We start from the raw sequence: 104,791 nt of genomic DNA on the forward strand, positions 1-104,791 counted from the left end.
ACCAGCACCCGGAATTTGTCTCCCAGATCCCCATAGCTGTTCGGAAACTTGTTGGTGTAGAGCAGTGCCACAATGCCTTCTTCGGGGTCTACCCAATAGGTGGTGCCGAAAATGCCTCCCCAATCATAAGTGCCTTCGGAAACAGGCATTTTGGCAGCGCTTTTTTCAGTAGCAATGCCAAAGCCCAACCCGAATTTACTGTCTCCCCTGTCTACTTCTCCAATCTGGTTGGTAGTCATGAGGCGTACGGTAGCCGGGCTTAACAGCCGGCGCCCATTATACTCTCCGTTGTTTAGCAGCATCTGTAAGAACACAGCGTAATCATGAATGGTAGAAGACAGGCCAGCGCCTCCGGAGAAATAAGAGCCATCCACTTTTGGAAAATCAGGATTTTGCCCCCCTCTGGCAGAAACAGGCTGTAGTTTTTTATTCTCTCCTTCGGTGTACAGTTTTACCAGGCGATCATGTTTTTCTGCAGGTAAATAAAACCAGGTATCTTTCATGCCGAGGGGCTCAAAAATGCGTGCTCTGAAGAACTGATCCAGTGGCTGTCCGGAAACAACTTCAATAAGATAACCCAGTACGTCAGTGTTCAAACCATAGGTGAAACGTTCTCCCGGCTGGTGGAAAAGTGGCTGCTTTGCAAGTGCAGTCATGGCGTCTGCAAGTTTGTTGTTAGGAGTACCAATACCGCTCGGGATGTTGTATTTGGCATAGATGGCTGTTGCCTCAGGGCCTCCAATGGAGGGGTAGCTGATGCCGGAAGTATGCGTGAGCAGGTCACGGATCGTGATTTCCCTTTTCGCCGGTACCGTAGTGTAAGTGGTGTCCTGCTTATTGAAGGAATCTAATACCTGTGGGTTCCGGAAAGCAGGAATGTATTTGGAGATAGGGTCGTCTAGCAGGAATTTTCCTTCTTCATACAGCATCATGACACCTACGCTGGTAATCGCTTTGGTCTGAGAGGCAATACGGAAAATGTCGTCGCGCTTCAGGTTGTCTTTTGCCTCTACGTCGCTATGCCCCACACTTTTATAGTATACAATTTTACCATTGCGGGCAATCATCCCAACAGCGCCCGGAATGTAGTTCTTGTCGACATACTCCTGTAGTACCCGATCCAGGCGTTGCAGGCGTTCAGCACTCATTCCTGCTTTTTCAGGTTTCGCCTCCTGTAGAGCAGCTGTCGTAGACTTCTGGGCAAACGTGAAGCTGAAGCACAGGCAAAGCAAAAATGTAAAGGTAATTTTATGTAACATATAGCTGCTTTTAATTAATATCTGAGGAGTAAGTTAAGAAAATTCAGTCCATGTTTTATGCTTGTATACTGCTTTTTCAGACTTCTGTGATTTTCCGGTTGTTTAATGCCATACATGGTTTAACAGGAGCAGCATATTATTCTGATAAATCACTTACCTGGCGATGCGGTTCCACATACACCTGTAAAAAAGGCTTATCAGGCTTTCAGGATCTTTGTGAAGTATTCTTCGATGGCCTCTGTGTTCAGCGATGATGTCCTGAAGCCGATATGTCCATCCGGGCGGATGATGAAAATGGCTTCTTTCTTCACGCCATAGGCACGGGCAAAGGCTTTGTTTTCTGAGTAGGTTCTGATAACCTGCACCTGTACCGGAAGCTGGACACGGTGTGTGAGGTGGTAACATACATCCTGTACAGCTGAAAATTCAGGGCGGGGCGTGGCAAGTAACAAAGTAAAGCTGCGGAGGCTAAAAAGGCTGTATATACTGCATTGTTTTCCGTTCGATATCACCTGTACATAGGGTGCCCTGTCGCCAGCCTGGGGCGCTTTACTGCTAAACCCATCTGATGCATCCTGTTTACTTAAAGAGCTGAATCTATATTTTATAGCAATTTGTGATATACGCCTGAACGCGCGTTTGCGAAGCCATTTTACTTTTACCACAGCATTGAACGCAGCTGGAAAAATGTGAAGCCGGAAAGTATTCATGAAAGGGCCTCGCTGAATCAGGAATTGAAAAAAGCGGTCGGTCGTGTGGATGAGGTTTTGAGCGATGACATGGCGTTCCTCGTGGTAAGTGTCGAGCAGGTGAGGGGTTGCCTGCCCTTTTAGCACCAGCGCCAGCTTCCAGGCCAGGTTATAAGCATCCTGTATCCCTGTGTTCATTCCCTGGCCACCGGCAGGGCTATGCACATGTGCTGCATCACCTGCCAGAAAAAGCCTGCCTTTGCTGAACGTACGGCTGTGGCGCGCATGGATTTTAAACACAGAAAGCCAGTCAGTGTTTTTAAGGTTCACTTTTACATGGGGGTTGGCATCTACAATCCGCTGCATGTCCTTCTCTGTAAGTTTTTCGTCTTCTTCTTTCCGGACCGCATCGTTCATGAAATTGAAAATCCTGTATTTGTGCTTCTCGCTGAAGGGGAAAAAGCCGGAGATATAGCCGGGCGCGAATGAGAAATAGATGCTATCATGCGAGAGTTGCCAGTCAATCTCGCTGTCGGAGAGGTAGAAGGTAGGGGAGAAGGTCTTTCCCTCAAAAGAAAAGCCGCCTTCTCTACGCACAGTGCTGCCAGCTCCGTCGCAGCCGATCACATAGTTAAACCGTAGCTTTTTCTCTTCTCCGGATGGAGCCCTGATGTAGGCGTTAACACCGTCCTTTTGTTCCTCTAACTGCGTCAGTTCATGCTCCCACAGTACCTCCTGGTTGTGTTTTGACAAAGCTTCTGCCATTAGCTGCTCCGTCTTGTTCTGTGCAAGTATAAGCAGGTAGGGGAATGGCGTTTCATTTGGTACCAAGCCTTCCAGGTTAAAAGTAACAGCTTTTTTCCCTTTCGACAGGAAGCTGAGCATTAGCTTAATGCTACCTAAATCCACAGCCTTTTCTGCTATACCTAACTGATCAAATATTTCCAATGACCGCGCCTGAACGGCGAAGGCCTTTGACTCGCGGGAAGGGTGAGCGTTCTTGTCAATTACGAGAAAGGGAATGTCCATTCTTGTCAGAAGATTCGCCAGCGTAAGCCCTGTAGGACCTGCCCCGGTTATTAGTACAGAAGTGTCTTGTAGCCCAGCCATAATTTTTTAACTGTATCGGTTAGAGAAGGTTGTAAGCCTTTATCAGGCATCTTTTACACCTGGTGTACCATTAACTGTAACAAGAAGCTGTTATACCTGACCTCTTTCCCCTCAAATTCGTAGCTTTGTCTTTAACCGATTCCGGAGATAGAAACAGAGCAGATGAATCACCCGAACACACCTTTGGCCGAGCGCATGCGGCCGCACAGCCTGGATCAGTACTATGGCCAAAAGCACCTTGTTGGCCCTACAGGCATTTTACGTCGTTACATTGAGGGGGGTGTTATCCCGAGCATGATCCTGTGGGGACCTCCCGGTGTTGGTAAAACCACGCTGGCCAACATCATTGCCAACCAAATGAAAGTGCCCTTTGTGGCGCTGAGTGCTATCAACTCCGGTGTAAAGGACATACGGGAAGTTATAGAACAGGCCAAGAAACGGCAGGGTACCGTGCTGTTCATCGATGAGATACACCGCTTTAATAAGTCGCAGCAGGATGCGCTGCTGGGGGCGGTGGAAAAAGGAACCGTTACCCTGGTTGGCGCTACGACCGAAAACCCTTCTTTCGAAGTAATTTCGGCTTTGCTGTCCCGGTGCCAGGTATACATCCTCAAGCACCTGACGAAGGACGAACTGATAGAACTGGTGGATAAGGCACTGGAACAGGATGAGTGGTTGCGCCACCGTAAGGTGCGGGTAGAGGAGTATGAGGCCCTGCTGACCATATCAGGTGGTGATGCCCGAAAGCTGCTGAACCTGCTGGAGATAGTGGCAGAAGGTGTGAAAGACGAAGAAGTGGTGGTGCGAAATGAACTGGTAAAGCAGGTGGCGCAGCAGAACATCGTGATGTACGACAAGTCCGGGGAGATGCACTACGACCTGGTTTCAGCCTATATAAAATCTATCCGGGGCTCTGACCCGAATGCGGCTGTTTACTGGCTGGCCCGCATGATTGAAGGGGGCGAAGACCCGAAGTTCATCGCCCGCCGCCTGCTGATTGCCGCTTCTGAAGACATTGGACTGGCCAACTCCAACGCCTTGCTCATGGCTACCTCCTGCTTTCAGGCGGTGCAGATGATCGGCTATCCGGAGGCAGAGATTATTCTTTCGCAGTGCACCGTTTACCTGGCTACCTCCCCTAAGAGTAACGCGTCGTATAAGGCCATAAAGAATGCGCGTGCATTGGTACAGCAAACCGGTAACCTGCCAGTGCCGCTGCACATCCGCAACGCGCCTACCAAACTGATGAAAGAGATTGGCTACGGCAACAACTATAAATATGCGCACGATTACGAAGGCAATTTTGTGCAGCAGGAGTTTATGCCGCAGGAGCTTAGCAGTACCGCCTTCTACCAACCCGGCCAGAACGGCCGCGAAAACGACATGCGCAAGCAACTGCAGGCGCAGTGGGGCAAAAAGTATGGATATTGAGAGTTAGAATGTTATAAAGTTAGAAGGTTAAAAAGTTAAATAGATCTGGAGTTTAGGTGGTGAAAAGTCTACTTGTTAAAAGGCTGCAGTTGTACTGATTTTTAACAGGATAGGTTTGGAATCTGATGATTCTATTCTTCCATATCAACTTTCTAAATCTCTAACTTTTTAATTTTCTAACTTATAAAAACTTTCTAACTCCCAACGTTTGTCTATAAAAATGTCGAGTTGGTCGAGAAGGTTAACACTAGATAAACAATTTGCCCTATTTTTGTATATAACTATAGAGGGGCGTTTACAGCCCCTCCAAAACGTACTATTATTAACCCAGATACGACATGTTAAATTTCCTGAAATATGTGCTGGCTACTATTGTTGGCTTGCTCGTATTCTTTTTTATCTCCATTCTGTTGCTGTTTGCCATTGCCGCCGCTTCAGCCTCTTCTGATGAAGTAACGGTAGCCGAGAATTCTGTGCTGGAGCTAAAGCTGGACAAGCCTATAATGGAGCGTGACCCGGAGAATCCTTTTGCTGAACTTGGCTTTTCCTTCGGCTCTCTCTCCAGTTCAGATGGTCTGGATCAAATCAAAGCCGCCATCCGCCGTGCCAAAACCGACGACAATGTGAAAGGTATCTTCCTGAACATGATTTTCGTGGATGCCGGTATGGCGAAGCTGGAGGAAATCCGAAATGAGTTGATTGACTTTAAAGAGTCTGGCAAGTTTGTGGTTTCTTACACCGATGTTTCTACTGAGAAAGCATACTACCTTTCTTCCGTAGCTGATAAAATCTACCTGAACCCAATGGGCACGATTGAATTCAACGGCATGAGTTCTGAGATGTTCTTCTTTAAAAGAATGCTGGACAAGCTGAATATAGAGGCCCAAATCTTTAAGGTGGGTACCTATAAAAGCGCTGTAGAACCTTTCTTTTTAGAGGAAGCCAGCGATGCCAACCGGGAGCAGCTAAACTCTTTCCTGAACTCAATTAACAACTATCAGCTACAGAACATAGCTGAGGCACGCGGTGTGGAGGTAGCAGAATTGAAGAACGTACAGGACAACCTGCTGGTGCGTGACCCTGCCGATGCCAAAGAATATAAACTCATTACCGATATCGGATACTTTGATGAGGCTATCAGCTATATGAAAAGTAATATGGGGATGGCTGAGGATGACAAGCTGGAACTGGTGCAGCTGTCTAAATACAAAAAGGTAAAAGATAATGTAGAGGTAAGTACTTCCAGAAACAGGATTGCTGTTGTCTATGCCGAAGGCGATATTGTGGACGGCGAAGGAGATGAAGGCAACATTGGTAGCCGACGCTTTACTGATGCCCTGCGCAAAGCCCGAATGGATGAGAATGTGAAGGCAGTAGTGCTGCGCATCAGCTCTCCGGGTGGTAGTGCCCTGGCATCAGATGTTATCTGGCGCGAGATACAGCTTACCAAAAAGGAGAAGCCGGTGATAGCCTCTATGTCTGATTACGCTGCCTCTGGCGGTTACTACCTTGCCATGGGCTGCGACACGATTGTGGCGCACCCGAATACCATAACAGGTAGTATTGGCGTATTTGGTGTGATTCCGAACATACAGGGCTTCCTGAACGAGAAGTTAGGCATTACCGTGGACCATGTAAGTACTGGTAATTTCTCTGAACAGCCAACCATTACACGGCCGATGACGGAGCAGGAGAAGGAGATCGTGCAGAACCAAATCGACCAGATTTACGAAACCTTTACGAGCAAAGCCGCCCAGGGCCGTGGCATGAACCAGGACCAGCTGAAAGAGTACGCATCTGGCCGGGTATGGTCTGGTGTAGAGGCAGAGCAGCGCAACCTTATAGATGTGTATGGTGGTCTGGAAACTGCCATTGCCATCGCTGCTAAAAAAGCCAATATAGAAGACGATTACCGGCTCAAAGCAATGCCTGAGCGTAAGTCTTTCTTCAATAACCTCTTCAGTGATTTTGGTGCGCAAACCAAAGAGCAGTCTATCAAAGCCGAGCTTGGTGAGTTGTACCCTTACTACAAATTGTATAAGAAAGTAGGTGACATGCAGGGAGCACAGGCCAGAATGCCTTACGACCTGACTCTTCAATAAGTCAGAAGAAACCTTGTGCTATAACAAAAAGCCGCTGCCAGATTCCCTCTGGTAGCGGCTTTTGTTTTAAAGCCCGCCTATTTTTTGCAAATTTACTGCAAAAGCAATACCAATTAGCAGCCTTTCGCAAGCCACCTTTTTTGACTGCGGATGCAGCTAATTGAAATTGAATTCGTTCATACACTCACTCAGGTTTTGTCTTTCTTTATTTAATTTTTCAAAATCAAAAACATATGATGCAGCTCTTACAGGAATCCACTTCTTATATACAAAGTAAATCAGAGGGTTTTGTGCCTGAATTCGGGATTATACTTGGCACTGGTTTAGGTGCACTGGTGAACGAAGTAGAAGTTTACCATACTTTGTCTTATGCTGATATTCCAAACTTTCCGGTGTCTACAGTAGAGAGCCATTCAGGTAAATTGATTTTAGGTTTGCTGGCAGGAAAGAGGGTGGTGGTGATGCAGGGGCGCTTTCACTACTATGAAGGGTATACAATGGAGCAGTTGGTTTTTCCTGTGCGCGTGATGAAGCTGCTGGGAGTAAAGAAACTGTTTGTATCTAACGCCGCAGGTGGTCTTAACCCACGCTTTAACACCAGCGACCTGATGGTGATTACGGACCACATTAACCTGCTGCCAGGCAATCCCCTAATCGGCAAGAATATAGATGAGCTGGGCCCCCGCTTCCCGGATATGAGCGAAGTGTATGACGAAGACATGATACGCGAAGCCATGGTGATTGCAGAAGATGCTGACTTCGACCTGAGCGAAGGAGTATATGCCAGTGCGCCGGGCCCCATGCTGGAGACGAAAGCAGAATACCGTTACCTGAGCATTATTGGGGCTGATGCTGTAGGAATGTCTACTGTGCCCGAGGTTATCGCGGCTCGCCATATGGGTATGCCAGTATTCGCTATTTCCGTAATTACGGATATGTGCACTCCAGACAGAATTAAAAAAGTGGTGCTAGCCGATATCCTGGAGGCTGCAGCCATAGCCGAACCTCGTTTGACCATGCTTATCCGGGAGCTGGTGAAGAGAAGTTAGAAAGTTTAGGAGTTAGAGGGGTAGAGAGTTAAACTGAAAGAGGTAAAAACAGTCTGTTCGACTGTTTTTACCTCTTTCAGTTTAACTTTTTATTTGTACAAGCGAGTCTGGAGACTCGTACCCACTGAACGTCACGGGATAGATTCCCGCGCCAGTCCGGGAGCGGTTGTAACACTCCTGCAGGGGCAAGCAGTATACCTTAACTCTCTAACTCTCTAACTCTCTAACTCTCTAACTCTCTAACTCTCTAACTCTACTGCCTTTCTCTGAACCGGAACGTGATACCCCAACTGCCTCTGAATATCATGTCTACTTCTGAGCCTATGTTTGTGAGTAACGCTGCTTCTGTATGAAAGCCAAACTGCTTCTTTTCAAAAGGGAAGACGCTTAATCCTACTGGTAGTAATACGCCACTAAACTCACCCAATCGTAAGCCTAGTCCGGCATCCAGGTAGTAGTCTTCTTTCCGGATAATTTTATAGGGAACAACCACTTCAGCGCTCATGTCTTCAGTGAAAACATCTGTGCTAAGCCTAAACTCAGGCGTCCATTTGCTGAACTCGTAGCCGACTGCTAGAAAGGGCAGGTTTGATTGGTGATAAGAAACGTTTATCTGGCTAAAGCCTTCCTTTGCTATGAATAGTGAGGTAAGCAGCACAAGCAGGAATATCCTTTTCTTCATGTGGGGGTATCAATAATATTTTTAGCATTCACAGCACAAAAAGGGCCGGCAAACAGGTAACACTGCTACAGAAAAAGCCAGGCGGAGCATTCCTGTCACAGTGAAGGATGCAGGTATTTAGAAACAGGAAAACCTTTCAAATTACGCCAGCGCGTTGAGGGCACTATGCATTCATCCCATAGGTAAGCAGGTTCCTTCCCTTTACTATGAAGATAACATAAATATATAGATATAATTTATATTATAGAATTACTGCCCCCTTAAAATCTCTGCTTGATAACGTCTTACTTTATGACAATCGTTTTGCGTTCTAACGCTAGGTTGGTGAAGATGCCGAGGCCACCCTGCACCGATGACCTGATTCTTGATGGCTGGGCAAAAGGGTTGCCGTTGGCATCCTTGGCATTGTCCGTAGAAGAGAGGAAGTCGTAGTACTGTTTTTCGATGTGGAACAGCGTAACAATAAGGTTACTATCCCGCTCATACCTATAGTTGGAACCATATGTTATCAGTTTGCCATTATTCAACTTGTCAGAACTGAACAGTTCTCTGTCTGAGTCATGGTTCAGGCTGTCGCGGTGCGTCATGTAGCGGTAATAGTTTTCTTTGTCGGGGTCATCCTGGAAAGTTGTCAGCAGCAGTGCTTCATCCTCATCATTAAATCGCCACTCGACCGTATCTATCGGCACTGACGGTAAAACGGTGGTAAAACCAGTTACTTTACGGCCTTTTCCGTCTGTTACTTCCAGGCCATAGATATCGCCTGGTTTCCCATTCATGATTTCTTCTGAACTATGCGTGTACAGGAACCCTGTACGATTATCCAGCCTCGGCTTATAGGTAAGATTAATGCGACGACCATTGTGGGTGATAACTACCTCCGCGTCTGGTACAAGGGGGGGAGTTGGAGCATCGAAATAGCTGGCGCTCTCCTGCACGGCTATGCGGTAGGGCTTGCCAGGCTCCAGGTAACCCTCTACCACCAGTTGCGGGTTATATGTTGGCAAGTCTATGCTGATGTCTTTATCCATGTCACAGCCATAGAAAGCAGCGATGAACGGCAGCAGGAAAAATAGGGTGTGCTTTAACTTCATTTAAATCTAAAATTATACGTAATTGACGGCACAAGCGGGAAAAGCGCTACCTGCTTTGCCTTGAAACCTAAGGTCTCTCTTCTTTCTTCGTCTCTTACCTGCTCAAAATATATAAAGTATGGATTACGGCGGTTGTACACATTGTACACGCTAAAGGTCAGGTCTGATTCACCCCGCTTCGGTTTCAGTTTTAACACAGCGCTTAAGTCCAGGCGGTGGTAAGGGGCCAGCCTGAAAGAGTTCCGATCTTCGTAAATCGGAATCACGTTGGGGTCCTCACCTTCCACATCCTGGAAAACAAAACGTGCCACCGGAATAGAATAAGCGTTGCCCGTGCCGAATACAAAGGCTCCTGTCACGCTCAGGCGCTTGTTGAGCTGGTGCAGCACCACTAGGCTGATATCGTGGCGTCGGTCGTAACGTGTCGGAAACCACCGTCCCTCATTGATGTCTTCCAGATCGTTTTCGCTGTCAAACTTCCTGTACGTCCAGGAGAGGGTGTATCCCAGCCATCCGGTCGTTTTGCCTTTGATTTTCTCCAGGTAGATTTCGTTGCCGTAGCTCTTGCCTATACCAAAGAGAAATTCATCCTGCAGGTTATCGTTCACGAAAAGGTTCGCACCATCACGGAAGTCCAGTTGGTTCGTCATCCACTTATAGTACACCTCGTTGGTTATCATATACTTGCCCCTGCCAAATAGCTTGTTAAGGCCTACTGCTACCTGTTGGGAGCGTTGCGGTTCTACACCCTCCGTAGACGGGTACCAGATATCTGTGGGCAAAGATGCCCCTGAGTTAGACACCAGGTGTACGTACTGCTTCATGCTGGCAAAGCTGGCTTTCAGAGAGGTGCTTTCGCTTAAGTTGTATTTAGCGGCAGCGCGTGGCTCCAGGGCAGTATAGGTTTTGCCGCCGCTGTTAAAGCCTGAAAACCGTAGCCCATAATTCAGCGACAACTGCGCGCTTACCTGGTAATCATCAGAGGCATACACTCCGAATTCTGTGCCTGAAAGGTTAGTACCTGTACTGATAGACTGGGTACTATCGCCAGACTCAAAGTTAAGGCGGCCGATGGTAAAATGATGGCTGGTAGCCATTGCACCAAACTTAATGCTATGCCCGCCCTTCACAAAGAGGTCAAAATCTGTTTTAAAAGTATAGTCCTGTACAGCAGAAGTTAGTTTTGCACTGAAAACGTCGATGGAATTGTTAATGCTATACCGGTAACCGGTGCTGTAGATAGAGGTGGTGGCGTACAAGCTGTTGTTAAATTTATGCCTCCAGCGAAGGGTGCCCATTGTGTTGCCCCAGTTAAAGTCAAATTTGAATCTGTCGTCGTTAAAGCCGAAGATGTCGCGGCCGAGGTAGCCGCTCAACGTCAGTTCATCGTTTTTGCCTACTTTATAGGTTAGCTTGCCATTCAGGTCGTAGAAATAGTAGTCTGGAATGGGGTCGTAATCTGCATTGCCTTCACTTAAACGGTTTATTTGCCGCGTAAAAATATCCACATACGTCCGCCGGGCCGACACTGTAAAATTGAGTTTATCTTTAATGATAGGGCCGTCTACTGTAAGGCGCGAGGCGATTAGGCCAATGCCACCTGTTGCTCCAATACGTTCATTGTTACCCTCGTTCAGTTTTACATCCATTACAGAAGATAGACGGCCTCCGTATTGAGAGGGAAACCCGCCTTTGTAGAGGTCCACACTCTTTACAGCATCAGGATTAAACACGCTGAAAAAGCCGAACAGGTGAGAAGGATTGTAGATAAGGGCGTCATCCACCAGCACCAGGTTCTGGTCTGGCCCCCCGCCACGCACATACATGCCGGAAGTGCCCTCGCCACCGGACTGTACACCGGGTTTTAGCTGTAGCGTCTTTACAAGGTCTACCTCCCCAAATAGTGCCGGCAGAAGTTTAGCCTCGCGTGAGGAAAGAGATTCCACGCTCATGCGGGTATCGTTCAGCTTCTGGCGCAGGCTGTTTGCCTCTACCTGCACCTCTTTCAGTTCCGTTTTAGCAGGGTCTAAGGTAAAGTTTATGCGTTGTTGCGCTCCGCCTGTAACACGGGTGCTACGCGAAAAGCTGCTATAGCCGATATAAGTCGCCTGTAAGTTATGCTCACCTTCGGGCAGGCTGAGTGTATAAAAACCTTCTTCGTTTGTGCTGGTACCAAGACCAAGTGCCGGAACGGATACGGTGGCTCCTATCAGTGGCTCGCCATTGTTGGCGTCACGTACAAAGCCGCGCACCTGAAAGCTCTGAGCGAGGACAGGTACTGTAAAGAGCAGTAAGAAAAAAATACTATAAAGGTGATAAAAGCGCATCAGGAAGCGATGGTTATACTTGTGTAGCTGTAATATTCATTAACGGAATACAGAATAAATAATTTTAGTTTAAGTACAGATTTAACCCATAAAAGTTACAAATGGTTTGTCTGTGAGATTAAATTATTTGAAGGTAAATAAAAGAAGCCGCACTATTGGTGCGGCTTTTGGTAAAATAATAAAACAGTAGGGTATTTAAAACCTAGGAACATAATGAAAATTATCCTTCACTGATTATGTGCGGCTGCCGCTAAGCTAATGTTTGGCCCGCCCGCCCGGCTTGTTAAGGAGGGCTTTGGGAGCAAAATTTTTCATAGGTTTATTTTATACTAATGGCGTTGTTTGTTGTGGCAGCAAATAGGTTCAGACTTCATTGTTCAACCAGGCTGCCCGAAGTGCTTTTTGCTCAGGTGTCGCGGTAGGGTCTGGCTCCAGCACGTGCAGCGACTGACGCTCGCGGGAAATCGCCCTGCCTCTCAGCTTCTTTTTCCTGATTTTGCCGCTGGAGTTTTCACGTCCAACCGTTATCGTTATTCTTTCGCCGGGTTGTACCTGCTGTAGTTGCTCTCCTATTACCTCCCGTATGTTCAGAGGAGTTATCTCGGTGCCGTTCAGTGCCAGTAACTGATCCCCTTCCCTAAAGCCCATTTCCTGTCCGAAGGCATCCATTTCATCTGTCTCAGCTATTATAATTTTATTCGCCTCCTCATCAAAGCCGGGTGTGAAATCGCCGTATGAGATGATCTGCTGTGTAGCTGTTGGCTCATACCGGATGCCAACCTTCCGGAACGTTTCATCCAGGGGGAGGGGCTCAGCGCCTTCTACATACCTGCTGAAGAACTCCCTGATTTCCGGGTACGTAAGCGCTGCAATCTTATCAAACAGCTCCTCATCCTTGAAAGCGTTCTCTTTACCATAGGTCTTGGCCAGGTCCAGCATCAGGTTGCGCAGGCCATACGTGCCTCCTGACAGCTCCCGCAGTCTTACATCCAGTACCAGGCCAATAAGTGCTCCTTTCTGATACACGTTGCCGTACTGGTCCTCGTACTCCTCCAGTACGTTTGCACTCATCTCCGTGAAAGGCAGGGTGTCGTTATAATAAGCTCTGGAAGTAACAATGTTCTCGCGCACCTTCTGAAGGTATTCGTTCAGGTCGATGAGGTCTTCGTAGACCTGAACATGTGAGGCAAAGTATTCTGTTACTCCTTCATACAGCCACAGGTGCTTCGACATTTGAGGGTTGATGAAGTCGAAGTTGCCGATTTCCTCAGAATGGATGCTGAGAGGCGTCACGATATGGAAGAACTCATGTGCGGCCACATCCCGGATGGTACTGCTAAACTGCTCCTCCGGCATCTCTGGCAGAAAGTATACCGAAGAATAAGAATGCTCCAGTGCACCATACGAGCCGGATTTCCCGACACGCTCGGGCACGTAAATCAGGAAAGCATATTTATCCACTGGCAGAGTGCCTCCTAAGTAGCTGCGCTGTGCCTCCAGAATACTCTTTACATTGGCTGCGATGGGCTCGGAAGTTACCCTGCCGGAAGGGGAATAGACGGATACCAGTACTTCTGTATCGCCAAGTTCCAGCACCGTCGTGTCCGGGCGGTTATACATCAGCGGCGAATCTGCCAGTTCCATGTAGTTTGGCAAGAGGTAATGATCAGAGGTGTCGGTAGAGACCACAGCCTGCAGCGAGGTAGAGCCATAGAAGTCTTCCGGCTTTGTGATGTTCAGTTGGTAAGGCACCTGCTTCATGCCTTCAAAGTAACCTACAAAGCCAAATGGGTTCAGCAGGAAATTCTGATTCTCTTCAATGTTGGTTCCGCCCGGCTCAAAAAGTACTTCTTCACGCCGCTGTGCATCAAAAGTATCGTCTACCCAATACGTGATGCGATCCAGGTCAGAGGCATTGCTGATCTGCCAGCGGTTTGTATCCAGTTGCGTTACAGCAAGCGTGTCTCCGGTTATGTTATAGGCTTTTAAATCTGTTACAAACCGGCCAAAGTCCGAAACAGAGTAAGTGCCCGGCACAATCTTCGGCATAATATAAATAATTTCGCTCTGGTTGATAGGAGGGGCCTGCAGGCTCACCGGTACCTTGTCGTCTCTTACTTCTGTCAGATCTATCCTTACAGTATACCTGTTGGTTACGGTGTCTTGCTGCTGGGCATATCCTGAAAAAAAAAGGCCTAAACTGAATAGGAAGAGTAGTGGTGTTTTTAGGGTCATGTGTTAGATTTTTCGAATAACAGATGGTTCGTTTACAGGCAGCTTTGTATGTTGCTCTTTCCGTGTACGTGCTATATACGCATCCAGTGACAGTGGGCCTGCTCCATTAAACAAAAAGAAAAAGCCTAAGGCTATGAGTTGTGCCGCAGGATAGTACTGCGGGAAAGACTGCCCTATATGGGCAATAAAGATAGCTGCTGTAAAATTGATGATAAAAAGGACCCCTACAAGGCGAACAGCGCCTCCTATAAGCAACAGAATGCCACAGATAAACTGCACATAAACAGAGAGGTGGGCTGCTATTAGCGGGTAAGGCACACCGTGCAGCTGTAGAAAGTCTCTGAACTCCATCATTCTGGCCCAGCTGAAAACATTGTCCTGCACGCCATATATAATAAACACACCGATTGCGAACCTCAGGAAAAGCACACCATAGGCACTGTGGCGTCGGAAGAAGGAGAAAACGCTTGCATCCATAGGTGCGGGTATTAATATGTCTGGCGTATTTATCTCAGAGCTGCATCCGTCGTTTTTGAGGCAGCATGTAAAGCTTTACTGTGAATATAACTGTATGAAGTATTAATAAATTGTTTATTCGACAATCAGGCGGTTTTCATAGATGAAGATTGCCTCATCGTAGCCAGGCACGCTGCTTCTTATGATCAGTACCGGATTGTTATAGATGTGGTAAATGCTCATGTTGGTTCACAGCAAGTTGATTCCCTTCCGGCATACACAGCATCCTTTTGATATCTGCATAATAAAAGGAAAATCTGCTGATAAGCGGGAAAGCAGCTTCAGAGTCAGCTTTTATAAGGTTCCTTTGCTCTGACAGACAGCGCAGCAGTTTGATACTCTCCTGATCCGATGCGCTTTTATGCTCATACTGACTTCTCTCAACATCAGTTTTGGAAATGGTATGCTGGCGGCTTTCGCAGTCAGTGGGGGACTGGTCCTGCACAGCAATTTCTTCTCCTATGAAAAGATCGATTACAGTACTAGCCGCTGGTAACGGAACAGTCAGGCTGATAGCACTGACAGCCAGCGAGGTTAAGAAAACGGCAGGTGTATTTTTCATAGCTTTTTTTATTTTTAAAGATGTGATCCAGGGTGATAAGGTTGCTTCAGGAGAGTAAAAAAATATTTTGGCAGCTTTAAAAAAGAACAAACAATCTAAACTGACGCCTATTCTGTTCGCAGGGCCAGTACCGGGTCTGACATTGCGGCGCGGGCAGCCTTAAAGCTAACCGTACAGATGGCCAGCGCCAGGGCGACTAAGCCGGAAAGAACAAAAATCCAGATGTTGATGGGGGTGCGGTAAGCAAAGTCCTGCAGCCATTGTTGCATACCGTACCAAGCAATGGGGCAGGCCAGCAAAATAGACAGCAGCACCAGCAAGGCAAAATCCTTCGTCAGCAGCACCACGATTTGCGAAATAGATGAACCCAATACTTTTCTTATACCAATTTCGCGGGTGCGCTGCTCTGCCATAAAGGAGGCAAGGCCAAACAACCCCATGCAGGCGATGAAGATAGTAAGCCGCGCGAAATACCCAAATATGGCCAGCATTTTCTCCTCAGCCCGGTACTGCTCGTTAAAACTTTCATCCAGAAAGAAGTACTCCAGCGGATGAGACGGAGCCAGGCGCTGCCAGGTAGCCTCTATATGCGCCATGGTCTCTCTGATGTTGCCAGGTGACATGCGGGCCATGTTCCGGAAGAAGATGAGAAAGTAATTCTTGAGCATGATGCTAAATCTAAACTATTGAATACACATATTTTTGCATGGCAGCAGCTAACTTCAGACCTTTAGTGGCTACTAATCCTGCAGCACGGTAACACTCCCAAGACCACCGGCAACGGAGATGTTAATGGTGTGCCTGCTTTTGCCCAGCGCGGCATTAACATAGGAATTGCCTTCTTTTTGTAGGCCAGCCATCTCTCTGCTTCCGAGGCCACTGCTTTTTATGCGCGCGCCAGTGCCTTTAGGGATTCTGATGGTTACATCGCCTATACCTCCGGCAACATCCACGTCCACATCATGGTCCCAGTTGCCCCGCAGGTCCAGGTTGAGTTCGCCCACCCCGACATTCACGTCCAGGTCGTTTATTTTGCTGCCACGCAGGTTAATGTCGCAGCTGGCGGCACCGGCATTCAGGGTAAGCTTGTTGATGTTACTGTTCTGCAGGTCCAGCTTTGTTTCGCCTGCGCCCATTTTTATGTGCAGGTCGAGAGGCGTTGTTTTGCTCAGGTTCACATTCCACTCGTTTTTGGTGTTCTTACTGTTGTTGCCAGACATCTCTTTTTGCCGGAAGCTGTATTCAGGGGCTGTTTTGCTGTCGTTGCTGGTAAACACCGGCAGCCATTCGGCTTTCGAGTATTTTACCTGCGTCTCAACCAGCGAGGCAGCGTCGGCAGTAACCTGTAAAACACCGGCTGGTACATCCAGTGTTACTTTGCCTTTTTTAGCGCCGCTTGCAGAGGCTGTCTTCTTGTATTCGAATTCCTGCTGTGCCAGCAGTATTTGTAGAGGGAGCAGAAGAAGTGTAGCGATGAGGGTTATTCTTTTCATATATGTTGTCTTTATGTGAGTCGAGATCTGATAGCTTAATGCGCCCGCAGCGACTTAACAGGGTCATTGAGTGCCGCCTTCATAGCATGCAGGCTCACGGTAAGTAACGCAATAAGCATGGCTACGGCACCAGAGAGTGCAAATATCCACCAGCTTAGCTCTGTGCGGTAGGCAAAGTCCTGCAGCCAGGTGTGCATGCCGTACCAGGCAAGCGGGCTTGCCAGCACAATTGATATAAGCACCAGTAGGGCAAAGTCTTTGGAGAGCAACAGCACGATGCCGCCGGTGGAGGAGCCGAGCACTTTGCGAATGCCGATTTCCTTGGTGCGCTGCTCTGCCGTAAAGGAGGCAAGGCCAAACAGGCCCAGGCAGGCAATCAGGATAGTGAGGCCAGCGAAGTAGCCGAACACCGTCAGCATCTTCTCCTCGGCGCGGTATTGCGCGTCGAAATGCTCATCCATAAAAAAGTACTGCAATGGGTACCTGGAATCAAAATTGCGCCATGTGCTCTCCACAAAACCGATAGTAGACACCACGTCCTCTGCTTTGATGCGGGCCAGCAGGTACCCCGGTGATTCAGGTCGCAGCGCCAGTATGAGTGGCTCTACGTTAGTGTGCAGCGACTTTACATGGAAGTCTTGTACCACGCCTATTATTTTAGCGTCCGAATCAATCAGCTGCATGCGTTTTCCAACCGGGTCGGACCAGCCCAGCCATTTGGCTGCCGCTTCGTTGATAATGAGTCCTCCTTTCAGGTCTGTCTTCATGTCACGGCTGTAGTTGCGGCCTTCTTTCAGCCCGATGCCCAACACATCTATGAACTCGTAATCCACAAACATCACGTTCATTGTTCTCTCCACCATTTTACCGTCTACTTCAGACAGCGTCATCAGCTTCGACATTGTTTCTGCCGGTATATCGTCAGCGTTGGATACCATCTCCACGTTTGGGTTGCGCAGCAGTTGCTGCTTTAGGGTTGGCAGGCGCTGCACCAGGGTAGAGTCGCCGCTCGGAATATCGATAACCATTACCTGGTTCTTATTGAAGCCCAGGTCCCGGCTGCGCAAAAAGTGCATCTGCGTGAACACTACAATGGTACCGATAATGAGGATCAGCGAAATCGTAAACTGAGTCACCACCAGTACCTTTCTCAGCGAGGCGCTGCCTCCTCCCGGCACTTTGTCTGATTTCAGAACATCCACAGGCTTGAAATTAGAGAGGAAGAAGGCTGGGTAACTGCCTGCCACCACGCCCACAAACACGATAACAGCCAGCAACAGCAGCAGGAACTCCCACTGGAACATAAAGTTAGAGGCAAAGCTTTTATTTGTGAGATCGTTGAAGAGCGGGACGAGCATCTGCACGATGCCCAGTGCTAAGACCACCGCCATCAGCGTCATCAGCATCGACTCACCTATAAACTGGCTGATTATCTGGCTTCTTTCTGCTCCAACCACTTTGCGTAAACCCACTTCTTTGGCACGCTTTGAGGAGCGGGCGGTGGCCAGGTTCATATAGTTAATGCAGGCAATCAGCAGAATAAAAACAGCTACTGCCGCAAAGATGTAGACGTACGATATGTTACCGGCAGGAGAGATATCGGCCTCAAATTCGGTGTCAAAATGAATCGTTTTGAGCGGCTGCAGGATAAACTTCAGGCTTGCATTGAGCTCATTTTCTTTGATCCAGGGCGTAATAGTATTTGCTGCGAAGGCATCCAGTTTTTCCTGGAAAACAGGTATCTGGGCCTCACTTTGCAGCAGAACATAGGTATAGCGGTTCATGTTGAACCATTGGTTCGTCCTGTCATCCTCTCCCGCTATCGTGCTTCGGGACAAGAAGGCATTTGCTATAATGTGGGAGTGTTTCTGGTCGTGGAAAACACCAGTCACCTTATAGGAGTAGTTACTGAACTTCAGGAGTTCACCCATGGCACTTTCTGCATCTCCGAAGTACTTTTCGGCCATGCCCTCACTTAATACGATCGTTCGGGGCTCGTCCAGGGCCGTGTTAGGGTCGCCAGCAACAAACTTGTAGTCAAAAACCTCGAATAAAGTACTGTCAGTATAAAAGATGTCTTCTTCGTTAAAGCTTTTGTCTTTGTACCATACTGTTTGGGTGCGGGCAGGAAGAAGTTGTATCACATGCTCCACTTCCGGGAAGTCCTGGCGAAGGGCATGGTCTATGGGCGGAGGCGAAAGCGCGAACTTGTTTGGCTCCTGACTGTCAAACCTAATCTCGCCGGCCAACCGCACGATGCGGTCTGCCTTTGAGAAGTGGCTTTCATAACTCAGCTCATCCTGCACATACAGAAAGATCAGCACACAGGAAGCTACCCCAATAGCCAGACCAGCAATGTTAATGGTGGAGTAGACCTTATTGCGGAAAAGGTTGCGGAAGGCTATTTTAAAATAGTTACTGAACATAGTTTTACCTGTTTATCTTTAAGGTAGAATCAGACGCGATACCGTTTCTCTAACATAGGAATATATGCGGCTTCTACTCTGTCCGGAGTGACTTTACAGGATCTGATGTGGCAGCCTTTATAGCTTGGTAGCTGATAGTAGCCATGGCGATAACAAAAGCCACGGTAGCAGCCAGTATAAATATGTCGGTGCTGATGTCGATGCGGTAAGCAAAGTCATCCAGCCACTGATGCATGGCATACCAGGCAATGGGCCAGGCTAGCAAGTTGGCTATCAGTACCAGTTTCATAAAGTCTTTGGAGATAAGGGCAACGATGCTGGCAACAGGAGCACCGAATACCTTCCGAATACCGATTTCTTTTTTGCGCTGCACTGTGGTGTAAGAGGCTAGCCCAAACAAACCTAAACATGCTATCAGGAAGGCGATACAGGAAAAGACGCTGAAAATCTGAGCTTTCTTTTGCTCCGCTTCATACGTCTGCCCATACAGCTGGTCCATAAATTCATACTCAAACGGGTAGGTGGGCAGGAACTTGTTCCACGTGTTCTCTATATGTGCCAGCGCCTGCTGTGTGTCCCCGCTAATCTTAATAGAGATATTCTGGTATCTGCCCCATCCTGTAACCATAAATACCATCGGCGAAATCTCTTTATGCAGCGACTCAAAGTTGATGTCATTTACCACGCCCACAATACGCCCATTATTCCCGCCATAGGTAAAGGCCTGATCGATGGCCTGCTGTGGATCTTGCCAGCCTATCATGCGAACGGCTGCCTCGTTGAGAATATAAGCCGCTGTGTCATCGCTTTTGAATTCGCGGCTGAAGTTTCTGCCTGCCACTATTTCCATGTCATACACATCTATCAGGTCATGGTCAACGGTTACAAACTTAATGGTAGCAGCGGTTGGTGCCAGGCTGTCTCCTTTGGCGACCTGTGCACCTGCAGAGTTGAGAAGCTGCTCTGTTGGAATCAGCTGGGACCTGCCTACTCCCTCTATCGCAGAAGATTTGGTTAACTCAGCTTTAAAAGCTTCTATTTGTGGCGTTAGTGTCGTGAACTCCGGTAAAATCACTATCCTTTCTTTATCAAAGCCCAGGTCTTTGTTCTGGATGTACATCAGCTGCTGAAAGATAACACCCGTGGCAATAATGAGGATAATGGAAATAGAGAACTGCACAATCACCAGTGACTTACGGAGCAGCGGGTTTCTGGAGGAACTGCTCAACGTGCCTTTCAGTACCGTTGCAGCCTGGAAATGGGATAAGTATAAAGCAGGGTATAAACCAGCCAGAACACCCACTAACACTGGCAGTAAAAAGAGGAGTAACAGCAGCCACTGGTCAGTAAACAGATTAGAGTCAATCTCTTTACCGGTAAAGCTGTTCAGCCAGGGAAGGCAAACTTCAACTATTCCCAAAGAGAGGATGGTAGCAATGGTCACAAGTAGTATTGATTCCAGTAAGAACTGGAAAACAAGGTTATGCCTCGCTGCGCCGATCACCTTACGCACACCCACTTCTTTAGCGCGGCTCGTAGAGCGGGCGGTGCTTAAGTTAATATAGTTAATACAGGCAATAAGGAGAATGATGATGGCAACTATAGAAAGTATGGTGATACTGTCTATATCACTGTTTGCTTCCAGTTCTGAGTCCAGTTTGGAGCGCAGGTGAATGTCGGTAAGCTTCTGCAGGTATAGGTTGGTATATTCGCTCGGCTTATCTCCGTCGGCATCGTCTGTGCCTGCTAAATGCCTGTCAAGGAAAGCAGGAAGCTGGGCCTGTATCTTATTTGCTTCCTCCTCTGATGGCATCAGCAAGTAAGTAGGGAAGGAGTTATTACCCCAGTTGGTTTTAAGTTCTTCGGCACCAAAAACAGAGGAGTCATTCAGGGTAATAAAAGAACCCAGAAATTCAGGGTGCAAGTGAGAGTTGTTAGGGAAAGACTCGTAAACACCCTCCACCCGCAAACTGGAGCCTTCGCCAAAGTGCAGCACCTTGCCAATCGGATCTTCTCCTGGGAAGTATTTTTTAGCTGTTTTTTCACTTATCAGCAAGGTGAACGGTTCACGCAGCGCTTTCTCCGGATTTCCCTTCACCAGGTTGATGTCAAAAATATCAAGTACTCCAGGTTCCGCAAAGAACATGTCATCTTCCCGGAAGGTTTTTTGAGCTTCTTTGTTTTCCAGCATAGTTCCGAAGGTGACCATTCTTGCCACGGCTTCTATCTGAGGGAAATCCTGTTCTAAAAGAGGTCCAATGGGAGGTGCCACACGTGCCAGGTGCAAGCTTACAGAACCATCATTAGATATGAAGTCACGGGTAACCCTGTACACACGGTCGGCCTTGGAATGGTAACGATCGTAGCTGAGTTCATCCTTTACAAACAGAAAGATCAGAATGCAGGCGGCTATACCTATTGCCAGTCCGCCAATGTTTATGGCAGCATATACTTTGTTTCGGGCAATATTTCGGAACGCTATTTTAAAGTAGTTGTGCAGCATCTGAATCTATTTAAGCTTGTGGAATGGTTCTAAGGTATTTTACTTTTTAGGGCCGTTATGCAGCGTCGCCCCTTTAGCAAACTCACTGACAGTAGAAAAGGCAATAGCAAAATCAATGTATAATTCAGCTTATGCTGCAGGTATAGGGAAGCAGGCGGTGTTAATCAAATCGCGCTATGAACCAGTTGATCATCGCTTCATGGAAGCAGAAGCTTGGTTGTGTTTCAGCGTGATAGCAATGAACAGGGGGCTGCAGGAGTATCAGAGAAACAGAACCCTTATTAAAGAAATTTAGAAGAGGCAGGCGCGGAATATCCGCGCCGTCTCATTTCTAACAAACAATTTATCTAACAAACAACTTTCTTCTCATGGCAGAAACTAAAGCAGCTCTGATGCGTGGCGCTTCACGTTCAGGTTTTCGGTTACTATCTGGCCATCGAACAGGTTCACGATGCGGTGGGCGTACTCCGCGTCGGAAGGGGAGTGCGTTACCATTACTACCGTCGTGCCAGCTTCGTTCAACTCAGAAAGCAGTGCCATCACCTCTCGGCCATGCACCGAGTCGAGGTTACCGGTCGGCTCATCCGCCAGTATCAGGCTTGGGTTGGATACTGTGGCGCGGGCAATGGCCACACGCTGCTGCTGACCACCAGACAGCTGCTGCGGGAAATGGTTGCGGCGGTGGGCAATACCCATACGCTCCATGGCAACCTGCACGCGTTTGTTTGTCTCGTCTTTCGACACACCCAGGTAAGCGAGTGGCAGCCCGATGTTCTCTGACACAGTCAGTTCATCAATCAGGTTAAAGCTCTGGAACACGAAGCCAAGGTTCTCTTTGCGCAGCTTGGCGCGCTGGCGCTCCGTAGCGTTGCTGATTTCCTGGCCCAGGAAGGTGAATGTACCGGAAGAAGGACTGTCGAGCATGCCCAGGATGTTGAGCAGCGTAGACTTGCCACAGCCAGAGGGCCCCATGATAGCGACAAACTCGCCCTTCACGATTTTCAGATCAACGCCGGCAAGGGCAGTGGTCTCCACCGTATCCGTCACGTATTTTTTCTGCAGGTTTTTTGTTTCGATAATCAAGTCTTCCTTGTTCATAATTAGGTGTCTTAAGATTGAGGTTTTCTTTTTAGTTTTATTTTGTACCAGTGGCGGTGTTTATTATTTAAGCTCTAGTCTGTCAATTTCGCCGTAGCTATCATAGGAGGAGAGGACTACTTTATCGCCTGGCTGCAGCCCGTCCAGCACTTCGTAGTGGTTCGGGTTCTGCCGGCCTAACTTGATGTTGCGCTTTGTGGCAAAATCTCCTGACTCGTCTACCACAAATATCCAGTTGCCGCCTGTGCTTTGGTAGAAGCCGCCACGTGGTACCAGCACAGCATTGCCACCATCGTTCAGGTTAAGCTTCATTTGCAGTGTCTGGCCGCGGCGTATACCCTCCGGTGCGTCGCTTGCAAAATGCATGTCTACTTTAAAGGTGTTGTTCTGCACATCCGGGAACACCTTGGCTATTTTTACCTCGTGCGTTTTTCCGTTAAAGTCGAAGGTGCCGGTAAGGCCTTCGTATACACGCGATATATAGTGCTGGTCGATGTTAGCCGACACTTTATAGCCGCTCATGTTGTCTACCTGGCCAATGTTCTCGCCTGCTCCCTTCGATTCTCCTACCTCTGCCTTAAGCGATGAAAGCTGACCGGTGATAGGGGCAAGTACATATAAGTTATTCAGGGTTTTGCGGGCCATGTCAATGTTGGCGCTCATGCGGGAGATAGAGAGGTCCAGTTGGCGCAGGCGGTCATCCATCAGTTTGGCGTCCTGCTTTACGGAGCGATCGGCCAGGGTTTTGCGTTTGTTCAGGTAGTTGTACTCATCCTCCGACGCCTGGAATTCCTCCTGTGGAATTACGTTTTCTGCTATCAGCATCTTGTTGCGCTCATACTTGCGTTGCGCCAGTGTCAGGCTGTAATCAATTTCCGCCAGGTCGTTTTCTTTGCGGATCAGGTCCTGCTTCATGGTAATCTCCGAGTTTTGGCGCTCGTTCATCAGGTCGTACAACTGAGACTCGCGGGTCATGAAGTCAATCTGGAGGGTGGTATTCGAAAGCTTCAGAATGGTATCGCCTTCCTGCACCGTCTGTCCGTCTTCTACATACACCTGCTCTACACGGCCACCTTCTGCTATATCGAGGTAAAAGGTTTTAAGCGGCTCAACAGAACCATCAATCGCAATGAATTCCTGGAACACGCCGTCCTGCACACTACCCAGAGTCACACGCTCGCTGTCTACATTCAGTTTGGAGGTGTGTTCTGCGAAGAGCAGGTTATAAATCAGAAGCACAAGCAGTGCCACAGCACCTACTACGATGGCTATCCTTTTTGGCGTGTTCGTTTTCTTTTCAATTACGCGGTCCATTTCGAGGCTATATTTTAAATCTTATGTGTTTATCGTTCTGTCTGGTTTGCATTTGCCAATAAATGTGCCACAAAGTATAAGGTATTGATTAACAAGTGTTTAAGTAGTGATATAGCCTTTGTGCTATGGATATAGTGTCCGGTTCCGAACACCCGGGTGTCTGCATCCGAACAGCTATTGCAAGTCAGGTCATTTATTGACTAGCAGAATTGCGGCAGCACTTGCATTCTTAGCGGTTGGCATGGCATATTGCATGAAAAAGCGTAATTTACATACATCAATCCTGCAAAACCACACCTGAACCATGAGTAAAATCGCCTGCAACATACTGATAGTTGATGACGAAGATGATATTCTGATGGCAGGCAGACTGCTTTTAAAGCAGCATTTTACATCTGTACAAACTACCTCCGATCCCTATAAAATTCCTTCGTTACTGCAGGAGCAGCCTGTGGATGTCGTACTGTTGGATATGAATTATAGTACCGGGGCCACCTCCAGCAAAGAAGGATTATATTGGCTGAAGCAGATCCGGCAGATGTCCCCGAACACTTCTGTGATTCTGATGACCGCTTATGGCGATATTGAGCTGGCTGTGCGCGCCTTGAAAGAGGGAGCGGCAGACTTTGTGCTGAAGCCATGGCAGAACGAGAAACTGGTAGCGATTCTGAAATCTGCCTCTCAGAAGAACAACAGCAAGGAAACCCGGACGGCAGAGGCGGCTGAGAAAAATGATACCGTGTATCATTATGGTGAATTTATAGGTGTGTCGCCGGCTATGCAGCGGGTGTACCAGACAATAGACAAAGTAGCAGGCACAGATGCCAATGTGCTGATACTGGGCGAAAACGGTACAGGTAAAGAAGTCGCCGCTAGGGCGCTGCACCGAAAATCCAAACGGGCAAACAAGGCTTTTGAGAAAGTGGATTTAGGTGCCGTGAGCACCACGCTCTTTGAGAGCGAGCTTTTTGGGCATGCCAAGGGTTCTTTTACAGATGCCAAAGAAGACCGCGCCGGCCGTTTTGAGGCAGCCACCGATGGAACGCTCTTTCTGGATGAGATCGGTAACCTGTCGCTGGCGTTGCAGGCCAAGCTGCTGACAGTGCTTCAAAGCCACCAGATCATCCGGCTGGGTACTAATAAGCCCCGGCCCATCAATATCCGGCTGATCTGCGCTACTAACATGCCGCTTTATGAGATGGTGCGGGAGGGCAGCTTTCGGCAGGATTTACTCTACCGCATCAATACCGTAGAAATACACCTGCCTCCGCTTCGGGAGCGCCGGGAAGATATTAAACTGCTGGCGGAGCATTTCCTGAGAATCTACAGCCAAAAATACGAGCGCCCTAACCTGCGCATGAACCAGAACACACTGCGCCGCCTGAACGAGTACCACTGGCCCGGCAACATCCGCGAACTGGACCATGCCATGGAGCGCGCCGTTATACTCTGCGACGGAGACGAGTTGCAGGCCGACGACTTTTACTTTGCTCCCAGCGTGGCTGCCCAGGAGCAGCGGCAGATGGTAGAAAGCCTGGCCGATAACGACTATACGCTGGACACGTTGGAAAAAATGATGGTGCAGAAGGCGCTGGTCAAACACTCGGGCAATATTACGCACGCGGCAAAAGAACTGGGCATTACCCGCACCGCCCTCTACCGAAGAATAGAGAAGCATGGTCTTTAACGGCTTTAAGGCAAAGCTGCTGTTCCGGTTATTGCTGTTAGTGGCAATCATTGTGTTGACTGTATTTGTCCTCTACCGCACAGATTGGTATATGACGGCTTTCTGTCTTTTCCTGCTGGTGCTGTTCCAACTCTACGACATGCTTTACTTTGTAGAGCGCACCAACCGCGATATCAGCAGCTTTTTAGAGGCTATCAAACATTCTGATTTTACACAACGTTTTGCCGCGGAGGGCGCTAATTCCTCTTTTCGTGACCTCTACAGTTCCTTTAACGAGATTTCTGAATCCTTTCAGCGGGTGAAAACAGAGAAACAAGCGCATTACCATTACCTGCAAACCATAATAGAGCAGGTGGGTACTGGTATTCTTACATTCAATGAGGAAGGAGAGGTGCAGCTGGTAAACCATGTGGTAAAGGAACTGCTGCGCGTGCCGCATCTGCGAAACATACATGCTTTAGAGCGGCTAAGCCCGGAGCTGGTTTATGCGTTGTGGCATACAAAGCATAATGAGAAATCATTAATAACAGTAACGCAGGAGCAGGACCAGCTGCTGCTCAATGTGCACGTTACTGAACTCTATTCTCGGGGGCAGCTGCTCAGGATTGTGACGTTACAGAACATCCAGTCTGAGTTAGAGGAGCAGGAGTTGCAGACATGGCAGAAGGTGATCCGGGTGCTGACGCACGAAATTATGAACTCTGTGACGCCCGTTATTTCACTCACTTCTACTGTTGCGGGTTTGCTGGAGAGCGAGGTTATCGCCAAACAGGCAGCAGGGGAGCCTATTGAGGAGGAGGTGCTGGAAGATATGCAGGCAGGGCTACAGACGATAGAGCGCCGCAGTGCCGGCATGTTACACTTTGTAAAGGATTACCGCCGCCTGATGCGCCTGCCTGTCTCAGAGCTTCGCCCGGTTAAGGTGAGGGAGCTGCTGCAGAATGTGCGTCGGCTGCTTCAGCCTGACATGCAGACCCAGCATATCAGCCTAAAGCTATACTTGCCCGAAGAGAACCTGGCGATACAGGCCGATGCAGAGCAGCTGGAGCAGGTGCTGATAAACCTTATTAAGAATGGTATGGAGGCCTGTGAGGCAGCAGAAAAGCCCTGTGTGGAAGTGCTGGCTTATATACCGGAACAGGAAAAGAACAGGGTCCGGATTGATGTAACAGACAATGGCGCTGGCATACCTGAAGATGTGCGGGATAAAATCTTTATTCCGTTTTATACCACTAAAAAGCAGGGTTCCGGCATCGGGCTCAGTTTGTCAAAGCAGATTATCCGGCAGCACGGCGGCAGCATCCGTGTAAATTCTCAACCCGGTGGCCCTACAGTTTTCAGCCTGCAGTTGAAGGCAATAACTGAATAACTGAATACTGAATGACTGAATACACTCCCTGCATATTCAGTCATTCAGAATTCAGTTATTCAAAATTAAGACACAACCTGCTGCACTGCCTGCGACAGCACATGGGCCGGCATGGCACCAGACTGCCGCCATACCTGCTGCCCGTTGTTGAAGAGAATAAATGTGGGCACGCCCTGCACCCTGTACTGTGCCGCCGCAGCCTGGTTTTTGTCTATGTCAACTTTAATTACTTTCAGCTTTCCTTCAAATTGGCTGGCTACCTGCTTCACAACCGGCGACATGGTTTTGCACGGGCCACACCACTCGGCATGAAAATCGACCAGCACAGGTGTGTCCGGGCTGTTAATTAATTCCTGGAATGATTTTTTGGCCATAGCTTTAGTAATTATATATAACCAGAATACGGCTACTGCAGGTGTGTAGTTTTCATCATTCCAGCAAGTATACAGTGGCTCAAATGCAGAGAGATACTTGCTGAAATTTAAAATTTACTCCTGTGGTTTGGTTGCTTTAATGGAGTAAAGCAAGGGAATCTTGTTCTCCAGGTGCCGGATGCGCCAGTAGCCGTTTTCGTCTTGCACCATATGCCGGAAGATATTGTAAGGCGAATACGGGAACTCGTGCAGGAATTCAAGGCGGAGCCCTTTGGTAGTGAGGGATGAGATAACCTCCCCTAAACCATGGTTCCAGCCATACTCTTTGAGCTTTTCATGGTTGCTGCCGTCGGTGTAGCTTTGTTCTGTTTCTGTAACGATGGGCTCAAACGTGTTGTGGTATGGGTAAACGATGTGCTGGAAATCATCATCGAACATCCAGGCCACCGGATGAAACTCAACGATGTAAAAGGTGCCGCCCGGCTTCAGGAAATGATGGATGATTTCGGCCCACTTCTCAAGGTCTGGTAACCAGCCAATGGTGCCGTAGGAGGTAAATACTACATCAAACTGCCCCTGCAGGTTTTCCTTCAGGTCGTAAACATTAGACTGCACAAAAGTAACATCCAACCCCAGTTGCTGGTTTAACCTGCTGGCCTCCTCAATAGAAGCATCAGAAAGATCAATACCGGTCGCTTTGGCGCCCAGCCTCGCCCACGATAGCGTATCCTGCCCGAAGTGACACTGCAGGTGCAGCAGCGATTTGCCGCTTACGTCACCGAGTTCTTCCAGTTCAATTTTGTTAAGTGATGTCCTGCTTTCTAAAAAAGCCGGTACGTTGTAAAAGTCTGACTGCCGGTGCAGCGGGGTTCGCTTATTCCAAAGCTGGCGGTTGTTTTCGAAGTACTTCTCGTAGTTGTTCATTGATTTCTATGGAAAGTTATCTAACATGATGTATAACTATTGGCAAGTAGAATGGACCTGAAGGCAAAGCTGTCGAGTGGATAGTAGCTGTCGCCTGAAAAGTAAATTATAGAAAATAAATAACTTCAGTAGCAGTAGTACCTTACTTTTTAAAAAGAGAATACATGTACTAGCTACCGCAGCGGGAGCAATTCGAGGCTTCAAACCTCAATTCAGCTAATGGTATAGGCTTAGAATCCCACAAACTGGACTTTGGGATGTCGGAAGTCTATTGTGGCATTCGATGCTCAGCATACCCTTCGCTTCTCCCTTTATTGATAGAAAATTATACATAATATACGATTAGGTAAACTTTTGAGAAAAGTTAAGGTATAAGCTAAAACATAAAGGTTCTATAATATTACCTGTTTTATCTTCGGAATTCTACTTGCGTAACATAGTCCCATATGTGCTAAAATGTATTAGCCTGTTTCTGCTCATGGCAGGAGCCGGGGAAGCCTATGCGCAGCAGCAAAACCAGCCACAGCCACAGCAGCCAGTATTACTGGACTCCTTAGTGCAGGATACAACACGCCTGCCCCTCACTTCAGAACAACTTCATCAATACGAGCAGAACATCCGGAGCTCTGCTGATCTTGAGATCGATGGATTGATTGTAGACAATACCATTACAAAAGCAGGGCGTGATTTTTATGAGGTGTTTCAAAGGCAGTGGGAGGCTCCTCCTATGGCCCGTAACTTCACGATAGAGATAGAAGAGTTGCCAAGCCGTGGGAATATAACAGTTGTTTCCTTGTCTGTGAATGAGGATAAACTATTTGAACAACCTTTGCAACCCCGCTACGACATTATAGAAGAGGTGGCAACGTACATGTTGGGAGTTGTTTATGAGTACCTGGTGAACGACCAACTGAACAAGCAATTGGAAGCTGAAGGTAAAAAGGAACGCGAGGTATTTTAATACAGATTTTAGCAGCTATGCAACCATAACCATGAAAAGCCCTATGAAAAAACTGTTCTACCTATTATTCTTTTGCTGTTTGTTAGCAGGTAACCTGCACGCGCAGGACTTGATATATCAGCCTGTAAATCCTGCATTCGGAGGAGACACGTTTAATTATCAATGGCTGCAAAGTTCAGCACAGGCACAGGACAAGACAACAGACCCGAATGCCCAGGTAAATAGTTTATTGAACAGAAGCCCACTGGATGATTTTGAGCAAAACCTGAACAGGCAGATTCTAAACCAACTATCCAGACAACTGGTCGCCTCACAATTTGGAGAAGATGCACTAGAACCAGGCAGTTATACAGTAGGTAGTTATGAGATTGATGTTACAGAAGGAGGCAGTGGCGTCAACATCGTAATCGTTGACATTGGTACAGGAGACCGGACGACAGTTACTATACCTTATTTCTGATAAGCTGTAAATGAACCCGTCTGTGCCAGCCCTTGCTTACGAACTGCTTTTTGCTACACCTCTACACCCTTATGCCTACGTCACCCTTTCTTATGCTGCTTAACATGTTTCGGCGCGTACGCGCCCTGACCGTACTGTTGCTACTGTTCCATTTACCTGCCTGCGCGCCTTATTTCAATCAGCCATTTCAGACTTCAAGAGCTATGCTTGGGGTTCCGGCTCCTGAAAGCGAGGACATGGTGAACTTGCCGCCCCCCAAGCAAAAAGTGGTGGCAGCAGTTTACAAGTTCAGAGACCAGACCGGGCAGTACAAGCCATCTGTTACCGGTGCCAACTGGTCTACGGCTGTTACGCAGGGGGCTACCACTATTCTGATAAACGCGCTGGAAGAGTCTGGCTGGTTCACCCCAATTGAGCGGGAGAACCTGGGTAACCTGTTAAACGAACGCAAAATTATCCGTTCTACCCGCGCCGAAGCGGAAGCCATAACCGGCAAGAAACAACCAGCTTTACCCGGCCTTCTTTTTGCCGGGATTATATTGGAAGGCGGTATCATCTCTTATGACGCGAACGTCGTAACCGGTGGTGCCGGGCTCCGCTATTTTGGGGCAGGAGGATCAGGACAGTACCGGGAAGATAAGGTCACCATTTATTTAAGGGCAGTATCATCGAGTACAGGTGAAATCCTGAAGACTGTCTACACTTCTAAAACCATCCTTTCACAGTCTGTTGATTTTGGGCTTTTCCGGTATGTTACCTTTAAGCGTCTGTTAGAGGCTGAAACCGGTTTTACTTATAATGAACCGACGGAGATAGCTGTAAAAGAAGCCATAAACAAAGCTGTGCAAAGCCTGATTATTGAGGGGCTTCAGGCAGGATACTGGAACCTGGAAAACCCTGCTGCCATGGAATCGGCTATCATCCGGGACTACCTTCAGGAAAAAGAGGATATACAGCGTTCTGATATTCAGGGGCAACTGCAGGAGGAGAGGCGGGGGCTTATTGGGGCAAGTATTGCTGGCGGCGGTATGCTCTATCGCGGCGACTACTCAAACCCGGTGGTGAGGCCGATGGGGGAACTTGGGGTAAAAATCAGTACCAGGAACAACCTGAGTTTTGACTTGAAGTTTGGTAGAGGAGGGCTGGCAACACGTGAAGTATTCGACCTTCCGGTGAACTATGCTGAACTGAACCTGAACTACAATCTTTTTCCCAAACTCAGACATACGCCCTACCTGCAGGTTGGAGGAGGAGCTTTGGCTACGGACGATATTTTTTCTGATTTCGGGACAGAGGGCCTTAATCCTTATATAAAAGCGGGTATAGGTTACGAGTACTTCTTAACAAATCGCATTGGCCTTGATTTAAACGCCTCCAGTTCTTACCTGCTGAACGATACCTTTGACGAAGTGGAACAAGGCAGGTTTAATGACTACTTCTGGACCGCGAAAGCAGGAATTAACTTCTACTTTGGCCTGTACAGGTGATAAGCAGCAGATACAGATATATCTCTTTGAAAGTAATATATCATCTTGTTTATCAGAATTATATATAGTAGCTTATAGTGATTGAAGCGATAGCTTTATAGATGAATCACATAAATTTAAGTTCGTTTAGCACTACGTGTTTATCTGGCGCTTCCTGCAAAGTTCTGAAGTTTTTCAACGGTAGTGGCCCAGTGAATCTCTATCAATTTATTCTATGAAAGTGTACATGTTCAAAAAAGTTTCTACCCTTAAGTTCATTCTCTTTGTTCTGCTGCTGATAGGAATCGTCGCGTGTAACGAAGACACCATAGAGCCAAACGGAAGGGGCTCCATTAGGGGTGTGGTTATCGACGCTGAAACGAATCGTCCGGTTGAGGCAGTGAGCATCACAACGAATCCTGCCACTTCAGCCGTTATTACAGATGAAGAAGGCGTTTTTGAAATCACCAATATTGCAAGAGGGGATTACACCATCTCAGCTCAGAAACTTGGTTATAAAACCAAAACAGCAACCATTGCGGTAAGAAACGCAGAACAGAGTGATGTAACACTGGTGCTGGAGGAAACCCAGGCCGGCGGTTCTACTCCGGGGCAGCCCGGTAACCCTGAACCTGAGGTAAATGCTACCGGGCAGCCGATAGATATTACGCTTAGCTGGCAGGCACCGGACACTACCAGTACTGATTCTTTAACCTACGATGTGTACCTGTACGAGTCGGGAAACACCGAAAAGAGGCGGATTGCTGAGGCAATATCTGATACCAGCGTGGCGGTGCGCGACCTGATGTATAATACTACTTACTTCTGGCAGGTGGTTGTCAGAGATAACACCGGCAGGTTAACCAACGGAGAGGTGTGGAGCTTTACAACCGTTGCATTACCAGAGGCCAGGTATCTTTTTGCCCGCGCAACGGACGGCAGCTATGATGTTTACAGTTCAGACGGAACGGAGGCAAACACCTTTCGCTTAACTTCTGACTTTAGCCGTGAATGGTGGCCAGTTTTAAATCCGCAGCGCGATGTAATCGCCTACTCTTCCAATATTGGTATAGAGCCACAGATCTTCTCTATGAACAGGGATGGCTCCAACAAACGGCAAATTACCAGTGTGCCTGTTGCTGGATACCACAACCAGGGCATTGGCTTTGTCTGGTCGCCAGACGGGGGGCAGCTGCTTTACCCGAACTACAACAACCTCTATCGCATAGAGCGTGACGGCTCTGGCCTCACATTAGTAGCCACTGCGCCTGCCAACCGGCATTTCCGGATGATGGACTGGACTGGAAGCGGAGATAAAATAGCAGCACAAACAATAGGCGCTAACATCAACGACTCAGAAATTTATATCATGAATGCCGACGGTTCCGACATGGAATTGCTGGTGGGCAACCTTCCCGGCCGGGTAGAAAGCCCTGCATTCTCTATTGATGGCAACAACATTTTATATACGCACGATGCTTCCGGTTTTGAAAACCTGGAAGGGCGACAGCTGAATGCACACATCTACCGCATTAATACAGATGGCTCAGGTTTGGTTGATCTTTCACGGTTTAAGCCCGAAGGAACAAACGACCTTTATCCAAAATATTCTCCCGACGGCTCAAAAATAATTTTTGTGAACACGCCAAATGATAACCTCGGCCCGCACGACATATACATGATGGATGCCGCTGATGGCAGAAACAGAGTAAAACTTTTCTCCAACGCCACCATGCCTGACTGGAAATAGGTGTACTAAGAGGCAAGAAGTATCGATACCTATAGTAGCCAAGGTATCTGTAGCAGCAGAGGAAATTGCTTGGTATCTTTCTCGTCCTGCTATCTGATTTTTTCTTGGTAATATGTAAGAGCCTTCAAGAAGAGAGCTTCTTTAGTTAGCCTGAACATAAAAAAAGCGACTACCTTGAGAGGCAGTCGCTTTTCTTTTACAAATGGCTGATTATTTCTGGTTCACGATGATAGCATTAAAGCTGCCTACCTGCGTAACAACGGCATTTCTGTTGTTGCCGTTTTGCAGGATTGCTGCTACGTTGTTGTTACCCCACTGGCCAATGTAGCCTAAATTACCTGAACCCCCTTGAACAATACTGTTAAGATTCATGGTGCCATATTGTTCGGTTTCTGCATAATTGTTCGTTCCGTACTGCACGATGGCTGTAGCATTCAGGCTACCTTCCTGGTAAGAGACAGCCCACATACTATTTCCCATCTGAAGTGCTTCAGCAACGTTGCCATCGCCATACTGGGCTTGCCAGGCAACATTGTTCATGCCGGCAATCTGATCGACCCTGGCTACGTTGAAATCACCCCACTGAAATTGTTCCAGCGAACCACCTATTGTGTTTCCAAGCTGGAAAGCCTGGGCAATGTTGGAAGTTCCGAATTGCTCGATATAAACGTAACCATCTATTCCTATCTGCTGAATCGATGCGGTATTGAACTCACCACCCTGAAATTGCATAGAGTAGTTGCCAGTACCGGCTTGTTCTAAATTAATTACATTCGCAGCACCTTCCTGGTCCAGGTAATTTCCGTTGTCACTGCCTGATTGCATCACCTGCACCATTTGTGTGGTACCTCGTTGTGAAATTTCAGTCAGGTTATCATGGCCAACCTGGTTAACTTCTGCCACGAGTTGTGTTCCGACCTGTTCGATCGTTAGCTCGTTCTGGGCCATTGCAAGTGTTGGCGTGACTAAAGCTGCTGCTAAAATGAGTTTAAGTTTTTTCATAACTGTTAACATTTAGGTGAAAAGAATTAGGTGAATAAATGAGATATTAAAATGGAATAAACTGATGCTTTAAAACAGGCACAAATCGGATCCCTTTCCGTTTATACCATAAGAGGTCTGGGAATGTTATAAGTTTTACGTTAATAATTATTAAACTTTGTAATAACGCTTTTATTAGGCCTTTGGAGCTGTGTGCAAGAGGATATTTCCGTCATTGTTTGTCCTTTAGAAAACACGAAATGATGCGTAAAGATACGTGGAACTTACAGACAGAAAGGTCTATAACGCCACCTGATGTAATCTGAAGATAGAAGGATTGGGACTGCTGCGATGATAACCCAAGACCAGCCATATATTAAAATACTTATTCCCGTTATTTCTTCTGAAGGAAAGAAATGCGCTCGCTCTGAAATGGCGTTACGTATTATCAGGCAGGAGAATGATATATTCCGGTTTTGATACAAAAAGGTGTAGGTCTGATGCATTTTGTACACACCTAACAAAACGATTATTATAATAAAGGGACACCTAAGGAGTTACTTCCTTCCACGACACAGCTTGTGCTGTATGCAGCAGGGTATAATCACTTAGGAGATCGGCTTCAGGTGCTGCACAATCCAAACGGATATTAGCGTGATAGCACAGGCTATAATACCAACCCAGGAAAAGTGGAGCAAAGTACCTGTAGCAGATTCTTTTACTATAAAACCCGCTGCAAACGAACCTAAACCAGCGCTTAGCTGCTGCACGGACGAGTTGATGCTCATAAAACTACCTCTCAGCTTCGGCTCTACAGTGGAAGTAATTAAGGCCATGGCAGGCACAAAGCGGGCTCCATAGAAGACAAAGAAGAAAGTTGTGATGATAAGGGCGATATAGTGCGCCACAGGTGGCAGATTCGTTATGACCAGAATCGGCAGGATTGAAAGTAGCGCGGAGATAGTGAAAACACGCTTCTTACCGTGTTTGTCTGCCAGGCGGCCGGCCCACTGCGAAGTAAAGACAGTTGCCAACCCACCAAATAAGTAGATATAGCTTAACTCCGCCTCCTCAAAGCCAACATTAGCCACCATATACGGACTAATAAAGGGCACTACAAAAAAGCCAGCCATTGTCAGGGTTACTGTTAAGGCCATAGACCACTGCAGGTTTCGCTTGCCCAGAATATTTCGGATTACCAGGAAAGGGCTTTCTTTGGTGGCATTGGTCAGGTGGCCCCGCATGGTCGGCAAAAAGAAAAAGCCTACCAGAAGAATCACAAAGCTTAAAGCCGCTACCAGGTAAAAAGGGGCGTGCCAGCTTGTCTGGCTTGCCAGGTACAAACCAATTGGTATACCGGCAATAGAGGCTACCGAAAAGGCAGCCATTACCTTACCCGTGGCAGCACCACGTCGCTGCTCCGGTATAGCATCCCCGATGATGGCTAATAACACTGCGCCCAAGACACCGCCAAAAGCCCCGGATAGTATTCGCGCCACAAGCAGCAGCCCATAGGTAGGGGCCATGGCGCATGCTAATGTGCCGATGGTAAAGCCCAGGTACAAACCAAGCAGTGCATGCTTTCTGTCAAAGCGGTCAATAATAAGCGCGCTCAGAAATCCAGCCACTGCCGCACTAAAGGTATAGGATGAAACCAGCAGGCCAAATTCTTTAGGTGAAATGCCAAACACGCGCATCAACTGCGGGCCCAGCGGCATCATGATCACGAAGTCTATCATGTGCGTGAACTGGATGGCAGCCAGTATAAATATTAAGAGCCCCTCCCGAATAACCTTTTTCGGAACAACGGCATCGGACTCGGTAATATCTGTACCTGCAGGCTCTTGTGGAGAGGCTTTCATATTTCTGACAGTCAATGTAAGAGGGTAAAAGTAAGCATAAACCTGCTCTTTAAAGAAGAACCTCTTTAAACTATCAATGCGGCTTGATTGTTTTCGGTAAGAGAAACATCAGGTTCAGGAAATTACAAATATGGCGAAGAAGCAGGAAGATACGGTTTGTGAACTCTGCGGGAGAGAGGTACAAAGCCTGTCGCGGCACCACCTTGTTCCGCGACAGGAGGGAGGCCGTTATGGTGCCACCGCTGAACTTTGCCAGCCCTGCCACAGCACCATTCACCTTACCTTCACCAACCGCGACTTAGCAACTGCATACAACAATATACCTGCCCTGCAAAAGGCGGAGCCGCTGCAGAAATACCTGAAGTGGGTGCGGGGGAAACGCATCCAGCGCATCTCCAACAGGAGAGGCAAGAATCGGCGGTAGCTTAGTTTCTTAACTTGAGAATAAGATCTGTTTTATATTGGTGCAGGCTTTCCTCTAAACCTGCGGGGTAGCTGTGCGGGTTCAGATAACGGCGTATACTTTCGTGCAGCCCGTCCAGCTGCGCTTTTGTCCGGGCTTTGATGGTGGCCAGGTCTGGTAGCGTGTAAACCAGTTGCCCTTCTTTAAATATCGGTACCAACAGTTCTTCATAGGCTGTTCCTGCAGCTATGGTTTTGCGGCGGGTGCTGTCCAGCGGGTCTACAATCTGGAGTTGCTCAGGCAGTTGCTGCAGTTCGTTATAAATCATGTCGGCTATGTTGCCGTTTTTATCATAAAACCGGCGCACCTGTAACATCCCTGGGTTAGAGGTCTTCGCCCGTTGCTCCGATAGCTTTACTTTATACTCCCAGTTGCCGTTTGGCTGTTTTAAGGCAGCCAGTTTGTACACACCACCAAGAGCAGGCTGATCATAGGCGGTTACCATTTTGGTGCCTATGCCCCATACATTTACTTTGGAGCCCTCGTGCTTTAAGCTCGTGATAATGTGCTCATCCAGATCGTTGCTGGCCACAATGTTGGTGTCGGTGAAGCCTGCGCTGTCCAGCAGTTTACGGGCTTCTATGCTCAGGTAAGTCAGGTCGCCGGAGTCGAGGCGGATGCCGCCAAACTTAAAGCCTTTCGGCTGTAGCTTTCTGGCTGTTTCAATGGCATTCTTTACTCCTTCCAGGGTGTCGTAAGTATCCACCAGGAAAACAGAATCCTGCGGGAACGCTTCTCCGTAAGCGGCAAAGGCTTCTTCTTCCGAGTCGAAAGCCTGCACCCAGCTATGGGCATGTGTACCCCTAACAGGAATGCCGTATAACTGACCCGCCAACAAATTGGATGTGGCGCTGGTACCGCCTATATAAGCAGCTCTTGAGGCAGACAGGGAGCCGTCGATGCCCTGCGCGCGGCGCATGCCGAACTCAATGACTGCGTCTCCTTTGGCGGCATCGGCAATGCGGGCAGCTTTGGTAGCTATCAGGGTCTCGAAATTGATGAGGGTGAGCAGTGGCGTTTCAATCAACTGCGCCTGCAGCAATGGCCCTCTTACCCGCACCAGTGGCTCATTTGGAAATACGGCGGTGCCTTCCGGAATGGCATCTACACTACAGGTGAATTTGAGATCCTGCAGGTACTGTATAAAACCCTGCTTAAACAGCGGCTGGCCTAGGCTGCCTTTCAGGTCAGATAAATATTTCAGATCCTCCTTCCGAAACTTTAGATCCTGCAAATACTGCACTGCATGCTCTAAACCTGCAGCAATGGTGTATCCGCCCTTGAACGGGTTCTTCCGGAAGTATAAATGGAAAACCGCTTCCTGCTCTGCCATACCTTTTTTCCAGTAGCCGTACGCCATCGTAAGTTGGTACAGGTCAGTCAGAAGGGTGAGAGAGGTTGCGTAAATATGTTTTAAAGCCATGCCGGGAAATTAATGATGAAGAAGCGGTTGCTGCCATTGTTTTAGCAGCTGGGTTTAGCTGTCTGCTTATTTCTGTTCTATAAACCGGCAATTTAACAATTCAGCAATTAAACAAATTAACAATTTGCGTCTGAATGCTTATGGATGCAATTTTAAGCCATGCAGAAAAAAACATTTATCCCTTTTTCAGAGGTTAAAATTAAAAAAGCCATAGTGGTAGACAGCACCCATGCCAACGGCGTGATGCTGTCGCACTGGAAAGGTGCTCCTACACCCGCTGCTGTACAAGACGATACCAGCGCCGCCATTGTTTTGCATGCCCTGCGGCAGAACATGCCCGCATTAGATTTACCCTTTGTGTCAGCGAACCATTTCGATATAGATGGCTTTGTGGGGGTGTGGGCGCTGCTTAACCCGGAGCGGGCACTGGAGCACGAGGAACTGCTGCGGCAAATGGCTGTAATCGGGGATTTCAGGGAGCTTGACCTGAACCATCCCTTGGCGGGGGAGGCTCTGAAACTGGTGTGTTGGATCAATGCCAAAGAGCGGGAGCTTTTTTACAAGCCTTTTGCCGCCGACGAAGCAGAAGAAAAGGAAGCGGCGCAGTGTGTGCAGAAGTTCCGATACTTTCTACGGGAATTCGACCGCGTGCTGCAGGACCCGGACTGGGAGAGAGGTGCTTGGGAAGATGAAGTGGGAAGTGTATTACTGGGCTACCGCGACATGTATAAATCAGATACCAAAATAACGCGCCACCCGGAGATTGGCCTGATTATCATCCAAACGCCACATCCTGTACATTACTACGCCCTCTTCAGCCGCACACAAGGCTTTGATATGGTATTGGCTTGCTACGATCAGAATAAATACGAATTAGAGTACAAATATACCACTTGGGTAGATATTGCCTCACGGCCTACGCTGCCCCGCCTGAACATGGCGCCACTGGCAGAGCGCCTGAACCAACTGGAGACTTTCGGCCGCCGCTGGACCCATGAAGCCATTACGGATACTGGTCCCTTGTTGCGCCTGGATGGCGATAAGCTAACCCGCACAGAAGCCTACGACAATCCAACAGAACGTGACATCTATACTTCTTCCATACCTGTAGCGCAGCTAAAGAAAGAGGTTGTAAGCTACTATCAGGAAAGCTACAAAAATATCCAGCCCCGGTATAACTGGACCTGGAAAGAAGTGAAGGACCTCAACAAGTAGGTACAGTATGTAGCTGCTCCATCTCTAGTGCCTGTTCATTCTATAAAACAAGTTTGCCATAGTTCCTGCTCCCATGCCCTATAACCGGAAGCCAGTATGCTTCCAGTTATAGGGCATTTTTACATCTGGTAAGCTCAGCTAAGTGCATGGGTGCAGATAAAAAAGTAGGTTTAGAGGCAGTATGTAAAGGATTGATTTTAAAACTGCTATCTCTTGTAGTTCTTTTCGTATACATCGTAAAATAGTGATATATTCACAAGCTAAACCAAACAACACAACGTATTATATGGAAAAAATTCTATGTCCCGTTGACTTCTCGGATACCTCAGGGAGGGCAATTGAATATGCTGTTTATATTGCGCAGCATGCGGGGGCGCACCTGTCGTTGCTACACGTGCTGCACCTGCCAATTGTGGACACATCTGAAACAGCTTTGGTGGCAAGCGAACTGCTGGGGGAGCAGAAGCGCGACGCAGCCGTAAAGCTGGATGCACTGATTCTTGAAATGGAAAATAGATATGGCGCAAACCGTGATGGGGGGTTCACGTGCGATTATATTCTGAAAGAGGCGCTGCTAACAGACATAACAAACGAACTGACGGCATCCGGAGGCTATGAACTGATTGTGATGGGCACAACTGGTTTAGACAATACGATGGAGGAATTACTGATTGGAAGTAACACCGAAGCGGTGATTGAGGAAGTGAAGAGCCCGGTGCTCTCTATACCTGCCACTGCGCCGGCGCCCAGTTTCGAAAAAATAGTGTATGCCTCTGACTATAGCGAAGAAGACAGAAATGCCTTAAAACAGGTGGTAAACCTTGGCAGCTTTTTCGGTTCACAGATAGATGTGGTCCACGTCGTAAAGTCCCAGGGGGCGACCCATAGCGAAGAGGCGGAGCACTTTTGGGCTGAGCTTCAGAAACTGTTTCCGAACGTGCCACTTAATTTCCAGGAAATCACTAACAAGCACCGTGATGAGGGGTTGAAGGCCTATTTCAAAAAAGCTGGTGGTGAAGTACTGGCTATTGTAAGACGAAAAAAAGGATTCCTCCGGGAGTTGTTCACACAGAGTTTGGCGGAGCGGCTTACATACCAGGCAGAGGTGCCCCTGTTGGTGCTGCATGGCCAGAAAATAAAGTAAGTATAACATCTTGTTCATAACGGCAAAGGCCCCGCTTTTGCATCGGAGCCTTTGCCGTTAGAATTAGTATGGTAAAACTTTAAATAGCAGTATATGCATTCCTCCTGGAGCAGAACGGTGTTAACGTACAGACTCTCCGTGGTTGAAAGCGGACTGCAGTTTAGCTAATAAACTCTTGTACTGCAGTACATCCTCACCTTCACACCAATCTTTTTGTAACTTATATATCATCACATTTACCGTCTCCTCAAGCCGAGACAGTTCCTGGTCTGTTATTTCGAGATATATTTTCTTTTCCATGACTGAATTAATTAATCCCTGCAATATTAAGTGTCAGGGCTACAAATTAAAATTAAAGCTTCCGAATAAGCAATAAAAATGTTCTAACATTAGAGTACTCAGTGTCTAACATTCTGATACACAATGAAGTTCAATGCCCGACTGTTCGGGCAAAGTAGCTATGCTGTACGGGAAAATGATTCGTGTTGTTCATAAGAACCTGATTTCTTATGGGTAACGAGTTGTTTGTCTCCTCCATCAAGAGTGCCTTGGTATAGCGATGGCTGCGGCCGGAAAAAAGATGGATGTGATTACAGCCACTACTGGTTTATAGCAGGGCAGCTTGTGGGTTTACCTGATAATCCGACAATGCCGGCTGCTGAAGCTCATTAACGTGAAAGCCCCTGACTAGCTTGTATAGATGCTGGTCAGGGGCTTTCACGTTAATTATCAGCTTAGGCTTAGGCTATCTTACCATATCTTCATCAAAAATATGATCTAAATCTTTGCTGCATACCTGGCAGTTGTAGCGGCCGTATGTTTCAATGGCACGGGGAATTGTCACGTTTCGGTAATTACCTTTGCACTGCACCAGCAGCGGGCAATCGTGCTGCACATGGAAAATATCTGACGATGTATTCTCACAGATCCAGACGCGCTTATCTGCCAGATCCGGCGGAACAATAAAGAAGGTAGGAGCAGGTCTGGTTTCTGTGGATTCTTCCTCAGAAACAGGAGTTTCTGTCTCTGTTTGTGGCGTGTCATCAGTCTCTACTGTCTCCTGACATGCGAAAACAGTACATGTTATTGCCAGCAGCAGTACATTTCTGAAGGCCTTAGCTATTGTGGTTGGTAGGGTGAAGTTCATTTTGCTTGATGGCGATTTATCAAAGGTATAGATTTTTAAAGGTTGCTGCAGGTCTTGTCTGCTCTGCGGTCATACTCCTGAATAGCGGCGGCTTCCGTTACAGCCAGTATATCCTGCTTGCAACGCTTCAGCACGTGGCAGGTCTTGGTGAGGTGGTATACGGCGGAACCGTTGCTGTTGCAGAGGTAGACGGTGCGTTTGGAGGCGCCTGCCGGTAGAGGTGTGGTGTTTACAGAAGCCTCTGTCGTGGTGCTGCCGCTTCGTTTCTCTTTCCGGAAATCCCATGGAGCCACGGGGTTCGGATCCTGCCACAGACCGCGCTTAAACTGTCTGGCATCGGCCTCTGAGTTTGCTAGGCTATTATCCTTTGAGTAAGCTGTATAATGCCAGGCATAGCCGTTCTTTATCAGTTCCTCGTTTAAGCTGCGCCCATCGGGCAGCATGATTGTTCCGACAGTGCGGCCGTAGCGGTCTTTGTTATGCGTTATCAGACGCACTGTTTTACCAAATACCAGGTCTGAGGTAAATTGCTTTGCTCTTTCTCCGTAGGCTTGTTTTTTTTCTGGTGTGTCCACGCCATATAAACGTACCGTTTCTGACTGGCCATTGCGCAGCAGCTCAATTGTGTCACCGTCTTTTATCCCTATCACTTTATCTCCGGCGGTTGTAGCAGGTCTGGCAGGTGCTGTTTCTTCTGCCTCTTCAACTGTAGTAGCTCCTTCCTCAGTAGTTTCGGCAGGTAAAGTTCCAGACTGATTTTCGTTGCGTTCCAGTATAGCCTCTTGCCGCTGCCTGAACTGCTCCTGTGCTTCTTCCCGGCTGCTCTGCTTGCATGACATGGAGGCACAGAGCAAAAGAACAAGCAGGAAGTGGAAGTTTTTTCTCATGTGTATGTATGACCTGCTACAAAAATACACAGGCCCATCGGAGAAAAATAATGCTGCCGTTTATCTTTTTGGACTGAGTTATATTGCAAAGGGTTTTTTGTAATTTCTATACCCTATTCATCAAATTCAACATACTGCTTACCACCCCACAATTTCCACCTTGCTCACGCCACCGGCTTTCTTTTGCACGCGTATCTGCGTACTGATGCGCTCCTTCAGCGCCTCCACATGCGAGATGATGCCGATCATTTTGCCACCGGCCTGTAAATTTTCCAGGGTGGATATGGCAGCATCCAGCGTCTCAGCATCCAGCGTACCGAAGCCTTCATCGATAAACAGCGAGTTAATTTGGGTGCGGCGACCTGCGAGGTCGGAGAGGCCCAACGCCAGCGCCAGGCTAACCAGGAAGCTCTCCCCGCCAGACAGCGTGTTCATCGGGCGGATGGCTTCTGCCTGGTACGTGTCCACTATCAGCAGCTCCAGGTCCTCGTCTGAGGATTTGAGGATGCGGTAGCGGTCGTTCAGCTTTTGCAGGTGGCGGTTTGCCAGTTCCACCAGTCTGGCCAGTGTCAGGCCCTGTGCAAAACGGCTGAACTTGTTTCCATCTGCTGAGCCTATCAGGTCAGCCAGTTGATCCCAGCGGTTGCATACCAGTTGCTGTGTTTGCAGCTGTTCGGCCAACTCTTTGTTTTTGGCGCGTTGCGCTGCGTCCTGCTCTAACAGTTGCTGGTAGCGGGCGCGCTGTTCAATCAGCTCCCTTTGTTGCTGCTTTTTCTCTTCTGATGTCTTTTGCAGGGCATCCGTGCTTTCTGAAGTAAGCTGTTTCGCCTGCGTTACCTCCAGGTCGTGCCGTACATCGCTCAGGGATTTACGAAGCTCCGTCAGGTACTTCTCTGTCTGGGATTTCAGGTTAGCCAGGCGGTCGGCTTCGTCCCGTTCCAGCAACATCTGGCTGAGAGCTTCAATGGTGGCAATGCCTTTCTGCTGCAATACCTGCAGTAAGCCATCGCGCAGCCTGTCGAGCACCGATTTATTCTGCTGGTGTTTGGAGGTGCATTCTGTTCGTCGTTGCCGTGCCTCCTGCAGCTGCTGTTGCTTTTTCTGTTGTTTCGCACGGGCCTCTTCTGCCTGATTAGCAAGATGGCGGAGTTCCTGCTGGGCCAGCTGTCGCTCCTGCTGGGGGGCTTTCTCTCCGAAAAGCTGCGTGCGTGTTTCCTTCAGCTCTGTCAGTTTCACGTGTTCCAGCTTCAGGTTTTCCTGTCGCTCCTTCAGCTCCTGCTCTTTCTCCTGTACCTTCGTCTGCAGGGCTTTTACCTGCTCTTTCAGTTCAATGTACTTTTCGCGCATCTGCTCCAGCGCCTGCTGTTTCTGCTGGTGCGCAGCTGCCTGTTGCTCCAGCGTTTGCAGGAGTTCTTGTCTTGCCTCCGGCTTGTAGGCTAAGCGATAAGTGGCGGCAAAAGACTCCGCTGTCTCTGTATGTGCCTGTTGCTGCTCCTGCTGGTCCTGTAAGGTAACCTGAAGCTTTTGCAACTGCGTTTGCAGCAGCTTGTCAGAGTGTTGCAGCTGGGCGTATTTACCCTGCGCCTGTACCTGCGCTTCGCGTAGCTGCATCAGCTGCTGGTTTACAGCCTCTGTTTCGCGGCTCAGGTTGCGGGCCTGGGCCAATGTTTTATGCAACTGGTCCAACGCCTGCTTTTCATTTTGCAGCAGTTCTGAAAGCTTAGCGTCTTCCTCGATCGTTAGGTCTAAGGCAACGCCTTCTGCTAACTGGGTAAAGCTAAGTTGCAGGCGTTCCTTTTCTGACGCAGCTTCTGCTTTAGCCTGTGCAGCTAACTGTAGTTTTGGCTGCAACGCACTGATTTGCAGTTGCAGCGTGTGGATGCTGCGCTGTATTTCCGTTACCAGGGCCTGTTGCCTGTCTCTTTTCTGCTCTTCTTCCGTCAGGCTGATGGTATAGGCACCTTCTACAAAAGGATGATGTTCAGAGCCGCACAGGGGACATGGCTCTTCCGGTTTCAGGGTATGCCGCGCCTGCTCATACTCCTGGATGCGCTGCTGTAAAACCACCAGTTTCTGAAGGTCTTCCAGCCGTTCTGCGGCCGCTGTATAGTTTCGCTGTGTTTCGGCTAATTTTGTTTTGTGTGAAGCTGCTTCCTGTTCCTGCTGTGCGATTTGGTTCTCAAGGCTTTTCAGTTTCTGCTGCAGCGCAGCATGCTGTTGGGCAAATTCAGCCAGGCGTTCGTACCGGGCCAGCACCGCCGGCTGTGCCTGTGCCGCCTGCTCCAGCTCCTCCATACTTTTGTCGGAGAGGATTTCCTGCAGCTGTGTCAGCTTTTCCTTCTTTTGCTTTTCCAGTTCTTTTTGCTGCGCCTGCTGTTGCTCCTGTGCCTGTATAAGTTGCCTTACCTGTTGCGCCTCCTGCACGCGTTGGTTTTGTAGCTCCTGCTGCTCTTTCTGGTTGAACTTTAGCTTTTGTTCCACTTCCTGCAAGTCTTTCAGGGTCTGGCGGAACTCGGGCAGGTTTTCCCGCAAATCCTGCAGATGCTGGTTGGTCTCCAGCCAGCCTTTAAGTGTGGTGGCCTCCTGCGTCAGCTTTTCCAGCTCCTGTTGCTTTTCGGGCAATAGCGCCTGTTCCTGCTTCAGGGCTGCTTCAAACTGCTGGTAAATCGATTTATCTTTTGCATAGTTATCCCGAGCAGCGTGCAGTTGGTGATCAAGCTTGGTAACCTGCTCCAGGAGAGGCTCCAGCTTTTGCAGGATTTCCTCTTGCTGCTGATAGGCTTTACCGGCCTCCGTGGCCACCTTTCCGGCCAGTTCCAGCTCCGCCTCCAGCACCGGTAATTGCTTTTCCAGTGTTTGGAGCTGCTCCTGTACTTCAATCACTTTATTATCGGCAGCCTTTATCTCGGTCAGTTCGCCCACATATTGGTTTGCCTGCTCATGCTGCTGCAGCTTCCGGAAATCGGGTTGCAGTTGTTCCAGCTTCTGCTCCTGCACCTGCAGGGCCGCCTCGTGCTGTTGCTTTTTAGACTGTAATTGTTGTACCTGCTGCAGCCACTGCAGCTGCTCCTGCACAAGATTGATTTCCTTCTGAAATACTGCTTCCTGTTCTTTCAGCTCTGCAACACTTTGCTCATACGCCTGACGCTGTTCTTCCGGAAGCAGCTTGCTGTCCTGCAGGCGGCGCTCCAGCTCTTCGCGCTTTTGTCGCTCAGCTTTCGCCTTTTCGTAGGCTGATTTAGAAATCTCGGAATAAATGCCGGTGTCGGTGATTTTCTCTAACAAGTTGCTGCGCTCATTCGGGTTTGCCTTTAGGAAACGCGCAAAGTCTCCCTGCGATAGCATAACAGAGCGGAGGAACTGGTTGTAATCTAGTCCGCAGATTTCCGCAACTTTATCCGGCACCTGGCTCGGCTTCAGGTCAAATGGTTTATCATCCTCCAGGTCGCACAGCTCCATGTGCACCGGCTGCATGTTGCCGTCTGCTTTGCCCCGGCTGCGGCGTATTTGCCACCGCGAGCGGTAGCGCTGGCCGTTCGCCTCAAACTCCACCTCCGAGAAGGACTCTGCTGTGTGGCGTGTCATCAGCTCTAACGGCTTGTCACTGCTGTGGCGGTGCACCAGTCCATATAAGCCCACTGTGATGGCATCCAGTATGGTAGTTTTACCGGCACCGGTCTGGCCTGTGATGGCAAACAGACCCGCATCGGCCAATGGGCTTTGGTCAAAGCGGATTTCATGCTCACCCTTCAGCGAGTTCAGGTTCTGGAAACGGACAGAGAGGATTTTCATGGGTGTACTTTGGCTATTTTATACATGGTATAAAGCAAGTGATAAGCAAAATGTCACTTGCTGGTGTCCGGTAAACCTCGCAGCGTGCGCAGCTCCTGCGAGCGTTTGCTGCGAAAGAAATCCAGACACTCGCAGGAGCTGCGCACGCTGCGAGGTTATTCTAAATTCAACTTTCTAACTCTTTAACCCTCTAACTTTTTAACTTTCTTCAGCCTGTCCCATTAACTCCAGCAGTTCAGAGAAAGTAGCCACTAGTTCAGCATGGTCACTATCAGGATAGGCGCTTTCGCAGCGTTTGAGGAACACGTCTTTTTCGCGGAGGGTGTGCAGGTCTACTTCTTCGTGCACCTGCTGTTCCAGTGTTTGCACTGTGGCCTTGATGAGGGGCGGGCGGTGAATAAGCAGTTGTATCTCAGGCTTCAGTGACAGCACCTCCTCCAGTTGCTGATTCAGGTCGGGGAGGGGCGTGTCGAGTTCTACCTGTATTTCGGCCCAGGCGGTTAAAGTATAGTCGCTGTTATCATACACTGCCAGCTGCTGTTTTACTTTCTCCAGAGAACCTTTGAAGCGCACTAATTTGCGACAGCAGGGAATCTCTAACTCCTTTAGGTCAGCTAGTTTCCCATCTTTAAAATCCAGCACATAATTTACCTTTTTGTCGGTTACCTCACTGAAGGAAAGGGGGATGGGAGAGCCGGAGTAGCGGATATGGTGGCGCTTGTTTACCTGCTGCGGACGGTGCAGGTGGCCGAGGGCCACATAGTCAAACTCCTTTGGAAACTGGTCTGCGCCAATCTGCCCGAGGTTACCCACATGTATCTCCTTCTCACTGTCGGAGGCGGTGCTGCCGGCGGCAAACAAATGACCTGTTGCTACCACAGGTATGTCCTGCTCTTTGTACTGCTGCAGGTGCGGCACAAAAGCCTCGTAATGCGCTGCTATACCTTCTTTGATGCGTGTTTCCCGCTCTTCATAGCTTTCTCCGGCCACAGATAGCCTGATATCGCGGTCGCGGAGGAAAGGCACGGCACACACCACCAGTTCCAACACGCCCTGCGTGTTTCGCAATTCGATTAACTCATCCAGCGGGTCAGGTGTGGCACCACCAATCACGTAAATATTGAAGCACTCCAGCAGCTCCCGTGGCGCGTTGAGGGTAGAAACAGAATCGTGGTTACCGCCTGTGATAATAATGTGGCGGCAGCAGGTGGCGCATACCTTCCGCAGAAAGTCATAGTACAGTTTCAGGGCGGTATTAGAGGGGGCACCATTATCGAATACATCGCCCGCCATAATCAGCGCCTCTACCTGCTCCTGCTCAATGGTTTGCAGCAGCCAGTTCAGGAAATGCTGGTGTTCTTCTGTCCGTTCGAGGTTTACGAGGCGCTGGCCCAGGTGCCAGTCTGAAGTGTGTAGTACGCGCATATCCCTTTTCTTGTCTCCTATTCAGCTCTAAGATACAGTAGGAGACAGGCATAATACAAGTTGAGGGAAGAGCTTTTATCAACAGGTTATTAACAATTAGGAGGATTTGTAGCCTATAGGGCTTTTTGCTTGCTGTTGAGGTTTTTAGCAAGACGTTGTTGTACGGAGACGCAGATGTCCGGAAGAGCAGTAGATAAGAGTAGCTTAAAACAACAAGGGCAGGAGTAAATGTATACTCCTGCCCTTGTCTCTTGCATATATCAGCTTACTCATCCACACCTTGTTCGGTAGGTAAACCTGCTTCTCTTAAAGTTTGAAAGCCGCCGATGTTATAGATATTCTGAAATCCTGCTTCCTTCATTAGCTCGGCGGCTTTGCCGCTGCGGTTTCCGGAGGCACAGTACAGGTAATACACTTTGTTCTTCTTCCAGGTTTTTATCTCTTCGGCAAAATCCCCGCCTCTGTAGTCTGAGTTGATGGCGCCGGTCAGGTGGCCGTCGGCAAATTCCTCCGGCGTGCGTACATCCACCACCATGGTTTTGCCACTCATGCGCTGCCTTTTATACTCCTGTGCGCTCAGGTTCTGAACCTCCACCGGCGTACTGTGCTGTGGACCAGCACAACTGAAAGAGGTCAGGATGATAAGGACTAACAGTATGGCTTTCATGGGTATATGTTTTAATGCTTCGAACTTAATTTGTATCAAATTTAAAAAATACGGAGCAAAATTGTGCAAGTATAGCTTCTTATTTCAATAGCATAAAGTGACGTGCCTTAAAATGCTTTGCCTCTGTTAATAAGGTTTATAATTTCTGTTAGCGTTGTATCGGTGAGAGAATAGTAGATATACTTGCCTTCCCGGTGCGTGCTGACGATGCCTTTGTCTCGCATATTGATGAGGTGGTGGGAGAGGAGAGACTGCTCTATTTTCAGGACTTCCTGCAGTTGGGTAACGGTGAGCCGGTTGCGCTGCTCCAGCAGATCAATGATGCTGATGCGCATAGGGTGCGCCAGGCACTTGAGAACGTAAGCGGCCTTTTCCAGTTTTTTCTTATCTATCCTGACTTGTAAGTTATCCATGCATTGTTGCAATTGTATGGCAAAATATATGGCCATGTATTCATATATCACTAAACATACACCTTCAATACAACGGAAGTTCCTTTTTTCCTGTATTAGTGACTTGTTTCTCCTGAAAAACAACGTTATAAAAAGAAAAGCAGCACTGGCAAAACCAGTACTGCTTTTAGAAAATCGCAGGTAAAGTATTTTTAATCTCTTAATTAGGCTGCAGGAATCCTGCGTGCTGCACAATGTCGACACCCAAACCTTGCGCTACTCCCATTCCCAAACCGATGTCGGCACGGAAGAAGTGGCATAGCTGGCGGTTTATTATTTCATCTTTTTTTGGACCACTGATGCCTTTCATGGCGCCAACAATGTTGTTGATAGTGTTCTGCTTCTCCTCAACAGACATTAACCGGTACAAGTCTCCAGGCTGCGTATAATGGTCATTTTCGCCTACGCCGTTGCGGTCGTACCAGTCAGCCACTACATTCTGACCGAGGTTCTCAGCTGGCTCTTTATAAGTCTCATCAGTGTAGATGGTGTCGAAGCTGTTCGGGAAGTAATTTGGCTTGCTGCCGCCGTTGCCGTCAACACGCATGGCGCCATCGCGCTGGTAATTGTTCACGGCAAACGGGCATCTGTTTACCGGAATCTGCTCGTAATTGGCACCTATGCGGTAACGCTGTGCATCCGGGTAACCCAATATGCGGCCCTGCAACATCCTGTCTGGCGAGAAAGTGATACCATCCACTACGTGGGTAGGAGCAAAGGCTGATTGTTCTACGTGCGCAAAGTAGTTATCCGGATTTTCGTTCAGTTCCAGTACGCCCACGTCAATCAGCGGGAAATCTTTCTGAGACCATACTTTGGTAACATCAAATGGGTTCCACTTATAATTGGCAGCCTCTTCCTCTGTCATGATCTGCACTTTTACAGCCCAGCGCGGGAAGTCACCTTTGTCGATGGCCTCCACCAGGTCACGCTGTGCCTGATCCGGATCGATGCCTTTCATTCTGGTCGCTTCCTCGTCGGTGAAGTTCTTTATGCCCTGCAGCGTTTTGAAATGGAACTTCACGTAGTGGCGCTCATTCTCATTGTTAATAAAGGCAAAGGTGTGGCTCCCGAAACCGTGCATGTGGCGGTAGGAGACAGGCGTGCCGCGGTCGCTCATCAGGATAACTACCTGGTGCAGGCTTTCGGGGTTCAGGCTCCAGAAATCCCATACCATGGTTGCACTCTTGGTGTTTGTGTAAGGGTCGCGCTTCTGGGTATGTATAAAGTCAGGGAATTTTTTCGGGTCCTTGATAAAGAAAACAGGCGTGTTGTTGCCTACCAAGTCCCAGTTGCCGTCTTCTGTGTAAAATTTGAGGGCAAAGCCACGCGGGTCACGTTCAGAGTCGGCGCTGCCTTTCTCACCGCCCACGGTAGAGAAGCGCAGGAACACACGTGTCTCTTTCCCGATTTCGCTGAAAACTTTGGCGCGGGTGTATTTAGTGATGTCGTGGGTAACGGTGAAGGCACCATAGGCACCGGAGCCTTTAGCATGTACAACACGCTCTGGGATGCGCTCACGGTTAAAGTGTGCTAGTTTTTCGTGCAGGATAAAGTCCTGAAGCAGGATGGGTCCACGCGGGCCAGCTGTTTGGCTGTCTTCATGCTCGTAGTAAGGTTTACCGGATGCAGTCGTTAGTCGGAGGTTTCTTTCTTTATCACTCATGGTTAAAAAGGCTTTGAGGTGTTTGATTTATAGTTCAAAGCTACCAGCGTGATGATTATAAGGCAAATTGATTAATTTTATATAGTTATAGTTTTAGATGATGATGTGCCTCCTGTTTCTCCTGTCAGGCTTTTATGGTAAAAGCGCTATATAAAATATTTTTCAGGAACTCTTCCTTAGCCTTATTTCAGGCAAAGCTCAAAGAGGAGCTAAAATTCAAATCCAAGGCAGTTAACGACTCATAGGTATTAAAATGCCTCACCTATACCCACGTTTATCGCAAAACCTTCCTGCCCAAAGCCTATGTCCAGCCGGGAGTGTAGCTTTTCATCCGGGAGTACTCTTAGCCTGAACCCAGTACCTACGGAATATTTAAGTGTGGAGAAGCTTGTTTCTGAAAACTCATTGAACACATCTCCTGCTCCTGCAAAGGCCACCATACCCAGGCGCCAGAAAAGCGGAAAGCGGTATTCTGCCTGCACGCCTGCAAAGTTGTTGGCTAGAAAACGGTTGCGGGTATAGCTGCGCAAAATCTGCTCGCCACCTGCAGTAGCCAGTCTTTGCACCGGAACATCCCCATTGTTCAGGTTCACAACCGCATTGACGGCGAATACATTATCAGGCTTCAGGCCCCAGTATTTGCTTGCTATAAAGTTGTAGTTGTTATAGCTAAAGTCACCTCCAAACGACTCGCTGAAACGGTGCGCAGAGGCCTCCAGATAGTAGCCGCTGCTCGGAAAAGCCGTGTTGTTCCTGTTGTCGTTTATCACCGCGATGCCCAGGCCAATGTTCACTCCCCCCCGGTATCCCGGAATTTGCCCTGTCAGCAACTGGCTTTGTAATTCTCCATCAGCAGGATTCAGTTCTGTTTCATAGTAGTTTGTTGCCTGCACCTCAGGGCCTATGAAAACACGATTTCCAATGTTCTTCAAAGGAGCGACCCTGGCACTTATATACTTGTACCTGAAAATTTCTTCGGCCTCATCGGGAGTCTCGTTGCCTATGCCGAAAAAGCGGTCGCGGTAAACGCGGTGGCGCACCTCACCGCGTATAAAGTACTTTTCGTCCCGGGTAAATATATTCCAGAAAAGCCACTGGTGCGTTTGCCTGTTTGTTGTAAAGTCCGTGAAAAACCTGGCAATAGAGAGCCTGGTAAAGCTGGTGTCTGTTTTGCTCCTTAATTTCAGATACCCAATAACAGTAGCCCCAAAGGCAAACTTGGTGTTGGGAGTATAATAGGCAACTGGTGCCGGTATAATGCCTCTTTTCGTTCGGTCTTCATCAATTTCCTCTATCGCAAGTGGCTTCTCCTGTGCAGCAGCGGGTTGCGCAGCCAAAAGTGTGATATGGCAGAGAGCCATAAGTAAGATTGATTTGATGCTTGGCATGTGCGTTAACGTGTAAATTTGTTTCATTTGATGTACTTACGTTAAAGCTGCTGCTGAGTATGCTAAAGCCTATTAGAAATATTGCTTTTTTACATGAAAAAATATAAACTAATACTGTAAATTAAGATTGCTGTACATCAGTCAGGCCTCTTGAGCAATCATAATAGAAGGGAAACAGTAAGCAGCTTATTCTGAAGACGGAACCTTTATAGTTGGGACACTGAACAAATGAATGATTGTATTTATATTGCGGTGATAATCAGGGTGTAAAATGTTGTGCTGTTTCCTTTTTATTGAAAATAACAGCTTCAAATGTCAGAAACCATAGGTAAAGCGCAGCGCAATAAAATATAATATGATGTATAAACTTTGATGCGTCCTGATTACATTTGGTAATCTAAACTAACCTTATTCACTTTATTTAATCCATTGATGAAGAAAATCTTAACCATTGCAGTTTGTCTGGCACTTGGCGCAGGCAACGTAATGGCGCAGGAGACTTTTCCGCGCAACGGGGTATATGATGAACGCTCCGGCTTAGTGGCGTTCACAAATGCCACCATTCATACTGATTATAAAACGACGCTTCCGAATGCCACGCTCGTTATCCGAAACGGTAAGGTAGAGGCTGTCGGGGCCAATGTAAAAGTGCCTGCAGGCGCTGTAGTGGTAGATGCAAAAGGCAAGCACATTTACCCGGGCCTGGTAGACATGTTCACCAGCTACGGTTTGCCAGAGGTAAAAAGCGAGCGCAGAGGCTATGGCTCACCGCCACAACCTGACACAGAAAAGGAGGGGGCTTTCAACTGGAACCAGGCTATCCGCCCGGAAACCAATGCGGTGGAGCTGTTCAAGGTAAATGAAAAGCAGGCAGAAGAACTTCGTAAGCTTGGCTTCGGTACTGTGCTGGCAGTGCACCGCGATGGCATTGCCCGTGGTACGGCTGCTTTGGTAACACTGGCCGACAAGCGCGAAAACGAGGTGGTTGTATTGGAGAAAGCTGCTGGCACGCTGTCGTTCGACAGGGGTTCTTCAAAGCAGGATTATCCAAATTCTCTTATGGGTGCCGTTGCCCTGTTGCGTCAGACATACCTGGATGCCCAATGGAATGCACAGAACCCGGAGAAAGAGCAGAACCTTTCCCTCAATGCGTTTACAACGGCAAACAAGTATCCACAAATTTTTGAGGTAGACAACAAGCTGAACATGATGCGTGCCGATAAGGTAGGCGATGAGTTTGGCAAGCAATATATCATCAAAGGAGCGGGTGATGAATACCAGATGCTGCCGCAGGTAAAAGCGACTAACGCCCCGGTTATCCTGTCGCTGAATTTCCCGGATGCCTATAACGTGGAAGACCCATTTGATGCGCGCCGCGTGTCTTTAGAAGATCTGAAGCACTGGGAGATGGCGGCTGCTAACCCGGCTATGCTGCAGAAAGCTGGTATTACCATCGCATTCACTGCTTCTGATCTGAAGGATAAAAAAGACTTCCTGCCCAACCTGCGTAAAGCCATTGAGTACGGTCTGCCAGCAGAAGAGGCTCTGAAAGCGTTAACTGCCACGCCAGCTAAATTGCTGCAGGCGGAGAACAAAGTGGGCAGCCTGAATAAAGGTTACCTGGCCAACTTCATCATCACTAGCGCTGATTTATTCGATAAGGAGAATGTGATTCTGGAGAACTGGGTGCAGGGCAACCAGTACAAAGTATCCGAGGTGCCTTCTGATTACCGCGGCGTATACACCCTGAAAATGGCGAATCAGCCGGAGCGCAAGCTTCTGATAGCGGGCACACCAGAAAAGCCAGAACTGAAAGTGGTGGCGCAGGACACAGTAAAAGGAAACATCTCCTTCAATGGCAAAATGGTGACCCTCTCTTTCAACAAAGACAAGAAGAGCAAAGAGAGTATTCGTTTGAGTGGCTGGTTAAATGAGGAGAACCTGCAGGGCGAGGGCCAGTTACCCGATGCTACTTCCGTGAAGTGGACTGCTGTTTTCTCTGAAGCCATGAGCCAGAAAGCGAAAAGCGACAGCACCAAAACAGCAGAACCAGTTGAGTTGGGCAACATGATTTACCCGTTCCAGGCTTTTGGTGCCGCTGAATTACCAAAGCAGGAAACGGTACTCATCAAAAACGCCACTGTCTGGACAAATGAAAAAGAAGGCATTATGCAGCATGCGGATGTGCTTCTGAAGAACGGTAAAATCGCGAAAGTAGGGAAGAACCTGAGCGAGTCTGGTGCCCGCGTGATTGACGGAACAGGCAAGCACGTAACACCAGGCATCATTGACGAGCACTCACATATTGCGCTGGATGGTGTGAATGAGGGTACGCAGTCTGTTACAGCTGAAGTACGTATGGCCGACGTGGTAGACCCGGAGGATATCAACATTTACCGCCAGCTGGCGGGTGGTGTAACCACTTCGCAGTTGCTGCACGGTTCTGCTAACCCAATTGGTGGGCAGTCGGCTGTGGTGAAGCTGCGTTGGGGCAAGAGCGCTGATGAAATGCTAATCAAGGACGCCAGGTTTATCAAGTTTGCTTTGGGTGAAAACGTGAAGCACTCCAACCGTAGCAACCTGCACAGTATCCGTTTCCCGCAATCCCGGATGGGTGTGGAGCAGGTATATGTGGATGCCTTTACACGTGCCAAAGAATATGAGCAGGCCTGGAAGAACTACAACAAACTGAGCAAGCGTGAGAAAGGGAAAACAGCAGCACCACGCCGTGACCTGGAGCTGGATGCGCTGGTAGAAATCCTGAACGATGAGCGTTTTATCACCTGCCATTCTTATGTGCAGTCAGAGATTAACATGATGATAAAGGTAGCCGATCAGATGGGCTTCCGGGTAAACACGTTCACGCATATTCTGGAAGGCTATAAAGTAGCGGACAAGATGCAGGAGCACGGTGCAGGTGCCGGTACTTTCTCTGATTGGTGGGCTTACAAAATGGAGGTAAAAGACGCCATCCCTTACAATGCCGGTATCATGAACAATGTAGGTGTACTGACGGCTATCAACTCCGATGATGCAGAAATGGCCCGCCGCCTAAACCAGGAAGCAGCCAAAAGCGTGAAGTATGCCGGTGTAAGCGAAGAAGATGCCCTTAAAATGGTGACGCTGAACCCAGCGAAACTGATGCACCTCGACGACAGAATGGGTAGCCTGAAAGAAGGCAAAGACGCTGACGTAGTGCTTTGGAACGACCATCCGCTTTCTATCTATGCCAAGCCGCTGAAGACGTTTGTGGACGGTGTCGCTTATTACGACCTGGAGCGCGATGAGCAGATGCGGGTAGACCTGGAAAAAGAGCGTATGCGCCTGGTGCAGAAAATGCTGAACGAGAAATCAGGTGGTGCCAAAACACAGGCTCCTGTCACCAGAAAAGCACGTGTGGTGCACTGCGAAGATGTGGAATTCAGTGAGGAAGAGGCTTACCTGGCGCATTAAATTGTTTATTGCTAGTTGTTAATTGTTTATCTCGGACATTAATAACAACCAGCAATCATCAATCAACAATATTTTAGAAATGGACATCATGAGATTCAAAAAAACATATATTACCGCAGCACTGACGGCCTTACTGAGTATACCAGCCCTGGCACAGGTGCCTGCGCCAGCTCCGAAGCAGAGTAAACCGATCTTGCTGAAGGGCGCTACACTGCACGTGGGCAACGGCCAGATAATAGAAAACGCAGCCGTAGGTTTCGACAACGGGAAGATTACGTATGCCGGGCCGCAGAATACGGCTAACCTGGGCAGCTACGAAGTGGTGGACGTAACAGGGCAGCACATTTACCCGGGCCTGATTCACCCTAACTCCACACTGGGTTTGAACGAAGTAGAGAGTGTGCGTGCCACCATCGACTGGCGCGAAGTAGGGGACTTTAACCCGAACGTGCGCTCTATCATCGCCTACAACACAGATTCTGACATTATACCGACGGTGCGGACGAACGGCGTGTTGATGACGCAGCTGACGCCGGTAGGTGGCACCATCTCCGGTTCTTCCAGTATTGTGCATTTGGATGCCTGGAACTGGGAAGATGCCGTGATGAAAGCCGATGAGGGTATTCACCTGAACTGGCCAAATATGCTCATCCAGATGGGTAACAGCACAGATGAAGAGAGGCTGAAGCGTATGGCGGAAAGCCGGGAGGAGACCCTGACAGAGCTGACGAAGCTGATGCGCGATGCAGCAGTATATAAAAGCGGTAAGCACGACAATGAGAACCTGAAATTAGCGTCTATGGCTGGTCTGTTCGACGGTTCTAAGAAACTGTACATTCATGCAGACTATGGCAAGGAAATCATCGAATCCATAAACTTTGCAAAACAGCATGGCGTGAAAGATATTGTAATTGTTGGTGGAGGAGATGCAATAGCCGTGGCTGATTTCCTGAAGGCGAATAACATATCAATAATTTACTCTGGTGTACACGCCCTGCCAACCCGTGCCGGGGAAGATGTGGATATGCCTTATAAAACGCCTTACCTGTTGCACAAAGCGGGTATTCCTTTCGCGCTGGATTATAATACCAGTATCCACGGTATCCGTAACCTGCCCTTTATTGCCGGTACTGCCGCAGCTTATGGTCTGGATAAAGAGCAGGCATTGGCTGCTGTTACCCTGAACGCTGCTAAAATTCTTGGTGTAGACAAGCAGGTGGGTTCTGTGGAGGTAGGCAAAGATGCAACTATTGTGGTATCTGCCGGCGACCTGCTGGATATGCGCACCAGCAACGTAACATACGCCTACATCCAGGGCCGCAACGTAGACCTCAACAACAAGCAGAAGTACCTGTACGAGAAGTTTGATAACAAGTATAAAGCACAGCAAAAAGCTGCGCCTACTACACCTACTTCCATGAAGAACTAAAACTGTTTTAGACTGATAACTTTAGAACGAGCTGCCGGATTTCCGGCAGCTCGTTTTGTTTTAGCAGGTGTTCGCACTTGCCTTTGGCTGTGCTGAAAATCAAAAGCAGTTTGATAGTGGTATAAGTCTTATAGCTGAGTTCAACTTAGACTTATCAAAGCCTACTTGTATTATGTGCCTGGCAGGAAAAAGAAAGCCCTGCGCTTCTGGCGCAGGGTCCTCAATAAGATATAAACAAACAATCAAATACTTTACATGCCAGGCAGCCAATTGGCAGGAGACTAACCTCCTCCGGAATAACCGGTTAATGCTGCGCTTTCACTTTTTCCTGTATAACACAGGCAATCTGTTTTATACTATATCAGCCAGAACAACCGGTGCACAGGCGTTACTGGTCTTCAACAGGTTTAACCAGTGCTTCGTTTGTATATTGCAGAGTGACAATTTTTCTCTCTAACCAATCAATTTATTTGCTGTGAGCTTGGCCTCTGCATCCGATGTGAACAAGAGGAGGGCCATCAGGCTCGGGCAGCAGTAAGTTTCTTCATTAGCTTGGAACGGCAACTTCAATAGGATAAAGCTAAGAAACCATTCCGTCTCCGCCTAAAGAAATAGATGAACTGCCAGAAATAATCGACAATCAGGGTTAAAACATCATTAACCCGTTCGATTACCTATAGGCAAAAAGAAAGGCCGCAAATTTTTGCGGCCTTTCTTTAGTGAAATTTAAGTGGATTAATATGGTTTAGCAGAATGAGAGTCGTCCTGTGCCTGTTCAACACCTTCTTCACCAGTAGTATTACCCATTGGTCCGTCAGTACCCTCAGCTTGCCTCTTCTTCTTCATTTCTTCTTTCATTTTCATCATCTTCTCGCTCATCATCTTGATGCCTTCAGCCACTCTGCGGCCGTAATCCTCATCAGCTTGCGTGAAGTACTCCACCATCTTGTCCTGAATGCGCTTATCACAGGCCGCCAGGTCATTGGATAGGTTCATGATCAGCTCATCGCGCTCCCAGTCTTCGAAGTTGCGATAGGTGTCGCCTGCCTGCTTAAACTGGTTTTTTCGGTCGATAACTTGTCGCATGAGGCTGGCTTCATAGCGTGGCATATAGTCCTTTCCAGGTTTTGGTGCTTCCTGCAAACCACCTAAAACAGATGGCTCATAGTTCACGTGCTTGTTCTGGCCCTCGGCGAAATCTGTTTTATAGGCCATTTGTCCGCCGCGCTGATTTGTGGCAACTTTGTTTCTTGGTGCATTGATAGGAAGTTGCAAATAGTTTGCACCAACCCGGTAACGCTGTGTATCAGAATAGGAGAACGTGCGGCCCTGCAGCATTTTATCATCCGAGAAATCCAGTCCGTCTACGAGTACTCCAGTACCAAAAGCTGACTGCTCTACCTCGTTGAAATAATCTTCCGGGTTCCTGTTCAGCGTCATTTTACCAACAGGATGCCAAGGAAACTGCTCTCTTGGCCAAAGCTTGGTATCATCCAGTGGATCGAAATCCAGTTCCGGATGATCATCATCGCTCATGATTTGCACCAACAGTTCCCATTCAGGATAGTTACCCTCCTCAATGGCCTCATACAAATCTTGAGTGGCGTGGTTAAAGTTTTTGCTCTGCACTTCTTGTGCCTCCTTTTGAGTGAGGTTTCGGATACCCTGCAGCGGCTCCCAGTGGTACTTCACCAGCACAGCCTCACCGTCAGCGTTTACCCATTTATAGGTATTCACTCCGGAGCCTTGCATCTGGCGGTAATTAGCCGGAATACCCCATGGCGAGTATAGGAACGTAACCATATGCGTTGCTTCCGGAGTACCGGAGAAAAAGTCGAAAATGCGATGGGCACTTTGTATGTTGGTGATAGGGTCAGGCTTCTGGGAGTGAATCAGGTCCGGGAATTTCATGGCGTCCCGGATAAAGAAAATCTTTAGGTTGTTACCAACGAGGTCCCAGTTACCGTCTTCGGTGTAGAACTTAACTGCAAAGCCGCGTGGGTCACGAAGAGTTTCAGGTGAACCGGACGGATGGCCGACAGTGGAGAAGCGCACAAACACAGGCGTCTCTTTTCCTTCTTTCTGAAACAACTTGGCACGTGTGTATTTAGAGATTTGCTGATCGCCCATTTTGCCATAGGCCGTAAAAACGCCATGTGCACCGGCTCCTCTGGCGTGTACCACACGTTCCGGAATACGCTCCCTATCGAAATGCGAGATTTTTTCTATAAAATGATAGTTCTCCATGGTAGCAGGCCCACGGTTGCCGACAGTTCGAATATTCTGGTTGTCAGTAACCGGGTGGCCCTGGCGGGTGGTAAGTTGGTTGCCTTGCTGGCCATTACCTGAGTTCATTTTCCCGCCGTTTTGGTTTTGCTTGCCGTTTTCGCTTTTTTCTTTCATAACTATAGTTTACCTGGTTTAATGAGAGACGTATTCCCATTATGTTTATACTCTATCTGAACCTGATTTGGTTATAGATTTTCTCTATGTATCATCTATGGTGTTTATAATGGGTTTTGATTGTATTTGATTATATACGAGAGGATGATTTGCATTGTGCAAAGGCAGGTGGAGGAGATTTACTTAACTGAGTTGCAGTTCCGCTTGCTGTAGCTTTGATTATTCGCTTTGCCTGCAAAGGCTGTTATACGTTCAGAAGGAAAGAGATTGGTTTCTACCGATTATCATTAGGTAGAAAAACTGCAGGAAGTACACCTTTTACATCTATTTGCAGCTGCATTTTAGAGGTATATATAAACGTTGGCGGCTTAGGTTCGTTTATATAGGTAAAGTAGAATTAAAATTTAAAACATACTATACCTATGGAAAGAGACAACCAGAATTACAACCGTGATTATCGCAACAACAGCAATCGAAATAGTTACCGGAACGATAACGACGAGCAGTTTGAAAACTACAGAGACCGCTACAGCAGCGGTAGCGGTGGCAACTACTATGGCATGCGCGATGAAAACGCAGAGTACCGGAATGTGCGCAGCACAGGCAGCAATACTTACGGTGCCGGCCCGGTAGGAGGCTACGGTGCCAGCAGTTGGCGCGGAACCCAGGATAACGACCAGGACCAATACCGCTACGGCGACCCAAACCCATACATGGGCAACGACAGGAACGGTGGCTATGAGCGTACCAGAGGCACAGGCTGGCGTGATAATAACGATAGATACACTAACAATACCAGAAATAACCAGGACGACAGAGGCAGAGACCAGGGAAGAGAGGGCGGATATTCCCGTGGGGATAACAGTTACCAGTATAGCGGCCAGGGCAGGCGCTTCGGCGAATTTGGCCGCGATGAAGGCAGAACGTATAACCGGGACCGAAACAGCGGTTATAACATAGGCACAGATGATAGCTACTATGACCGTTCTGACTTTAAATATGACCGCGAAGACAACAATTACCGGGGTGGGGGCCGCAGCAGAGACACGGGCTATAGCCGCGACAACGACCGCTACCTGGATAACGATGACTTCCGTTATAGCGGACGTATCCAGAGCACCGGCAGCGACCGTGATGAAAACTACGCTACAGGCCTTTACGCTTCTAACCGCGCTTACCGCAGCGACAATCAGCAGTCTGACAGTGATGGGGAACGCGTGAGCAGCCGCCACAATCGCTACGGCAAGTCAGGACCTGATTATAGAGCCAGTTCATCGGCTAGTGATTATAGTCCACATGGCCAGGTACGCGGATAAGTAATCTGATTTTTTAACACAACAAAAGCCCACGCTATACTGTGGGCTTTTGTTGTGTTATACATACCTGGAGCCTTGAGTAAGTCTTGCGTAAAATACACAGGCATCAGGTTAGAGCCCAGGCAAGAAATAATTTTTATGAAATTTACACGAAGATGAAAACACTAACCGCTATACTTCCGGTGGCACTGCTGCTGCTTTTCTTAAGTAGCTCCTGCACCCTTCAGAACAATACCCTTACTACTCAGACAGAAACTGTACAGGATGCTTACTGGATACTTGTGTCCCTGGAGGGACAGAATGTGCAGGCACCAAAAGATACACGCACAGCCTATATCAGGTTTGAGGAAAATGACGATGATGTAATCGGTTACACAGGCTGTAACAGAATAACAGGCAGTTATACATTAACAGATGAGCGTCTGCAGCTATCAGAATTAAGCACCACACGAATGACCTGCGCAGACATGCAACTGGAGAATCAAATGCTGGAGGTGCTAAGCCGTGTGAATACGTACCGTATTTCAGGTGACGTGTTAACCCTGTATGACGGTGACAAAGCTGTGGCTACTTTTATGACGGGTAATGTCGAGGTGATGGAAAGTGATCTGGACAGGAACATTAACAACGACAATGATTGATGCACCCTTTGCAGTAGGCGAAAAATATCCCACTAAATCTGTCTGTTGCGAATGCATTTGTGTACCCATCTGCAATTCATTTCTGCGATAGTGGGAGAGGGGGTACTGCTCTGTTCAGCACCAGTATGTTTACATTCCCTCCAGAGCTGCTACTCAGCTTTCACTACCTCAGATGCAGGATCGCGAGTGCAGCTACATCATCAAACCCACAACTGTGTAAATTACTTGCTCTGCGATGTTTTCAGCAGGAGTTCATTAAAGTTCTCCAGCAAACTGATGTATTTGCGCTGCAGTGTTACAAGCTCCTGTTCACACTCTTTCATGCTATTAGGCTTGTAAGGCTCCTGAGGTGCTCCATCAAATTGCAACAGCAGGTTGTTGTTTACAGGCGCCTGTGGCTTAGGTGCCTCTTTCTTTACGGTTTTACTCAGATGCGGGAACTCCAGTGAGAAGTCATGGTGTATTACTTCGCCTAACTTCAGGACAAAGCTATACGGAATGCTCGACTCCTTAAACTTGTTGTATAGCGTTTTGCGGCTAATGCCGAGCTTTTCTGCTACCACACCTACTGCCACACCACTTGCTTTGATGGCATCCTTAATTATTTCACCTCGGTGTATACTTGTTTTTATCTCTGTCTGCTGCATGTTACCTGGTTGTGTAAGGGTGTATATGTATACAAATATAGGTAACCAGTATGTATGATTTGTGAATGTGGACAAATTTTACACGGATGTGGAATAGTCGTTTTAAGCGTTTGTACCCGTTGTTGTTGATATATAAAGAGTTATGCGTGTAAGCACATCTTCTGCCTAACCTGTGCCTTTTAACTATACACATATTATCCACATCGCTGACCGAAGCTTTACACCTGCTTTGCTTCATCTGGTATAGCGGCGGGAAGAAAAAACAGGCTATAAAACAGAGGAGCACAATTTATTTGTAGAAATACGCATACTATGTCAGTTAAACACGTATTTCTAGTACGGTATTTTAAATTTCAGTAAGGTCATGTTAAAAAACAGTGCCAAAAAAGCTGTAGAAGATGTGTTAAGTATAGAACTGGGTGAGAAGGAGTCTCAGGAATTGTATTACAGCATTTGCAATTACTTAATCGATCACGATGATGCCTGCTACATTGGTGTGATCAGGTTTAAATATTCACTGCTCTGCGATGGTATAGACAGTGACATAAGCGATTATTTTATCATGGAGTTTATGTTAGAGAAAATGCGGCAGAAGCATCCTCTAATACTGATGGCGCTCACAAACCTCGTTATCAGTAAATGCTGAGTGCTTTTTCAGTTCAGCTCACATAGCCGCATCAGAAAGTAGCCGGGTTAATACAGGCAGCTTTTTTGAAATGAACAAACAGCTTAACAGTGATCTTGTTTAAAAGGCAGGCAAGTTAAACCGCAACTGATTTACATCAGATAGAACTTTTCCGGAGTCAGCGGTTTCGGGACCTCCTCCTCTTGTAAAACCTGCTTTATATTTATTTCTATTGTTCTGGCGATAGCTGTTACAGCTGTGTCGGTAGGTTTGTTACGGAAAGGGTCCTGCATGTGCTTTCCGGTTTTTTCTAAAAGAAAAAACGTAGAAGCAATAAAAGTAAGGATAGGAATCTCGAAAAGACCAATGGTTTCCACCAAGGCAAGAGAAAGCACAACCAGGAACAGGTAAATAAAGAAGTGAACGAATAACCTGTAGGTAACCGGAAAAACGGTGCTGTTAATTCTTTCCGCTTTCCCCATTGAGTCGCAGAGTCGCGTGATGGTGCTGTCTATCTGAACCTGCTGAAAAGGATTTACAGCTTCACTTTGATAGAGATTTCTCAGATCTTCCGTGTGCAGCATTAACAGGGCAAAAGGCTTGTTGTTCTGGGTTTTGATGAAGTCAATGTCCTCCTCTGATAGATGCCTGGTTTGTTCTGCCGCAATAGGATCCTGCCCCCTTAGCGACTGGCCAAGGCAATAGCACCAGGCAATCTGCCTGTGCGCCATCCTTTTCAATATCGTGCCTGCGTCTCCTTCTCTCCTGGTAAACCCTTTTAGTTGCATCACAAAGGAGCGGGAGTCATTTACAATAGCGCCCCATACCTTCCTGGCTTCCCACCACCTGTCATAAGACTGGTTGAGATTAAAAGCCAGTATCAGCGCAATGGAAGTACCCAGAATGGCGGGTAGCTGAAACGGAATGATCGGGAGATAATCCACAAAGAACAGCTTCAGGATATGAAACACAACAGAAAAGCAGAGCACACTGAGCAAATCATTTTTGACTTTTCTGAAAATATACCTGAAAGGGATACGTGTATTTATTAGCATTCGGCACGTTTGTTTTTTTGTTCATATGCCAATGGCAGAAAAGCCAATACAGCAAAGGGAAATGTATGCTGTTGTAGTTGGTCTGGTAAATACAACAGCATACGTTTTTACGAATCGCTCCTGCCTTCGTTGGGCACAAGCAGGCAGATAGGGCAAAATGTAAATGGATAAAGACAAAACGTGTCGTTATACAGCCTGAGAAGCGCACGATTTAAGCACCTGCATCGCTTTCTTGGCATCTTTGGCGGGCACGAAAATATGATCATGATAAAATGCTGCCACTACATTGCAGCTGATACCGGCTTTTGCCAGTGCCGTAGAGAAAGCGGCTGTTAGTCCCACTGCTTCCAGCGAGGAATGTACCTTTAGGGTAATCCAGGAAGATACAAACGAATAGGGCAGTGCCGCTTTGTCTGCTGCTTCTCTGGGTAGCACTACCGTCAGACCTTCTTTCTCTTTGAAGCTGAACAGCACTTGAGTCAGGTATATCGTGCTGTTCTCCTGAAGTGTGCAGAATACGTATTCTCCATCGTTTAGCTCAGGTTCAAGTTGCTGCAGCAATATCGTGAGGTTTTTTTCTCCGTTCGCATCCATCAAGCTGCATACGTTAAGAATTACTTTTAGAGTTCGAAGTTTGAGCAGGTTAAAGGAGCAATGCTAAAATTAAAAGGTCCGCTATTGGCTACCTTGGTTTTGTATGGGTACAGCAGATGCTTCCGCAGGCTATCTACTGCTGTCCCAGCCTCTGAATAAGAAGTTTGCTTTTATATGGAGGGCATAGAGCGTGCTGAGAAGGTATCCTTATAAAAGTTTTAGAAGTTGGAGTGTTAAATTTTTATTAACGTATAAATACTGATAAAGCTAGGTATTTATAACTATCTGAGCGATTATGTAGTATATTTGGAGTAGATACATATACACAGACAGTAGATTCTATCCTTAAAACTATTGAGGGGAAGGTAATGCAGGTGCTGTATTACGTTAAATGGTGTTAAGAATGAATGAATTAACAAATTTTTACGAGAAGTTATCCGGTTGTGATTTTATTGCGCTGACTCCTATAAATGAAGGTCGCTTTTATTGCCGGTTTTATTTAAACGGGCTCTACCTCGACAGAATGTTTATAACAGACGTTAGCCTTCAGGAAGAACTTCTCCTGCTAAGCGTGGACGATGAAATGATTGATGAAGATAGCATCACACGTCTGAAGAATAAATATGCAAAATTAGTAACAGCTACAGATGGCGAGGGGGCTTTTGAAAGTGCAGAGTCGAATCAATAGAATTGCCAACGTTGGTAGGTTCTGCTATCAACAATTTCTTCATCAATAAAGCCTTGTAAAACCATATACAAGGCTTTCCTATTTCCACTGTACCGTACGCTGTTCCCTTATCACCTCCCTGAGAATGATAAACACAAAATTTGCTGCTGCTTATACCTTTTCTTCAGAGAGATAGTAATAGCACAAGGTATAGCGCCTACAGCTGAGAAGTATTTTTGCTACTGCCACTAACAAAGCCACCCTACCCGCCATAAATGCTGTGTTCTATACCTAACTCTTCCGTTTTGGGGTGTAAGCCCGGCCTCAGTAGAAAATAATTATGGCTTTCATTAAACTTTAAGTGACAGATATTGTTGATGAATGTTATAACTTTGAAGTTTTAAGAATTCATGACCCGCAAAGAGTATTTTATTATTGTATTGATATTAGGGGCTTTGGCAACCATAAGCCCTTTTTCTATAGATATGTACCTGCCTGGCTTCCCGGCTATCGCAAAAGATTTAAACACTTCTATTGCCCAGGTGCAGTTATCTCTGACTAGTTACCTGATTGGTATATCAGCAGGGCAGCTGCTTTACGGTCCGCTGCTGGACCGGTATGGGAGAAAGAACCCGCTCTATGTTGGCCTGGTAATTTATCTGATTGCTTCTTTAGGCTGCGCCTTCACCACTTCAGTGGAGTCTTTAATAGCCATGCGGTTTTTGCAGGCATTGGGAGGCTGTGCCGGTATGGTGGCAGCCCAGGCCCTGGTGCGGGACCTGTTTCCGGTGAACAAAACGGCACAGGCTTTTTCGTTGATTACCCTCGTTATTGCGGTGTCTCCGATGATAGCGCCAACGGTTGGAGGTTATGTAACGGCAGCTTTTGGGTGGCATTACGTCTTTATTATTCTGGCCATCATCACAGCGCTTATTCTGCTGAGTATTCATTTTGCTTTGCCAGAGGGGAGGCAGCCGGATACCACCATGTCACTCCGCCCAAAGCCAGTAATAAGCAACTTTTACACAGTATTGAAACAACCGCAGTTCCTGGTATATGCCCTGGTGGGAGGTATCGCTACATCCGCCCCATTTGCCTACATAGCAGGCTCTGCTGATGTTTTCATGAACATCTACAATGTTAGTGAGCAGATGTACGGCTGGATTTTTGCTTTTTTGGCCTTTGCTATGATCGGCTCCACGCAACTGAATCATATCTTGCTGAAGAAGTTCAAGAGCCAGCAGATTATCAACTTTACCCTGTTTTACCAGACCGCTATCGGCATTCTGCTGGTGGCAGGCACCTGGTATGGGTGGTTCGGGATGTATAGCCTCATCGTGTTGATGTTCATTTTCCTCACAGGGCAGGGCTTAACAAACCCTAATGCCACAGCACTTTCCCTGGCCCCTTTTACAAAACATGCCGGTAGCGCGTCTGCCTTAATGGGAAGCTTTAGAATGGCGATGGCCGGAGTAGTGTCTGCTTTGGTAAGTGTGTTTCACAATAGCACAGCTATTCCGATGGTGAGCGTGATGACTGCCTGTGCGCTGGGTGGCCTGGTTGTGCTGACGATCAGTAAGCGAAATGTGCGGTACAAGGCAAGCCAGCAGGAAGTGGAAGAAGACGTTTCGGTTGTGATGTAACATGCTAAAAAGCCTATAAAGTAAGAAAGCTCCTGACTCAAATCAGGGGCTTTCTTACTTTATAGGCTTTTTAGCAGCCTTTGCTAGTTATGATTTGCTATACATGGTTTATTCCGGCTATTTTAGGCATTGATATGAAAGCATCGGTGTGCCAGAGAATATTAAACATCTTACAGGCTCGATCTCGTACTTTAATTTGAACCAAGAAAGAAAAATGAAGCAGCAAGCCCTTATAGGTATGGATATAGGTACAACCAGTACCAAAGCAGTAGCTTTTGATATGGAGGGTAAGATGTTGTTTCGTGAAGCAATCGAATATCCTATTATCAGTACTCAGCCTGATTATGCTGAGCAGGACCCAGAGGTGGTATTAAAAGCCGTGCTGGACACACTAAGCACTGTTGCTTTAGAATTGAAAATTCTTGGGGTAGAATTAATGGGCGTAAGCTTTAGCAGTGCCATGCACAGCCTAATAGCGGTAGATGCACAGGGCGACCCCCTCACAAAATGCATTATTTGGGCCGATACCCGAAGCAAAGTATATGCAACAAACCTGAAAGGAAGCGTGATTGGGCACGACATTTACCTGCACACCGGAACACCGCTGCACCCCATGTCGCCCTTGCCGAAACTCCGCTGGCTGCGTGACCACGAGCCATTGTTATTTAAGAACACAGTGAAGTTTATCGGTATAAAAGAGTATGTGTTTTTCCGGCTGTTCGGAGAGTACAAAATAGATTACTCCATTGCCTCAGCTACTGGTCTCTTCAACATTTTTAAATTTGATTGGCACCTTGATTCGTTGGAATTAGCTGGAATCACCAAAGACAAGCTGTCTGAGCCTGTACCCCCTACGCATACCTTCCGCAACATGAAACCGGACTATGCGACCTTGCTCAACATACCTGCTACCGTTCCTTTTGTGATTGGGGCGAGCGATGGTTGCCTGGCTAACCTGGGTTCCAATGCTGTTCGGCCCGGAGATGCCGTTGTCACGATTGGGACCAGCGGCGCGGTGCGTGTGATGGCAAACGAGCCGGCCACCGATATACAGGAGCGCATATTCAGTTACATTCTTACGTCGAAACGCTTTGTGTTGGGAGGTGCCGTGAATAACGGTGGCGTTGTGTTGCGCTGGTTCCGCGACAACTTCTATGCATCTGAAACAGCCCTTGCAGCGCAGGAGAATGAAGATATATATGAACTGATGAACAAGAGGGCCGCTGCCGTACCACCCGGTGCTGATGGATTAATTTTCCTGCCTTACCTGTTGGGGGAACGTGCTCCCATCTGGGATCCTGCGGCACGGGCCTGTTTTTTTGGTGTACATTATAACCATACCCGCGAACATTTTCTGCGCGCCCTCATGGAGGGTGTCATGTTTAACGTATACAGCGTTGGCAGGGCGCTAGAGCAAACCACAGGACCCATTGCTGCCATATATGCCAACGGTGGCTTTTCGCGCTCCGACCTATGGGTGCAGATGCTGGCCGATATCTTCAACAAAGAAGTGCATCTTACCGATACGCACGAGGGATCTGCCTTCGGCGCGGTTATCATGGGCATGTATGCCTTAGGCCTTATCACCAACCTCGAAGATGCTGCAGCTATGATTAGGGTAAAGAAAACCTTTGTGCCTGATCCCAAGCTTCATTCGCGCTACATGCAGAATTTTTCGCTCTTCAATGAACTCTATCCAAAGTTAAAAGACTGCCTCCACAAGGCTTCTCACCACATAGGCGCATAAAAAGTACAGGATATAAACTTTAATCTATATATTCAGCCATAGCATGTTGTATGCTAGGTATGATAGATTTTCGGGCACCTGTAAATTCCTATACTATGTCGCTTCTGATTGTTCTTTTTGGCGTTATCGCGCTACTTATCCTGACGCTTGTTTTCCGGATAAATGCCTTTATAGCGCTTGTGCTGGTGGCACTGGGTGTAGGACTTGCCGAAGGCATGGCCGTGAAAGATGCACTGGCATCGCTGCAGAAGGGGATAGGTGATACACTTGGTTCGCTGGTGCTGATACTGGGGTTCGGGGCCATGTTGGGAAACCTGTTATCGGAGAGCGGCGCCGCGCAACGTATCACCTACGGCCTGATAAAACGCTTTGGTAAGCGCAACCTGCAGTGGGCCATGGTGCTGACTGGTTTTATTGTGGGCTTGCCCATGTTCTATAATGCTGGTTTTGTGGTGATCATGCCACTGGTATTTGCCGTTGCCATTTCTGCGGAACTGCCGCTGCTTTATGTAGGCATTCCGGCTGCTGCCGCACTTTCCGTAACACATGGTTTTCTGCCACCGCACCCCGGACCAACCGCCATTGCGGTCATATTTGGAGCTGATATCACCCTTACACTCCTCTATGGCCTCTTACTGGCTGTACCTACTATTGTGGTGGCTGGCCCCTTGTTCACGCGCTTTCTGAGAAATATCAAAACAGAGCCGCCTCAGAACCTCTTTGTGCTAAAACCCCTTTCCGAGGAGCAAATGCCGGGCTACGGTATAAGCATATTAACGGCCCTGGTTCCGATTGCACTGATGGCCACCTCTGCTGTATTGACCATTACGCTGCCTGCTGCTTCGCCTTTAAGGCAACTGTTTGAGTTTATAGGTGATCCGGTGATGGCGCTCCTGATCTCAGTGCTGGTGGCCATTGTTACCCTGGGCCTGAATAGAGGGAAAACAATGCCGGAAGTGATGCGGGTATGTACAGATTCGATAGCAGGCATTGCTATGATTCTGCTGATTATTGGAGGTGGTGGTGCCTTGAAGCAGGTACTGATAGATAGTGGTGTAGGGAACGAGGTAACAGCCATGCTCAGCGGCACCAACTATTCGCCCCTGTTTCTGGCCTGGCTGATTACGGCGCTACTTCGGGTTTGCCTTGGTTCGGCAACCGTAGCGGCCATTACAGGTGCCGGTATTGCGCTGCCGCTCGTCGCCAGCACCGGCGTAAGCCCGGAACTGATGGTGCTGTCTATCGGAGCTGGTAGCCTCATGTTCTCCCACGTGAATGACCCTGGTTTCTGGATGTTTAAAGAGTATTTCAACCTGTCGATTCCACAAACCCTGGCCACCTGGTCTATCATGGAAACGCTGGTGTCTGTCTTGGGATTGCTGGGCGTACTCGCGTTGGAGCCCTTTATATAAAGACGCCTAAGCTGCAGTATGCACAGTGATACACCGATTCTTAGAGGTGCTTTGCGAGCCGGATTAAATTATAACATCGCCACAGCCTTTGGCAAACTACTGTTCATTTATAGAGAAAGCGGACTGATTTACAAAAGGAGAAGCTCGTGTTCTACACATTAATCGTTGGTGCTCATTTTATGAAATCATACATGAGGCTGTTTACCTCATCTGGCTTTTCGTGATGCAGCCAATGGGTGGCGTTATCCAAAAAAATCAACTTTCCATTAGTGCACTTCGCTATACTGGGCTGTGCCATGGTGTCGTTTAAGAAGGTGTCTTTCCTGCCCCATAGCATCAGGGTGGGCACAGTTACTTCACGGCTTACGTCCAGCGATTTGTACTTATAGGCGCGGTACCAGTTAATCATGGTGGTCAGTGCCTTGGGCTGCTGCCAGGCCGCTTTGTAACGTTTTATATCTGCCTCGGAGAAAGTACCCGCGTTTGCCGTTAGCATCATACTTTTCTCCAGCGCTTTAAAATTAAAGGCCCTGCAGTAAGCCTCCGGCAGCTTAGGAACCTGGAAGAAGCCGGTATACCAGCTCCTTAAGAGCTGCTTCGGGTTTGTACGGAGTTCCTCGTGCATCACCTCGGGATGTGGCATGTTCAGAATAATGAGCTTTTCCAGCAGGTTCGGGTAGTGTTGTGCCACAGCCCAGGCTACCGCTCCGCCCCAATCGTGGCCGACCAGGTATACCTTCCGGGCAATAACCTGCTGTATCAGGTCAGCGATATCGGCTGTTAGTTGAGAGATAGTATAAGCTTTCACCCTGGAAGGTTTGCTGCTGGTATTGTACCCTCGTTGATCAGGTGCCAGTACCCAAAATCCTTCAGCTGCGAAAAAATCGAGTTGCTTGTGCCAGCCGTACCAGAATTCCGGGAACCCGTGCAGGAACAATAAAACCTTGCCATCCGGACTACCTGCTTCTGCTACGTGTAACCGTATGCCGTTTACTGTGTAGTATTTGTCTCTTATCTCCATAAGCTGTCATACCTGCGTGAAGCACTTCAGGATGCATAAGAATGGAATAGAATTTATTTAAGGCAGAGCATCTCTGTTTCACCGCTTTCAGTGTAGGTGGATAAAACAGAAAGAGGGCAACACGCTCGTGCTGCCCTCTTTCTGTTGTTGGTGTATGTGGTGTATTACTTTTTAACCAGCTTAAAGGTATACTTTGAGCCGTTGTCGATGACGTTGAGCAGGTACATCCCTTTTGCATTTGCTTTTGCGGTGTTCACTGCGAATTCCACCTGGCCATCCTGCACCTGTGCCTGCTGCTCCAATATTACCTGCCCCAGCGTGTTTGTCAGTACCAGGCGCACCGGGCGACTTTCACCACCCTGTGGCAGGCGCACCATTACCTCCTGTCCGTCAGCGAATGGATTAGGGAAAGCAGCTGCCGTCTCAATTTTTGTATCCATGTCTACCGCTTTGATGTTAGAATAAGTAGTAGTGCCATCTAAGTCTATTTGAGCCAGGCGGTAGTAGCGTGTGCCAAAGGCAAGAGCAGCATTGTCTGTGTAGCTATAGCGTTGTTTCACAGAAGAGTTAACCACTTTGCTTTCTACAAAAGCCACTTTGCTGAAGGTCTTGCCATTGGTAGACACCTGCACTTCAAAGCCACTATTTTCTTCTTCAGAAGCCGTCTCCCAGGTTAGCAGCACTCCCTGTGCCTGGCGCTGCGCTTTGAACCAAGTAAGTTCGACGGGGAGGGGAGAAGGCGCTGATTGTGCTGCTCCAATAGTATATCTTCCTAGGTCCTGCAAGTTTTGAACTGTATAATAATTTTCATTCCTACTATAGGTAGTAGGATCTACTACAGACCATGAGTCTTCAAAATTTCTTCTGTAAATCTTGTATTCTTCAATTGGCCTAGTTAATTCATAGTTTAGGAAACTAAATTTCACCGCTAAGTTTGGTACATTTTGTAATGCTCCCGCCGTTAAGTCAAAGTAACGATATGCACTGTATACTCCATTTGTTATTTTCTCACTAATTCCTGTTGTACGTGTTACAGTTAAGGGAACTTGAGAGGTTGATGTAGTAATGAAGCTTATACCTATTTCCCCGAAAGCTTCAGCTATAGGACGGGTAGTAACTACTTTACCATATATATATTGTTTAGCTGTCTCTGGCCTTGCTAAGGTACCGGTTGTTTTGAGATCAACTTTATAAATTTCTGTAAATATTATATTCTCTGTAGTTGAGATATCATCCAAGTTCAAAGTTCCACTTACGCTTATGTTGCTCAATAGGGTTTTTGGACCATTGCTTATAGTTAGATTTTTAAATGCTACAGTTGGCTCTAATGATGGACTAATAATTTCTGTAGAATGAATTGTGTTTCTCGGACCGTTCATTATCACCGTGGAGTTACCAGCTGTAAAAGTACCTGTATTCGAGAAGTTTCTGTCTACCTGAAGTACACTACTTACTGTATTGGAAGTGCTACCATTGAATGTACCTGAGTTTATAAAGTTGCCTCCTACCTGGATAGTGCTGATGTTACTAGTATTGTTTGCGTTAACTATACCTGAATTAGTGAAGTACCCTGTGATGGTGTGGGTAACCCCTTTTGCATTAAAAGTACCTGTGCTGTTGTTAACCAAATTTCCTGTAATCTGGAGTCGATTGACAACGGTAGCAGTATCAACATTCAATGTTCCAAAGTTGTTAACGTTACCGACTATTGTATGAAGATAACTGCCAGCAGATGCTCCTCTAGCACTGAAAATTGCTCCTTGCATTATAGTCAAATCTTCATCGATTTTTAAGCCTATTCTAGCTCTCTTCTTTCCAACTCCGGCAATTATTAAATTTTTATAAGAACCAGAGTGCAACAGAGGATTATATAGCCCAGTTTCAAGGAAACTAGATAAATCAGGAAGAACAAAAATATTTTGGGTTTCTGCTGTTGATGCAAATTCTATGCTACTTCCAGGATGTAATTCATAATACATTTCTCCTGATTGATTATTAGTAGCACCTCCTTTTCTTTCTCTTATGATGGCGCTAGTTACCACCAATTTATTTCCTGCACCTATAAGCCAAGTTCCGTTCTCCTTAGGTTTACCATTTGCTAATTGGACCTCAAGAGTTGCTAAAGTTAAAATAGCCTGAGGTGTTGTGTTAGTGGTAAGATTTGAACCGATTGATACAGTTCCTCCTGCTTTACTATTTCCACTTCCTGCTGTCAAAGTCAGTTTATTACAAGTAGCATTAGCTGTTGTTACTTTAATATTATGCCCACCATTTATTATCACATCATCGGCAGCAGTTGGTATTGCATCTGCTGCGGGGTTACTATTTTCGTTGTTATTGTTAGTTAAGCTCCAACTCGTTTTATCATTCCAGTCACCTGTATCAGCCCTAGAGTAATAAGTTTTCTGCCCAAAGCTACTAAAGCTAAGCAACAGCATGCCCAGCACCAAAAGCAGCATTTGCTGATTAATTCTGCCGCATCTGCTTTTGAATGTAACCGTGGCAGACTTTGTCCGTAATAGAGGTGAATTTGAAATGTAAAGGTTTTCCATATAATAGTTCTGGGTTAAGGGTGACTGAGCTTTTACTTATCGAATAGGTTTGTCTTAATTTTAGGCAATAGCTTTCCTGTGCAAAAACATGATGCTTTTTGCTTATTCAAAGATGCTGCTGCTGGCTACAGAAAATCCTTACTTACAAGGCAATAACTTCCACATAGCTGTTTTCACAGCACTTTTTAATTGTTAATATTTCCTGATATTTTATCTAATAAGATTCTTTGATTCTAAAAATATATAGGTATGTAGCAATATTACATATAAGGTATATTAAATGCTAAAGCTTTATTAGGAAAATTTTTATGAGAAAGAGTCTGGCTAATGTTTAAAGCTAAATAAGTCCGATGTTAGATTTGTAAAAATTAATGATGGAAATAATCAAAATTTGGTTAACATGTCCTGTATATGTAATTTATTTGATATTAAAATAATTTAATATTTATACAAATTCTTATTCTTTTCAGCTATCTAAACTAATTTTTTATTTATGATTAAGGCTGGTATAGCACGTAAGTGTGCCAGCAAATCTAATTGATGCAAAAAGTACTGGACATGCTGCTGGTTACCTGAGGGTAGCGGTAACATATGTCACCTTTTGTAAATGTTTCCTATCACGATTGGAAGGGAGTAGAAGATACTATGAACTGCATCCCTGGTAAGTATACCCATACATCTTTTTATGCCGGCTGCTACCGCAGCGCTCTATCTACCTCCGGTATTTGGCAACTTTAGAAAAATTCTTTAATATGTTCCCAAATGCAAAATGAACTTTTCAGGATGATGTAATCTTACATAATTGAGTTGCCGCACAACATGTAAATCCAGAAATTTGGTTTGCGTTAGTGGCTGCTTCTTTAATGAATTAGCCTCCTTTTGCTTGAATAGATAAGTTTGAACTCAACCAGATCAATCTAACTAACATTTTACGTAACCACATTAGAATCATTAAGCCTGCATGAACAGACGAGTAGTAATTAGAAATATGGCCCTGGCCGTTACTGGCCTGGTGCTTCTGCCGGGATGCGATCTCAGCAGTAAAAAAGCAACAGCGCAGGAACTGCAGCCATACCTTTCACCAAGCCAGGAGGGACTTTTAGCACATGTGGTAGACACTATTATCCCCGCTACCGACACTCCCGGCGCCAAAGACCTGAATGTGCATCTCTTCGTCCAGAAAATGGTGGCTGATTGTTACGAGAAGGAAGCGCAGGAAAACCTTTCGAAAGGACTGGATGGGCTTAAGGCGAAGACTAAGAAGAAGCATGGAAAAGTATTCGAAGCCTGCAGCACAGACGAGCGCATTGCCTTGCTGAGAGACATGGAGCAGTCCGGTGACACGAGTGAGAGTGAATTTTACAAACTGGTGAAAGGACTGACTGTGCGGGGCTACATGAATTCAGAGTACGTGATGATGAACCTTACCAATTACCAGGCAGTACCCGGCCACTACTATGGTTGTGTACCTGTTAATCAAGAATCCCTTTCTTAATTCAAAATGGCAAATTTAGCGATAGACGCAGTTAAAGATATGACCTATGATGCCATCGTTATAGGTTCAGGCATCAGCGGTGGCTGGGCAGCAAAAGAACTGACCGGGCATGGACTTAAAACCCTTGTGCTGGAGCGTGGCAAGGACGTAAAGCATATAAAAGATTACCCGACGACCACCAAGAACCCGTGGGAGTTCGAACACCGCGGGCAATTGCCGCTCGAGGTAAAGAATCAAAACCCGATCATCAGCAAGTGTTACGCTTTTTACGAAGGCACTGAGCATTTCTTTGTAAAAGATGCGGAGCACCCTTACGTGCAGGAAAAGCCTTTCGACTGGATTCGCGGTTACCAGGTTGGTGGCAAGTCGCTGCTGTGGGCGCGACAGACACAGCGCTGGAGCGACTTCGACTTTGAAGGTCCGGCCCGCGATGGCTTTGCCGTGGACTGGCCAATCCGCTACGCGGACATCGCGCCGTGGTACAGCTATGTGGAGAAGTTCGCCGGTATCTCTGGTAACAGAGACGGTGTACCGCAGCTTCCGGACGGAGAGTTTCTTCCACCGCATGAAATGAACTGTGTGGAAACTTTCTTTCAGAAGCAGGTAGCGCAGAAGTACAAAGACCGACAGGTGATTATGGGGCGTGCGGCACACATCACAAAGCCACAGCCTATCCACCTGGAGCAGGGCAGGGCACAGTGCCAGCACCGCACCATCTGTGAGCGTGGCTGTCCGTTTGGCGGCTACTTCAGCAGCAATGCCTCTACCATTCCCTGGGCTGCCCGAACAGGCAACCTGACGCTACGCCCTGACTCAGTGGTGCATTCTATTATCTATGATGATGAAAAAGGCAAGGCAACCGGTGTGCGCGTGATCGATGCCAATACGAAAGAGGTGATGGAGTTTTATGCGAAAATCATTTTCGTGAATGCTGCTGCACTCAACACGAACCTTATCCTGCTAAACTCCACGTCAAAGCGCTTCCCGAACGGGTTGGGTAACGACAACGGGCTGATGGGCAAATATGTGGGCTTCCATAACTACCGGGCAAGAGTGTCTGCGGAGTATGATGGCCACCTGGACTCTACCACCGACGGGCGCAGACCGAATAGCCCGTACATACCGCGCTTCAGAAATGTGCATAAGCAGGAGACAGGTTTCCTGAGAGGCTATGCTGCCGGTTTCAATGCCAGACGTAACAACGTCACGAATCAGGATGGACTGGGAGAGAGCCTGAAAAACAGCTTGCTGAACCCTTCTTTGGGAGGGTGGTCTGTAGGTTCTCATATGATGGGCGAAACCATTCCGAAAGAAAGCAACTACGTAGCCCTCGACAAATCTCAAAAAGATCCCTACGACATGCCGCAGCTCAAAGTCTCCATCGATTATGATGAGAACGACGAGAAAATGACAAAGGATTACATGGAGCAGATGACGGAGATGTTCACAAACGCTGGTTTTAAAAACATCCAGGCAAAAGACTCTAAACAGGCTCCCGGTCTTGACATACACGAAATGGGTGGTGTGAGAATGGGTAAAGACCCAAAGACATCGCTGCTGAACAAGTGGAACCAGCTGCACGAATGCAAGAACGTGTTCGTAACAGACGGTGCCAGTATGACCTCTACATCTACGCAGAACCCTTCGCTTACCTATATGGCCTTTACTGCCCGAGCAGTAGATTTCGCTGTAAAGGAGATGAAGAAAATGAACCTGTAACAGGACACGGGTTTCACGATATAAGACACAAGACTTCTGTCTCTCATCAACAGAAAAGCCAGCAATAAACATTGCTGGCTTTTCTGTTTTTCAGTGCTTGCTTTATACTTTTATCAACTGAATGCAGCGCTTTAAATACGTTCTACAGTTAATATCAACTTTAAACCCACCCCTTAGCCCATACGAGGAGGGGATTTTTCATTTTGAAGTGCTGATGCAATACGCATAAATCAGTCAATGTTAGTATAAATTTTTTCCATAGAGCCGCAGCATTTTCTATTTGTCAGCACGGAGTGAATCTGTTTACAGTCTTTGGGTTGAGCGCCTTGTATTTGATGCGGTGCCGCACGCAGTGAGGCAGCCCGCAGCGGAGCTAAAGAGGGCCCCTACCCCCGGCAGCTTCAAATGCACAGCGCGATGCCCTTATAGAGGGCCCCTTCCCCCAAGACGAGGCCTCTCGGCCTTGAGAGCACAGAGCAACAGCTATGGAACATTAGGTAAGACGCCGCTGTATAAGCTGTTGCTACGGCAGCTTATACAGAAAAACACAATACTATTCAATAATATAAAATTCAGTTTAAGAGCTGTGGCAAACACTGCAAAATCGCTTTGCCATTGGTTATCAGTCTACTGAAAAGTATAACAACCAGCACAAGCCAGCTGCAAGCCCAGGCAAACAAAACAAATGCTAACGGGTTAGGTATAGTATAAATCGCAGATAAAAAACCAACCGTAATCTAGTTTTGAAGAAACCAACTATGCTTGCTATTGTCGGTGGTGGGGCTAACGGTGCTGCCACATTTATTCATCTAGTACTAAAACTAATCACCGAACCCATACAGGCCTGCGTCTCGCTGGTGCTGATTGAGAAAGATGAGGAATTCGGCCCCGGACTGGCCTACGGCACAGAAGAGCGGGGGCATATACTGAACACGGCTGCCGGACTGATGGGCATTTTTGCTGAGGAACCCATGCATTTTGTCACATGGCTGCAGCAAAACCAAAGTATGGTGCAGGAAAAATTTCCGGGTGTGGAAATACATGCCCATGCCTACGTGCCGCGCCGCCTGTATGGGCAGTATGTGAAAGACGTTTTAGAAGAATATGTGCAGCTGGCCCGGCAGCATGAGATGGACGTGAAGCTCCTTCGGGACGAAGCAGTAGATGCGGAAGTAGCCGAAGACAACGTAGTCTTAAAGCTGGAGTCTGGCGGTACAGTGGAAGCTGATGTGGCGGTGCTGGCAACCGGAACTCCCAAACCCAGTAATTTCACGCACCTCAGGTCATCACCGCATTATTTTGATTTCCCCTGGCCTGCACATCCTTTTCTAAAAACTATCCCGCGCGATGCAGCCGTGAGCATACTGGGCACCAGCCTGACAGCCATTGACACGGTTGTGGCGTTCCTGGACCATGGGCATACAGGCAAACTGACGCTCTACTCCAGGCACGGATTGCTGCCACGCATACAGACCCCGTTTGACGTGTCGTTTGAGCGGGAAATCCTGACGCGCGAAAACATCCGCAAAATCATCCGGCAGAAGAAGCGGGCGCTGCGGGCAAAAGACCTGTTCCGCCTTTTTCAGGCAGAGGCCGAACGGGTGATGGGGAAGCAGGATGATTGGAAGAAATTCAACCGTGTAGACAAGCCGCACCTGGAGTTGTTGAAGTATGATGTTGAGGTGGCGAAGAAAGGGGAGAGCACTTTTCAGAACATCGCTTTCTCTACGCGTTACCTGGCCTTTCATGTCTGGAAGCTGCTTCCAGCTAAGGAAAGAGTGCTGTTTATGAAGTGGTTTGGCCCGCACTGGGATATTAATCGGCACGGCATGCCCCTGCAAAACGGGTATAAACTACTAAAGATGCTGGAGTCCGGGCAGCTAACCATTAAAGCCCATTCCAGTAATGTAGAGTGGAAGAAAGATGAAAAACTGTTTTATATGCACCTTGACGATGGGAAAGTTGACAAGGCCCCTTACCTGATAAATGCCACCGGAACGGCTAAAAAAGTAAAGAATATGGAGGTCCCGCTCCTGCAGGAACTGCTCCGGAAAGCGCTCATTGTGCCGCACCAGGCAGGTGGCGTGCAGGCCGACCCGCATACCCTGCAACTGCACGTGCCAGACCACCCGGATGCACCGCTATATGGTGTAGGCCAGTTGCTTGTGGGGGAGCTTTTTGACACAAATTCTGTATGGTTTAACGTGGCCCGCATTGACTATATGACCACCGATATTCTTCGACGCATTTCTTAATGGACATACTGAATAAACTCGTTTCTAATGTATTGCCGCTTTACGCATTTATTGGGGTAGGATATATAGCCAGCCGGTGGCTTGGGCTAAAGAGTAAGTTTGTTTCAGTAGTCCTGCTCTATGGGCTTATACCCTTGGTTATTTTTGATAATTTGGTGGAAGCAGACCTGATGCAGTTCGTAGTGGTGGCTGCCATTGTGTTTTTGATGTGCCTGCTGATGAGTATACCTGGCTGGCTGACGCACAAGTACCTGGTTAAGGACTTCAACAAGTACCTGCTGTCCTGTGGGTTCTCTTACTTTAACATTGGCTGGTTTGGGATTCCGGTGGTGCTGGCCATCTTTGGTGAGGAGCGTTTGCCACTTATCATCAGCGCGTATATGGGCAACGTTTTTTATGGAAATACAATAGGATACTTCCTTGTTTCGCGCAGCAAAGAACTGCCTGTAAAAGAATCAGTAAAGAATGTGTTCATGATACCTGCTATTTATGCCTGCGTGGCGGCTATCATTGCCAACATAGCTGGTTTTGAAATGCCGGAGTCCCTGTCTCCCGTCATGGAAGGCGCCAGCTGGGTACTGTCGGCTTTAGGTATGGTCATGATAGGCATCGGGCTGTCGAAAGTCAACTTAAAAGAAACAGACTACAGGAAGTTCGGGAAAATAATCGGCGTGAGATATTTGGCGGCAGGTGTTATTATGGGGCTGCTGGTCTTAGGTGAGGCTGGCGTAATAGGGCAGCTGGAAGCAGAAGAACAGATGCTGCTTCTCATGCTTCCTGCTTTTCCTATTGCGGCGAATCTGGTGGTGTTTGCCTCTTTCCTGGAAACAGAGGAAAAGGAGGCTTCCTTGCTCGTATCCCTGACGTCTATTATTTCGCTTATCGTGGTTCCCATCGCTTCTTTGCTACTTTTCTAACCGCCTTGCTTTATGGGGGGATGGTTTACCTTCTGGAAGCCTGCCTTTTCAGAGGCTCCAGCAAATAGCCCAGGCCATTTGTTTTGATCTCAAATAGAGTAGCGAGTTGCATTCCAAGTTTTCCGGGAGGAAACCCTTCGCGGTAAAACCATTCGAGGTAGGAGACAGGGAGGTTACATAGTACTGTATCCTTGTACTTGCCGAATGGCATTTTAACTTTTACAAGATCGACCAGAATGCTCGGGTCCGGTTGCGTGAAATCCGCCATAGTTTTTTGTTAATAGGAGAGGTGAAAGTTGCGGCTGTTATGCTTTCATCATTTCGATGTGGTCAATGCCGTCTTCGTCATATACCTCGCTGCTTTGCACAAAGCCAAATGCGTTGTAAAATTTCTCTGCATAGAGCTGGGCCCCGATTTTAATAGGGCCGGTACCAAAGAGGGTATAACATTCCGCTATGGCTAACTCCATCAATTGCTTGCCAACACCGGTTCCTCTTACCTCTGAGATGGTTACAATTCTGCCAATCGACATCTCCTTTGGGTAAGACACACCCGGAGGCACCAGGCGGGCATAGGCCACCAGCGCATCCTGGCTGTAGAGCAGCAGGTGGTGGCATTTTTGGTCTTTGTTATCCAGGTCCAGGAACACGCAGTTTTGCTCTACCACAAACACATCGCTCCGTAGCCGAAGCAAATCATACATTTCATGCGGCGTAAGGTCATTAAAACCTTTGCATACTTTAGTAAGTGTCATTTGAATTGATTTCTTTCTCTGTCTTATATCTACCCAAATCAAGGCTGGTGCAATGCTGCGCAATATCGCGCTAAAGCACGAAGTGGCAAAGATAAATTAACTTTAGACGGATGAGAGTGCTTTTACAATAAAATCAGTAGTGAGTGAGTGGATATTTTATAAAGAAAACTCCAGATTATGTGTTAGATTAGAGTTCTGTTATGTTTAATCTTACACTTCAACATCAACCGTCTTAACATGAACTATAAAAAGCTGAACCTGTTTGCCCTCTGCCTGCTGGTGCTGTGGGTAGTAAATGCCATGCCTGCCCTTAGCCAGGCTGCCAAGCCTAACCTTCAACAATTAAAAATCTTCCACCTGGAAAATAAAAGCCAGGAAGAACGGCTCGATAACTTCCTGCAGAACGCTTACCTGCCAGCCCTGCACCGTGCAGGCATCAGCCAAGTAGGTGTGTTCAAGCCAGCCGAGAACACTGATGCCAATGCGCCCGCTCCGACTGAGCAACTGGTTTATGTATTGATTCCATTCTCTTCTCCAGACCAGGCCTATACGCTGGATGCGACGCTGGCAAATGACAAGCAGTATACTGCTGCAGGAAAAGACTATATAGATGCTCCCCACAACAACCCGCTTTATAGCCACTTCGAGACGATTTTGCTAGATGCTTTTGTCGGTATGAAGGGTGTAAGTGCGCCGAAACTGAAATCTGCGTCACAGGAAAGGATATACGAATTGCGCAGCTACGAAGCAGCCACCGAAAAACTGCACCAGAACAAAGTGGACATGTTCAACAAAGGGGAGATCCAGCTTTTTGACCGGCTGGGCTTTAATGCTGTTTTCTACGGGCGTGTGCTAGCCGGTAGTAAAATGCCGAATCTTATGTACATGACTACTTTTGAGAACATGGCAGAGCGTGATAAGAAATGGAAGGCTTTTGGAGCAGACCCGGAGTGGAAAAAGATGAGTGCCATGCCGGAATATGCAAACAATGTATCACATGCTGATATCTACCTGCTGCACCCAACTGAATATTCTGATATTTAAATAGCTTGTGCTGCTGCATCAGAAGATGTAGTACTTTAGGTATGAACGTTAAAACCCTGGCCTCTTCTCAAGGTCAGGGTTTTTTTTGCTCATTCTCAGCAGGAAGTTAATTCAACTTTTATATGCTCATTTTTTGAAGGTACTGGTAATTATGTTTCACACTATCCATGGCGGCACCAGCATATTCTTCCTGCTCCACAAAGAAATACTTCATTCCTGATTTTTCCGCGTTCTGCATCATCCGCTTAATGTCGATGGCGCCCTTACCAAATTCGGTGCTTTCCCTTTTGGTTTTGTCCATGTCTTTCAGGTGCCAGAGCGGGAAGCGGCCCGGGTACTTATCAAAGTAAGTAATCGGGTCATTTCCGGTTAAGATAACCCAGCCCAGATCGAGTTCCATTTTCACCAATTCAGGGTCTGTCTCATCTAGGAGTATGTCGTACAGTACCTGCCCATTTTCTTTTTCGAACTCGTATTCGTGGTTGTGGTAGCCGAATATGATACCGGACTTTTTACAGTCTTCGGCAGCTTTAGAGAAAATATCTGCCACATGCTTGTAATTGGAAACTGTTTGCCCTCTTGAAGGAAGGGAGGAGCAGATAAGGTAGTCCTGGCCTGTTTCTGCGGCGGCGGCTACTGTGCGCTCCCAGTCTTTGTCAATGCCCACGTGGCCGCTTCGCAGTGTCATGCCCAAGTCTTCTGTTATCTTTTTTATCTCTTTTGGCTGCAGGCCATAGTACAACCCTTTTTCGCTGCGTGCCGACTCAAGTTCTTTGTAGCCGATTTGGGCAAGTTGTTTTAGCGTACCCACTGCGTCAGCAAGCATTTCATTGCGAACAGTATACAGCTGTATACCCACATTATTTACCTTGGCTGTGCCTTTGCCGGCGGCTAAATTTGGAAGAAGGAGCGCACCAAGTGCCATTGCGCCTGAGCTTTTTAAAAAATCACGTCTTGTGTTCATGTAGGTTTTGTTTAGAATCTCTTATAGTATTGCCTGAAACAGTTCCTGATTACCGGATGAATCAAAAGGAAAAGGGGAACTGAGCGTATATTTTCCGAAGCACCATATTATTTAGCCTGTTCCTCAACTGATGCTGAGTTACTGATGAAAGCCACCTTTTTACTGTCTGGAGACCAGGAGGGTGTGTTGATACTGCCCTGGCCGCCATACACATAGGCTATTACCTTAGGCTCTCCGCCGCTAACCGACATCATGCGCAGGTACACGTGCTTGTAGAACGGATGGTCCCCGGGCTCCACTTCCTCTTTCAGGAAGGAGAGGAACACAATAGACTTGCCATCCGGTGAAATATGCGGGAACCAGTCATGGAACTCGCCATCGGTGACAGCTTCCTGCTCGCTGCCGTCTGCTTTCATGCGCCATATCTGCATAGGGCCGTTGCGGTTAGAGTTGAAGTAAATGTACTTACCGTCCGGAGTATATTCTGAGCCATCGTCGAGGCCTTTGGCATTGGTCAGATTCTTTTCCTTACCACCTTTGGCGGGTACGGTATATATATCCCACTCTCCGTTTCGTTCTGCTGTATAAATAAGCGTTTTGCCGTCCGGGGACCAACTGTGCAGGTAAGAGGGGCCTCTAGGCGTAACCTGTTTCGGTGTTCCGCCTGTTACCGGCACAGTATAGATGATGGAGCCGCCCAATTCCTCCACGCCACTGCTCAGGCCCAGCATCTTCCCGTCGAAAGACAGTACGTGGTCGTTGTTGTTGTTGGTAACCTGGCCGGTGTTCAGCTTTTTCGGCTGGCGCGTGGCTAAATCAAATGTATATATCAGGCCATCGGAGTTGTAGATGAGGGTTTTGCCATCAGGGGTCCAGTTCGGGGCCTGCAACGACTTTGGAGAGGTATAGATGATCTCGCGGTCGCCGGTGTTCACATCAAGTATCTCCAGGTTGCTGCCCAGATACTGCCGATACTGCACGAGGTCATCCGGGGCAGGCACTGAAATGCGCACGTCACTAAAAATCCCCTTCTCCAGCACATCTTGGTTATGGGAGCCCACAAACAGCCCGACATACACTTCATTGCCTAAATCAATATTGCGTACTTCCTCCGTCACAAATGGCTCACCGAATTTAGCAACGCGCATGGTATAGGTGTTGCCTTTTCTTTCCAGTTGAATCACATCTGCGCCTGTCAGGTCAGCGCGTATTTCCTTGGTACTATCACCTTTTGCCTCGCGGTATTGCAGCGCTGTAAGGCCGTCGCCATGTACCACGGCGTTGACGTGGGGTGAATTTCCCTCCAGGTTAGCGCGCACCATCCAGCCCACTTTCCGGTGTGGGTCTACGCCCTCACCTACAAACTTGGCGCGGGTGTAGAGGATGAAGTCGCCGGACATACGTTTCCATAGATAATGAAACTCGTCCTTTTCGAACCAGATGTTATAACCGGAACCTGCTACCTCGTAATGCTGTGTCTTTGGGTTATAGGTGGCGGAGCCGGGCTTCCGCACCTGGCCAATATCCGTACTGCCTTCAAACACACCTATCTGTTGCTGCTGGGAGAAAGCAGGAAAGGAAAGAATGACTAATAACCCAACACAAAATAGGATTGTGCTCCACGTCGTATGCATCATTCTATAGTGGTTTTAAAAAGTGATTACTCATTGATTTATTAATATAAGTAGAATCTTTTTAGGATTCTAAAAATCAGTTTATTAATTCTGGGCATAAGGCATCAGCAGTCCCGCCGGGACGACCTGTTGGTAGCCTCATTTTAGCAATTCCCTTAGCTCCGGAGGAGCGGCCTGTAAATATATTTTAACCATGCCGCTCCTCTGGAGCTACAGGGGCAATCAGAATAAGAACTAGCAACAGGTCGTCCCGCTGGGACTAAAAAGATGAAGGAGCACTGTGTGAGCGCTATTTCGGACAACCTTAGAATCATGTTAGGAAGCGGTATTTACGGAGGCAAGGATGTCCTTCAGCAGGTACCTCTCAAGTAGGACTGTCCGAAAGAGCAGGCAGTAGAAATATTTGCAGCATAGTCTGTCGGCTTATGACCAGGACAGGTATCAGCGGCGAATTGTAGCTTCAGCGTGAGCCTGAAAATCTACTACTCCCTCTGAGGTAGAAACCTGCTTTTGAATAGGAAAACACAATATCCGCTAAAGCTATATAGATACAAACCTATAGCAACAGCACGGCCTCTGGTGAAAACCGGAGGCCGTGCTGTCATTCTATCTTAATTTCCCAAAGCTTACTGCGACCACTCCGTTGGCTCGCGGTCCCAGCGGTGCTGTTTCAGCTCATCCAGCAGGTCTTTGGGTAAGCCTTTGCCATCGCTGGCACTGAGGTTGGACTTTACATGGGGTGCCTTGCGCATACCCGGAATAGTGGTGCTCACATCCGGATTGCTCAAAATAAACCGAAGTGCCATTTCCGGCATTGTCATACCTTGGGGCACCAGTGGTTTCAGGCGGTCAGCGTGCTCTACACTGGAATTCAGGTTCTCCGGCACAAAATAGGTGCTGCGCCAGTCTTCTTCCGGGAAAGTGGTTTCTTTTGTAAATGTTCCGGTCAGGGTACCTTCATCAAAGGGTACACGAGCAATCGTGGCAATGTCCAGTTCCCTGCAAAGCGGGAACAGTGTGTCTTCGGGTGCTTGGTCAAAGATGTTGTATATGACCTGTACGCTGCTGATGTGGCCGGTGCGCAGGGTATTCTGTACATTTTCAGGCTCCCAGCGGTTTACGCTCACGCCCATATGTTGGATCTTGCCGTCTGCTTTCAGTTTCTCCACCGCCCGCTGCCATTCCTCATTCTCAGCCCAGCTATCTTCCCACACATGAAACTGCTGCAGGTCGATAGTTTCCACGCCGAGGTTTTTGAGGCTCTTTTCAGTGTATTCTATGATATGATCTGCCGGGAAACAATCCTCCAGTTTATAATCTGGCTTAGATGGCCATTTCATGTTTTTGGGCGGTATTTTGGTGGCCACGTACAGCCGCTGGTCCGGGTGGCGCTTTAGCAGGCGACCTAAAATTTCTTCGCTTTTGCCGGCGCCGTAGCCCCAGGCGGTGTCAAAAAAGTTGCAGCCGCCTTCCACGGCAATATCCAAGGAGCGGTCTGATTGCTCGTCGTCAGAGTTCGTCCATCCTGCCATACCCCACATGCCATACCCGATTTCGCTTACGTTCCAGCCCGTGCGGCCAAATCTTCTATATTCCATAGTTGTCGTTAAAATGTAAAAAGTAAATATAAGAAAAGCCTGTTGTATGTAAGAGGCTCTGTCAGAACATACGCATGTTCTGCCTGTGCGGACAAAGCCGGGCGAGGCCATCTGTAGAGATATCGAACTTTGATCATTTTCCCCTTTATCACTCCAGCTCTATAATCAAGCCCTCATCGCCTTTCATAGCAATAGATTCACTTACAGATTTCCCCTCCGTTTCAGCATGCAGGGCTAGCCTGACTTTACCTTTGAATTTAAATCGCTCCGGGGAGAACTGGCAGGGCTTGTCACTCAGGTTCAGCACGATCAGGAAGCGTTTTCCTTCATCTTCTCTGGTATAGGAGAGCAGTTGCTTGTCGGAATAAACGGGTCTGTAAATGCCGGCATGAAGGGCCGGTTCCTGCTGCCGGAGTGAAATCAGTTTTTTATAAAGCGCCAGCATCGACTCCGGGTCGTCCTGCTGTGCTTTTACGTTTAACTTTTCGTAATTGTCCGAGATCCTTAGCCAGGGTTCATCACCAGTCGTAAAGCCGGAATTCTTGCTGTCGTCCCACTGCATGGGGGTGCGGTAGGGGTCGCGACTCAGGTCTTTGTCCGGCATGTGCAGCCCCTGCGGGTCCTGCACCTCGTCTTTTGGTATCTCCACATCCTCCATGCCTATTTCGTCGCCATAGTAGAGGGTGGGGGTGCCGCGCAGGGTTAGCAGCAGCATGGCAGCCACGCGTGCCTGTGCTGGCCCTATCTTGGTGGCCAGCCGCGATTGGTCATGGTTGCCAATAACCCAGTTCGGCCAGCCATCGTTTGGCAGGGCGCCCTCATATTTATCTATGGCAATGGCTATTTTTTTAGCGTCCCAGTCCAGGGAGAGCAGCAGGAAGTTGAAGGGTAGCTGTGCACCTTGGTTGTCGTGGCCGTAATAGGTCACCAACTGGTGCGTGGGCAGGTATATTTCCCCAATAAGCACCCGTTCGGGATATTCGTCTGTGAGGTCGCGCATGAGTTCAACCATGTCATGCACCTCCGGCTGGTCTGTGGAATAAACGGGTTGCAAGCGGTTGTAGGTTGGTTCTTCCTCTTTGTAATCCGGGTTGTCGGGGTTGTCAAGGAAGTATTCGTCTTTTATCAGGTGCCACATCACATCTACCCGGAAACCGTCCACGCCTTTGTCCAGCCAGAACCGCATTTCCTCCAGCACGGCCTGCTGCACCTCCGGGTTGCGCCAGTTCAGGTCCGGCTGCTCTTTCAGGAAGGCATGGTAGTAGTACTGCTCTGTTTTCTCATCCCACTCCCAGGCGCTGCCCCCGAACATAGCCAGCCAGTTGTTGGGCTCCTTCCCATCCTCAGCAGCGTCTTTCCAGATAAACCAATCCCGCTTCGGGTTGTCTCGCGAGGACCGTGCCTCTTTAAACCAGGCGTGCTGGTCGGAGGTGTGGTTGGGTACCTGGTCCACAATCAATTTCATGCCCCGTGCATGCGTTTCCTCCAGCAGCCTGTCGAAGTCCGCCATCGATCCAAACAACTTGTCTACACTCTTAAAATCAGCTACGTCGTAGCCGAAGTCTTTCATGGGCGATTCATAAAAAGGGGTAACCCAGATGCAGGTTATGCCTAAATCCTTCAGGTAGTCGAGTTTTTCTGTGACGCCTTTTAGATCTCCGACGCCGTCGCCGTCGCTGTCCTTAAATGAGCGGATGTATACTTCGTAGATGATGCCTTTCTGCCACCATAATTGTTTCGATTGGTTTTCTTTCTGTTGTTTCTGAGGCTGCATGCTTTGTTGGATTTGTGGTGCTGAATATTTAAAACTCCCACTTCTGCAGGTGCTGGAAGTAGAACATCTGTTTATAAACGGGAGCTTCACAAAGGGGTTAGCCAGGAGGGAGTCATGTGCTGTAGGAGGGTGAGAAGAGAATTCTTAGATAAGCGCTCCTGACTTTGCTATCTGAAATGAAAAAGTCCCTGAGAGGAATGAGGCCAAACAACGGAACTCAGGAAGACTGAAAGTATCTTTTATACCAATACAGCCAGGATTGCATTTATAATTTTTTAAATTGAGGAATACTTGACGTAGCGGACCAATATATGTATCCATCCCACACGCTTATGTTGTGCAGCAATATGCCGGATATGTACGGAGACTAAAATGAAGTGGAATCAAACTGTCCGGATGATAATGGATGAATGTGCACCGGTGGCTTTTTAAATGATCTTGTCGCTTCTGTTTCTCCTGGCAGGTAGCGACGCTTAAGAAAATTATATGATCAAGAACTTGTGGTTTTTAGTTGCTGCATTAGTTGTTTGTATCGATGTGAGCGCACAAAAGAAATCCAGGCCGAATGTCATCATTATTTACATGGATGACATGGGCTACGGTGACATAGAACCCTATGGCATGACAGGAGTGTCTACAGCCAACTTTAACCGGGTTGCAAAAGAGGGAACACGTTTCACCCACTTCAATGCAGCCCAGGCTGTCTGTACTACTTCGCGTGCGGCACTGCTTACCGGCACCTACCCCAACAGGTTAGGACTGGCTGGAGCTTTGCTTCCGGGGAGTAAAGAGGCGCTGAACCCGGAGGAAGAGACGATTGCTTCTTTGCTCAAAGAAGCCGGTTATAAAACCGCCATGCTCGGTAAGTGGCACTTGGGCAACAAGCCTCCATATACTCCTATCCACTACGGCTTCGACAGCTTTTATGGTATTCCCTATTCCCATGACATCTGGCCTATAGATTATGCCGGAAAGCGAATTACGGATCCTGCGAACATGCGCGGAGGCTGGCCAGCCCTACCCGTGTACCAGGGAGATGTTGTGGTTGACTCCATTCTTACCTTACAGGGGCAGTCGCGTTTAACAACAGCGTTTACTGAAAGAGCGGTTGCCTTCATAAAGGAGAACAAGGCTAAACCCTTCTTTCTCTACCTGGCGCACCCGATGCCGCACGTGCCGCTGGCCGCATCAGATAAATTCAGGGGGAAAAGTAAAATTGGCCTGTTCGGGGATGTGATCCTGGAGCTTGACTGGTCGTTAGGGGAGGTGCTGAAGGCGCTGGACCAGGAGAAGATAGCAGATAACACCCTGCTGATAGTCACCAGCGACAACGGCCCCTGGCTAAACTTCGGTGACAATGCCGGCTCGTCTGGCGGTTTTAAGGAAGGGAAGTCAACCTCCTGGGAGGGTGGAACAAGAGTACCGATGCTGGTGCGCTGGCCAGGTAAAGTGGAGGCAGCCGGCGTGAACAGCCAACTGATGACAAACATGGACCTGCTGCCGACTATCATGGCCGCAACAGGGGCGCCTCTTCCCAAAAGGAAAATAGACGGGATGAACTTCCTGCCGGTTTTACTTGGGAAAGCGGATGAAGGGCCGAGGGAGGTGCTTTACTACTATTTCGGAAAGAACAACCTGGAGGCTATCCGTTACCGGAACTGGAAGCTTGTGCTGCCGCATCCTTCCAACACCTACGCAGCGCTGCATGGCAAGGAGGGCTCCTTCCAACACCTACGCAGCGCTGCATGGCAAGGAGGGCACACCGGGCAAAATAGCGAGGGTGCAGGTTCCGACGGCGCTCTACAACCTGTCGCACGACGCCGGGGAGGATTATGACGTGCAGGAGCTGTACCCGGAGGTGGTCGCGCAAATAATGCTCCTTGCGGAGGAGGCACGAAAAGACTTAGGCGATGATCTGACAAACCGGGTGGGCGAGAATGTTCGGAAGCCAGCCATGTTACAATAAAGTCCTTGAGTGTAGTTGGGTAAAATAGAAGTGTATATGAATAAGTCGTACAGAATAGCCACAGCTGCCTTAGCTTTTAGCCTTTCTAGCCTTACAGGTTGCCAGCCTGGGCATGAGGAGCAAGCCAAGGCTGCTTCTGTAATTGGTAACGAAGGGGAAAGCGGGATAGCTGTATGTAAGCCTGAAGCGAAGCAGCAGTTTGCAGTGCTTGGCGGAGTGGAAAGCAGGGGAGAGGAGAACAATGAAGAAACAACAGACACCGTTCCGTCTAGGATGGTCTGGATTCCGGGAGGCACCTTTGCCATGGGGGCGGAAGATGCCGCGTTTCCTGATGCAAAGCCTGTTCACGATGTAACCCTGAGCGGCTTCTGGATGGATGAGCATGAAGTAACGAATGCCGAGTTTGTGCAGGCCACCGGATACGTAACCGTGGCAGAGCGGCCCCTGAACCCTGCTGATTTTCCTGGTGTGCCTGCTGATAAGTTAGTGCCTGGTTCCGGTGTATTTGTGGCTACTGCCCAACCGGTTTCTTTGGATAACCCGCTTCAGTGGTGGCAGTATGTCCCCGGTGCCAGCTGGCGACAGCCAATGGGGCAGGGCAGTGCGGGCAAGGCAATGCCCAATGAGCCTGTTGTGCATGTTAGTTATGAAGATGCGCTTGCCTATGCCACGTGGGCAGGTAAGCGCCTGCCAACGGAGGCAGAATGGGAGTATGCTGCGAGAGGCGGCAAAGAGCAGCAGCCATATTACTGGGGAAATGAAGTAAAGCCGTATGGAAAGTGGGTGGCCAACATCTACCAGGGCCACTTCCCTGACCGCAACACGGGAGCGGATGGCTATGTTGGTGCGGCCCCGGTCAAGTCCTATCCTCCTAACCCCTATGGGCTGTATGACATGGACGGCAATGTGTGGGAGTGGTGCAGCGACTACTACCGGCCGGACTACTACCAGCACAGCGCCAAAGAGAACCCCAAAGGCCCGGCCAGCAGTTATGACCCGGAGGAGCCCGGAACGGTGAAGCGGGTGCAGCGGGGAGGCTCTTACCTGTGCAGCGACCAGTACTGCACCCGCTACAGGGCAGGCAGCCGTGGCAAAGGCGAAGTATCCAGCGGTTCCAGCAACCTTGGGTTCAGATGTGTTAAAAACGGTAACCCACCTAAAAAATAACAAGCTGAATACGTGTGAATACAGAAACTTTCAGGCATTAACCTCGTCCTGCGTTCGGGTTGAGTTAGAGTTTCATCACCTGCCAGCTTCGTTTTGAAAAGGCTGGCAGGTGATGAAAAGCGCGAGCGGAATCAAAGGCAGCTCCTGCAGAAGTTTTTGTCTTCTGCAGGAGCTGCCTTTGATTTTTTAAGTCTGACACAAATTTCCATCGCTTCCTTTTCCAGGTAAATTTGTACTCATTATGCTCTATACTATCACCAAAGAGCATAATTTCTTAGTCAATGCCATTTCTGACAACGGCAATACATCAACTTCAGCTTCCTTTGAGGCGTTCAAAGAATAAGCCTCTACTACTATTCTAGCACCTGTCTATTTAAACTATTGAACTACTTCTATATAACCATATAGCGCGATTCTTCTTTTTTATCTATCAAAACAAACTGAACAGACTATGAATTTATGGAAAAAATCTACCATTTTGATGGCAGTGTTAGCAATGTTTGCAGTAAGCTGCGATAACGATGATGAGTGGGAGGATATGATTCCGGAAACGGATGACGATCCAACAATGGTACAACTGGAGAATTATATTTTCAGACCTGGGGTAATGCCTGCCACAGACGAGAACGTGCAGCAACTAAGAGTTCCGGAAGGTTTTACGGTGAGTAAGTTTGCTGAGAACCTGGGGAATCCCCGTATCCTGGTGGTAAGCAGCACAGGCAACATTTATGTCTCAGACCGCATGGCAGGGGTGGTGCGGATGCTGCAGGATACAGATGGTGACGGCACTGCAGATAATGACCAGGTGGTGGCAAATATTGAAGAGGCACATGGCCTGGCCATCCACAATGGCAGAATGTATATAGCAGCAATTCGTGAAATGTATAGGGCTGACATGAATATGGACGGCACTTTAGGGCAGCCGCAACTCTTAGCGGATACATTACCTGATGCAGGGCAGCACCCTAACCGCACGATGAGTTTTGGTCCGGATGGACAGATGTATCTTTCCATAGGCAGCACCTGCAACGCCTGCGATGAACCAAACCCCTTACATGCTACTATTGTGCAGGCCAACGATGATGCGACGGACATGCAAATCTATGCTGAAGGCCTGCGTAATACCATCGGCTTTGGCTGGCATCCCGAAACCGGCGAAATGTGGGGTGTAGACCACGGCATTGACTGGCTAGGCGACGATGAGCAGAAGGAAGAAGTGAATCAGATTATTGAAGGAAACCACTATGGCTGGCCTTTTATATATGACGAGGGCAAATACAATCCGAAGCTACATCCTCCTGGAGACACATCTTACCAGGAGTTCCTGCAGCTGACAACTTTACCGGAACAACTGTACACGGCACATTCCGCGCCTATGCAAATGGCCTTTTACACGGGCAACCAATTTCCTGCTGAGTACCAGAACGATGCTTTCGTAGCTATGCGTGGATCCTGGAACAGAAGCACCCCAGTGGGATATAAAGTTGTGCGGTTACGGTTCGACAATGCCGGGCAGCCAGTAGGCTTCGACGATTTTCTGACAGGCTTTTTAATTAACAACGGACGGCACCACTTTGCCCGCCTGGTGGGAGTAGCCGTTCATACTGACGGATCGCTGCTCGTGTCTGACGATACCAATGGTGTCATCTATAGGGTGGCACACCAATAAGGTTATAAAAGTATAAAGCAGGCGTGTTAACTGGCATCGCATATACTTGCTTTTCTGCATCTGTCAGTACAGCGAAACGTTTTTTAAGTCGATGAAATAGACGCCTGCCACAGCGTTGTTCTATTAGCAAACGCAGTACAGGATTTAATTTACCGGATAAAGCTCCTGTTGTTATACAAGGCTTTATCCGGTATACTTTTTTACTCCTCCTCCATGCTGATTTCTCTGTATTTCACTGCGATGGGGTTTGGCTCTACCTTTCTTCCATGATTGTTGGCATACGACTTTGTTACTTCTGCACCCAAAAGCAGAATGATAGAAGAGTAAAAGACCCACAACAGTAACACAACCAGTGACCCTGCGGCAGCATAAACGCCAATCACTTCTACATTGCTTAGAATATAGTTGATTATCTGTTTGCCGATCAGAAATAAAACAGAAGTTATTACTCCACCTGCAAGAGCGTCTTTCCAGCTAACCTTTGCGTCTGGCAAGACTCTATGCACCGCTGTGAAAAAAATCAGGATCACGGATATGTAAAATACGGTATTGATTGTGCGGATAGCGGGTGTAAAGTACTCCTCAAATATATTTGACAGCTCCTGGCTGTATACAGATACCAGGGTGTCGAGTAGCAGGCTTGTTGCAAATAATAAGCCTAAACCTATTACCATAGCCAAAGCTACTAACCTGTACTTAAGAAGCCTGAAGTAATTTACACCTGCTTTTACCTTTACCTGCCATATAGAGTTAAGCGCCTTTTGCACTATGAAAAATATAATGGTTGCACTTTTAATGACCACTATGATTCCGATCAGAACGCCCCAAAAGCCAGTAGGGGCATCAAGAACATTTTCGAGAACAGTACCGGCCTGATCACCTGCTTCATCACTGATTAAGTTTTCTATTTTACCTATTAACTCTGATTTCACATCCTCCTCGTTAAAGAAAAGAGAGCCGATGAGTGTGATAACGATGAGAATAGCAGGAAGGGAGAATATAGTAAAAAAGGCAATGGCAGCACTATATACAATAGGCTCATCACCTTTGAAATTCTTCCCGCTGTCTTTGAGTATTTTCCATGTTTTATTTAAAAATTGCTTCACGCGCGCTCGTATTTATCAATGAGTGAATTAAATTGTAGGGAAAGACTTTTATTAGCTAACGCGCAGTTCTGCCGGATGTTAGCATAAAGTGAAGCTTCATAGTCCGGCACTAACAATAAAACTGTGTGATGGGAGCCTGTTTGTTTTAGGTTCATAAAAGAAAGTGCTGCAGCAACTACCTGGAGGCAGGCAATGACCAAAACGTATAGTGCCTGCCGTGTTAACGCTGGAGTCAATTATCAGTAGATGATGAGCAGAAGCAATAGGCACTTAAAACAGAAAGCTCCGGAACAATTCCGGAGCTTTCTGTTTCAAAACGGTTTTGGAAGCCAGGCTCTTATTGATCGCTTACCACCAATTGTTGTACCTTCGCTTTCACAGCAGGATCCTGCTCATAGGCCTGCATGATAGCTTCGTATTGCTCAACGGTCAGGCCGTGCTCTTTGATAGCCTCATCCGATTTTTCCTTTGCTTCAGGCTGAATTTTAACTACCTGCTGTGCTGCGTTGCTGAAAGCAGCAATTTCTTCAGGATTTTCGGCAGTCTCCTGTAACTGCTGCTGTTGGTGTGCTTTCGCCAGTTCATTAAACCTGTCCAGCGTCAGGTCTTGCTCCTCAATCGCGTTCACCAGTGCTTCGCGGCTTTCATTCTGTATTTCTGTAACCTGCGAGTTCGCTGCTACAAATTTTTCCAAATCAGCATCAGAGAATTCCTGTGCATCTTGCTGCTGGGTTTCAGTTTGAGGAGTCGTTTCCTGCTGCGCAAATGCAGCATGACCAAAAGACATAGATGCCACCAGTAATGTGGCTGCAATAGTCCCTTTCTTAATTAGTACCATAATGGAGTTTTTAGGATTGGGTTAAAAATTGATTTAAACTGATAGGGTGCTTTTTTCTATAACGAAAGAGTAATGGAAAAAGCTGCAAAAAACATCAGAAATGAAGCATTTTGCTTAACCTGTCAGGATTAAAATTGAACAATTACAGTGCCAGAGTCAAATTACGCCTGCCATTTCCGGCTACTGGCTGTGCAAAAACACACTTGTCAGCAGCAATAAATTGCCAGTGAAAGTAATTAAAGAAGATTTTGCAATCAGCAAAACATATTAGCCGAAAGCTCATTCCCATGTCGTACTGACAGGCTCATACTGCCATACGGTTGTGCTTTACCGGAAATGCAGGAGCTTTTCATTAAACAGGAACAACTTAAATGAAACAGCTTCTCATGTTGTGTTCCTGAAATTATTTACCCCTGCTTACTCCTGCAGGCTCCAGCGTGCCGGAGGTTGCCGCGTGCTGCATGCGTACTCCCGAAAACACGCCGGCACTGATGGTTATCAGGCCAGCCCCTAACAGTACTGCTGCCGCGCCAAACATATCGCTGAAGAAACCCGCTGCCACGGCACCTGCCACATACCCGAAGTCGCGCCAGAACCGGAAGATGCCCAGGCTCTGCGACCGCTGGCTGGGATGTGTGTTATCTGCCACCAATGTGAGGAAAGTAGGGTAGACCATGGCCGTGCCGGCACCCACAGCGGCAAGGGCAAACAGTATAATGGCATAGGAGTTAGTAAAGAAAAGCGCAGCAATGGCCACTCCCTGCAGTATCATACCCATACATAGCAACTGCTTTCTGGAGTAAGCGTCTCCCAACTTTCCTGTAAATAATTGCCCGATGCCCCACACAGCGGGATAAACGCCAGCCAGAAAACCAATCTGCACCAGCGAATAGCCTTTCGTAGCGAGCACAACAGGCAGCAGCCCCCACAACACCCCGTCATTTACCTTTGTCACAAACCCGTTCAGCGTTACAGGGCCCAGGTTAATGTGGCGCCAGGTAGTATCTTTCCAGGTGCTCGGCAACAAAGAAACCAGGCTGATTTCGGCCTCCGCCTGCACGTGCGCCTGCGTGTCGCGCACCCCGAAAAGCGTGAGTGCCACGCCTGCAAGTGAAAATCCGATCCCCGGCAGAAAGGCATAGGTTACATTGCCGGTAGCGGAGGCAATATAGCCAGCCAGGAAAGAGGCAAGCCCTACGGCGAGGTAGCCGGCAAACTCGTTGATGCCCATGGCCAGGCCACGATTTTTTTCGCCTACCAGGTCTATTGTCATTACAATGCTGGAGGTCCAGGCGAGGCCCTGGTTAATGCCTAGCAGCAGGTTAGCTGCAATTACCCACCACCAGTTCCCGGCATAAAACAGGAGCCAGGGCACCGGCAGTGCAAAAAGCCACCCGGCCAGCAGCAGCTGCCTGCGCGTGTAACGTACCGAGAGCTGCCCCATCAGCAGGTTGGCCACAGACTTTGCCAGGCCAAAGGCAACAATAAAAGAAAGCACTGCCGTATGCTTGTTCATGCCGAATACGCTTTCGGCAAGGGTGGGAATCACAGCGCGCTCTAAACCCACCATCGACCCGACGAAGCCAGTTATCAGCATCAGCAGCCAGAATTGCCCGGCATTCTCCCTTAGCCCTGGTCGGGCTTTTGGTTTTGTCATGTTTATGTTATGTAATAACGGCTGTCAGCAGTTTCAGAGGCTTTGCCCTACAGAATACAGCCGGGGCTGTCGTTAGCAAACTTCAAAATTAAAGTAATAAGCCCGAACCTCAAAGCTTTCAGTCTGATAGGTAGAATAGGATCAGGAAATACCGGGCAGCTACTGTCACAATCTTTGATAGTGTGCACTATGCCGTGTGCCATAGCACTGCGTGAAACCGCAGTGCTATGGCGCGCAAAACATGCTTATAGGTTCTGAAAAAATTCTTAGATGCTATCAGCACACACATTGCGCAGGCACAGGGAGGAAACAAAAAAAAGCCCCCGCAAGGCGGAGGCTTTTTAACAATAGGATTACCTATTCGTTCACTAGTCTTTAGAAGCGTCGCCGCCTTTTTCATTCATTCTTACAACGCCTGTCTGGCCTTCTGCATTGGTCATTGTTACCTCATAAACTGCACTGCCTTCAGTTTCTCCTGTGGCAGGTACTACTTTATGAATCTCACCTACTGTCCAATCTTTATATGTATCACTCTGCAGGGCTGCTTTTACAGGCTCTGGAAGTTGGTCTTGAGTTACTTTTTCCTTTTTTTCTTCCTGCTCCTGCGTAACCGGGGTTTGCGCTTGCTGGGTAGAAGCCTGAGCGCTTGCATCAAGAGAAGAAAGTCCCAATAATGCGATAGCTGCTGCTAAAAAAGTTGTTTTTTTCATGTTCTATTCTTTTGTACTTCCTCCTTCATTAGCATAATCGTGCCAAATCATATATTTAAAATCAATGTGTTGTTATATAGGTTGTTGAGGTAATATAATGAGGGTTTGGTTATGTGTGGAAGATTTGCGCTATTGTGTAAATTTCACCACACATTGTAGAATATTTCCCCAATATGTGGAGATGTGTTCAGGGATTTTATGCGTACCTTTTCCTATGCTTTAAGGTGGCACAGTTTATTTGTTTATGCTATCTTCGCTTATTGCCCTGTGACACCAGGCCTGTTCTTTTGTTCGGAACGTAATGTTTTACCGTGCCGGATACTCTGGAAGGTAAAAAACCAATTGCCAGAATGATAGAGTGTTTGTTTGCATTGCAGGCATTCTTGTTCGTTTTAAACCAGGAACTTAATTAAATCTTTAACAGACAACGCTATGCTTTCTACTAATCCCTCCATTCTCTCTACTCTTCAAAACACAGAATCTGCTGTTGATTGGCAGCAGCTTTTAATTGATGTTATAAAAGCGTTTGATTGCACCACCGGTACGATTCATACCCTCGACAAAAGTACGGGACTACTGACACTGAAGGCCCATGAAGGCATACCTCCCTTTTTGCTACCTAAAATGAATGCGATACCTATAGGCAAGGGGATGGCTGGAATTGCTGCAGAACGCAAAGAGCCTGTGGAAATGTGTAACCTGCAGACAGATGGTTCCGGCGTGGCGCGACCTGCTGCAAAGGAGACAAAGGTAGAGGGCTCTATTGCGGTGCCGATGCTGCTTAATGGTGAACTATATGGCACATTAGGTATAGCTAAACCAGTACCTTATGATTTTACAGAGGAGGAAACGAAAGACTTGCTGCGGATAGGGGAGGAGATGAGCCGCTACATTTCCGCAAACCCGGCACAGGCTTCTGCTTAAAAACTAAGTTGAAGTAAACTTTGCTGTGGGAGTTGCAGTATGAGGCCTCCCACAGCAAGGCCTCAATCTACTTTATGAGAGGTGCAGTCGTTACCAGGTTTGTCCTGTTCTTTTAGGAGGTAAGCTAATAGTTTTAACTATTGTTGTTTGTGTTTCCTTATACCAGTGTAACAGCAGTTTTCGATAAGGCATGTACTGTTGATGTCAGGCACATTCTATGAATCATCCCCGAATCATTCCTATCCAGTCTGCTGCATCCTCGAAGGTAATGAATTGTTCAACTTCAATATCAGATATATGTCTTTCCTTCAGACTGCTTGATATGTTTTCGAACATGATAATGCTTTCCGAATCTTTTTCAATGATGCGTGCAATCTTTTTAAGTGAGCAGCCTAGCAGGGAAAGAGCAACCTGATGTAAAATGGGCTGTTGTACCTGTGTGGGAAAGCCGGTTAGTAATTTAGAGTCCGCTATCCAACATTCTACAGCGTGCCTCCTTATCAATTTTACACACAAGTTACATACCTCCTGGTACTCCTCTGCAGAAGGTTTTAGAATCCACTCCGTATACATCAGTTTCACGTCAAAGTCTATCCAAAGACGAAAATTGATTTTCTCTACCTCAAGGATATTATCAGGCAACATCAACGTGTTCCTGACAAGTACAGATTTTCCCATTGCGCCTACTATTTAGAGGGATTACATATAGAAGCAATGTAGTTTTTTTAATTATAAAAAATAATATTTTATTTATATTTATTTGTGAGTGATCACTTTTCTGTAAAACTGCCTATAAATATATAAGAACTAAGAAAGATGCAGGTGTTTCTAAATTGATTGTAGAGCTACTTTATTGTGGAAAGTCCTTATCCTGAGGTATTTGTTCAATGTAACTTGGAGAATAAAGTCCTTTGATTTAAGAAAGTAACTGTATCAGCCTTAGGTTAGGACAGGCAGGATGGTCACACAGCTAAACTGGAAATTTTAGAGGAACCTTGCTGTGGCTTTATGATCAAAAAAGCAATTTTATAAGAATACACTTTACATGATTTTCCTGAAAGCAGGCAAGCGCATCTGGTAACTGTAATGCGCTAATGGCATACACTTAACCTCCTGGGGGCAGGGGCGCTCTGTTTCAACCAGGTTCCTTCAGTAGGACAGAATGAAGTACTTTGTCAATCTTCCGGAAGAAAGGGGGGTAGGTTGTTTTTAATACAAAAAAAGGAAGCACCACTACAGGCGCTTCCTTTTTGTATCTTCTAAAGAGAATTATTTTTATTGTCTTGATTGCGGTTCAGGAACCGGGAAACCACGGTCACGCATCAAGGCATCTATTTTTGCATCTCTGCCACGGAACAGGCGATAGGCCTCTGCTGGGTCCATTGAGTTTCTAGGGGCAAACAGATACTTCACCAATCGGGCAGCTACTTCTTTGTCGTAGAATCCGCCTGGAGCCTCTTCAAAAGCTTCGGCTGCATCTGAGGTTAACACATCAGCCCACAGGTATCCGTAATAGCCTGTCGCATAGCCTTCTCCAGAGAAAACGTGCCCGAAGTGCGGCGAACGGTGTCGCATCACAATTTCCCTTGGCATGTTCAAGGTAGTCAGCGTTTCCCTCTCAAACTTGTCAGGGTCTATATCCGCAGGGTCAGCCAGGTGGTACTTCATGTCCATCAGGGCAGAGGCTAAAAATTCTGTCGTTCCAAATCCCTGGTTAAAGGTAGAGGCTTTTTTGATTTTAGCCACCAGTTCATCCGGCATAGGCTCGCCTGTTTCATGATGCTTTAAGAACTGGTCGATTACCTTGTCGGTAGAAAGCCAGCGCTCCAACAGTTGCGATTGGAATTCTGTATAGTCTCTTACACCACTGTTCAGCGTAGGGTACTTCACGTTAGAGGCCAGGAAGTGCAGCGCGTGCCCAAATTCATGGAAGAAGGTTGTGGCATCGTCCCATGAAACAAGCACCGGTTCACCTGGAGCAGGTTTGATGAAGTTGGAGTTGTTAGATGCTAACACGGTTTCCTTGCCATCAAATGTAGTATGGCTGCGGTAAGGTGATGCCCACGCACCGGAACGCTTGCCCTGGCGTGCGAACGGATCCAGGTACCACAAGCCGATATGCTCGCCGGTGGTTTTATCCGTCACCTCCCATACTTTCACATCTTCATGAAACACCGGCACAGAACCTTCTGGTACGGGTTGGAAATCATAGTTAAACAACTCCCCAGCTGTGAAGAACAAAGCCTGTGTCAGGTTGTCTAACTGCAGGTATTGCTTTACTTCATCTGAGTCCAGATCATACTTTTGCTTGCGTACCTTTTCGGCGTAGTAACGGTAATCCCAGGGCTCAATGGTTATCTTTTTGTCACTGGCATCTGCCACTGCCTGCATGTCCGCTACTTCTTCTGTTACCCTGGCAAGGGCAGCAGGCCACACAGCGTTCATCAGTTCCATGGCATTTTCCGGATTCTTCGCCATACGGTTCTGCAGGCGCCATTCCGCAAAATTGTCGTAGCCCATCAGCTTCACACGCTCATTTCTCAGTTGCAGGATTTTGGCAATGTTCTCGTTGTTGTCATACTCATCGGCATTGTCGGCACGGGAGTAATAGTTGTTCCATACCTGCTCCCTCAACTCTCTTTCATCAGAATAAGTCAGGAACTGGTCCATGGAAGAACGAGTGTTAGTAACGGCGTAATTGCCTTCCTGGCCATGGTCGGCTGCGGCTTTTGCCGATGCTTTAACGAAAGACTCCGGTAAACCACTTAGCTGGTCTTTTGTCAGGTAAACCACATACTTCTCCTCATCTGCTAAGATGTTATTGGAGAACTTTGTATAGAGGGAAGATAGCTCTTTGTTGATAGCGGCATAACGTTCCTTAGCGGCGGCATCCAATTCAGCGCCTTCCATGGCAAAGCCTTCATACACCAGTTGTACCACACGCTGCTGGTCAGCAGGCAACGGGTTCTGCTGTGCGTTGTCGTAAACTGTTTTGATGCGCTGGAAAAGCTTCTCGTTCTGAGATATTTTAGAGGAGAACTCAGAAATCTGAGGAGCCAGTTCAGCCTGGATCGCTCTGAATTCCGGGGATGATATGTTACTGCTCCAGATGCTGTAGTAGGTAAATGCCCTGTTCAATTCTTCGCCCGCTCTTTCCATTGCTTCAATGGTATTCTCGAAGGTGGCAGGAGCCGGGTTATTCGCGATGGCATCTATTTCGGCTAACTGCAAAGCCATGCCTTTTTCCATGGCTGGCTTTAAATCAGCCAGGTTCATCTTATCAAAAGCAGGAACGCCACCGTAAGGTCCAGTCCACTCAACCAATAAAGGGTTATCTACAGTTTGCTTTTGTTCCATTGTTGTTTGTGTTTGTTGTGAAGCTACCTGCGTTTGGGTGGAGGTGCAGCCAACGAAAGCCAGCATCACAAGCAAGCTTGATTTTTTGCCGGTATAAATGAATTTATTTCCCATTAATACTTTATGAAGTGAAAGATTAAGGCCTTGTTCAGACCCCATGAATAGTACGAATCAACAAAGATACTAAAAAGAGAACGGTCTTGTGAAGGCCCACAACGAAGGTGTTTGCAACACAGGCTTACAGCATGTTCCCATTGATATAGCTTCTCTGGATTTTCAAAGGTGCTCCGTTTTCTAATGAATCAGAACCAACAGACACCTTTATGGTGCAAATAACAGTGCAAAAAGCTTACCAAAAGCACTTTGCAGGAAGAGGGCCTCCCTAAAGTAGTGCGTCATTCTAAACAGCATGAAGTTGAAGCACTTTCCGTGCCTACACTATTTACAGAACCTTCTATCCAACCAACTGTGCGTATAGCCGGGCGAGCGTTTCCTGGGGAGCAATACACAGGCCCGGATGAACTGGTGACGTTTGCACAATCGTACTGCGGGTAGCAGCTAACCAGCGGAAACGTGATGCGATGGGAAGTTGCCCAATTGCTCCGCCTTCTCTGCGGCCCGCGCAAATGCGTTCGAAAGCCCGAAGCCGTTCCTGTAGTTCCTGCATATCCAGATTGGGGGAGAAAGCGCGCAGGCGGTTCTCATTCAGTTTGTACATCGTCTGCAAAAAGCCTTGTGAGGCGCAGTAAACAATAACCCCGACATTCATAAACTCTTCACGTTCTACACACGGCACCACGCGAATAACGGCGTACTCAAATAAGTGCTTTTCTTGCATGCTGCGCTTCCTTAATAAAATTTTCAGTATGTGCTAGTCGTGTTTCCAGGAACTGGACGTAAGCTGCCCGGTGCTCATCGGCCGTTTCAAAAGGGGAGTCGCTGGTAAGCCAGTCCTCCGGGATTAAGGCGACGATGGAGCGGATACGCTCTGGGCTAAGAATCGTGCGAAAAGCTGTGTCAACGGTATCCAGTTCGCTGGCCTGGGGCAGCAGTACATGATCTTTTACCTGTACGAATGGTCGTTTGGCCTGCTCCTCCACGTTAGGCCAGGAGTGATGAAAGTAAAAAGAGGCGCCGTGGTCAATCAGCCACAGTTCCTTGTGCCACATCAGCATATTGGTATTGCGGGGGGTGCGGTCTACATTCGTTATCAGGCAATCGAACCAGACAATCTGGGAGGCAAGTGTAGCATCAACCGTTGTCACCAAGGCATCAAACGTGATGGAGCCGGATAAGTAATGAAGCCCAAGATTAAGACCTTCGCTAAAGCGGAGCAAATCCTGAATTTCCTCATCTGGCTCTGTTCGCCCAAAGCTCTCGTCTAAGGTTGCAAACACTATCTCAGGTACCTGAAAGCCAAGCGCGCGGGCAAGTTCACCGGCAATAAGCTCGGCAATGAGCGCCTTCACGCCTTGTCCTGCGCCACGGAACTTCAACACGTATAAAAACTCATCGTCTGCCTCTACAATGGCAGGCAGTGAGCCGCCCTCACGCAAAGGTGTGACATAACGGGTCACTTCAACGGTCCGGATTTCTGGTGGACTATACTTCATAAAAGCGCTTGTTCACTTGTTTATTTATAGCATCTTGTCGGACGGCTAACCTTAATTCGTTCTAACCTCAGCCAAAGATTTTGTTCCTTCTGTCTTCGCAGAACGTCCTCAGTATGTTTTGCCTGATGAGGGTTTATGGCTTTGTCTTCTTTCTCCTGCTGGATTACAGCTGCAATATAATAGAGAAATCCTGTATCTCTTAGCCTGCAACCTATAAGCGTAGCTGTTCCAGGTGCGTAAGTTTGATGCTCTCCAGGCTTAATATCTACTATCCTTGTATGTACTGGAGACGCAGCGCTAGACTTCTGCTAGCCACGGTAAAGTCAGGAAAAAGCAAAGCAGCATATATGCGGAATAGAAGATAATGACAGTAGTCTCTAGCATACACACCTTTATCATCAGCTAAAAGAACTATAAAAGACGATGCAGAAGGCTTATGCTTTCCTAGCTTATTATGAATTTATACTTCTCAACCTGAGTTGTGAATACTCTTATCAAGCGCTTCAGGATTCCCTTTTACCTTGAAAATGTAGAGCTGAACATTGGAAGGCAACACAGGTTTATTGTATGAAGTTTTACTATCAAAGCTTTATTCATACCTGCTGCTTAGCTACTAATGTTATTCAGCTCCTGATTTATAAATGAACCGGATACTAAACTAACGCCATGAAAAATATAAAAGTAGCTTCCTCCATTTCAGTTAGCTGGTTGTACATACTCCTGCTATCGCTGGGGATAAGTGCCTGCAACTCCTGCCAGGCACAGAAAGAGCCTACAGCCAGCGATGGCTATTCCTCTAAAGTGCCGCACCCCGATGGCACTGGTAAAGTATACCTAAAGCGCGAGATTGCTGGCATTATGGGTGCCGGAGGTGGAGGATGGCTGGAACGAAACTCACGGCAGGAGGAGGAGAATGTGACTTTAGCCATCGAGAACATGGCACTGAGTCAGCAAAGTGTGGTAGCCGACATTGGTGCAGGTACAGGCTATTATACCTTCCGGATTGCACCTAAGGTGCCCGCAGGAAGAGTTTATGCTGTAGATGTGCAGGATGCTTTTATATCGGCTTTAAATGAGCAGAAAGAAGCCCTCGGTTTATCTAATGTAGAGGTGGTGAAGGGAGGCAGCCAAAGTCCAAATCTTTCGGATGCTTCACTAGATTTGGCTATTATGGTAGATGTATACCATGAACTGGAATATCCCCAGGAGATGCTACAGGCGATTCACAAAGCCTTGAAACCTGATGGCAAATTACTTCTCCTTGAATACCGCGCCGAAGACGCCAGTATACCTATAAAAGAACTGCATAAGATGAGCGTAAGCCAGGTGAATAAAGAGTTAAACGCTAATGGCTTTCAGTTATACAGGCAGGAGGATTTTCTGCCGATACAACATTTTTTAATTTATGAGAAAGTAGGAGAGTAGGAGTAGGAAAATCATCTTTTGTGCAGGAAGCAGTTGCTGCTGCTTTGCCTCTGCTATGTATCAAGAATCGGCTGTTCATTTTCAACTTCTGTTTCTACTTTAGTAGCCTTTCAGATGCGCCATATCAAAAAATGTATTAGTAGGAATATTTTTTTTGATTAAGTAAGTGAGTAATTACTTTAAATTTATTAACTTAATAAGCTAAAGTATAAAAGCTTACGTAGGGTACATTGTACCTGTAGAACAAGAAGAACATGCATACTACAGTATTCAGATTCGAAGAGGGGAGTCCCTACATCAACAGCAAACGCCCCATTGGCTTAGAAATTCACAACCGGTTACTGTGGCGGGCTATGTGCCTTGCGAAGACAGGCAAACATATATTTAAGCAGGGGCTAGTTATTTATACTCCGATTCCAGCTTATCTCAGTGGCCCCACTACACTAGAGGTATACTGGGATTTTAAAAGCCCGGAAGAGTATAACAGTTAAGTTAAATAAGATGAACTGAATAAATTAGAAAAAGGGGCTCGGTTCTCATCAGCTTAGCTGTAGTGTGCCATTTCTGAAAGCTTCGGAATGATTTCAAATCTTTCAAGGCAACTGCCACTACTGCGCCTGGACCAAGCATTTTATGTGAGACAATCTTTTCATTCACTATTGTACTAAACCTAAGGCGCTTCACTCCTGTTACTTATAAAGAAGCACATTCAATAGCAAAAACTGAGGGAAAAAAGAGGAGATATATGAGGTTTTTACCGACGCGTTTTCATGGAATGTTGGATTATATAGTAGGACCTATGCTAGTAGCATCTCCATGGCTGGTAGGTTTCAAAGAAGTAGAAGTTGCCAACTGGACTGTGGTGCTTGCAGGTGTTTTGGTATTCATGCAAACTGCTTTTACAGATATAGAGGTTGGTATTGTTAAAAAGACATCTATGAGCACACATCTTATGTTTGACGTCTTCTTGGGTATCATACTGGCCGTCTCACCTTGGATTTTCGGCTTCGCTCAGCTAATATACGTGCCGCATCTTATCTTCGGTTTATACCTCATACTAGCAGCGTTTATAACACATCGTGTTCCTGCTGCCTCTTATCAAACATCAGAATCAGAGATTGAAAGGTGGGAAAACTAATTTGTTTTAATAGGGTAGGAGACATGCCTTAAATCAAGAACGCCCCCTGCCGTTTCGGACAGGGGGCGTCTTGTTGTGGTGTTGGCGGCCACCTACTCTCCCGGGTGTGACCCCAGTACCATCGGCGCGTCCGGGCTTAACTTCTCTGTTCGGGATGGGAAGAGGTGCTCACCGGAGCCATAGCCACCATTATCGTCACACGGTTTCTATGCGTGCATAATGATTTGTTAGTTATTTGACTAGTGGGAAAGAGGGAGAGTAGAAAGCAGCGGGCCGCGTTACGGCTTTGTGTTTCCACGTTTGAGAACACGCTCGGGCAATTAGTACCGCTCGGCTGTGCCATTTCTGGCTTTACACCTGCGGCCTATCGACGTGGTAGTCTCCCACGGCCCTTAAGGGAGATCTCATCTTGGGGCGGGTTTCGCGCTTAGATGCTTTCAGCGCTTATCCCGTCCGAGCGTAGCTACC

Annotated in this window: 81 protein-coding genes and 2 rRNA genes; 34 read left to right on the forward strand and 49 right to left on the reverse strand. The window is 47.6% G+C overall.

The genetic code is table 11. The features are described 5' to 3' along the window. A partial coding sequence (locus DXT99_RS06265) for a serine hydrolase domain-containing protein (protein WP_147294179.1) occupies positions 1-1,259 on the reverse strand: 1,259 nt, incomplete at its 3' end. Between the two features lie 197 nt (positions 1,260-1,456). Then, entirely contained in the window at positions 1,457-3,058 is a 1,602-nt protein-coding gene (locus DXT99_RS06270; protein ID WP_115564690.1) for an FAD-dependent monooxygenase, read from the reverse strand. 162 nt (positions 3,059-3,220) lie between these two features. Here DXT99_RS06270 and DXT99_RS06275 point away from each other — a divergent pair, with 162 nt between their 5' ends. The 3 genes from DXT99_RS06275 (at position 3,221) to DXT99_RS06285 (ending at position 7,640) form a co-directional block, all read left to right on the forward strand. Further along, entirely contained in the window at positions 3,221-4,489 is a 1,269-nt protein-coding gene (locus DXT99_RS06275; protein WP_115564691.1) for a replication-associated recombination protein A, read from the forward strand. Positions 4,490-4,827: 338 nt separating this feature from the next. Beyond that, entirely contained in the window at positions 4,828-6,591 is a 1,764-nt protein-coding gene (gene sppA / locus DXT99_RS06280; RefSeq protein ID WP_115564692.1) for a signal peptide peptidase SppA, read from the forward strand. A gap of 236 nt (positions 6,592-6,827) precedes the next feature. Beyond that, complete coding sequence (locus tag DXT99_RS06285; RefSeq protein ID WP_449577941.1) at positions 6,828-7,640, forward strand: purine-nucleoside phosphorylase; 813 nt, start codon at positions 6,828-6,830, stop codon at positions 7,638-7,640. A gap of 253 nt (positions 7,641-7,893) precedes the next feature. On the opposite strand, the gene DXT99_RS06290 is transcribed toward DXT99_RS06285, so the two are convergent. The 12 genes from DXT99_RS06290 to DXT99_RS06350 form a co-directional block, all read right to left on the reverse strand. Next, positions 7,894-8,322 carry an IF-2B domain-containing protein gene (locus DXT99_RS06290; protein ID WP_115564694.1) on the reverse strand — a complete coding sequence of 143 codons (429 nt, stop codon included), beginning with the start codon at positions 8,320-8,322 and terminating at the stop codon, positions 7,894-7,896. Positions 8,323-8,606: 284 nt separating this feature from the next. Further along, a complete protein-coding gene (locus DXT99_RS06295) occupies positions 8,607-9,416 on the reverse strand; it encodes a DUF4249 domain-containing protein (RefSeq protein WP_115564695.1) in 810 nt (269 codons plus the stop codon). Further along, entirely contained in the window at positions 9,413-11,743 is a 2,331-nt protein-coding gene (locus tag DXT99_RS06300) for a TonB-dependent receptor (protein WP_115564696.1), read from the reverse strand. Before DXT99_RS06300 ends, DXT99_RS06295 begins: the two co-directional genes overlap by 4 nt. Before the next feature lie 363 nt (positions 11,744-12,106). Continuing rightward, positions 12,107-13,978, reverse strand: coding sequence for a M61 family metallopeptidase (locus DXT99_RS06305; RefSeq protein WP_115564697.1), 1,872 nt, complete (start codon positions 13,976-13,978; stop codon positions 12,107-12,109). Positions 13,979-13,981: 3 nt separating this feature from the next. Then, entirely contained in the window at positions 13,982-14,455 is a 474-nt protein-coding gene (locus DXT99_RS06310; RefSeq protein ID WP_115564698.1) for a DoxX family protein, read from the reverse strand. 199 nt (positions 14,456-14,654) lie between these two features. After that, positions 14,655-15,146, reverse strand: a complete 492-nt coding sequence (locus DXT99_RS06315; RefSeq protein ID WP_115564699.1) for a hypothetical protein — start codon at positions 15,144-15,146, stop codon at positions 14,655-14,657. Between the two features lie 17 nt (positions 15,147-15,163). Further along, positions 15,164-15,724 (reverse strand): ABC transporter permease, encoded by a 561-nt coding sequence (locus DXT99_RS06320; RefSeq protein WP_115564700.1) that lies wholly within the window; start codon positions 15,722-15,724, stop codon positions 15,164-15,166. Positions 15,725-15,796: 72 nt separating this feature from the next. Next, positions 15,797-16,549, reverse strand: a complete 753-nt coding sequence (locus tag DXT99_RS06325; protein WP_115564701.1) for a toast rack family protein — start codon at positions 16,547-16,549, stop codon at positions 15,797-15,799. Between the two features lie 35 nt (positions 16,550-16,584). Then, on the reverse strand, positions 16,585-18,975 hold the full coding sequence (locus tag DXT99_RS06330; protein ID WP_115564702.1) for an ABC transporter permease: 2,391 nt from the start codon (positions 18,973-18,975) through the stop codon (positions 16,585-16,587). A gap of 73 nt (positions 18,976-19,048) precedes the next feature. Next, entirely contained in the window at positions 19,049-21,478 is a 2,430-nt protein-coding gene (locus tag DXT99_RS06335; protein ID WP_115564703.1) for an ABC transporter permease, read from the reverse strand. A 378-nt stretch (positions 21,479-21,856) separates the two neighbouring features. Then, a complete protein-coding gene (locus DXT99_RS06345) occupies positions 21,857-22,576 on the reverse strand; it encodes an ABC transporter ATP-binding protein (RefSeq protein WP_115564705.1) in 720 nt (239 codons plus the stop codon). Positions 22,577-22,639: 63 nt separating this feature from the next. Then, on the reverse strand, positions 22,640-23,890 hold the full coding sequence (locus DXT99_RS06350; protein ID WP_115564706.1) for an efflux RND transporter periplasmic adaptor subunit: 1,251 nt from the start codon (positions 23,888-23,890) through the stop codon (positions 22,640-22,642). 304 nt (positions 23,891-24,194) lie between these two features. Between DXT99_RS06350 and DXT99_RS06355 the strand changes: the two genes are divergently transcribed. Continuing rightward, positions 24,195-25,577 carry a sigma-54-dependent transcriptional regulator gene (locus DXT99_RS06355; protein WP_115564707.1) on the forward strand — a complete coding sequence of 461 codons (1,383 nt, stop codon included), beginning with the start codon at positions 24,195-24,197 and terminating at the stop codon, positions 25,575-25,577. Further along, a complete protein-coding gene (locus DXT99_RS06360; protein WP_115564708.1) occupies positions 25,567-26,946 on the forward strand; it encodes a sensor histidine kinase in 1,380 nt (459 codons plus the stop codon). The genes DXT99_RS06355 and DXT99_RS06360 overlap by 11 nt, the downstream gene beginning before the upstream one ends. Before the next feature lie 65 nt (positions 26,947-27,011). Here the strand turns inward: DXT99_RS06360 and trxA are convergent, their stop codons facing one another. Both trxA and DXT99_RS06370 read right to left on the reverse strand, forming a co-directional pair. Continuing rightward, complete coding sequence (trxA, locus tag DXT99_RS06365; RefSeq protein WP_115564709.1) at positions 27,012-27,320, reverse strand: thioredoxin; 309 nt, start codon at positions 27,318-27,320, stop codon at positions 27,012-27,014. Positions 27,321-27,434: 114 nt separating this feature from the next. After that, positions 27,435-28,244: a class I SAM-dependent methyltransferase gene (locus DXT99_RS06370; RefSeq protein WP_115564710.1), complete on the reverse strand. Its 810-nt coding sequence runs from the start codon at positions 28,242-28,244 to the stop codon at positions 27,435-27,437. 448 nt (positions 28,245-28,692) lie between these two features. On the opposite strand from DXT99_RS06370, the gene DXT99_RS06375 reads away from it, so the two are divergent. The 4 genes from DXT99_RS06375 (at position 28,693) to DXT99_RS06390 (ending at position 32,881) form a co-directional block, all read left to right on the forward strand. Continuing rightward, positions 28,693-29,205: a CsgE family curli-type amyloid fiber assembly protein gene (locus DXT99_RS06375; RefSeq protein WP_181885046.1), complete on the forward strand. Its 513-nt coding sequence runs from the start codon at positions 28,693-28,695 to the stop codon at positions 29,203-29,205. A gap of 43 nt (positions 29,206-29,248) precedes the next feature. Then, a complete protein-coding gene (locus DXT99_RS06380; protein WP_115564760.1) occupies positions 29,249-29,665 on the forward strand; it encodes a curli production assembly/transport component CsgF in 417 nt (138 codons plus the stop codon). 71 nt (positions 29,666-29,736) lie between these two features. Further along, positions 29,737-31,152 carry a CsgG/HfaB family protein gene (locus tag DXT99_RS06385; protein WP_246000485.1) on the forward strand — a complete coding sequence of 472 codons (1,416 nt, stop codon included), beginning with the start codon at positions 29,737-29,739 and terminating at the stop codon, positions 31,150-31,152. Between the two features lie 226 nt (positions 31,153-31,378). Next, a complete protein-coding gene (locus DXT99_RS06390) occupies positions 31,379-32,881 on the forward strand; it encodes a carboxypeptidase-like regulatory domain-containing protein (RefSeq protein ID WP_181885047.1) in 1,503 nt (500 codons plus the stop codon). Positions 32,882-33,091: 210 nt separating this feature from the next. On the opposite strand, the gene DXT99_RS06395 is transcribed toward DXT99_RS06390, so the two are convergent. Together DXT99_RS06395 and DXT99_RS06400 are read right to left on the reverse strand one after the other, a co-directional pair. After that, the gene (locus DXT99_RS06395) at positions 33,092-33,883 is read right to left on the reverse strand and encodes a hypothetical protein (RefSeq protein ID WP_147294180.1); all 792 of its coding nucleotides are present in this window, start codon (positions 33,881-33,883) and stop codon (positions 33,092-33,094) included. Positions 33,884-34,470: 587 nt separating this feature from the next. Next, on the reverse strand, positions 34,471-35,724 hold the full coding sequence (locus tag DXT99_RS06400) for an MFS transporter (RefSeq protein ID WP_115564714.1): 1,254 nt from the start codon (positions 35,722-35,724) through the stop codon (positions 34,471-34,473). 130 nt (positions 35,725-35,854) lie between these two features. On the opposite strand from DXT99_RS06400, the gene DXT99_RS06405 reads away from it, so the two are divergent. After that, complete coding sequence (locus DXT99_RS06405; protein WP_115564715.1) at positions 35,855-36,148, forward strand: HNH endonuclease; 294 nt, start codon at positions 35,855-35,857, stop codon at positions 36,146-36,148. Between the two features lies 1 nt (position 36,149). Here DXT99_RS06405 and DXT99_RS06410 read toward each other — a convergent pair whose 3' ends face one another. Continuing rightward, on the reverse strand, positions 36,150-37,610 hold the full coding sequence (locus DXT99_RS06410; protein WP_115564716.1) for a nicotinate phosphoribosyltransferase: 1,461 nt from the start codon (positions 37,608-37,610) through the stop codon (positions 36,150-36,152). Between the two features lie 159 nt (positions 37,611-37,769). Here DXT99_RS06410 and DXT99_RS06415 point away from each other — a divergent pair, with 159 nt between their 5' ends. Together DXT99_RS06415 and DXT99_RS06420 are read left to right on the forward strand one after the other, a co-directional pair. After that, on the forward strand, positions 37,770-38,825 hold the full coding sequence (locus DXT99_RS06415; RefSeq protein WP_115564717.1) for a DUF6687 family protein: 1,056 nt from the start codon (positions 37,770-37,772) through the stop codon (positions 38,823-38,825). 286 nt (positions 38,826-39,111) lie between these two features. After that, entirely contained in the window at positions 39,112-39,969 is an 858-nt protein-coding gene (locus DXT99_RS06420) for a universal stress protein (RefSeq protein WP_115564718.1), read from the forward strand. 745 nt (positions 39,970-40,714) lie between these two features. Here the strand turns inward: DXT99_RS06420 and DXT99_RS06430 are convergent. The 8 genes from DXT99_RS06430 to DXT99_RS06465 all read right to left on the reverse strand — a co-directional run bounded on the left by DXT99_RS06430 (position 40,715) and on the right by DXT99_RS06465 (position 51,420). Next, entirely contained in the window at positions 40,715-41,116 is a 402-nt protein-coding gene (locus tag DXT99_RS06430) for a hypothetical protein (RefSeq protein ID WP_115564720.1), read from the reverse strand. 35 nt (positions 41,117-41,151) lie between these two features. Further along, complete coding sequence (locus tag DXT99_RS06435; protein WP_115564721.1) at positions 41,152-42,003, reverse strand: thermonuclease family protein; 852 nt, start codon at positions 42,001-42,003, stop codon at positions 41,152-41,154. Between the two features lie 138 nt (positions 42,004-42,141). Beyond that, positions 42,142-45,795: an AAA family ATPase gene (locus tag DXT99_RS06440; protein ID WP_115564722.1), complete on the reverse strand. Its 3,654-nt coding sequence runs from the start codon at positions 45,793-45,795 to the stop codon at positions 42,142-42,144. 198 nt (positions 45,796-45,993) lie between these two features. Then, positions 45,994-47,220 carry an exonuclease SbcCD subunit D C-terminal domain-containing protein gene (locus DXT99_RS06445; protein ID WP_115564723.1) on the reverse strand — a complete coding sequence of 409 codons (1,227 nt, stop codon included), beginning with the start codon at positions 47,218-47,220 and terminating at the stop codon, positions 45,994-45,996. 265 nt (positions 47,221-47,485) lie between these two features. Further along, a complete protein-coding gene (locus tag DXT99_RS06450; protein ID WP_115564724.1) occupies positions 47,486-47,887 on the reverse strand; it encodes a rhodanese-like domain-containing protein in 402 nt (133 codons plus the stop codon). Positions 47,888-47,994: 107 nt separating this feature from the next. Continuing rightward, positions 47,995-48,300: an ArsR/SmtB family transcription factor gene (locus DXT99_RS06455; protein ID WP_115564725.1), complete on the reverse strand. Its 306-nt coding sequence runs from the start codon at positions 48,298-48,300 to the stop codon at positions 47,995-47,997. Between the two features lie 199 nt (positions 48,301-48,499). Continuing rightward, positions 48,500-50,005 carry a catalase gene (locus DXT99_RS06460; protein WP_115564726.1) on the reverse strand — a complete coding sequence of 502 codons (1,506 nt, stop codon included), beginning with the start codon at positions 50,003-50,005 and terminating at the stop codon, positions 48,500-48,502. A 248-nt stretch (positions 50,006-50,253) separates the two neighbouring features. Beyond that, the gene (locus DXT99_RS06465; protein WP_246000487.1) at positions 50,254-51,420 is read right to left on the reverse strand and encodes a BamA/TamA family outer membrane protein; all 1,167 of its coding nucleotides are present in this window, start codon (positions 51,418-51,420) and stop codon (positions 50,254-50,256) included. Between the two features lie 405 nt (positions 51,421-51,825). Between DXT99_RS06465 and DXT99_RS06470 the strand changes: the two genes are divergently transcribed. Then, positions 51,826-54,846 carry an amidohydrolase family protein gene (locus DXT99_RS06470; RefSeq protein ID WP_115564727.1) on the forward strand — a complete coding sequence of 1,007 codons (3,021 nt, stop codon included), beginning with the start codon at positions 51,826-51,828 and terminating at the stop codon, positions 54,844-54,846. Between the two features lie 88 nt (positions 54,847-54,934). Further along, positions 54,935-56,275 carry an amidohydrolase family protein gene (locus DXT99_RS06475; protein ID WP_115564763.1) on the forward strand — a complete coding sequence of 447 codons (1,341 nt, stop codon included), beginning with the start codon at positions 54,935-54,937 and terminating at the stop codon, positions 56,273-56,275. A 735-nt stretch (positions 56,276-57,010) separates the two neighbouring features. Here the strand turns inward: DXT99_RS06475 and DXT99_RS06485 are convergent. Beyond that, positions 57,011-58,630 (reverse strand): catalase, encoded by a 1,620-nt coding sequence (locus DXT99_RS06485; protein WP_115564764.1) that lies wholly within the window; start codon positions 58,628-58,630, stop codon positions 57,011-57,013. Positions 58,631-59,100: 470 nt separating this feature from the next. On the opposite strand from DXT99_RS06485, the gene DXT99_RS06490 reads away from it, so the two are divergent. Next, positions 59,101-59,994: a hypothetical protein gene (locus DXT99_RS06490; protein WP_246000489.1), complete on the forward strand. Its 894-nt coding sequence runs from the start codon at positions 59,101-59,103 to the stop codon at positions 59,992-59,994. Positions 59,995-60,149: 155 nt separating this feature from the next. Then, a complete protein-coding gene (locus tag DXT99_RS06495; RefSeq protein WP_115564729.1) occupies positions 60,150-60,635 on the forward strand; it encodes an META domain-containing protein in 486 nt (161 codons plus the stop codon). A 221-nt stretch (positions 60,636-60,856) separates the two neighbouring features. On the opposite strand, the gene DXT99_RS06500 is transcribed toward DXT99_RS06495, so the two are convergent. After that, entirely contained in the window at positions 60,857-61,282 is a 426-nt protein-coding gene (locus DXT99_RS06500) for a helix-turn-helix domain-containing protein (RefSeq protein ID WP_115564730.1), read from the reverse strand. Between the two features lie 364 nt (positions 61,283-61,646). Between DXT99_RS06500 and DXT99_RS06505 the strand changes: the two genes are divergently transcribed. After that, the gene (locus tag DXT99_RS06505) at positions 61,647-61,928 is read left to right on the forward strand and encodes a hypothetical protein (protein WP_115564731.1); all 282 of its coding nucleotides are present in this window, start codon (positions 61,647-61,649) and stop codon (positions 61,926-61,928) included. Between the two features lie 131 nt (positions 61,929-62,059). Here the strand turns inward: DXT99_RS06505 and DXT99_RS06510 are convergent, their stop codons facing one another. Together DXT99_RS06510 and DXT99_RS06515 are read right to left on the reverse strand one after the other, a co-directional pair. Next, on the reverse strand, positions 62,060-62,962 hold the full coding sequence (locus tag DXT99_RS06510) for a bestrophin family protein (protein ID WP_115564732.1): 903 nt from the start codon (positions 62,960-62,962) through the stop codon (positions 62,060-62,062). Positions 62,963-63,148: 186 nt separating this feature from the next. Next, positions 63,149-63,556 carry an ACT domain-containing protein gene (locus DXT99_RS06515; RefSeq protein WP_115564733.1) on the reverse strand — a complete coding sequence of 136 codons (408 nt, stop codon included), beginning with the start codon at positions 63,554-63,556 and terminating at the stop codon, positions 63,149-63,151. Between the two features lie 403 nt (positions 63,557-63,959). Between DXT99_RS06515 and DXT99_RS06520 the strand changes: the two genes are divergently transcribed. From DXT99_RS06520 to DXT99_RS06535, 4 genes are all read left to right on the forward strand, one after another. Beyond that, a complete protein-coding gene (locus tag DXT99_RS06520; protein WP_147294181.1) occupies positions 63,960-64,244 on the forward strand; it encodes a hypothetical protein in 285 nt (94 codons plus the stop codon). Between the two features lie 389 nt (positions 64,245-64,633). After that, entirely contained in the window at positions 64,634-65,866 is a 1,233-nt protein-coding gene (locus DXT99_RS06525) for a Bcr/CflA family multidrug efflux MFS transporter (RefSeq protein WP_115564735.1), read from the forward strand. Positions 65,867-66,080: 214 nt separating this feature from the next. Next, positions 66,081-67,613: a gluconokinase gene (locus DXT99_RS06530; RefSeq protein WP_115564766.1), complete on the forward strand. Its 1,533-nt coding sequence runs from the start codon at positions 66,081-66,083 to the stop codon at positions 67,611-67,613. Positions 67,614-67,708: 95 nt separating this feature from the next. After that, complete coding sequence (locus DXT99_RS06535) at positions 67,709-69,025, forward strand: gluconate:H+ symporter (RefSeq protein ID WP_115564767.1); 1,317 nt, start codon at positions 67,709-67,711, stop codon at positions 69,023-69,025. Positions 69,026-69,197: 172 nt separating this feature from the next. Here DXT99_RS06535 and DXT99_RS06540 read toward each other — a convergent pair whose 3' ends face one another. Beyond that, positions 69,198-70,046, reverse strand: coding sequence for an alpha/beta fold hydrolase (locus tag DXT99_RS06540; protein WP_115564736.1), 849 nt, complete (start codon positions 70,044-70,046; stop codon positions 69,198-69,200). A 164-nt stretch (positions 70,047-70,210) separates the two neighbouring features. Beyond that, positions 70,211-72,598 (reverse strand): T9SS type A sorting domain-containing protein, encoded by a 2,388-nt coding sequence (locus DXT99_RS27505; protein ID WP_246000493.1) that lies wholly within the window; start codon positions 72,596-72,598, stop codon positions 70,211-70,213. Positions 72,599-73,559: 961 nt separating this feature from the next. Between DXT99_RS27505 and DXT99_RS06550 the strand changes: the two genes are divergently transcribed. From DXT99_RS06550 to DXT99_RS06565, 4 genes are all read left to right on the forward strand, one after another. Then, positions 73,560-74,093 carry a gluconate 2-dehydrogenase subunit 3 family protein gene (locus DXT99_RS06550; protein WP_246000498.1) on the forward strand — a complete coding sequence of 178 codons (534 nt, stop codon included), beginning with the start codon at positions 73,560-73,562 and terminating at the stop codon, positions 74,091-74,093. Positions 74,094-74,099: 6 nt separating this feature from the next. Further along, positions 74,100-75,812 carry a GMC oxidoreductase gene (locus DXT99_RS06555; protein ID WP_115564738.1) on the forward strand — a complete coding sequence of 571 codons (1,713 nt, stop codon included), beginning with the start codon at positions 74,100-74,102 and terminating at the stop codon, positions 75,810-75,812. A gap of 743 nt (positions 75,813-76,555) precedes the next feature. After that, the gene (locus DXT99_RS06560; RefSeq protein ID WP_147294182.1) at positions 76,556-78,067 is read left to right on the forward strand and encodes an FAD/NAD(P)-binding protein; all 1,512 of its coding nucleotides are present in this window, start codon (positions 76,556-76,558) and stop codon (positions 78,065-78,067) included. Continuing rightward, positions 78,067-78,984 (forward strand): AEC family transporter, encoded by a 918-nt coding sequence (locus tag DXT99_RS06565; protein WP_115564740.1) that lies wholly within the window; start codon positions 78,067-78,069, stop codon positions 78,982-78,984. The genes DXT99_RS06560 and DXT99_RS06565 overlap by 1 nt, the downstream gene beginning before the upstream one ends. A 25-nt stretch (positions 78,985-79,009) precedes the next feature. On the opposite strand, the gene DXT99_RS06570 is transcribed toward DXT99_RS06565, so the two are convergent. Then, complete coding sequence (locus DXT99_RS06570; RefSeq protein WP_115564741.1) at positions 79,010-79,252, reverse strand: DUF3820 family protein; 243 nt, start codon at positions 79,250-79,252, stop codon at positions 79,010-79,012. Between the two features lie 37 nt (positions 79,253-79,289). Beyond that, positions 79,290-79,739 carry a GNAT family N-acetyltransferase gene (locus DXT99_RS06575; protein WP_115564742.1) on the reverse strand — a complete coding sequence of 150 codons (450 nt, stop codon included), beginning with the start codon at positions 79,737-79,739 and terminating at the stop codon, positions 79,290-79,292. A gap of 237 nt (positions 79,740-79,976) precedes the next feature. Between DXT99_RS06575 and DXT99_RS06580 the strand changes: the two genes are divergently transcribed. Then, the gene (locus tag DXT99_RS06580) at positions 79,977-80,783 is read left to right on the forward strand and encodes an NIPSNAP family protein (protein ID WP_115564743.1); all 807 of its coding nucleotides are present in this window, start codon (positions 79,977-79,979) and stop codon (positions 80,781-80,783) included. A gap of 118 nt (positions 80,784-80,901) precedes the next feature. On the opposite strand, the gene DXT99_RS06585 is transcribed toward DXT99_RS06580, so the two are convergent. From DXT99_RS06585 to DXT99_RS06600, 4 genes are all read right to left on the reverse strand, one after another. Further along, positions 80,902-81,747, reverse strand: coding sequence for a TIM barrel protein (locus DXT99_RS06585; protein ID WP_115564744.1), 846 nt, complete (start codon positions 81,745-81,747; stop codon positions 80,902-80,904). Positions 81,748-81,854: 107 nt separating this feature from the next. After that, entirely contained in the window at positions 81,855-83,384 is a 1,530-nt protein-coding gene (locus DXT99_RS06590) for a TolB family protein (protein ID WP_246000499.1), read from the reverse strand. Positions 83,385-84,007: 623 nt separating this feature from the next. Continuing rightward, positions 84,008-84,979 carry an aldo/keto reductase gene (locus DXT99_RS06595; protein WP_115564770.1) on the reverse strand — a complete coding sequence of 324 codons (972 nt, stop codon included), beginning with the start codon at positions 84,977-84,979 and terminating at the stop codon, positions 84,008-84,010. A gap of 148 nt (positions 84,980-85,127) precedes the next feature. Continuing rightward, a complete protein-coding gene (locus tag DXT99_RS06600) occupies positions 85,128-86,753 on the reverse strand; it encodes an alpha-amylase family glycosyl hydrolase (protein WP_115564745.1) in 1,626 nt (541 codons plus the stop codon). A 486-nt stretch (positions 86,754-87,239) separates the two neighbouring features. Here DXT99_RS06600 and DXT99_RS06605 point away from each other — a divergent pair, with 486 nt between their 5' ends. From DXT99_RS06605 to DXT99_RS06620, 4 genes are all read left to right on the forward strand, one after another. After that, positions 87,240-88,589, forward strand: coding sequence for a sulfatase family protein (locus DXT99_RS06605; protein ID WP_246000500.1), 1,350 nt, complete (start codon positions 87,240-87,242; stop codon positions 88,587-88,589). Next, positions 88,534-88,719 (forward strand): hypothetical protein, encoded by a 186-nt coding sequence (locus tag DXT99_RS27510; RefSeq protein WP_246000502.1) that lies wholly within the window; start codon positions 88,534-88,536, stop codon positions 88,717-88,719. Before DXT99_RS06605 ends, DXT99_RS27510 begins: the two co-directional genes overlap by 56 nt. 36 nt (positions 88,720-88,755) lie before the next feature. Next, positions 88,756-89,886, forward strand: coding sequence for a formylglycine-generating enzyme family protein (locus DXT99_RS06610; protein WP_115564746.1), 1,131 nt, complete (start codon positions 88,756-88,758; stop codon positions 89,884-89,886). A 481-nt stretch (positions 89,887-90,367) separates the two neighbouring features. After that, complete coding sequence (locus DXT99_RS06620; protein WP_246000503.1) at positions 90,368-91,555, forward strand: PQQ-dependent sugar dehydrogenase; 1,188 nt, start codon at positions 90,368-90,370, stop codon at positions 91,553-91,555. Positions 91,556-91,755: 200 nt separating this feature from the next. Here DXT99_RS06620 and DXT99_RS06625 read toward each other — a convergent pair whose 3' ends face one another. The 4 genes from DXT99_RS06625 to DXT99_RS06640 all read right to left on the reverse strand — a co-directional run bounded on the left by DXT99_RS06625 (position 91,756) and on the right by DXT99_RS06640 (position 95,866). Then, positions 91,756-92,661: a YihY/virulence factor BrkB family protein gene (locus DXT99_RS06625; RefSeq protein ID WP_181885048.1), complete on the reverse strand. Its 906-nt coding sequence runs from the start codon at positions 92,659-92,661 to the stop codon at positions 91,756-91,758. Between the two features lie 337 nt (positions 92,662-92,998). Beyond that, on the reverse strand, positions 92,999-93,499 hold the full coding sequence (locus DXT99_RS06630) for a DUF4168 domain-containing protein (RefSeq protein WP_115564750.1): 501 nt from the start codon (positions 93,497-93,499) through the stop codon (positions 92,999-93,001). A 403-nt stretch (positions 93,500-93,902) separates the two neighbouring features. Continuing rightward, positions 93,903-95,156 (reverse strand): MFS transporter, encoded by a 1,254-nt coding sequence (locus DXT99_RS06635; RefSeq protein ID WP_115564751.1) that lies wholly within the window; start codon positions 95,154-95,156, stop codon positions 93,903-93,905. 368 nt (positions 95,157-95,524) lie between these two features. Beyond that, positions 95,525-95,866: a hypothetical protein gene (locus DXT99_RS06640; protein ID WP_115564752.1), complete on the reverse strand. Its 342-nt coding sequence runs from the start codon at positions 95,864-95,866 to the stop codon at positions 95,525-95,527. Between the two features lie 432 nt (positions 95,867-96,298). Between DXT99_RS06640 and DXT99_RS06645 the strand changes: the two genes are divergently transcribed. After that, complete coding sequence (locus DXT99_RS06645) at positions 96,299-96,790, forward strand: GAF domain-containing protein (protein ID WP_115564753.1); 492 nt, start codon at positions 96,299-96,301, stop codon at positions 96,788-96,790. 222 nt (positions 96,791-97,012) lie between these two features. Here DXT99_RS06645 and DXT99_RS06650 read toward each other — a convergent pair whose 3' ends face one another. The 4 genes from DXT99_RS06650 to DXT99_RS06665 all read right to left on the reverse strand — a co-directional run bounded on the left by DXT99_RS06650 (position 97,013) and on the right by DXT99_RS06665 (position 101,760). Beyond that, the gene (locus DXT99_RS06650) at positions 97,013-97,468 is read right to left on the reverse strand and encodes a hypothetical protein (RefSeq protein WP_115564754.1); all 456 of its coding nucleotides are present in this window, start codon (positions 97,466-97,468) and stop codon (positions 97,013-97,015) included. A 597-nt stretch (positions 97,469-98,065) separates the two neighbouring features. After that, positions 98,066-100,261 carry a M3 family metallopeptidase gene (locus tag DXT99_RS06655; RefSeq protein ID WP_181885049.1) on the reverse strand — a complete coding sequence of 732 codons (2,196 nt, stop codon included), beginning with the start codon at positions 100,259-100,261 and terminating at the stop codon, positions 98,066-98,068. A 340-nt stretch (positions 100,262-100,601) separates the two neighbouring features. Next, positions 100,602-100,985, reverse strand: a complete 384-nt coding sequence (locus DXT99_RS06660; protein WP_115564755.1) for a DUF3037 domain-containing protein — start codon at positions 100,983-100,985, stop codon at positions 100,602-100,604. Beyond that, the gene (locus DXT99_RS06665) at positions 100,963-101,760 is read right to left on the reverse strand and encodes a HipA family kinase (RefSeq protein WP_115564756.1); all 798 of its coding nucleotides are present in this window, start codon (positions 101,758-101,760) and stop codon (positions 100,963-100,965) included. Before DXT99_RS06665 ends, DXT99_RS06660 begins: the two co-directional genes overlap by 23 nt. 666 nt (positions 101,761-102,426) lie before the next feature. Between DXT99_RS06665 and DXT99_RS06670 the strand changes: the two genes are divergently transcribed. From DXT99_RS06670 to DXT99_RS06680, 3 genes are all read left to right on the forward strand, one after another. Then, a complete protein-coding gene (locus DXT99_RS06670; RefSeq protein ID WP_115564757.1) occupies positions 102,427-103,185 on the forward strand; it encodes a class I SAM-dependent methyltransferase in 759 nt (252 codons plus the stop codon). 254 nt (positions 103,186-103,439) lie between these two features. Beyond that, positions 103,440-103,676: a hypothetical protein gene (locus DXT99_RS06675; RefSeq protein ID WP_115564758.1), complete on the forward strand. Its 237-nt coding sequence runs from the start codon at positions 103,440-103,442 to the stop codon at positions 103,674-103,676. 254 nt (positions 103,677-103,930) lie between these two features. Beyond that, positions 103,931-104,323: an SPW repeat domain-containing protein gene (locus DXT99_RS06680; RefSeq protein ID WP_115564759.1), complete on the forward strand. Its 393-nt coding sequence runs from the start codon at positions 103,931-103,933 to the stop codon at positions 104,321-104,323. 79 nt (positions 104,324-104,402) lie between these two features. On the opposite strand, the gene rrf is transcribed toward DXT99_RS06680, so the two are convergent. Next, positions 104,403-104,514 (reverse strand): 5S ribosomal RNA (gene rrf / locus DXT99_RS06685). Positions 104,515-104,622: 108 nt separating this feature from the next. Beyond that, positions 104,623-104,791, reverse strand: a 23S ribosomal RNA gene (locus tag DXT99_RS06690); the annotation flags it as partial.

The sequence above is a fragment of the Pontibacter diazotrophicus genome (genome assembly GCF_003367245.1).
Classification (GTDB): domain Bacteria; phylum Bacteroidota; class Bacteroidia; order Cytophagales; family Hymenobacteraceae; genus Pontibacter; species Pontibacter diazotrophicus.

Excerpts from the sequence above, each read along its gene's own strand:
- DXT99_RS06270 (WP_115564690.1), bottom strand. The coding sequence starts at position 3,058 with ATGGCTGGGCTACAAGACACTTCTGTACTAATAACCGGGGCAGGTCCT.
- DXT99_RS06275 (WP_115564691.1), top strand. The coding sequence starts at position 3,221 with ATGAATCACCCGAACACACCTTTGGCCGAGCGCATGCGGCCGCACAGC.
- sppA (WP_115564692.1), top strand. The coding sequence starts at position 4,828 with ATGTTAAATTTCCTGAAATATGTGCTGGCTACTATTGTTGGCTTGCTC.
- DXT99_RS06285 (WP_449577941.1), top strand. The coding sequence starts at position 6,828 with ATGCAGCTCTTACAGGAATCCACTTCTTATATACAAAGTAAATCAGAG.
- DXT99_RS06290 (WP_115564694.1), bottom strand. The coding sequence starts at position 8,322 with ATGAAGAAAAGGATATTCCTGCTTGTGCTGCTTACCTCACTATTCATA.
- DXT99_RS06295 (WP_115564695.1), bottom strand. The coding sequence starts at position 9,416 with ATGAAGTTAAAGCACACCCTATTTTTCCTGCTGCCGTTCATCGCTGCT.
- DXT99_RS06300 (WP_115564696.1), bottom strand. The coding sequence starts at position 11,743 with ATGCGCTTTTATCACCTTTATAGTATTTTTTTCTTACTGCTCTTTACA.
- DXT99_RS06305 (WP_115564697.1), bottom strand. The coding sequence starts at position 13,978 with ATGACCCTAAAAACACCACTACTCTTCCTATTCAGTTTAGGCCTTTTT.
- DXT99_RS06310 (WP_115564698.1), bottom strand. The coding sequence starts at position 14,455 with ATGGATGCAAGCGTTTTCTCCTTCTTCCGACGCCACAGTGCCTATGGT.
- DXT99_RS06320 (WP_115564700.1), bottom strand. The coding sequence starts at position 15,724 with ATGCTCAAGAATTACTTTCTCATCTTCTTCCGGAACATGGCCCGCATG.
- DXT99_RS06325 (WP_115564701.1), bottom strand. The coding sequence starts at position 16,549 with ATGAAAAGAATAACCCTCATCGCTACACTTCTTCTGCTCCCTCTACAA.
- DXT99_RS06330 (WP_115564702.1), bottom strand. The coding sequence starts at position 18,975 with ATGTTCAGTAACTATTTTAAAATAGCCTTCCGCAACCTTTTCCGCAAT.
- DXT99_RS06335 (WP_115564703.1), bottom strand. The coding sequence starts at position 21,478 with ATGCTGCACAACTACTTTAAAATAGCGTTCCGAAATATTGCCCGAAAC.
- DXT99_RS06345 (WP_115564705.1), bottom strand. The coding sequence starts at position 22,576 with ATGAACAAGGAAGACTTGATTATCGAAACAAAAAACCTGCAGAAAAAA.
- DXT99_RS06350 (WP_115564706.1), bottom strand. The coding sequence starts at position 23,890 with ATGGACCGCGTAATTGAAAAGAAAACGAACACGCCAAAAAGGATAGCC.
- DXT99_RS06355 (WP_115564707.1), top strand. The coding sequence starts at position 24,195 with ATGAGTAAAATCGCCTGCAACATACTGATAGTTGATGACGAAGATGAT.
- DXT99_RS06360 (WP_115564708.1), top strand. The coding sequence starts at position 25,567 with ATGGTCTTTAACGGCTTTAAGGCAAAGCTGCTGTTCCGGTTATTGCTG.
- trxA (WP_115564709.1), bottom strand. The coding sequence starts at position 27,320 with ATGGCCAAAAAATCATTCCAGGAATTAATTAACAGCCCGGACACACCT.
- DXT99_RS06370 (WP_115564710.1), bottom strand. The coding sequence starts at position 28,244 with ATGAACAACTACGAGAAGTACTTCGAAAACAACCGCCAGCTTTGGAAT.
- DXT99_RS06380 (WP_115564760.1), top strand. The coding sequence starts at position 29,249 with ATGAAAAAACTGTTCTACCTATTATTCTTTTGCTGTTTGTTAGCAGGT.
- DXT99_RS06385 (WP_246000485.1), top strand. The coding sequence starts at position 29,737 with ATGCCTACGTCACCCTTTCTTATGCTGCTTAACATGTTTCGGCGCGTA.
- DXT99_RS06390 (WP_181885047.1), top strand. The coding sequence starts at position 31,379 with ATGTTCAAAAAAGTTTCTACCCTTAAGTTCATTCTCTTTGTTCTGCTG.
- DXT99_RS06395 (WP_147294180.1), bottom strand. The coding sequence starts at position 33,883 with ATGAAAAAACTTAAACTCATTTTAGCAGCAGCTTTAGTCACGCCAACA.
- DXT99_RS06400 (WP_115564714.1), bottom strand. The coding sequence starts at position 35,724 with ATGAAAGCCTCTCCACAAGAGCCTGCAGGTACAGATATTACCGAGTCC.
- DXT99_RS06405 (WP_115564715.1), top strand. The coding sequence starts at position 35,855 with ATGGCGAAGAAGCAGGAAGATACGGTTTGTGAACTCTGCGGGAGAGAG.
- DXT99_RS06410 (WP_115564716.1), bottom strand. The coding sequence starts at position 37,610 with ATGGCTTTAAAACATATTTACGCAACCTCTCTCACCCTTCTGACTGAC.
- DXT99_RS06415 (WP_115564717.1), top strand. The coding sequence starts at position 37,770 with ATGCAGAAAAAAACATTTATCCCTTTTTCAGAGGTTAAAATTAAAAAA.
- DXT99_RS06420 (WP_115564718.1), top strand. The coding sequence starts at position 39,112 with ATGGAAAAAATTCTATGTCCCGTTGACTTCTCGGATACCTCAGGGAGG.
- DXT99_RS06430 (WP_115564720.1), bottom strand. The coding sequence starts at position 41,116 with ATGAACTTCACCCTACCAACCACAATAGCTAAGGCCTTCAGAAATGTA.
- DXT99_RS06435 (WP_115564721.1), bottom strand. The coding sequence starts at position 42,003 with ATGAGAAAAAACTTCCACTTCCTGCTTGTTCTTTTGCTCTGTGCCTCC.
- DXT99_RS06440 (WP_115564722.1), bottom strand. The coding sequence starts at position 45,795 with ATGAAAATCCTCTCTGTCCGTTTCCAGAACCTGAACTCGCTGAAGGGT.
- DXT99_RS06445 (WP_115564723.1), bottom strand. The coding sequence starts at position 47,220 with ATGCGCGTACTACACACTTCAGACTGGCACCTGGGCCAGCGCCTCGTA.
- DXT99_RS06450 (WP_115564724.1), bottom strand. The coding sequence starts at position 47,887 with ATGAAAGCCATACTGTTAGTCCTTATCATCCTGACCTCTTTCAGTTGT.
- DXT99_RS06455 (WP_115564725.1), bottom strand. The coding sequence starts at position 48,300 with ATGGATAACTTACAAGTCAGGATAGATAAGAAAAAACTGGAAAAGGCC.
- DXT99_RS06460 (WP_115564726.1), bottom strand. The coding sequence starts at position 50,005 with ATGAGTGATAAAGAAAGAAACCTCCGACTAACGACTGCATCCGGTAAA.
- DXT99_RS06465 (WP_246000487.1), bottom strand. The coding sequence starts at position 51,420 with ATGAAACAAATTTACACGTTAACGCACATGCCAAGCATCAAATCAATC.
- DXT99_RS06470 (WP_115564727.1), top strand. The coding sequence starts at position 51,826 with ATGAAGAAAATCTTAACCATTGCAGTTTGTCTGGCACTTGGCGCAGGC.
- DXT99_RS06475 (WP_115564763.1), top strand. The coding sequence starts at position 54,935 with ATGAGATTCAAAAAAACATATATTACCGCAGCACTGACGGCCTTACTG.
- DXT99_RS06485 (WP_115564764.1), bottom strand. The coding sequence starts at position 58,630 with ATGAACTCAGGTAATGGCCAGCAAGGCAACCAACTTACCACCCGCCAG.
- DXT99_RS06490 (WP_246000489.1), top strand. The coding sequence starts at position 59,101 with ATGGAAAGAGACAACCAGAATTACAACCGTGATTATCGCAACAACAGC.
- DXT99_RS06495 (WP_115564729.1), top strand. The coding sequence starts at position 60,150 with ATGAAAACACTAACCGCTATACTTCCGGTGGCACTGCTGCTGCTTTTC.
- DXT99_RS06500 (WP_115564730.1), bottom strand. The coding sequence starts at position 61,282 with ATGCAGCAGACAGAGATAAAAACAAGTATACACCGAGGTGAAATAATT.
- DXT99_RS06505 (WP_115564731.1), top strand. The coding sequence starts at position 61,647 with ATGTTAAAAAACAGTGCCAAAAAAGCTGTAGAAGATGTGTTAAGTATA.
- DXT99_RS06510 (WP_115564732.1), bottom strand. The coding sequence starts at position 62,962 with ATGCTAATAAATACACGTATCCCTTTCAGGTATATTTTCAGAAAAGTC.
- DXT99_RS06515 (WP_115564733.1), bottom strand. The coding sequence starts at position 63,556 with ATGGATGCGAACGGAGAAAAAAACCTCACGATATTGCTGCAGCAACTT.
- DXT99_RS06520 (WP_147294181.1), top strand. The coding sequence starts at position 63,960 with ATGAATGAATTAACAAATTTTTACGAGAAGTTATCCGGTTGTGATTTT.
- DXT99_RS06525 (WP_115564735.1), top strand. The coding sequence starts at position 64,634 with ATGACCCGCAAAGAGTATTTTATTATTGTATTGATATTAGGGGCTTTG.
- DXT99_RS06530 (WP_115564766.1), top strand. The coding sequence starts at position 66,081 with ATGAAGCAGCAAGCCCTTATAGGTATGGATATAGGTACAACCAGTACC.
- DXT99_RS06535 (WP_115564767.1), top strand. The coding sequence starts at position 67,709 with ATGTCGCTTCTGATTGTTCTTTTTGGCGTTATCGCGCTACTTATCCTG.
- DXT99_RS06540 (WP_115564736.1), bottom strand. The coding sequence starts at position 70,046 with ATGGAGATAAGAGACAAATACTACACAGTAAACGGCATACGGTTACAC.
- DXT99_RS27505 (WP_246000493.1), bottom strand. The coding sequence starts at position 72,598 with ATGGAAAACCTTTACATTTCAAATTCACCTCTATTACGGACAAAGTCT.
- DXT99_RS06550 (WP_246000498.1), top strand. The coding sequence starts at position 73,560 with ATGAACAGACGAGTAGTAATTAGAAATATGGCCCTGGCCGTTACTGGC.
- DXT99_RS06555 (WP_115564738.1), top strand. The coding sequence starts at position 74,100 with ATGGCAAATTTAGCGATAGACGCAGTTAAAGATATGACCTATGATGCC.
- DXT99_RS06565 (WP_115564740.1), top strand. The coding sequence starts at position 78,067 with ATGGACATACTGAATAAACTCGTTTCTAATGTATTGCCGCTTTACGCA.
- DXT99_RS06570 (WP_115564741.1), bottom strand. The coding sequence starts at position 79,252 with ATGGCGGATTTCACGCAACCGGACCCGAGCATTCTGGTCGATCTTGTA.
- DXT99_RS06575 (WP_115564742.1), bottom strand. The coding sequence starts at position 79,739 with ATGACACTTACTAAAGTATGCAAAGGTTTTAATGACCTTACGCCGCAT.
- DXT99_RS06580 (WP_115564743.1), top strand. The coding sequence starts at position 79,977 with ATGAACTATAAAAAGCTGAACCTGTTTGCCCTCTGCCTGCTGGTGCTG.
- DXT99_RS06585 (WP_115564744.1), bottom strand. The coding sequence starts at position 81,747 with ATGAACACAAGACGTGATTTTTTAAAAAGCTCAGGCGCAATGGCACTT.
- DXT99_RS06590 (WP_246000499.1), bottom strand. The coding sequence starts at position 83,384 with ATGATGCATACGACGTGGAGCACAATCCTATTTTGTGTTGGGTTATTA.
- DXT99_RS06595 (WP_115564770.1), bottom strand. The coding sequence starts at position 84,979 with ATGGAATATAGAAGATTTGGCCGCACGGGCTGGAACGTAAGCGAAATC.
- DXT99_RS06600 (WP_115564745.1), bottom strand. The coding sequence starts at position 86,753 with ATGCAGCCTCAGAAACAACAGAAAGAAAACCAATCGAAACAATTATGG.
- DXT99_RS06605 (WP_246000500.1), top strand. The coding sequence starts at position 87,240 with ATGATCAAGAACTTGTGGTTTTTAGTTGCTGCATTAGTTGTTTGTATC.
- DXT99_RS06610 (WP_115564746.1), top strand. The coding sequence starts at position 88,756 with ATGAATAAGTCGTACAGAATAGCCACAGCTGCCTTAGCTTTTAGCCTT.
- DXT99_RS06620 (WP_246000503.1), top strand. The coding sequence starts at position 90,368 with ATGGCAGTGTTAGCAATGTTTGCAGTAAGCTGCGATAACGATGATGAG.
- DXT99_RS06630 (WP_115564750.1), bottom strand. The coding sequence starts at position 93,499 with ATGGTACTAATTAAGAAAGGGACTATTGCAGCCACATTACTGGTGGCA.
- DXT99_RS06635 (WP_115564751.1), bottom strand. The coding sequence starts at position 95,156 with ATGACAAAACCAAAAGCCCGACCAGGGCTAAGGGAGAATGCCGGGCAA.
- DXT99_RS06640 (WP_115564752.1), bottom strand. The coding sequence starts at position 95,866 with ATGAAAAAAACAACTTTTTTAGCAGCAGCTATCGCATTATTGGGACTT.
- DXT99_RS06645 (WP_115564753.1), top strand. The coding sequence starts at position 96,299 with ATGCTTTCTACTAATCCCTCCATTCTCTCTACTCTTCAAAACACAGAA.
- DXT99_RS06650 (WP_115564754.1), bottom strand. The coding sequence starts at position 97,468 with ATGGGAAAATCTGTACTTGTCAGGAACACGTTGATGTTGCCTGATAAT.
- DXT99_RS06655 (WP_181885049.1), bottom strand. The coding sequence starts at position 100,261 with ATGGGAAATAAATTCATTTATACCGGCAAAAAATCAAGCTTGCTTGTG.
- DXT99_RS06660 (WP_115564755.1), bottom strand. The coding sequence starts at position 100,985 with ATGCAAGAAAAGCACTTATTTGAGTACGCCGTTATTCGCGTGGTGCCG.
- DXT99_RS06665 (WP_115564756.1), bottom strand. The coding sequence starts at position 101,760 with ATGAAGTATAGTCCACCAGAAATCCGGACCGTTGAAGTGACCCGTTAT.
- DXT99_RS06670 (WP_115564757.1), top strand. The coding sequence starts at position 102,427 with ATGAAAAATATAAAAGTAGCTTCCTCCATTTCAGTTAGCTGGTTGTAC.
- DXT99_RS06675 (WP_115564758.1), top strand. The coding sequence starts at position 103,440 with ATGCATACTACAGTATTCAGATTCGAAGAGGGGAGTCCCTACATCAAC.
- DXT99_RS06680 (WP_115564759.1), top strand. The coding sequence starts at position 103,931 with ATGAGGTTTTTACCGACGCGTTTTCATGGAATGTTGGATTATATAGTA.